Annotated in this window: 107 protein-coding genes and 2 tRNA genes (2 of these 109 running past the window's edge); 69 read left to right on the forward strand and 40 right to left on the reverse strand. The window is 64.5% G+C overall.

Annotated features, from left to right (window positions below):
* The 3 genes from BMI89_RS15370 to BMI89_RS15380 form a co-directional block, all read left to right on the forward strand.
* A protein-coding gene (locus BMI89_RS15370) for a biopolymer transporter ExbD (protein WP_078571702.1) crosses the window boundary here: on the forward strand, positions 1-49 show its 3' end. The gene continues 338 nt to the left of window position 1, outside the view; 49 of the gene's 387 nt are visible here — the last part of the coding sequence; its start codon lies beyond the left edge, outside the window; its stop codon occupies positions 47-49.
* Entirely contained in the window at positions 46-882 is an 837-nt protein-coding gene (locus BMI89_RS15375) for a TonB family protein (RefSeq protein WP_078571703.1), read from the forward strand. Before BMI89_RS15370 ends, BMI89_RS15375 begins: the two co-directional genes overlap by 4 nt.
* 145 nt (positions 883-1,027) lie before the next feature.
* On the forward strand, positions 1,028-2,647 hold the full coding sequence (locus tag BMI89_RS15380; RefSeq protein ID WP_078571704.1) for a Na/Pi symporter: 1,620 nt from the start codon (positions 1,028-1,030) through the stop codon (positions 2,645-2,647).
* A gap of 483 nt (positions 2,648-3,130) precedes the next feature.
* Here BMI89_RS15380 and BMI89_RS15385 read toward each other — a convergent pair whose 3' ends face one another.
* Complete coding sequence (locus BMI89_RS15385) at positions 3,131-4,843, reverse strand: extracellular solute-binding protein (protein ID WP_168176823.1); 1,713 nt, start codon at positions 4,841-4,843, stop codon at positions 3,131-3,133.
* Between the two features lie 26 nt (positions 4,844-4,869).
* Positions 4,870-5,790 carry an NAD(P)-dependent oxidoreductase gene (locus BMI89_RS15390; protein ID WP_078571706.1) on the reverse strand — a complete coding sequence of 307 codons (921 nt, stop codon included), beginning with the start codon at positions 5,788-5,790 and terminating at the stop codon, positions 4,870-4,872.
* 204 nt (positions 5,791-5,994) lie between these two features.
* Here BMI89_RS15390 and BMI89_RS15395 point away from each other — a divergent pair, with 204 nt between their 5' ends.
* The 19 genes from BMI89_RS15395 (at position 5,995) to BMI89_RS15485 (ending at position 26,271) form a co-directional block, all read left to right on the forward strand.
* Positions 5,995-7,062 (forward strand): 2,3-butanediol dehydrogenase, encoded by a 1,068-nt coding sequence (locus BMI89_RS15395; RefSeq protein WP_078547546.1) that lies wholly within the window; start codon positions 5,995-5,997, stop codon positions 7,060-7,062.
* Between the two features lie 33 nt (positions 7,063-7,095).
* The gene (locus BMI89_RS15400; protein ID WP_078571707.1) at positions 7,096-8,169 is read left to right on the forward strand and encodes an SDR family oxidoreductase; all 1,074 of its coding nucleotides are present in this window, start codon (positions 7,096-7,098) and stop codon (positions 8,167-8,169) included.
* Positions 8,170-8,179: 10 nt separating this feature from the next.
* On the forward strand, positions 8,180-8,464 hold the full coding sequence (locus BMI89_RS15405) for a YciI family protein (protein ID WP_038067927.1): 285 nt from the start codon (positions 8,180-8,182) through the stop codon (positions 8,462-8,464).
* Positions 8,464-9,498 (forward strand): Gfo/Idh/MocA family oxidoreductase, encoded by a 1,035-nt coding sequence (locus BMI89_RS15410; protein WP_078571708.1) that lies wholly within the window; start codon positions 8,464-8,466, stop codon positions 9,496-9,498. Before BMI89_RS15405 ends, BMI89_RS15410 begins: the two co-directional genes overlap by 1 nt.
* A 1-nt stretch (position 9,499) precedes the next feature.
* Positions 9,500-10,480, forward strand: a complete 981-nt coding sequence (locus tag BMI89_RS15415; RefSeq protein ID WP_078571709.1) for a zinc-binding dehydrogenase — start codon at positions 9,500-9,502, stop codon at positions 10,478-10,480.
* A 28-nt stretch (positions 10,481-10,508) separates the two neighbouring features.
* Positions 10,509-11,537: an ABC transporter permease gene (locus BMI89_RS15420; protein WP_210402167.1), complete on the forward strand. Its 1,029-nt coding sequence runs from the start codon at positions 10,509-10,511 to the stop codon at positions 11,535-11,537.
* Positions 11,524-12,591 carry a substrate-binding domain-containing protein gene (locus BMI89_RS15425; RefSeq protein ID WP_078571710.1) on the forward strand — a complete coding sequence of 356 codons (1,068 nt, stop codon included), beginning with the start codon at positions 11,524-11,526 and terminating at the stop codon, positions 12,589-12,591. The genes BMI89_RS15420 and BMI89_RS15425 overlap by 14 nt, the downstream gene beginning before the upstream one ends.
* 84 nt (positions 12,592-12,675) lie before the next feature.
* Positions 12,676-15,198, forward strand: coding sequence for an ATP-binding cassette domain-containing protein (locus BMI89_RS15430; RefSeq protein WP_210402168.1), 2,523 nt, complete (start codon positions 12,676-12,678; stop codon positions 15,196-15,198).
* A 60-nt stretch (positions 15,199-15,258) separates the two neighbouring features.
* Positions 15,259-16,323: a maleylacetate reductase gene (locus BMI89_RS15435; RefSeq protein WP_078571711.1), complete on the forward strand. Its 1,065-nt coding sequence runs from the start codon at positions 15,259-15,261 to the stop codon at positions 16,321-16,323.
* Positions 16,324-16,337: 14 nt separating this feature from the next.
* On the forward strand, positions 16,338-17,195 hold the full coding sequence (locus tag BMI89_RS15440) for an intradiol ring-cleavage dioxygenase (protein WP_078571712.1): 858 nt from the start codon (positions 16,338-16,340) through the stop codon (positions 17,193-17,195).
* A 32-nt stretch (positions 17,196-17,227) separates the two neighbouring features.
* A complete protein-coding gene (locus tag BMI89_RS15445; RefSeq protein ID WP_078571814.1) occupies positions 17,228-17,998 on the forward strand; it encodes a glucose 1-dehydrogenase in 771 nt (256 codons plus the stop codon).
* Positions 17,999-18,021: 23 nt separating this feature from the next.
* Positions 18,022-19,074, forward strand: coding sequence for a 2-dehydropantoate 2-reductase (locus BMI89_RS15450; protein ID WP_078571816.1), 1,053 nt, complete (start codon positions 18,022-18,024; stop codon positions 19,072-19,074).
* A 186-nt stretch (positions 19,075-19,260) separates the two neighbouring features.
* Entirely contained in the window at positions 19,261-19,947 is a 687-nt protein-coding gene (locus tag BMI89_RS15455) for an FCD domain-containing protein (RefSeq protein WP_078522949.1), read from the forward strand.
* 167 nt (positions 19,948-20,114) lie between these two features.
* Positions 20,115-21,107 (forward strand): TRAP transporter substrate-binding protein DctP, encoded by a 993-nt coding sequence (gene dctP / locus BMI89_RS15460; RefSeq protein ID WP_078571713.1) that lies wholly within the window; start codon positions 20,115-20,117, stop codon positions 21,105-21,107.
* A gap of 61 nt (positions 21,108-21,168) precedes the next feature.
* On the forward strand, positions 21,169-21,702 hold the full coding sequence (locus tag BMI89_RS15465; RefSeq protein ID WP_078571818.1) for a TRAP transporter small permease subunit: 534 nt from the start codon (positions 21,169-21,171) through the stop codon (positions 21,700-21,702).
* Positions 21,699-22,994 carry a TRAP transporter large permease gene (locus BMI89_RS15470; RefSeq protein WP_078571714.1) on the forward strand — a complete coding sequence of 432 codons (1,296 nt, stop codon included), beginning with the start codon at positions 21,699-21,701 and terminating at the stop codon, positions 22,992-22,994. Before BMI89_RS15465 ends, BMI89_RS15470 begins: the two co-directional genes overlap by 4 nt.
* Positions 22,995-23,019: 25 nt before the next feature.
* Positions 23,020-23,475 carry a type II 3-dehydroquinate dehydratase gene (locus BMI89_RS15475; protein ID WP_078522945.1) on the forward strand — a complete coding sequence of 152 codons (456 nt, stop codon included), beginning with the start codon at positions 23,020-23,022 and terminating at the stop codon, positions 23,473-23,475.
* Entirely contained in the window at positions 23,475-24,356 is an 882-nt protein-coding gene (locus tag BMI89_RS15480; RefSeq protein WP_078571715.1) for an NAD(P)-binding domain-containing protein, read from the forward strand. The genes BMI89_RS15475 and BMI89_RS15480 overlap by 1 nt, the downstream gene beginning before the upstream one ends.
* Positions 24,357-24,369: 13 nt before the next feature.
* Entirely contained in the window at positions 24,370-26,271 is a 1,902-nt protein-coding gene (locus BMI89_RS15485) for a sugar phosphate isomerase/epimerase and 4-hydroxyphenylpyruvate domain-containing protein (RefSeq protein WP_078571716.1), read from the forward strand.
* 191 nt (positions 26,272-26,462) lie between these two features.
* On the opposite strand, the gene BMI89_RS15490 is transcribed toward BMI89_RS15485, so the two are convergent.
* The 3 genes from BMI89_RS15490 to BMI89_RS15500 form a co-directional block, all read right to left on the reverse strand.
* Positions 26,463-26,536, reverse strand: a tRNA-Gly gene (locus tag BMI89_RS15490).
* Between the two features lie 153 nt (positions 26,537-26,689).
* A complete protein-coding gene (locus BMI89_RS15495; RefSeq protein WP_078571717.1) occupies positions 26,690-27,250 on the reverse strand; it encodes a fasciclin domain-containing protein in 561 nt (186 codons plus the stop codon).
* A gap of 169 nt (positions 27,251-27,419) precedes the next feature.
* Complete coding sequence (locus BMI89_RS15500) at positions 27,420-29,438, reverse strand: ASKHA domain-containing protein (protein ID WP_078571718.1); 2,019 nt, start codon at positions 29,436-29,438, stop codon at positions 27,420-27,422.
* 158 nt (positions 29,439-29,596) lie between these two features.
* Between BMI89_RS15500 and BMI89_RS15505 the strand changes: the two genes are divergently transcribed.
* The 6 genes from BMI89_RS15505 to BMI89_RS15530 all read left to right on the forward strand — a co-directional run bounded on the left by BMI89_RS15505 (position 29,597) and on the right by BMI89_RS15530 (position 35,242).
* The gene (locus BMI89_RS15505) at positions 29,597-30,412 is read left to right on the forward strand and encodes a TIGR00282 family metallophosphoesterase (protein ID WP_078571719.1); all 816 of its coding nucleotides are present in this window, start codon (positions 29,597-29,599) and stop codon (positions 30,410-30,412) included.
* A 133-nt stretch (positions 30,413-30,545) separates the two neighbouring features.
* The gene (locus BMI89_RS15510; protein ID WP_078571720.1) at positions 30,546-32,324 is read left to right on the forward strand and encodes an SLC13 family permease; all 1,779 of its coding nucleotides are present in this window, start codon (positions 30,546-30,548) and stop codon (positions 32,322-32,324) included.
* Between the two features lie 12 nt (positions 32,325-32,336).
* Entirely contained in the window at positions 32,337-32,732 is a 396-nt protein-coding gene (locus BMI89_RS15515) for a hypothetical protein (protein ID WP_078571721.1), read from the forward strand.
* Positions 32,733-32,853: 121 nt separating this feature from the next.
* Positions 32,854-33,594 carry a YebC/PmpR family DNA-binding transcriptional regulator gene (locus tag BMI89_RS15520; RefSeq protein WP_078522874.1) on the forward strand — a complete coding sequence of 247 codons (741 nt, stop codon included), beginning with the start codon at positions 32,854-32,856 and terminating at the stop codon, positions 33,592-33,594.
* Between the two features lie 194 nt (positions 33,595-33,788).
* A complete protein-coding gene (locus BMI89_RS15525; protein WP_078522873.1) occupies positions 33,789-34,220 on the forward strand; it encodes a peptidylprolyl isomerase in 432 nt (143 codons plus the stop codon).
* A gap of 248 nt (positions 34,221-34,468) precedes the next feature.
* Positions 34,469-35,242: a transglutaminase family protein gene (locus BMI89_RS15530; RefSeq protein ID WP_078571722.1), complete on the forward strand. Its 774-nt coding sequence runs from the start codon at positions 34,469-34,471 to the stop codon at positions 35,240-35,242.
* A gap of 10 nt (positions 35,243-35,252) precedes the next feature.
* On the opposite strand, the gene BMI89_RS15535 is transcribed toward BMI89_RS15530, so the two are convergent.
* Together BMI89_RS15535 and BMI89_RS15540 are read right to left on the reverse strand one after the other, a co-directional pair.
* The gene (locus tag BMI89_RS15535; RefSeq protein WP_078571723.1) at positions 35,253-35,588 is read right to left on the reverse strand and encodes a cupin domain-containing protein; all 336 of its coding nucleotides are present in this window, start codon (positions 35,586-35,588) and stop codon (positions 35,253-35,255) included.
* Positions 35,589-35,710: 122 nt separating this feature from the next.
* Positions 35,711-36,565: a LysR family transcriptional regulator ArgP gene (locus BMI89_RS15540; protein ID WP_078571724.1), complete on the reverse strand. Its 855-nt coding sequence runs from the start codon at positions 36,563-36,565 to the stop codon at positions 35,711-35,713.
* A gap of 95 nt (positions 36,566-36,660) precedes the next feature.
* On the opposite strand from BMI89_RS15540, the gene BMI89_RS15545 reads away from it, so the two are divergent.
* The gene (locus BMI89_RS15545) at positions 36,661-37,272 is read left to right on the forward strand and encodes a LysE/ArgO family amino acid transporter (RefSeq protein WP_078571725.1); all 612 of its coding nucleotides are present in this window, start codon (positions 36,661-36,663) and stop codon (positions 37,270-37,272) included.
* A 54-nt stretch (positions 37,273-37,326) separates the two neighbouring features.
* Positions 37,327-38,232, forward strand: coding sequence for a DMT family transporter (locus tag BMI89_RS15550; RefSeq protein ID WP_246832051.1), 906 nt, complete (start codon positions 37,327-37,329; stop codon positions 38,230-38,232).
* Between the two features lie 117 nt (positions 38,233-38,349).
* Here the strand turns inward: BMI89_RS15550 and choV are convergent, their stop codons facing one another.
* From choV to BMI89_RS15570, 4 genes are read right to left on the reverse strand one after another with little or no spacing between them, the layout of a single operon-like run.
* Positions 38,350-39,402 (reverse strand): choline ABC transporter ATP-binding protein, encoded by a 1,053-nt coding sequence (choV, locus tag BMI89_RS15555; RefSeq protein ID WP_078547498.1) that lies wholly within the window; start codon positions 39,400-39,402, stop codon positions 38,350-38,352.
* Positions 39,399-40,235, reverse strand: a complete 837-nt coding sequence (choW, locus tag BMI89_RS15560; RefSeq protein ID WP_078547496.1) for a choline ABC transporter permease subunit — start codon at positions 40,233-40,235, stop codon at positions 39,399-39,401. The genes choV and choW overlap by 4 nt, the downstream gene beginning before the upstream one ends.
* Positions 40,236-40,253: 18 nt before the next feature.
* On the reverse strand, positions 40,254-40,895 hold the full coding sequence (locus BMI89_RS15565; protein WP_143593926.1) for a hypothetical protein: 642 nt from the start codon (positions 40,893-40,895) through the stop codon (positions 40,254-40,256).
* 35 nt (positions 40,896-40,930) lie between these two features.
* The gene (locus tag BMI89_RS15570) at positions 40,931-41,875 is read right to left on the reverse strand and encodes a choline ABC transporter substrate-binding protein (RefSeq protein ID WP_078522864.1); all 945 of its coding nucleotides are present in this window, start codon (positions 41,873-41,875) and stop codon (positions 40,931-40,933) included.
* A 117-nt stretch (positions 41,876-41,992) separates the two neighbouring features.
* Between BMI89_RS15570 and betI the strand changes: the two genes are divergently transcribed.
* From betI to betA, 3 genes are all read left to right on the forward strand, one after another.
* Positions 41,993-42,574, forward strand: a complete 582-nt coding sequence (betI, locus tag BMI89_RS15575; protein ID WP_078571727.1) for a transcriptional regulator BetI — start codon at positions 41,993-41,995, stop codon at positions 42,572-42,574.
* Complete coding sequence (gene betB / locus BMI89_RS15580) at positions 42,571-44,022, forward strand: betaine-aldehyde dehydrogenase (RefSeq protein ID WP_078571728.1); 1,452 nt, start codon at positions 42,571-42,573, stop codon at positions 44,020-44,022. The genes betI and betB overlap by 4 nt, the downstream gene beginning before the upstream one ends.
* Positions 44,023-44,126: 104 nt before the next feature.
* Entirely contained in the window at positions 44,127-45,782 is a 1,656-nt protein-coding gene (gene betA, locus BMI89_RS15585; RefSeq protein WP_078571729.1) for a choline dehydrogenase, read from the forward strand.
* 1 nt (position 45,783) lies between these two features.
* Here betA and BMI89_RS15590 read toward each other — a convergent pair whose 3' ends face one another.
* Positions 45,784-46,167, reverse strand: coding sequence for a DoxX family protein (locus BMI89_RS15590; protein WP_078571730.1), 384 nt, complete (start codon positions 46,165-46,167; stop codon positions 45,784-45,786).
* A gap of 149 nt (positions 46,168-46,316) precedes the next feature.
* Here BMI89_RS15590 and BMI89_RS15595 point away from each other — a divergent pair, with 149 nt between their 5' ends.
* Entirely contained in the window at positions 46,317-46,898 is a 582-nt protein-coding gene (locus BMI89_RS15595; RefSeq protein WP_348638858.1) for a thermonuclease family protein, read from the forward strand.
* 71 nt (positions 46,899-46,969) lie between these two features.
* The gene (locus BMI89_RS15600) at positions 46,970-47,215 is read left to right on the forward strand and encodes a YdcH family protein (protein ID WP_078542708.1); all 246 of its coding nucleotides are present in this window, start codon (positions 46,970-46,972) and stop codon (positions 47,213-47,215) included.
* Between the two features lie 61 nt (positions 47,216-47,276).
* On the opposite strand, the gene BMI89_RS15605 is transcribed toward BMI89_RS15600, so the two are convergent.
* Positions 47,277-48,671, reverse strand: coding sequence for a helix-turn-helix transcriptional regulator (locus BMI89_RS15605; RefSeq protein ID WP_078571732.1), 1,395 nt, complete (start codon positions 48,669-48,671; stop codon positions 47,277-47,279).
* 235 nt (positions 48,672-48,906) lie between these two features.
* Here BMI89_RS15605 and BMI89_RS15610 point away from each other — a divergent pair, with 235 nt between their 5' ends.
* From BMI89_RS15610 to BMI89_RS15630, 5 genes are all read left to right on the forward strand, one after another.
* Complete coding sequence (locus BMI89_RS15610) at positions 48,907-50,439, forward strand: acyl-CoA carboxylase subunit beta (RefSeq protein WP_078571733.1); 1,533 nt, start codon at positions 48,907-48,909, stop codon at positions 50,437-50,439.
* Between the two features lie 8 nt (positions 50,440-50,447).
* Positions 50,448-50,969 carry a DUF6497 family protein gene (locus BMI89_RS15615; protein ID WP_246832052.1) on the forward strand — a complete coding sequence of 174 codons (522 nt, stop codon included), beginning with the start codon at positions 50,448-50,450 and terminating at the stop codon, positions 50,967-50,969.
* 916 nt (positions 50,970-51,885) lie between these two features.
* Positions 51,886-52,278 carry a hypothetical protein gene (locus BMI89_RS15620; protein ID WP_078547484.1) on the forward strand — a complete coding sequence of 131 codons (393 nt, stop codon included), beginning with the start codon at positions 51,886-51,888 and terminating at the stop codon, positions 52,276-52,278.
* A gap of 349 nt (positions 52,279-52,627) precedes the next feature.
* Positions 52,628-52,834 (forward strand): hypothetical protein, encoded by a 207-nt coding sequence (locus tag BMI89_RS15625; RefSeq protein ID WP_078571734.1) that lies wholly within the window; start codon positions 52,628-52,630, stop codon positions 52,832-52,834.
* Between the two features lie 152 nt (positions 52,835-52,986).
* Entirely contained in the window at positions 52,987-54,990 is a 2,004-nt protein-coding gene (locus tag BMI89_RS15630; protein ID WP_078571735.1) for an acetyl/propionyl/methylcrotonyl-CoA carboxylase subunit alpha, read from the forward strand.
* A gap of 98 nt (positions 54,991-55,088) precedes the next feature.
* Here BMI89_RS15630 and BMI89_RS15635 read toward each other — a convergent pair whose 3' ends face one another.
* Positions 55,089-55,565, reverse strand: coding sequence for a DUF4174 domain-containing protein (locus BMI89_RS15635; protein ID WP_078571736.1), 477 nt, complete (start codon positions 55,563-55,565; stop codon positions 55,089-55,091).
* A 178-nt stretch (positions 55,566-55,743) separates the two neighbouring features.
* On the opposite strand from BMI89_RS15635, the gene BMI89_RS15640 reads away from it, so the two are divergent.
* From BMI89_RS15640 to BMI89_RS15660, 5 genes are all read left to right on the forward strand, one after another.
* Positions 55,744-56,673 carry a hypothetical protein gene (locus BMI89_RS15640; protein ID WP_078571737.1) on the forward strand — a complete coding sequence of 310 codons (930 nt, stop codon included), beginning with the start codon at positions 55,744-55,746 and terminating at the stop codon, positions 56,671-56,673.
* On the forward strand, positions 56,645-58,774 hold the full coding sequence (gene scpA / locus BMI89_RS15645; RefSeq protein WP_078571738.1) for a methylmalonyl-CoA mutase: 2,130 nt from the start codon (positions 56,645-56,647) through the stop codon (positions 58,772-58,774). Before BMI89_RS15640 ends, scpA begins: the two co-directional genes overlap by 29 nt.
* Positions 58,775-59,008: 234 nt before the next feature.
* Positions 59,009-59,695, forward strand: coding sequence for a TerB family tellurite resistance protein (locus BMI89_RS15650; protein WP_078571821.1), 687 nt, complete (start codon positions 59,009-59,011; stop codon positions 59,693-59,695).
* Positions 59,695-60,702: an endonuclease/exonuclease/phosphatase family protein gene (locus BMI89_RS15655; protein ID WP_078571739.1), complete on the forward strand. Its 1,008-nt coding sequence runs from the start codon at positions 59,695-59,697 to the stop codon at positions 60,700-60,702. Before BMI89_RS15650 ends, BMI89_RS15655 begins: the two co-directional genes overlap by 1 nt.
* Before the next feature lie 44 nt (positions 60,703-60,746).
* Complete coding sequence (locus BMI89_RS15660; RefSeq protein ID WP_078571740.1) at positions 60,747-61,175, forward strand: hypothetical protein; 429 nt, start codon at positions 60,747-60,749, stop codon at positions 61,173-61,175.
* Here BMI89_RS15660 and BMI89_RS15665 read toward each other — a convergent pair.
* The 4 genes from BMI89_RS15665 to BMI89_RS15680 are packed head-to-tail and all read right to left on the reverse strand — an operon-like array spanning position 61,172 to position 66,797.
* A complete protein-coding gene (locus BMI89_RS15665; protein WP_078571741.1) occupies positions 61,172-62,722 on the reverse strand; it encodes a Ppx/GppA family phosphatase in 1,551 nt (516 codons plus the stop codon). The genes BMI89_RS15660 and BMI89_RS15665 overlap by 4 nt on opposite strands.
* Positions 62,723-62,761: 39 nt before the next feature.
* On the reverse strand, positions 62,762-64,927 hold the full coding sequence (locus BMI89_RS15670; RefSeq protein WP_078522846.1) for an RNA degradosome polyphosphate kinase: 2,166 nt from the start codon (positions 64,925-64,927) through the stop codon (positions 62,762-62,764).
* A 50-nt stretch (positions 64,928-64,977) separates the two neighbouring features.
* On the reverse strand, positions 64,978-65,652 hold the full coding sequence (locus tag BMI89_RS15675) for a DnaA/Hda family protein (protein WP_078571742.1): 675 nt from the start codon (positions 65,650-65,652) through the stop codon (positions 64,978-64,980).
* A 2-nt stretch (positions 65,653-65,654) separates the two neighbouring features.
* Positions 65,655-66,797 (reverse strand): AI-2E family transporter, encoded by a 1,143-nt coding sequence (locus tag BMI89_RS15680; RefSeq protein ID WP_078571743.1) that lies wholly within the window; start codon positions 66,795-66,797, stop codon positions 65,655-65,657.
* Between the two features lie 236 nt (positions 66,798-67,033).
* Here BMI89_RS15680 and proS point away from each other — a divergent pair, with 236 nt between their 5' ends.
* The 5 genes from proS (at position 67,034) to BMI89_RS15705 (ending at position 71,310) form a co-directional block, all read left to right on the forward strand.
* The gene (gene proS, locus BMI89_RS15685; RefSeq protein WP_078571744.1) at positions 67,034-68,371 is read left to right on the forward strand and encodes a proline--tRNA ligase; all 1,338 of its coding nucleotides are present in this window, start codon (positions 67,034-67,036) and stop codon (positions 68,369-68,371) included.
* Positions 68,358-68,876 (forward strand): hypothetical protein, encoded by a 519-nt coding sequence (locus BMI89_RS15690; RefSeq protein ID WP_078571745.1) that lies wholly within the window; start codon positions 68,358-68,360, stop codon positions 68,874-68,876. Before proS ends, BMI89_RS15690 begins: the two co-directional genes overlap by 14 nt.
* A gap of 145 nt (positions 68,877-69,021) precedes the next feature.
* Complete coding sequence (locus BMI89_RS15695) at positions 69,022-70,314, forward strand: lipoprotein-releasing ABC transporter permease subunit (RefSeq protein WP_078571747.1); 1,293 nt, start codon at positions 69,022-69,024, stop codon at positions 70,312-70,314.
* Complete coding sequence (locus BMI89_RS15700) at positions 70,307-70,990, forward strand: ABC transporter ATP-binding protein (protein WP_078571748.1); 684 nt, start codon at positions 70,307-70,309, stop codon at positions 70,988-70,990. Before BMI89_RS15695 ends, BMI89_RS15700 begins: the two co-directional genes overlap by 8 nt.
* Positions 70,987-71,310 carry an ArsC/Spx/MgsR family protein gene (locus tag BMI89_RS15705; RefSeq protein ID WP_078571750.1) on the forward strand — a complete coding sequence of 108 codons (324 nt, stop codon included), beginning with the start codon at positions 70,987-70,989 and terminating at the stop codon, positions 71,308-71,310. The genes BMI89_RS15700 and BMI89_RS15705 overlap by 4 nt, the downstream gene beginning before the upstream one ends.
* Positions 71,311-71,401: 91 nt before the next feature.
* On the opposite strand, the gene BMI89_RS15710 is transcribed toward BMI89_RS15705, so the two are convergent.
* The 5 genes from BMI89_RS15710 to phaC form a co-directional block, all read right to left on the reverse strand.
* Positions 71,402-71,608, reverse strand: coding sequence for a cold-shock protein (locus BMI89_RS15710; RefSeq protein ID WP_075775516.1), 207 nt, complete (start codon positions 71,606-71,608; stop codon positions 71,402-71,404).
* A gap of 229 nt (positions 71,609-71,837) precedes the next feature.
* Positions 71,838-73,787 (reverse strand): threonine--tRNA ligase, encoded by a 1,950-nt coding sequence (gene thrS / locus BMI89_RS15715; protein WP_078571751.1) that lies wholly within the window; start codon positions 73,785-73,787, stop codon positions 71,838-71,840.
* Between the two features lie 298 nt (positions 73,788-74,085).
* Positions 74,086-74,634, reverse strand: a complete 549-nt coding sequence (phaR, locus tag BMI89_RS15720; protein WP_078522837.1) for a polyhydroxyalkanoate synthesis repressor PhaR — start codon at positions 74,632-74,634, stop codon at positions 74,086-74,088.
* 150 nt (positions 74,635-74,784) lie between these two features.
* A complete protein-coding gene (locus tag BMI89_RS15725; protein WP_078542726.1) occupies positions 74,785-75,234 on the reverse strand; it encodes a phasin, PhaP in 450 nt (149 codons plus the stop codon).
* A gap of 142 nt (positions 75,235-75,376) precedes the next feature.
* The gene (phaC, locus tag BMI89_RS15730; protein WP_078547449.1) at positions 75,377-77,170 is read right to left on the reverse strand and encodes a class I poly(R)-hydroxyalkanoic acid synthase; all 1,794 of its coding nucleotides are present in this window, start codon (positions 77,168-77,170) and stop codon (positions 75,377-75,379) included.
* A 110-nt stretch (positions 77,171-77,280) separates the two neighbouring features.
* On the opposite strand from phaC, the gene phaZ reads away from it, so the two are divergent.
* Complete coding sequence (gene phaZ / locus BMI89_RS15735) at positions 77,281-78,591, forward strand: polyhydroxyalkanoate depolymerase (RefSeq protein WP_078542728.1); 1,311 nt, start codon at positions 77,281-77,283, stop codon at positions 78,589-78,591.
* Between the two features lie 75 nt (positions 78,592-78,666).
* Here the strand turns inward: phaZ and BMI89_RS15740 are convergent, their stop codons facing one another.
* The 7 genes from BMI89_RS15740 to pepN form a co-directional block, all read right to left on the reverse strand.
* Positions 78,667-79,266 (reverse strand): thermonuclease family protein, encoded by a 600-nt coding sequence (locus BMI89_RS15740; protein ID WP_078571753.1) that lies wholly within the window; start codon positions 79,264-79,266, stop codon positions 78,667-78,669.
* Between the two features lie 143 nt (positions 79,267-79,409).
* Positions 79,410-80,120, reverse strand: a complete 711-nt coding sequence (locus BMI89_RS15745) for an alpha/beta hydrolase (protein ID WP_078571754.1) — start codon at positions 80,118-80,120, stop codon at positions 79,410-79,412.
* Positions 80,121-80,217: 97 nt separating this feature from the next.
* Positions 80,218-80,961, reverse strand: a complete 744-nt coding sequence (locus tag BMI89_RS15750) for an alpha/beta hydrolase (protein WP_078571755.1) — start codon at positions 80,959-80,961, stop codon at positions 80,218-80,220.
* Between the two features lie 72 nt (positions 80,962-81,033).
* Entirely contained in the window at positions 81,034-82,005 is a 972-nt protein-coding gene (locus BMI89_RS15755; protein ID WP_078522830.1) for a DUF808 domain-containing protein, read from the reverse strand.
* A 143-nt stretch (positions 82,006-82,148) separates the two neighbouring features.
* Positions 82,149-83,666: an Asp-tRNA(Asn)/Glu-tRNA(Gln) amidotransferase subunit GatB gene (gene gatB / locus BMI89_RS15760; RefSeq protein WP_078571756.1), complete on the reverse strand. Its 1,518-nt coding sequence runs from the start codon at positions 83,664-83,666 to the stop codon at positions 82,149-82,151.
* Between the two features lie 86 nt (positions 83,667-83,752).
* Positions 83,753-84,166: a hypothetical protein gene (locus BMI89_RS15765; protein ID WP_078571758.1), complete on the reverse strand. Its 414-nt coding sequence runs from the start codon at positions 84,164-84,166 to the stop codon at positions 83,753-83,755.
* 141 nt (positions 84,167-84,307) lie between these two features.
* Entirely contained in the window at positions 84,308-86,878 is a 2,571-nt protein-coding gene (gene pepN, locus BMI89_RS15770) for an aminopeptidase N (protein WP_078571759.1), read from the reverse strand.
* Positions 86,879-87,199: 321 nt separating this feature from the next.
* Here pepN and BMI89_RS15775 point away from each other — a divergent pair, with 321 nt between their 5' ends.
* The 9 genes from BMI89_RS15775 (at position 87,200) to BMI89_RS15815 (ending at position 95,954) form a co-directional block, all read left to right on the forward strand.
* Positions 87,200-87,532, forward strand: coding sequence for a hypothetical protein (locus tag BMI89_RS15775; RefSeq protein WP_078571761.1), 333 nt, complete (start codon positions 87,200-87,202; stop codon positions 87,530-87,532).
* 167 nt (positions 87,533-87,699) lie between these two features.
* Entirely contained in the window at positions 87,700-89,865 is a 2,166-nt protein-coding gene (locus BMI89_RS15780; RefSeq protein WP_078571762.1) for a malate synthase G, read from the forward strand.
* A complete protein-coding gene (locus BMI89_RS15785) occupies positions 89,862-90,284 on the forward strand; it encodes a heme-binding protein (RefSeq protein WP_078571764.1) in 423 nt (140 codons plus the stop codon). The genes BMI89_RS15780 and BMI89_RS15785 overlap by 4 nt, the downstream gene beginning before the upstream one ends.
* A 144-nt stretch (positions 90,285-90,428) precedes the next feature.
* A complete protein-coding gene (gene argS / locus BMI89_RS15790; protein WP_078571765.1) occupies positions 90,429-92,174 on the forward strand; it encodes an arginine--tRNA ligase in 1,746 nt (581 codons plus the stop codon).
* Positions 92,175-92,248: 74 nt separating this feature from the next.
* A complete protein-coding gene (locus BMI89_RS15795; RefSeq protein ID WP_078571767.1) occupies positions 92,249-93,295 on the forward strand; it encodes an SPOR domain-containing protein in 1,047 nt (348 codons plus the stop codon).
* On the forward strand, positions 93,295-94,296 hold the full coding sequence (locus BMI89_RS15800; RefSeq protein WP_078571768.1) for a glycoside hydrolase family 3 N-terminal domain-containing protein: 1,002 nt from the start codon (positions 93,295-93,297) through the stop codon (positions 94,294-94,296). The genes BMI89_RS15795 and BMI89_RS15800 overlap by 1 nt, the downstream gene beginning before the upstream one ends.
* On the forward strand, positions 94,289-95,071 hold the full coding sequence (locus tag BMI89_RS15805) for a ScpA family protein (protein ID WP_078571770.1): 783 nt from the start codon (positions 94,289-94,291) through the stop codon (positions 95,069-95,071). Before BMI89_RS15800 ends, BMI89_RS15805 begins: the two co-directional genes overlap by 8 nt.
* Positions 95,068-95,724, forward strand: coding sequence for an SMC-Scp complex subunit ScpB (gene scpB / locus BMI89_RS15810; protein ID WP_078571772.1), 657 nt, complete (start codon positions 95,068-95,070; stop codon positions 95,722-95,724). Before BMI89_RS15805 ends, scpB begins: the two co-directional genes overlap by 4 nt.
* Before the next feature lie 14 nt (positions 95,725-95,738).
* Positions 95,739-95,954 carry a hypothetical protein gene (locus BMI89_RS15815; protein WP_078571773.1) on the forward strand — a complete coding sequence of 72 codons (216 nt, stop codon included), beginning with the start codon at positions 95,739-95,741 and terminating at the stop codon, positions 95,952-95,954.
* A gap of 65 nt (positions 95,955-96,019) precedes the next feature.
* Here the strand turns inward: BMI89_RS15815 and BMI89_RS15820 are convergent, their stop codons facing one another.
* Positions 96,020-97,021, reverse strand: coding sequence for an aldo/keto reductase (locus BMI89_RS15820; RefSeq protein WP_078571774.1), 1,002 nt, complete (start codon positions 97,019-97,021; stop codon positions 96,020-96,022).
* Between the two features lie 61 nt (positions 97,022-97,082).
* Positions 97,083-97,925, reverse strand: coding sequence for a MoxR family ATPase (locus BMI89_RS15825; protein ID WP_078522911.1), 843 nt, complete (start codon positions 97,923-97,925; stop codon positions 97,083-97,085).
* Between the two features lie 238 nt (positions 97,926-98,163).
* Between BMI89_RS15825 and dksA the strand changes: the two genes are divergently transcribed.
* Positions 98,164-98,586 (forward strand): RNA polymerase-binding protein DksA, encoded by a 423-nt coding sequence (gene dksA, locus BMI89_RS15830; protein WP_078571776.1) that lies wholly within the window; start codon positions 98,164-98,166, stop codon positions 98,584-98,586.
* 123 nt (positions 98,587-98,709) lie between these two features.
* Positions 98,710-99,882, forward strand: coding sequence for an FAD-dependent monooxygenase (locus BMI89_RS15835; protein ID WP_078571777.1), 1,173 nt, complete (start codon positions 98,710-98,712; stop codon positions 99,880-99,882).
* Positions 99,883-100,169: 287 nt separating this feature from the next.
* On the opposite strand, the gene BMI89_RS15840 is transcribed toward BMI89_RS15835, so the two are convergent.
* The 8 genes from BMI89_RS15840 to BMI89_RS15875 form a co-directional block, all read right to left on the reverse strand.
* Positions 100,170-101,252 carry a 2'-deoxycytidine 5'-triphosphate deaminase gene (locus BMI89_RS15840; RefSeq protein WP_078571779.1) on the reverse strand — a complete coding sequence of 361 codons (1,083 nt, stop codon included), beginning with the start codon at positions 101,250-101,252 and terminating at the stop codon, positions 100,170-100,172.
* 61 nt (positions 101,253-101,313) lie between these two features.
* A tRNA-Pro gene (locus BMI89_RS15845) sits at positions 101,314-101,391 on the reverse strand.
* Positions 101,392-101,478: 87 nt separating this feature from the next.
* Positions 101,479-102,423: a MerR family transcriptional regulator gene (locus BMI89_RS15850; protein ID WP_078571780.1), complete on the reverse strand. Its 945-nt coding sequence runs from the start codon at positions 102,421-102,423 to the stop codon at positions 101,479-101,481.
* Positions 102,424-102,450: 27 nt separating this feature from the next.
* Positions 102,451-102,750 carry an integration host factor subunit alpha gene (gene ihfA / locus BMI89_RS15855; protein ID WP_075775489.1) on the reverse strand — a complete coding sequence of 100 codons (300 nt, stop codon included), beginning with the start codon at positions 102,748-102,750 and terminating at the stop codon, positions 102,451-102,453.
* A 145-nt stretch (positions 102,751-102,895) separates the two neighbouring features.
* On the reverse strand, positions 102,896-103,870 hold the full coding sequence (locus tag BMI89_RS15860; RefSeq protein WP_078542750.1) for a beta-ketoacyl-ACP synthase III: 975 nt from the start codon (positions 103,868-103,870) through the stop codon (positions 102,896-102,898).
* Entirely contained in the window at positions 103,867-104,988 is a 1,122-nt protein-coding gene (gene plsX / locus BMI89_RS15865; RefSeq protein WP_078571823.1) for a phosphate acyltransferase PlsX, read from the reverse strand. Before plsX ends, BMI89_RS15860 begins: the two co-directional genes overlap by 4 nt.
* Before the next feature lie 78 nt (positions 104,989-105,066).
* Positions 105,067-105,273: a 50S ribosomal protein L32 gene (gene rpmF / locus BMI89_RS15870; protein ID WP_078522810.1), complete on the reverse strand. Its 207-nt coding sequence runs from the start codon at positions 105,271-105,273 to the stop codon at positions 105,067-105,069.
* A gap of 216 nt (positions 105,274-105,489) precedes the next feature.
* Positions 105,490-106,080: a DUF177 domain-containing protein gene (locus BMI89_RS15875; RefSeq protein WP_078542751.1), complete on the reverse strand. Its 591-nt coding sequence runs from the start codon at positions 106,078-106,080 to the stop codon at positions 105,490-105,492.
* Positions 106,081-106,250: 170 nt separating this feature from the next.
* Between BMI89_RS15875 and bamE the strand changes: the two genes are divergently transcribed.
* The 7 genes from bamE to BMI89_RS15910 all read left to right on the forward strand — a co-directional run.
* A complete protein-coding gene (bamE, locus tag BMI89_RS15880) occupies positions 106,251-106,703 on the forward strand; it encodes an outer membrane protein assembly factor BamE (protein WP_078522808.1) in 453 nt (150 codons plus the stop codon).
* A 50-nt stretch (positions 106,704-106,753) separates the two neighbouring features.
* On the forward strand, positions 106,754-107,470 hold the full coding sequence (locus BMI89_RS15885; RefSeq protein ID WP_078571782.1) for a GNAT family N-acyltransferase: 717 nt from the start codon (positions 106,754-106,756) through the stop codon (positions 107,468-107,470).
* A gap of 141 nt (positions 107,471-107,611) precedes the next feature.
* Positions 107,612-109,441, forward strand: coding sequence for an ATP-binding cassette domain-containing protein (locus BMI89_RS15890; protein WP_078571783.1), 1,830 nt, complete (start codon positions 107,612-107,614; stop codon positions 109,439-109,441).
* Positions 109,442-109,595: 154 nt separating this feature from the next.
* Entirely contained in the window at positions 109,596-110,714 is a 1,119-nt protein-coding gene (locus BMI89_RS15895; RefSeq protein WP_078571785.1) for a CaiB/BaiF CoA-transferase family protein, read from the forward strand.
* Positions 110,715-110,906: 192 nt separating this feature from the next.
* Complete coding sequence (locus tag BMI89_RS15900) at positions 110,907-111,539, forward strand: 50S ribosomal protein L21 (RefSeq protein ID WP_078522804.1); 633 nt, start codon at positions 110,907-110,909, stop codon at positions 111,537-111,539.
* Positions 111,540-111,551: 12 nt separating this feature from the next.
* Complete coding sequence (rpmA, locus tag BMI89_RS15905; protein WP_075775480.1) at positions 111,552-111,821, forward strand: 50S ribosomal protein L27; 270 nt, start codon at positions 111,552-111,554, stop codon at positions 111,819-111,821.
* A 209-nt stretch (positions 111,822-112,030) separates the two neighbouring features.
* A protein-coding gene (locus BMI89_RS15910) for a GNAT family N-acetyltransferase (protein ID WP_078571786.1) crosses the window boundary here: on the forward strand, positions 112,031-112,255 show its beginning. The gene runs 312 nt beyond the window's last position; only the first 225 of its 537 coding nucleotides appear in the window; its start codon is at positions 112,031-112,033; the stop codon falls past the right edge of the window.

Below are 112,255 nucleotides of genomic sequence, written 5' to 3' on the forward strand. Positions count from 1 at the left end.
GGGGGCGCAGGGCATCCGCCTCGTGGCCGAGCGGGGAGAGACGCCATGACCCGGGGCGCGCTCATCGCCTGCGCGGCGCTTGCGGTTTCCGCCGGGCTGCATGCGCTGGGACTGGCGGAAACCGCAAGCGCCGCGCCGGAGCTGCCTCCAGCGGGCGGGCAGGCCGCGCAGGAGGCCCCGCTTCTGGGCAATGATTTCGCCGATCTCGCGGCAGGACGCGCCACGCCGGTCGTGCCGGAGCGCGCCGAGCCGATTGCCCGAGAGGTCACCCGTCCGGTGCAGCCGGAGGCGCCCGCAATGCCCAAGGCCACAAGCCCGTCCGCGCCCGCAGCGCCGGACCGCCTCGCCGCCGTCACCCCCACGCCCGAGACTCTGCGCGCCCAGAGCACGCTCGCCCCGCAGCAAAGCCAGCGCCCCGAAGCGCGCCCCAAACGCCCCGCGCCGCAGCAAAGGGCCAAGCCCGGAAAACAGGCGCAAAGCGAAGCGAAACCAGCCTCCCCAAGCAACGCGGGAAATGCCGCCCGCGATGCCCGGCGCGGCACCTCGCAAGGCGTGGCCAAGGCGCGCAACACCGCCGATAAAGGCCAGCCCGCCAAGGCCCCCAGCACGGCCCGGTCCGGTCAATCGCCCCGGCAATACGCGGCCTCAGTGATCCGCAAGATCCGCTCCACGCCGAAGCGACGCGGGCAGGGCCGGGGGCGCGCCGTGGTCGGCTTCGTGATCTCCGCGAACGGGCGGCTGAGCACGGTGCGTATCCTGCGCGGCTCCGGCTCCTCGGGGCTCGATGCGGCGGCGCTTGACCATGTCCGCCGGGCCGCGCCGTTCCCGCCCCCGCCGAAGCCGGGAATGAAGTTCTCCTTCGAATTCATCGCCCGCGGTTAGGCCGCGGCCCTCAAACGACCTGGAGGGAAACTCGCTCAGGCAGAACCGGATTCATCTGGTAAAACAGAGCTTTGCACGGCGCTCTTGCCAGCGCTTGAATTCCGTATCGCGCGGTCGCATTCTCGACGGCGAAGGGTGGAAAGCCATGTCGGAGACACTGTCGGCACTGGGCGGAATCGGGTTGTTCCTGCTCGGCATGAAGATAATGACCGAGGCGCTGCGCGAAGCGGCAGGCGCGAACCTGCGCCGCCTGCTGGCACGGTTCACCACCACGCCGCTCAAGGGGGTGGCGAGTGGCTTGGTCACGACGGCAGTGATCCAGTCTTCTTCGGCTACTACGGTGATGACGGTCGGCTTCGTCGGCGCGGGGCTTCTGAGCTTCACGCAGGCGCTCGGCGTGATCTACGGCGCCAATATCGGCACCACCGTCACCGGCTGGATCGTGTCGCTGGTGGGCTTCAAGCTGAAGCTCGGCGCGGTGGCCATGGGGCTGTTGTTCTTCGCGAGCCTGACGCTGTTTCTCTCGCATGGCCGCGCCGCGCGCATCGGGCGCGTGCTTGCGGGCTTCTGCCTGCTCTTCATCGGGCTCGACATGATGCAACAGGGCATGTCGGGGGCTGCGGACTGGATCACGGTGGAGCGCACGCCCGGAACCGGGGTGGGCGGCCTGCTCGCGATGGCGGCGCTGGGGCTGGCGGTCACGGTGGTGATGCAATCTTCCTCGGCGGCCATCGCGGTGGTGCTGGTGCTGGTCAGCAACGGCGCGCTGCCGCTCATTCAGGCGGCGGCGGCGGTGATCGGGATGAACCTCGGCACGACCTTCACCGCCCTGATCGCCGCTTTCGGGGGATCGCGGGCGATGCAGCAGACCGCAATCGCGAACCTGCTGTTCAATTGCGGGACGATGGTGATCGCCTTCCCCCTGCTGCAGCTGATCGCGGGCCCGCTGGAGGCGCTGGCCGCGCGCACCGGGGTGGATACCGCGCTGGTGCTGTTTCACACCGGCTTCAACCTGCTGGGGACGCTCGCTTTTCTGCCCGTCACGCGCCAATTCGCCACGCTCGTCGCCAAACTGCGCCCCGATCTGGGTGGGCGCGCACCGCCGGAACTCGACCGCCACCTACTGAGCGACGAGGGCGCGGCGATGCAATCGGCCCATGCGATGGTGATCTGGGCCGCGCGCGAAGTCTTCTCGGCCTATTCGCTGGCCATCGGCCCCGCGCGCGATCTGCGGCGGATGTCGGCACTGGGTCCGCGGGTCGGGATCGCGCTCGATGAGCTGAAGGATTACATGGCGCAGATTTCGGTCCCGCGCGACAAGCCCCCCGAGGCCGCCGCCTTCGCAGCGCTGATGCATCAGGCCGACCATCTGATGCGGCTGGTGGAGCAGGCCGAACATCGCGGCTATATCGCGATCCTTCTGCGCGGCAAGATCACGCCGCGGCCCGCGCAATGGTTCGCCGCCTGCCTGTCGCCCGAACGCCCGCTCGATCTGCCGCAGATCGGGGCGCGGATGGCGCTGATGGCTGCGCCGGTCGCCCATCGCTTCGCGCGGCACCGGCGCGGGCTTCTGCTTGGCGAGCATGTCGGGCTTTATACGATGCAGGAGACGTTTCAGGCGACCGACGCGATGCGCTGGTTCACGCGGATCATGCACAACGTCCAACGCGTCGGGGAATATGAGCGCGAGGTTCAGAGCAATCTGGGCCATGAGGCCGTCTCCGCCCCCGAGGCCGCGCCGCCGCCTGTTGCCGAGCTCGCCTGACGATATCCGGAAACCGGCCGATCCGTCCGCTCATGCGGCATGGGTCGCGCGCATCCCACCGTGCCCCGTCACTTTCCCACGGAGGGTCCGTCTAGGGGCCTTGGGGCATCCCGAAGTGGATGACGTGTCGACCTGCCATCCAAAAATTAGATCCACAACGTTCGTCGAGAATAGCCATCTGCAGATCGAGCATGTGGTCCCGCGCTTTCTCCGCTGCAGTCAGCCAGGTCGAATAGGTGGAATCCCAACAATCGACGTGACGAAGCACACGCTCGCGCTCCACGAGGGGAGAGGAGCACCTTCAGAAATTCCGGGAAGAGCATCAGGATCGGCGTCTTGATGCCGCATGTTGGGCGATTGCTTCAACCTGCACCGCTCGGCGTGAACGCTGCCCGGGCGCCAGTCTCGGCCGGTTGAATGACCCGGGGCTGCTCAGCCAAGCGTTACCCCCGAGCGCGAGGGGTCAGCCAGCGGGAAGCAGTCTCAGCCCGCGGATCGGACGGCGTCGAGAATTCGGTTCTCCGCGTCTCTCAGGCCGCGTTGGGGCGATTTTCCGTTGAAGACGATGTCGTGGATTTCTTCCCCGAGCGTGCGTTCGATCAGGTTGAATTCCGGCACCGGCGGGCGCGCCCATGTCACCAGTTCGTTCTTGCGCGCCATGCGGTCGACCATGCTGACGATGGGGGAGGAAGCCAGCGCCTCCGGGTCGGCGCAGACCGAGAAGCGCGGCGCCACGGGGAAGCCGTTCTTCACGTGCTCTTTCATCGCCTCGGGCGAGACCATCCATGCGATCGCATCGATGATCTGCTTCTGCCGCGCGGGTTCGACATAGGCGGGGATCGTCAGAAGGAAGCCGCCGATCGGGGCCGACACGCGACGCATCCGGCGCGAGGGGGGCGGCAGGTAGGCGACGCGGCGGGCAACGCGGGAGCTCAGCTCATGCTCGAAGCGCGCCGCGCGCATCGTCCAGCAATAGGCAAGCGCGGTCTGACCCGACATGAAGTAGTGGATCCGCCGCTCCCAATCCATCGTCGCGATGTCGGGCGGCGAAACCTCGACGAGCTGCTTCATGTATTCGATCACTTCGAGCGCGTCTTCGGTGTCGATCTGAAGCTTCAGCTTCTCGAACGTGTCGAAGCTCCAGCTCTCCTGATTGCGCAGCGGCATGTCGATGACGGTCGTCCGGCAGGCTGCGAGGAAGAACATGAAGGAGTTCGCGATCGGCATGCCGCGCTGACCGTTCCACGCGATGCCGTAGAAGTCGTCCTGCGGGTTATGGAATTCCCGCGCGGCGGCGATCGTCTCGTCGAAGGTCTTCGGATAGGCGAGGCCGCGGCTCTCGAACAGGTCCTTGCGGGCCGCGAGAATCTCGATCGTGCAATAGAGCGGGATGCCGTATTGCGTCCCTTTCCAGTTCCCGGTCCCCCAGACCGAGGGATGGAAATCCAGCGCGTTGATGGCGGCGTCCGAGATGAGATCGTCCAGCGGGGCGAGCTCCCCACGCTCCGCGAATTCCCCGAGCCACGGCATGTTCATCGCGACCACGTCATAGCGCGGCGACATCTCCGAAAGGGTGCGCCGCGTGTTGGCATAAAGGTCTGGCAGGCGCTGAAGATCGAAGCTGCTGCGCTTGCCGAAATCGTTGCGGAAGTCGGACCACATGTTGCGCATGGCGATGAAGTAGTTGTCGTCGTTCAGCAGGAACTTGATATCGCCAAGGTTGATCGAGGAGATGTCCTCCCCGCGCACGGGGGAGATGATCTGCGAGGCGAAATAGCTGCCGCCGAAATAGTATTCGCTGGTCTCCATCCCGCGCCGCAAGCCGAAGGTCTTCGCCAGGTGGCCCTTCACGTAGCTCGCGTAGTCCATGAAGGTGTTGAGCAGGGTGTCGGAGGGTTCGAGGAAATGCGTCTTCAGGCCGTTGCCGCGCGGCACCTGCCGGATCAGGCCGTCCTCAATCATCTTCAGGATCATGCGGTTGCCGGTGCTGTAGGGCACATCGGCGAGGCTGATCAGGCCCGACTTGTCGATCGGGTTCACACGCAGATGCGCGTCGACCAGTTCGAGCGTGATGTTGAAATACACGTCCGGCTTGCCGCCGGGCATGTTCGCGTCGAAGGGCGCACGAAGCTGCCGGAGAAAATCGACGATCCGGGACAGCTCGTGACTCGTGAGTTCAGCATCCTGAGGTTGCATGGCCTCCGAATGCTGCTCCGCCAATTTCATCTTGTCGACAACTTTTCCTGCCATTTCACCAATGCGAAGAAATCTTCGTCCTGCATACCCGCGTTCGAGGCGCTTCTATAAAGCTCGAGGATCAGGCCGGTTGTCATCAGCGGCACGCTGTTGCGTCGGGCGGCTTCGCTGATGAGCGTGAAATCCTTGATCATCTGAGACACTGTGAAAGCGGGCGTGAAGTCATCTTCGACGACCGGCTTCTGCTTATATTTGAACAGCGGCGAGGCCACTGCGCTTTCGCAAATTACATCCATCATATCGGCTCGGGTTAGGCCGCCGCTGGCGCCGATCGCCAAGGCTTCGGAGAGCACCGCGGAAGAGGCGCCGACCAGAGTGTTCAAAACGAGCTTCATGTAGCGCGCTTCTTCTCCGTTTCCGAGGAAAAATTGCCGTGCAGAGAGTTTGCGGATGTAGGGGAGCGCTTCGTCCCAGCCCGCGCGGTCTCCCGAGGCGAGCACGGTGAGCGCGGCACTCGCCGCCATGTCTGTGCTGCCGGAAAGCGGCGCTCTGACATAGTTGATTTTCTTCGCTGCGAGAACCTTCGCAACGCTTTCGGAGCATTCGGGGGAGACTGTGCTCATCTCGACCAGCGTCGCGCCCGCGGGCAGGGTGGTTGCGAGGCCTGCGTCTTCGCCATTGCCGATGACATCCAGCAAAGCCTGATCGTTCGGCAGCGTCGAGAAGACGATACCCGCATTAGCAAAGTCCGAGATCGACGCGGCCTCGGATGCGCCCAATGCGGTCAGCCGATCGCGACTGTCCTTCGCCGGATCGGAGACAAGAAGTTTCGCGCCACTCTCTACGAGGTTGCGCGCCATGGGGCCGCCCATTTTGCCCACGCCGATCCAGCCAAGCGTCTGCTGCGTATCGATCTGATCAGTGTCTGCCACCTGGGTCTGGCTCATGCTTATATCTCCCACTTATGTGTTGGGCCGACATTACGTCGCCAAAACGGTGGTGATGGATGTAATTTATCCGAAGCGGAAATTTTTCTGCAGTGATGGCCGGATTGGTTTGTTACGAATCGTCGCAGCCAAATGGCGATCTCGATGTCGGGGTGATCCCGGCAGACCCAGAGGATCGCGACACTTGGAAAGGGAGGAAAAGCTTTGAAAGCTGTTCGTTTTCACGGAGCGAAGGACATCCGCGTCGAGGATGTCGAAGAACCGTCGAGCAAACTGGCGCCGGATGACGTTCTGGTCGCGCCGATCGTGACCGGCATCTGCGGCACCGATCTTCACGAATATATCGCGGGGCCGATCGTTACCCCGTCCGAGCCGCATATCTATACCGGCGCGTCCAACCCGCAGATTCTTGGCCATGAATTCTCCGCCAAGGTTCTCGCAGTGGGCGACGAGGTCAGCAATGTCACGGTGGGCGAGCGCATTTCGGTCCAGCCGCTCGTGGCGCCGCGCAATGACTACTACGGGAAGCGCGGTCTGTATCACCTCTCGCCGCAACTGGGCTGCATCGGCCTGAGCTGGGCCTGGGGCGGCATGGGCGAGAAAGCCGTCATCAAGGATTACAACGCGCAATCCGTGCCCGAGGGGCTGACGGATGATCAGGCTGCGATGATCGAGCCGGCTGCGGTCGCGCTTTACGGCGTGGATCGCGGCGGCGTCGAGGCAGGTTCGACCGTTCTTGTCTCGGGCGCCGGTCCGATCGGTGCGCTGACGGTGCTGTCGGCCCGTGCGGCGGGTGCGAGCACGATCATCGTGTCGGAGCCGAACCCGAACCGTCGCCGGATCATCTCGGAAATCGCGCCCTATGCGCATGTCGTCGACCCCCGCAGCGGCGAGCTGCCGACCGTCGTCGGCGATCTGACCGAAGAGGGTGTCGGCGTCGATGTCGCGCTCGAATGTGTCGGGCTCGAAGCCTCGCTCAACGCCTGCGCCGAAGCGGTGCGCCGCCAGGGCAAGGTCGTGCAGGTGGGCCTGCACATGAAACCCGCCAGCATCGATGCGATGCTCTGGGCGCTCAAGGACATCTCGGTCGAAGCGACCTGGTGCTACCCGACGCAAATCTGGCCCCGGATCGGCCGCATGGTCGCCTCGGGCAATTTCCCGATCGAGAAAGTCATCACCTCGCGGATCGCGGCGGAAGATGTCGTCGACAAGGGCTTCGAGGCGCTTCTCGATCCTGCCGGGGAACATCTGAAAATTCTCGTCACCACCTGACGAAACGGAACTGCAAGAAAGGGGCGAAGACCCATGGCTGAACAGAATATTGCGTTGATTGTCGGGGCGACCGGCCTCTCGGGCAGCTACACCGCGCGCGAGTTGAAATCTCACGGCTGGACGGTCGTGACGGTGTCGCGCAGCGATGTCGATCTCGAGTGGTCCGACCGGCACATTGCCGCAGACCTGACCGATGCGGAAGCCAGTAAGGCCGCGCTGGCTGCGGCCAAGGACGTGACGCATGTGTTCTATTGCACCTGGTCGCGTCAGGCCAACGAGGAAGAGAACGTCCGCGTGAACGGGATGATGGTGCGCAACCTCTTCGAGGGGATCGCAGGCGCGCCGATCAAGCACGGCGCGCTGGTGACGGGCCTCAAGCATTACCTCGGTTCGTTCGACGATTACGCCAAGGTTACGCCCTACACGCCCTTCCTCGAATCGAGCCCGCGTCTGCCGGGGCCGAACTTCTACTACGCGCAGGAAGATGTGCTGCTGGAGATGGCCGAGAAATACGGCTTCACCTGGTCGGTCCACCGCCCGCACACGATGATCGGCTTCACGGTCGGAAATTACATGAACATGGCGGTCACGCTCGCGGTCTATGCCTCGATCTGCAAGCACACCGGCAAGCCGTTCCTCTATCCCGGTTCGCCCGAGCAATATAACGCGGTCACCGATGTGACCGATGCGCGCATCCTCGCCAAACAGTTCTACTGGGCCGCGACGACGCCGGAAGCTGCGAACACACCCTTCAACACTGCAAATGGCGATGTCTTCCGCTGGACGTGGCTCTGGGCGCGGATCGCCGAGTATTTCGGCCTCGAGGTCGCGGAATACCCCGGTCACACGACGCCGCTCGAAGAGCAGATGGCGGATGCGCCCGCAATCTGGTCGGAGATGGTGGCTCAATATGGGCTGCAGGATATCCCTGTGACCAAGCTCGCCTCGTGGTGGCACAGCGACGCCGATCTCGGCCGCGAGCTGGAATGCTTCACCGACATGACCAACAGCCGGAAGCTGGGTTTCGACGCCTATCAGAGCACGCCCGACAGCTTCTTCGACGTCTTCGAAGAGCTGCGCGAACGCAAGATCATCCCGGCGAAGTGAGGAGACAGAGATGCATTACGTAATCCATTGCCTCGACCATGACGGTGCCGTCGACAAGCGGCTGGCCAATTACGAGGACCACAAGGCCTATCTGGCTCAGGCGCCGGTGAAGACGGTGATCTCGGGCCCGCTTCTGGCGGATGACGAAGAGACCATGATCGGCAGCTGCTTCGTGCTGGAGGCCGACAGCCTCGCAGAGGTCGAAGACTTCAACCGCAACGACCCTTTCGCGAAGGTCGGCCTTTGGAAATCCGTCTCGATCCGTCCGTTCTCCAAGCGCGTGGACAACCGCTGATGTCGGGGCCGGTCAAAATCGCCCTCGTGGGCATGGGTTGGTGGGGGCAGAAGATGCTCGCCGTTCTGTCGAGCGCCCCCGACGACATCACGGTCGTCCGCGCGGTGGAGCCGAACCTGGACGCGGTGCGCGATCTCTGCGCCGAGAAGGGCGTGACGCTCAGCGCGGATTACGCCGATGCGCTGAACGATCCCGAGGTCGAGGCCGTCGTCTTGGCGACGCCGCACTCGCTGCACACGGATCAGATCGCCAAGGCCGTCGCGGCAGGCAAGCATGTCTTCTGCGAAAAGCCGCTCGCGCTCACCGCTGAAGAAGCCGCCCGTTCGGTCGCGCTTTGCGCCGAGGCTGGGTTGGTTCTCGGCATGGGCCATGAGCGCCGCTGGGAGCCGCCGATCGCCGAGATGCTGGCGAAGGCCGATGCGGGTGAGTTAGGCCGTATCCAGCAAATCGAGGCCAATTTCAGCCACGACAAATTCGTCGGCATGGACCCGAGCAACTGGCGCGTTCAGGCGAGCGAAGCACCCGCAGGCGGCATGACCGCGACGGGCATCCACCTGCTCGATCTGTCGGTCCGCCTTCTGGGCCGCGCGGAAAGCGTGCTGTGCATCTGTGAGCAGCTGTCTTCGGAACTGCCGCAGGGCGACACGGTCGCGGCCTATGTGAAATTCGCCGGGGGCGGGACCTCCTACGTGTCGGCTTCGCTGTCGAACCCGTTCATGTCCCGCTTCACGGTCTACGGCTCGAAAGGCTGGATCGACATCCGCGACAAGGCGCATGTCGAGGCGCCCGACGGCTGGATCGTGACCTCGGCCATGGCTGGCGGGCCGATCGAGACCGTCGAGATCGGCAAGGCCGAGCCCGTGAAGGACAACCTGGTGAGTTTCGCCCGCGCCGTGCGCGGACAGGAAACCTACCCGATCACCGCCGATCATCTGGTCGACAATATCGCGCTGCTCGAGGCGGTCTTCGCCTCCTCCCGCAGCGGTCAAATCGAACGCGTGGCGCAACCCGCCGCAGCGAAAGTTGGAGCCTGACATGAAAGCCCTGATCTTCGACGAACCGAACAAGCCCATCGTGACGCAGGTGCAGACGCCCGGCATCACGGACAACGAGGTGCTAATCCAGTCGCGCCGCGTTGGGATTTGCCACTCAGATTACGAGCTGCTGGCCGGTCAATACATCATCCCGATTTCCTATCCGGTCGTTCCGGGCCACGAATGGGTCGGCGAAGTCGTCGAGGTCGGGAAGAATGTCGACGGGCTCAAGCCCGGGGATCGTGTGGTCGGCGAATGCGTGATCAACACGCCCGAGCGCATCCACCACTTCGGCTTCTCGATGGACGGTGCGGATCGCGAATTCTTCGCCGCGCGCCCCGAATGGCTGCACAAGCTGCCCGACGCGGTCGATGACGCAAAAGGCGCGCTGATCGAACCCTTCACCTGCGGCTATTACGCGGTGCTGCGCCATGGCGGCGTCTGCGCGGCGGATACGGTGGTCGTCTCGGGCGGCGGCACGATCGGCCTTGTCTCGGCAGCCGCCGCGATCGGCATGGGCGCCCGCGTGATCGTGGTCGACCCGGTGCCGCTGCGCCGCGAGATCGCGATGAAGCTCGGCGCGGACGGCACGATCGATCCGACCGACGGCGATCCCATCGAAGCGGTGCAGGAGATGACCAAGGGCGGCGCCGATCTGGTGGTCGAATGCGCGGGCCATCCGGCCTCGCTGGCCAATGTCTTCGACTATGCCCGCGACGACGGGGATGTCTCGATGGTCGGCATCAATATCGGCCAGAAATTCCCGGTCGAGCTGGGCAAGATCCAGATCAAGAACCTCAACGTGCGCGGCTGCATCGGCTCTCCCGGCGTCTGGCCGGCGGCGATCCGGTTTCTGGAGCGCACCGGGCTCGATCTCTCTCCGATCCAGACCCACAGCTACAACATCGATGACGCGATGACCGCGCTGGAGCTGGGCAAGTCGCCCGACAAGGCGGTCAAGGTCACCTTGGAAATCAGCTGAGACGCGACGCGAGGGAGGAGGAGAAAACATGGCTGAGACGACGCCGCATAGCTTCGGAGGTTCGATGGGACTTTCTTCGATGTCCCTGTCGAAGGGCTTCGTCACCATCGTCGCCTCGACGCTGGCGCTCATCCTCCTTTGCATCATCTTCGCACCCTCGACGGTCACCGCCGGGTCGCTGATGGGCAGCCTACCTTTCGCGGCGGTGCTTGGCATCGTCGGGCTCGGCCAGATGCTGGTGGTGCAGCAGGGCGGCTTCGATCTGTCGGTGCCGGGCTCGGTATCGCTCGCGGTTGTGATCGCGACCCACATGCCCAATGGGCAGGACGCAGGGCTTCTGCCCGCCCTGATCATCGCGGTCGGCTTCGCGCTCGCCGCGGGGGTGCTCAACGGTATCATGGTCGCCTATTTCCGCCTGAACGCGATCGTCGCGACCATCGGGATGAACGCGCTTCTGTTCTCGGCGGTCTTCGCGATCTCGGGCGGCGTGCCGCGGATCACGACGAACCTGCTGGCCCATATCGCGGGCGGTCAGACCCTGGGTATTCCCCATTCGGTGCTGTTCGCCCTCGCCATTCTGGCCCTCGTGTCCTTCGGCCTGAAAAAGACGGTGGCTTGCCGTCGCTTCGAGGCGATCGGGGCCAACCCGAAGGCGGCCCGCGCGGCGGGTCTGAGCGTCAAACCCTATCAGGCGATGGCCTATGTGGCGGCGCAGATCCTTTACTGCACCGCGGGCATCCTGATCGCAGGCATCACCCGCGAACCCACGGCATTTCAGGGCAACAGCCTGCTTCTGCCCTCGGTCGCCGTCGTGGTGCTGGCAGGGACATCGCTTCTGGGAGGACGCGGTTTTCCGATCTCGGTCGTCATCGCCGCCTTCTTTCTCAACCAGCTCAGCCAGTTCGCTCTGTCGATCGGTGTGCCGTACTCGGCGCAGACCATCGTGCAGGCGCTCGCTCTTGTATTCGGCATCGGGGTCTACTCGATCGAATGGACGAACCGTTTCAAGAAAGAACAGACAAGTTCTACAGAGGAGGAGAACCATGAAACTGTCTAACCTGAAAGGATGCGCTGCCTATATGGCGCTGGGGCTTGGAATTGCCCTTTCGGCCTCGGCGGCCAGCGCAGAGGACGCACCCTCCTGGTGCGGCCCGAACAAAGCCTCGCTGGCGCTGCTCGACGGTTTCGGGGGCAATAGCTGGCGTCTGGTGACGACCGCTTCGGGCAAGGAGGAAGCCGCGAAATGCCCGAGCATCACCGACTACTACTATGCCGACGGTCAGGGCGACACGCAGAAGGCGATCTCCGACATCAACTCGATGGCGGCGCGCGGTGTCGACGCGATGGTCGTCTTCGGCGACGCCGGTCCTGCGATCCTGCCCGCGCTGACCAAAGCCTACCGCTCCGGGGCGGTCGTCGTGCCCTACCGCGTGAATGTTGGCGGGGAAGCCGGCAAGAACTACACCCGCTTCGTCGGTGCCGACTTCGTCTATGACGGCGAAAGCTGGGGCAAGTGGATCAAGGAGAACTTCCCGGATGGCGCGAACATCCTGTTCCTGTCGGGCCCGGCGGGCAACAGCCAGGGTCTGGACGAGCTCAAGGGGATGAAGAACATCCTCGACGACAGCTACAAGTTCCTGAACCCGGACCCCTTCGCGGTCACCAACTGGGATCCGTCCCTGACGCAGCAGGTGCTGTCGGCCGCCATCGCGCAGCATGACAATATCGACGTGATCGTGTCCGACTTCGGCCCGTCGCTCGTGGGTGCGCTGCCGGTGTTTGCGAACTTCGACCGCTCGATCCCGGCGCTCGCGACATCCGACGGCAACTCGCTCGGCTGCTTCTGGGAGAAGGTCCACGCCGACAACCCGGATTTCAAGCTCTTCACGGTCGCGACCGGCAACGACAACGTTCGTCTCGCCGTGCAATGGGCGATCGCGGAAGCGACCGGTGGCACCCCGCCGTCGGAGGAAGTCTTCAAGGCTCCGAACTTCGAGGACTCGACCGATGGGGATCCGAACCCCGTCCAGTGTCGCTCGGATCTGCCCGGCGCGATCTATCTCTCTGCTCAGCTTTCGGGTGACGAGCAGGCGAAGGCCGTCGGCCAGTAACCTCCCCTGTCTCCGGGCGGCGCGATCCGCCCGGAGATACCCGCGCCAACCCCTCAGATCGGCGGAACTAAACGGATGATAGCATTGGCTGAAATCGAACCGATGGAGAAGGCGGACGGGCTCCGCGAAACGTCAACGGGCACCCCCGTGATCCGCTTGCGCGGCGTGTCGAAATCCTTCGGGGCGGTCCGCGCCCTGAGCGAGGTGAGCGTCGATATTCACGCGGGCGAAGTGCACGCGATCCTGGGCGAGAACGGGGCCGGGAAATCGACCCTGATGAACCTGATCACCGGCGTTCTGCAGCCCAGCACCGGCCGGATCGAATTCGACGGACGTGATGTGATGCCGCTCTCGCCGGAAAGCTCGTCGGCGCTTGGCGTCGCGATCTCCTATCAGCACCCGGCGATCCTGCCCGACATGACGGTGCTCGAGAACCTGCAGGTCTCGCTGCCTGCCTCTGTGTTCCAGGGCGACCGCAAGGACCGCGTCGGCCAGCGTCTGCTGGAAGAGGTCGGCCTTGAGGTGCCGCTGAACGCGCGTGTCGATACGCTGACCATCGCGCAGAAACACCTGCTGGAATTGGCTAAGGCGCTCGCCGTCCAGCCCCGTGTGCTTATTTTGGACGAACCGACGGCCGCGCTCGATCAGGACGCGACGGATATGCTGTTCGCGAAGGTGCGGGCGCTGAAAGCCTCCGGCACCGCCGTCATCTATATCACCCACCGTCTGGCCGAGTTGCGTCAGATCGCGGATCGCGTGACCGTGCTGCGCGATGGCCGCCACCGGGGCAGCGCGCCTGCGAGCGAGATCAGCAATTCGCAACTTCTGGACCTGATCGTCGGGCGCCGTCTGGCCTCTGCCTTCCCGCCGAAATGCGCCGACGCCAATCCACCGATCAACTTCGAGGTCGAAGGCCTCAGCGGGCGTAAATTCTCGGACGTGGCCTTCGCCTTCGGGCGTGGCCAGATCATCGGCGTTGCCGGTGTCGAGGGCAACGGCCAGTCCGATCTGATGCGCGCCTTGGTCGGCCTTCAGCCCTATCGCGGCGCGATCAAGCTCAACGATCGTACGCTTTCGCCGAAAGAGCTGAAACACGCGGCGGCCTTCATGCCGTCGGATCGCCATACGGAAGGCCTCGCTGCGGATTTGACAATCCGGGAAAACGCGACCTTCGCCTCGCTCGACAAATATGCCTCCGGTGGCGTGCTGGATCGCGGCAAGGAAATGCAGAAGGTGCAGGAGGTCTTCTCTTCGCTGGCGGTGAAGGCCGCAGGCGTCGAGGCGAAGGTCTCCCAGCTTTCGGGCGGCAACCAGCAGAAGATCGTGATGTCCCGCGCGCTTCTCTCGGAGCCCGGTTTCATTGTGGCCGACGAGCCCACGCAGGGCGTCGATGTCGGCGCGCGCTTCGAGATCTACCGGATCCTGCGCGAAGTCTCCGATGCGGGCACCCCGGTGATCGTCAACTCCTCGGATGCGGCGGAACTGGAAGGGCTGTGCGACATCGTTCTGGTCATGTCGCGGGGCCGCATCGTCGAGACCCTGCGCGGTGACGACATCACTGAGGCCCGCATCGTCGGGGCTGCGGTCGAGGCCGACACGCATGCGCATCACGTCGATGAAGAGCATCGGGCGAAAGAGGGCTTCGGCGCGAAGCTGCGCCATTTCGTGCAAACCGATAACGCGACGATCGTGCCGCTTGCGCTGGTGACGGTGCTGCTCGCGCTGTTCGTAAGCGCGCAGAACGAGAATTACCTGTCGTCCTTCAACGTCTCGAACATCCTGATCCTCGCCACCGCGCTTGGCTTCATCGCTTTGGGGCAGACCATCGCCCTGCTGATGGGCGGGATCGACCTGTCGGTCGGGCCGCTCGCTGGTTTCCTTGTGGTGATCGGGTCTTTCTTCATCAACGATGGCAGCCCGGCCACGACGATGGCGCTCGGTTTCGCCCTGATGTTCGGCGCGGCGATCGTCGTCGGCTTGATCAACGGCGTGCTGATCCGCTTCGCCAATTTCACGCCTATCGCAGCCACTTTGGCGATGTTCATCGGTTTGCAGGGCATGAGCTTCGTGCTGCGCGAAGGTCCGGGCGGCTACATCTCCTTCGACGTGATCGACACGCTCACCCGCAGCTTCGGCCCCGTGCCGGTCGCCTTCGTCGTGATGATTGCGATCGCAATCGCGATGGAGCTGGGCCTGCGCCGCAAGCGGGCAGGGTGGCAGCTTCGCGCAGTCGGCTCGCATGAGGAATCCGCACGTCGGATCGGCGTGCGCACGGATCGGACCTTCGTGCTCGGCTATATCGCCGTGTCGCTGCTGACCGCGCTTGGGGCGATCATGCTGATGGCGCAGATCGGCGTCGGCGATCCGGCGCAGGGCGTGAATTACACGCTGGGCAGCATCACCGCGGTCGTGCTGGGCGGCACCAGCCTTCTCGGCGGGCGCGGCACCTTCATCGGCTCGCTGCTGGGCGCGGTGCTTCTGACCGAAGTGCTCAACGCCGTGTCCTTCCTCGGGCTGTCGCAGGCCTATCAATACGGCTTCCAGGGGGTGCTGATCCTCGTGGCGGCACTCATCTACACGACCGCGCGTCGGCGCCGCGAGGAGTAACCTCGCGGCCCACGCTGGCTCAATTCAACGCCTCGTCTGTGCGAGGCGCAGGGAGGAACCATGCCTGAAGCGTTCATCTACACATCCACTCCGGGGCGCATCGTCTTTGGCTCCGAGACCTTGGCGAAAGTCGCCGAGGAGGTGGAGAGACTGGGCTGCGCCCGCGCGCTGATCCTGTCGACGCCGTTCCAGAAATCCGATGCCGAGGCGCTTGCGAAAGACCTCGGGGAGATGGCGGCCGGAACCTTTACCGAAGCGGCGATGCACACGCCGGTCGCCGTGACCGAGGCCGCGCTCGAAGTCTATACCCAGACCAAGGCCGATTGCGTCGTGGCGCTCGGCGGTGGCTCGACCATCGGTCTGGGCAAGGCTATCGCCTGGCGCAACGATGCGCCGCAAGTGGTGATCGCGACGACCTATGCCGGTTCCGAGGTCACCGACATTCTCGGCCAGACTGAGAACGGGCAGAAGACGACCGTCCGCGATCCAAAGATCCGCCCGGAAACCGTGATCTACGACCCCGATCTGACGCTCGGCCTGCCGGTCGCGATGAGCGTCGCGAGCGGGTTGAACGCGATGGCTCACGCGGTCGAGGCGCTCTATGCGCCCGATGCGAACCCCGTCACCTCGCTGATGGCGGTCGAAGGTCTGCGTGCGCTGAAAACGGCGCTGCCGCGGATCGTCGAGACGCCGGAGGATCGCGATGCCCGGGCCGATGCGCTCTACGGGTCGTGGCTCTGCGGCACCGTGCTGGGCGCGGTCGCCATGTCGCTGCATCACAAGCTTTGCCACACGCTCGGCGGCGGGTTCGACATGCCCCACGCGGAGACCCACGCGATCCTGCTGCCGCATACCGCCGCCTATAACGCCGAGGCCGCGTCGGCGCAGCTCGCCCGAGCGACCGAGCTGTTCGGCGGCGATCTGGGCGGCGGACTCTACGACTTCGCGCGCTCCGTCGGCGCCCCGCTCGCGCTGGCCGACTTTGACCTCAGGGAAAGCGATCTGGCGCGCGCCGCCGATATGGCCGTGCAGAACCCTTACAAGAACCCGCGCGACGTCACGCGCGACGGCATTCTCGACCTGCTGACCCGCGCCCATGCCGGGCAACGCCCCGTCACGACCTGATAGGAATGAATGACATGACCCAAGAGCCGAAGATCGCCTATTTCACCGAGGACGCCTCGGTCGAAACCGTCAACGCCCGGGTTTCGGAGAGCACCGATGCGCGCCTCCAGACCGTGATGGCGAGCCTCGTCCGTCACCTGCATGCCTTCGTCAAGGACGTCGAGCTGACCCAAGCCGAGTGGGATGTCGCGATCGATTTCCTCACCAAGACCGGCCAGATCTGCGACGAGAACCGGCAGGAGTTCATTCTGCTCTCCGACGTGCTTGGGGTCTCGATGCTGGTCGATGCGATCAACAATCGCCGCCCGACCGGGGCGACCGAGAACACCGTGCTCGGGCCGTTCCACGTCGATGGCGTGCCGGAATACGAGATGGGCGCGAACATCACACAAGCGGGCGGGCGCGAGACTTGCCGCTTCTATGGCACCGTCACCGATCTCGACGGCAAGCCGGTCGAAGGCGCGCGGATCGATGTCTGGTCGGACAGCGAAGACGGTTACTACGACGTCCAGCAGCCCGACATTCAGCCGCGCAACAACAATCGCGGCGTGTTCACCACGGGGCCGGACGGGCGCTACTGGTTCGAGGGCATCAAGCCGGTTTCCTACCCGATCCCCGATGACGGTCCGGTGGGCAAGATGCTGGGCAAGCTCGGGCGTCACCCGTATCGCCCGGCGCATATGCATTTCATCGTCAGCGCCGAGGGCTTCGATCCGGTGACGACCCATACTTTCGTGGCGGGCGACAAATACCTGACCTCGGATGCGGTGTTCGGCGTCAAGGAATCCCTGATCGCCGAGTTCACCCCGGTCGAGAATGGCGAGACGCTGTGGGAGTCCAATTACGACTTCGTGCTGCACCGGACTGAGTGAGCGGGGAGGCTATCATGTCGAACAGAGACGAGATGGGCGGCGTCGTCGTCACGGGGGCCGCGCGGGGCATCGGCTTCGAAATCGGCCGGCGCGCGGTGGCGACTGGATATGGCGTGGTGATCGCGGATCTCGATGCCGCGGCAGGCGAGGGGGCGGCTAAGGCCCTCACCGCAGAGGGCGGTCGAGCGATTTTCTGCAAGACCGACGTCACCGACCGGGCGGCGACCCAGGCCGCGATCGCCGCCTGCGAGGCGGAGTTCGGCTTTCTCCATGCCATCGTCAACAACGCTGGTTTCAACCGCCCGCAGCCGTTTCTCGAGACGACCGAGGAGAACTGGAACCAGATCATCACGGTCAACGGCATGGGCGTGCTGATCGGCATTCAGGAGGCGGCGAAGGCGATGATCGCGGCCAAGCGGAAAGGCAAGATCATCAATACCGCCTCGATGGCCGGTCGCGCCGGCTTCGGTGATTTCGCCCCATATTGCGCGAGCAAGGCCGCCGTCATCAGCCTGACGCAGGCCGCCGCGCGCACCCTTGCCCCGCACGGAATCACCGCGAACGCCTTCGCTCCCGGCGTGGTGGAGACCGATCTCTGGATGGTGCTCGACAAGGATTTGATGGAAATGGGCGTCTCCTCCGAGCCGGGCGAGGCGCTGCGCAACTTCGCCGCCGGGATCCCGCTCGGCCGCACATCGACGCCGGCAGACGTGGCCGGAACGGTCGCGTTCCTGCTCTCGCCGGACTCCGATTACATGACCGGCCAATGCCTGCAGATCGACGGCGGGATGATCATGCAATGACCGCAACCGAGGAGACGCAATCCATGACCAAGCAAACCCCATTTCCCCGCATCGCCTTCATCGGAACCGGTGCGCAGGGTGCCTCCATCGCGGCGGATTTCACGCTCGCAGGTCTGGACGTCACCTTCATCGACCAATGGCCCGCGCATGTCGAAGCGATGCGCGAGAAGGGGCTGACGGTCAACATGCCGACCCGCCAGCTGCACACGCCGGTCAAGGCGCTGCACCTGTGCGAGATCGCCGAAATTAAGGAACCTTTCGATCTCGTCTTCATGGTGGTGAAGGCCTACGACACGCGCTGGGCGGCGGAGATGATCAAGCCGGTTCTGGCGGAGCACGGCTTCGTCGTGGGGCTGCAGAACGGTATGACCCAAGAGGCGATCGCAGAGATCGTCGGCAAGCATCGCACGATCGGCGCGGTGATCGAGATCGCCTCGAACATGTGGGAACCCGGCATCACCACGCGCCAGAACGACACCGATGAAAGCTGGTTCGCGCTGGGCGCGCTCGACCCCGAGCAGCAGCCGCGCGTGGAGGAGGTCGCCAATATCCTGCGCCATTCCGGCACCGTCGAAGTCGTGGAGGATATCCACTCCGCCAAATGGATGAAGCTCGTGGTGAATGCGGCGGAGCTGATCCCCTCGGCGATCATCGACACGGCACTCAACGATGCCGCACGCCAGCCCGAGTTTCTCGAGGTAATGCGCAAGGCAGGCTACGAGGCGATGGACGCGGCGCTGGCCGACGGCGCCACGGTCATGCCGATCATCGGGATGCCGCCGGTCATGAGCAACCACCCCGAGCGCTATGTCGACGAGATCTTCGACGAGGTGCTGCGCACCTTCTCGCGCGAAGATACGCTGACGACCTCGCTGCAGGACTGGCGCAAGGGCAGGCGGGCCGAGGTCGACGAGGTGAACGGGCTGGTGGTCGATATTCTCGAAGCCAAGGGGAAAGCCGCGCCGATGAACCGCAAGGTCGTCGAGATGGCCAAGGAGATTGAAGCGGGAAAACGGGTTCTCAGCCCCGCGAACGCGGGCGAACTGGTGGCGCATTTCCGAGGGCTGGCGCAGTAGGGACGTGCCTGCTCAGCTCGTAAACCCTTCGGCAGCTTGCACGGTGCTGCGCCGTCGCCGGTGGTTGTTCAGTAGCAAAGGTTGTCGCAGGCTCAGCGTATTACGCCTGAATTCGGATAAATTGCTTGGATGATGCCTCGCGCAAGGCGATAAGCGGAGGGAAATGGCAATAGATCGACGCGCGACGTGAAGATACATAAGTTCGATATCAGTGGACATCCCGGGGAGACCGTCGGTGACATCACCCATCGGCGCCTGCGCGGCGACATCGTGCATGGGCGGTTCAAACCGGGGCAGAAGCTGAAGCTCGATCTGCTGCGCAAGAAATACGATATCAGCGTGACGACGCTGCGCGAACTGCTCAGCAGCCTGACGAACGAAGGGCTCGTCACCGCTGAAGGACAACGCGGCTTCGAGGTGGCGCCGATCAGCAAGGCCGACCTGCGCGATCTGGCCGACCTGCGACTGCTGCTCGAGACCCACGCTCTGCGCCAGTCCATCGCGAATGGCGACATAGAGTGGGAAGCGGGGGTCGTCTCGTCGCATTACAAACTGGAGACGATCGAACGCGAGCTGATCGCGGGCGGCGACGGCCCGGTGCAACCTTGGGTGCGTCACGACTGGGACTTCCACTTCGCGATGATCGCGGCATGCGACAGGCCGAACCTGATGCGCACGCATTCCTCGGTCTTCGATCGCTTCATGCGCTATCACATGATTATTCTGGAATTCCGCGGCGAGAAGGCGAAGGAAGACCACATTCGCCTGCGTGACCTGACCTTGGCCCGCGATGCGGATGCGGCCGTAGAGCTGCTGATCTCCCATGTCGAAAGCGGCGTCGACCACATTCTGGCGACCGGTCGCGTTCCCTGAACTCTTTGAAAGACGGTGTCTGACAGTCGGCAAGCGGGTGGAGAAGAACACCCGCTCGTGATTTTGTACGTCAAAAATAAAAATGTATGATATTTTTAAAGTTGACATATGAAATTTGAGATGCCGAATTGAATGAGCCGCTTTCGATGCGGCGAAAGGGAGGAACTATGACCAAATTGACTCGCCGCAGCGTGCTGGCGACAGGGGCCGCTGGTGCAGCCGCGACCCTGATGGCAGGCACCGCATTCGCTCAAGATCGCAAACGGCTCCGCCTGTCTTCGGTGGTGTCGAATAACGACATTCGCGCCAAGGCCTTCGCCCGCATTTCCGAGGATGTCGCCAAGGATTTCGACCTGCAGGTCTACAACCAGTCGACGCTCGTGCCGCAGGGGGGTGAACTGACCTCGATCCAGCGCGGGACGCTGGAAATGGGCCTCGTCGCGCCGCAGAAGCTGGCCGATCAGGTGCCGGAATGGTCCATCCTGACCGCCGCTTACGTGCTGCGCGATGCGGCCCATATGAAAGCCGTCTTCGACAGCGACGTTGGCAAGCAGCTGAACGATATTGCGGCGCAGGCTGGGCTCCATGTCCTCGCGCCGGTCTATTTCGGCGCGCGTCAGGTCAACCTGAAGCCCGAGAAGAAGATCAACACGCCCGAGGATCTGAAGGGGATGACCCTGCGCATGCCGGGCGGCGACGCGTGGCAGTTCCTTGGCGAGGCGATAGGCGCCAGCCCGACACCGCTGGCCTATTCGGAGGTCTACACCGGGCTCCAGACCGGGGCGATCGACGGTCAGGACAACCCGCTGCCGAACGACTACAACATGAAGTTCTACGAGGTCACGAGCCAGATCGCCCTGACCAGCCACCTCGTCGGTTTCGACGTGCTGGGGATCTCCAAGAAGGTCTGGGACGACATGAGCGCCGATCAGCAAAAGCTGCTCAAGGACTCCGTGGACAAGGAAATCGCCGCCAGCACCGAGGAGCACCTCAAGCGCGAGCAGGAACTGGTGGACTTCTTCAAGGAACAGGGCCTCGAGGTCTACGAACCCGACCGCGCCGCCTTCCGGGATTACGCCCAGAAGAAGTATCTCGCCAGCGACTTCGCCAAGAGCTGGCCCGAGGGGATGCTCGAACAGATCAACGCGATCCAGGCCTGACCCTCGGACACACTGAGGGCGGGGGGCCATGCCGGCCCCTCGCCCCTCGAAAGGCAAACCGATGCAAAACACGAGCCGCCGCTGGCGGAACGTAGCGCGCCGTCTGGCCGACGCCGTTCCGGCGCTGCTTCTGGCCGCCATGTTCCTGGCCTTCATCGTTCAGGTCTTCATGCGCTATGTCCTGAACCATCCCGTCGGCTGGACGGTCGAGCTGTGCGTCATTGCGTGGCTCTGGGTCGTGCTGTGGGGGCAATCCGTCTCGGCGCGCGAAGAAGACGAAATCCGCTTCGACATCATCTACGGCGCGGTCCGGCCCAAGGTGCGCCGCGTGTTCCGCATCCTGTTCTCGCTCTTCATCGTCGGGATCTATGCGGCCTCGCTGCCGGATGTCCTGAGCTACATCTCCTTCATGAAGATCGAAAAGACGGCCTATATGAAGATCCCCTTCAGCTACGTCTTTTCCGTTTTTGCAATTTTCACGGCGGTCACGATCCTGCGCTATGGCTGGATTCTGATCAAAGAGCTGCGCGGTCAGGGGCCCGAAGATGACAATCCCGACCTGACGCAAGTCGCGCGCAAGGATTTCTCCGAATGAGCTGGGAATTCACCCTCGCCGTGGTGGCCATCGTCGCCACCGCCATCGTCGGCCTGCCAATCGGGCATGCCATGCTGGGGGCCTCGATCCTCTATCTTCTGCTCGAACAGCAGGACATGAGCATCGCCGCCGAGCAGGTCCTGCGCGGGCTCTACGGCTCCTACGTCCTGCTGGCGATCCCGCTGTTCATCTTTGCGGCTGACCTGATGAATATCGGCTCGCTCTCCGACCGGCTGCTGGATTTCTGCCGCGCGCTGGTGGGGCGCTTCCGGGGCGGGCTTGGCCATGTCAACGTCGTGTCGTCGCTGATCTTTTCGGGCATGTCTGGATCCGCCATCGCCGACGCGGTCGGGATCGGCAAGATCATCATCCAGCTGATGACCAAGGACGGGAAATATCCGCCCGCCTATGCCGGCGCGATCACCGCAGCCGCCGCGATCATCGGCCCGATCATTCCGCCTTCGATCCCGATGGTGCTCTACGCGCTCGTCTCCGACACCTCGATCGGCTACCTCTTTCTTGGCGGCGTGGGGCCCGGTCTGATCCTCGCACTCCTGCTGATGGTAATGAACGCCATTCAGGCGAGACGCCACGATTTCCCGGTGGAAGTGCCCGTGCCTGTACGCGAGATGCCCCGCATCACGCTGCGCGCCGTGCCCGCATTGCTGATGCCGGTGATCCTTCTTGTCGGCATCTATGGCGGCATCACCACGCCCACCGAGGCGGCCGCACTCGCCGCGCTCTACGCCTTCCTGATCTCGACCTTCCTCTACCGCTCCGTCAGCCTGCGCGCGGCCTATGAGACGGTGTGCCAATCGGCCCGCTCCACCGCGAGCGTGGGCATCCTGATCGCCGGGGCGCTGGCCTTCAACTACGTGGTCACGGTCGAGCAGATCCCGAACGAGATCCGCAGCGCCTTGGGCGACATGCAGCTCGACCGGGTCACCTTCCTGCTGCTGGTCAACGTGCTCCTGCTTGTTCTCGGATGCCTGCTGGAAGCAAATGCGATCCTCCTCGTGATCGTGCCGATCCTGCTGCCGACCGCGGTCTCGCTCGGCGTGGACCCGGTGCATTTCGGAGTGGTCGTCGTGGTCAACACGATGATCGGGCTCGCAACGCCGCCCTACGGGCTGCTGCTCTTCGTCGTCAGCGGGATCACCAAATCCCCGATCGGCCAGACGATCCGGCATCTCGTTCCCTTCCTCATCATCATGATCGTCGGACTCGCGATCATCACTTTCGTGCCGGGCACCGTGCTGTGGCTGCCCCGGCTTTACGGTTACGGCGGCTGACAGGCCGCAAATCAGGAGACCTCACATGGCCCAGAAAGACCTTCCGATCCTGGTCATCAATGGCCCCAACCTGAACCTGCTCGGCACGCGCCAGCCCGAGATCTACGGGCACGACACGCTCGAAGATGCGGAGCGGTTGAGCCGTGATGCGGCTGCTGCGGCGGGGGTGGAAATCGACTTCCGCCAATCCAACCACGAAGGCGAAATCGTCGACTGGATCCAATGGGCCCGCACCAACGCCTGCGCCATCCTGATCAATCCGGCGGGCTTCACCTCGACCTCCATCGCGATCCTCGATTCCCTGCTGATCTTCGACGGCCCCATCTTCGAGGTTCATGTCTCGGCTCTGTTCCGGCGCGACGAATTCCGGCACCCGTCCTATGTCTCGAAAGCGGCAACGGCGAAAATCGAAGGTTTCGGCATTGCAGGCTACGGCTTCGCGATCACCCGGATTGCCCAGCTCGTGAAAGGCGCCAAGTAATGCCTGCCCCCGAGAGCCCTTCCGAGGCCGCGTCGGACGACGCGGTCATCCGGCTGGGTCTGATCGGCGACAATATCGCCGTCTCGCAGGCCCCGCGGCTGCATCGGCTGGCCGGGCTGCAGAACGGGCGCGAAGTGACCTATGACCGGCTTGTCCCGCGCGAGCTTGGTCAGGATCACGCGACGATCCTCGCCGACTGCGCCGCACGCGGCTATCGGGGGCTCAACATCACCTATCCCTACAAGGAGAAGGTGGCGGCGCTGGTCCGCATCTCCGACCCGATGGTGCGGCGGCTGGGCGCGGTGAATACCGTCCTCTTCGAACCCAACGGACCTGAGGGCCACAACACCGATCACTCCGGCTTCATCTCCGCCTATCGCGCCGCGCGGGGGAGCACTCCGCCCGGAGCCACCCTGCTTATCGGCACCGGTGGCGTCGGGCGGGCCATCGCCTTCGCGCTGGTTGCACTCGACGCCTCAGAGATCCGCCTTGCCGACCACGACATCGAGAAGGCCGAGGTTCTCGCGTCGGAACTCGAAGCGGCGAAACCGGGACTTCGCGTCACCGTGGGGCGGGACGCCGCCGAGATTTCCGAAGGCGCCGAGGGGGTCATCAACGCGACCCCGGTCGGCATGACCGGCCATCCGGGCTCGCCACTTGAGGCATCCGCAATCACCGGCGCATGGGCCTTCGACGCCGTCTACACGCCGGTCGAGACTGAATTCCTCGCTGTGGCACAGGCGGCGGGCCTGCAGGTCATCTCGGGTTACGAGCTGTTCATCTGGCAGGGCGTCGATGCCTGGAAGCTCTTCACGGGTCTACCGCTCGACGTCGCCCGTTTGCGCAGCGATCTCGCGAAAACCGACCCGGCCACATCCTGAAAGGAGGCCTCCCATGAAAACCGCCATCGCCACCGTCTCGATCTCGGGAACGTTGCAGGAAAAGCTGGAGGCGATCTCCGCTGCGGGCTTCGACGGGATCGAGATTTTCGAACAGGATTTCATCGCCCATGACGGCGGGCCGCGCGAAGTCGGCCAGATGGTCCGCGATCACGGGCTGGAAATCTTCCTCTTCCAGCCCTTCCGAGATTTCGAAGGGCTCCCGGCTCCATTGCGCCATCGAGCCCTGAAACGCGCGGAGCACAAATTCGAGCTCATGCGCGAGCTCGGCACCCGCGACATGCTGGTCTGCTCCTCGGTCCATCCCGAGGCGCTTGGTGGGATAGATCGCATGGCTGGCGATTTCGCCGCCTTGGGCGAGCTTGCCGCAAGCTACGACATTCGTGTCGGCTTCGAGGCGCTCGCTTGGGGGCGCCATGTCTGGGACCACCGCGACGCGTGGGAAGTGGTGCGCCGGGCCGATCATCCCAATGTCGGCCTGATCCTCGACAGCTTCCATACGCTCGCCCGCAAGATCGACCCGGAAACGATACGGCGGATCCCGGGAGACAAGATTTTCTACGTCCAGCTTGCCGATGCCCCGGCGATCGACATGGACCTGCTCTACTGGTCGCGCCACTTCCGCAACATGCCGGGCGAGGGCGATCTGGACGTCACCGGCTTCATGCGCGCCGTGATGGCCACCGGCTATGACGGACCGGCAAGCCTCGAGATTTTCAACGACCAGTTCCGCGGCGGCCCGACACGGACCATTGCACGCGACGGCTATCGCTCGCTCGTGGCGTTGATGGATGACGTTCGCCGCAGCGAGCCCGGGCTGGAAGACAAGATCGACGAAATTCCCGCGCGCGTCGTCGTGGACGGGGTCGAGTTCATCGAGTTCGCGGCGCAGGGCACGGAGGCGGAGGCGCTGAAGACGTTGCTCACGACCCTCGGCTTCCGCATGTCGGGGCGGCATCGCAACAAGATGCTGGAAGTCTGGCGTCAGGGCGATATCCGCATTCTCATCAATTCCGAGACCACGGGCTTTGCGGCCTCCACATGGACAGCGCGCGGCACCAATGTCTGCGACATCGGCCTCAAGGTCGCGGATGCGGCCTCGACGGTCACGCGTGCGCGAGCGCTCGGCGCCGATACCTTCTCGCAGCCGGTCGGGCCGGGGGAACTGGACATCCCGGCGATCCGTGGGCTTGGAGGCTCGGTGCTGCATTTCGTGGATGCCTCGAGCGGTCTCAGCGAAGTCTGGGACGTCGAGTTTGAGCCTGCAGAAGACATGTCGAACCGAGACGCCGGCCTGGCCTCCATCGACCATGTGGCGCAGACGATGGAATATGACGAGATGCTCAGCTGGGCGCTTTTCTACACGACGCTGTTCGACATGCAGAAAGCTCCGATGGTCGACGTGATCGACCCGGACGGGCTCGTTCGCAGCCAAGCCATCGCATCGCGCGCGCGCCCGGATGGAAAGGGTCTGAAGGTTACGCTCAACGGCGCCGAGACGCATCGCACCCTCGCAGGCGATTTCCTGACTCATGGCTTCGGCGCGTCCGTGCAGCATGTGGCTCTGAGAACCGAAGACATCCTCAAGACCGCCGCCGCGCTGGCCGATCTGGGCTTCGACCCGCTGCCGATGCCGGCCAACTACTATGCCGATCTCGAAGCGCGCTTCGACCTGTCGCCGGAATTTCTGGAGCGGCTGCGTTCGGCGAATATCCTCTATGACGAGGATGCGCACGGCGCCTTTCTTCAGCTCTACTCGCGGCCCTTCGCAGGGGGCATGTTCTTCGAAATCCTCGAAAGGCGGGGCGGCTACGAGGGGTTCGGTGCGGCCAACGCCCCGTTCCGGATCGCCGCGCAGAAGCGGTTTGGCCGCGTGAAGGGCATGCCCGACCTCTGAGTGACGGCGACTCGGTGAAATGTCCCCAAGTGTCTTGGTGACGGAAGCAGGGAGATGCCGAACTTGGCTTGCCGCTGATCCTCCATTCTCCCGCGTACCGTCCGTTTTCCCGTTTCGCAGTGAAATGGCGGCATGCTCAGTCTCTGGTGTGATTTTCACCAGAAATCAGTCTCTTGCGATTTCGAGGAAGCTGGAGCGGGTAGCGGGAATCGAACCCGCGCGTTCAGCTTGGGAAGCTGACAGGCTACCATTACATCATACCCGCATGGTGCGAGCGCAGAGGTATTCCAGCCGAAAGCCACGGTCAAGAGGGATCGCGCGCGTCCTCGTGCCCTCCAATGAAAAAGCGCCCGGCGAGGAGGACCTCACCGGACGCCAGGCGCCGCGCGAAAAAAGGGAGACGAGGCGCGGGGTCGATTTACATCTTCGGCTGAAGCACGGTGTCGATCACGTGGACCATGCCGTTCTTCTGCTTCACATCGGCGGTCTGAACCGTCGCGACATCGCCTTTCGGGTCCTTCAGCATCACCATGCCGTCCTTGACCATCGCGGTCAGATCACAGCCGCCGAGCGTCTTGATCGTGGCCATGCCGTTGCCCTTTTGAACGGTCGCCATGATGTTCTCGGCGGTGATCACGCCCTTGGCGACGTGGCAGGTCAGGATATGCGTCAGCATTTCCTTGTTTTCCGGCTTCACCAGCGTGTCCACGGTGCCCGCGGGCAGCTTGTCGAAGGCCGCGTTGGTCGGCGCGAAGACGGTGAACGGGCCGGGGCCTGCCAGCGTGTCGACGAGGCCCGCCGCTTTCACCGCGGCGACCAGCGTGGTGAGGTTGGGAGCGGCCGAAGCGTTCGCCGCGATGGGCTTGCTCTCATACATTTTCGCGCCACCGACCATCGGGTTTGCCAGCGCGGGCAGGGCGAGGCCCAGCGTTGCAGCTGCGGTGAGCGAAGCGGCGAATGCACGGAATTTCATAGACATAAGGATTTTCCTCCCTGTTAAACGACGGTTGTCCCCGCCAAAGCACAAGGGTTACGGCGCGCTGGGGTCGCGCCGATCACTTATGTCTCATCACGAAACCGTGTGCGGTCTGATCCGGCCTGAAATCGGACGCCCCGTAGCGCCCCGAGGCGAGGCCTAAAGGCCTGCCTCAGCCGCGCCGGCGACGCCTGCGCCCACCATCTTCGCCCGACCCGCCGGTGTTGAAGCTGACCTCCGGAAGCGGCGCGATCTTGCGCAGCTCGGGGAAGGGGGCGGTGGCGTGCGGCAGCGCATTCGCGGCCACGAAATGCTCCTGGAAGCGCGGCTCGATCGCGGTCTCGACCTTGGTGATCTGATGCACCTGCGCCTCGATCTCGCGTCGCGCCTTCACCGAGCACAGCGCCATATGCGCGCCCGTGCCCGCCGCGTTGCCCGCCGAGGTGACGTGACCCAGCGGCGCATCCGGGATCATCCCCAGCACCATCGCGTGCTTGGGCGAGATATGCGCGCCGAACGCGCCGGCCAGCACCACGCGGTCGACCGTGTCCACGCCCATCTCGTCCATCAAGAGGCGCGCGCCCGCATAGAGCGCGGATTTCGCCAGCTGGATCGCGCGGATGTCGCCTTGGGTGACGGTGATGCGCGGGCCTTCCTCGCCGCCGTCATAGATCACGTATTCATGGGTGCGCCCGTTCGGCTCGCAGCGCGGCGTGCCGACCTGCTCGGCAGAGCCGATCAGCCCTGACGTGTCCACGATCCCCGCCATCCGCATCTCGGCCACGGCTTCGATAATGCCCGAGCCGCAGATGCCGGTGATCCGCGGCGTGCCGAATTCGGGATCGGTCGACCAGTGGTCGTTGCCGATGATCTTGAAGCGCGGCTCCTTGGTCTCGGGGTCGATCTCGATGCGCTCGATGGCGCCCGGAGCGGCGCGCTGACCGCTGGAAATCTGCGCGCCCTCGAAGGCGGGTCCGGTGGGTGAAGAACAGGCCAGAACGCGTTGTTTATTCCCAAGAAGTATCTCGGCGTTGGTGCCGACATCGACGATCAGAGACAGGTCGTCGCGCTTCTGCGGAGCCTCCGACAGCGCCACCGCCGCCGCATCCGCGCCGACATGGCCCGCGATCAGCGGCAGGATGTAGGCCCGCGCGCCGGGGCTGGCCTCGATGCCGATCTCGCGCGCCGCGAATTCAAGGCTTTCCGAGGTCGCCAGCGCGAAGGGCGCCTGACCCAACTCCACCGGATCGATACCCAGCAGCAGGTGGTGCATCACCGGGTTACAGACGACGACCGCCTCGACGATCTCGCCCGTCTCGACCTTTGCCTCTTCCGCCAGTTGGCGCGCCAGATCGCCCATCGCGTCGTGCACGGCGTTGGTCATTTCCTGATCGCCGCCGGGGTTCATCATCACGTAGGAGACCCGGCTCATCAGGTCTTCGCCGAAGCGGATCTGCGGGTTCATCACGCCCGCGCTCGCCAGCACTCGCCCGTCATCGAGCGCGACCAGATGCCCCGCGATCGTGGTCGAGCCGAGGTCGATCGCCAGCCCGTAAAGCGGCACCTCGCGCACGCCTGGGAAGACGCCCGTCACGCGCGGCCCGTCGCCCGCATCGTGGATCGCGACGGTGACCTTCCACTCGGCCTTGCGAAGCGCGGGCTGCAGCATCCGAAGCACATCAAGATCGGCACGCACGTCCTTGATCTGCCATTGCTTTTCCAGCGCCTGCGAGAGCCGCTGCAGGTCGCCCTCGGGGCGGTGCATATCCGGTTCCGCGACTTCGACATAGACAGGCCGCGTCGCCGGATCCATCTCCATCACGCGCTCGGAGGCCGCCTTGCGCACGACCTGTTTGTGGACCTGACTTTCGGGCGGCACGTCGATCACCACGTCGTCGAGGATCTCGGTCTGACAGCCCAGACGCCGCCCCGGTTTCAGCCCGCGAATCCGGTCGTAGCGCTCCTCGACCGCATTGATCGGGCTGACCGCGTCCGGGCCCACATGCAGGCCGAGTTTCGGGAAATCCCCGAAGGAGGGCGTGCATTGGCATTTCGAGCACACGCCGCGCCCGCCGCAGACGGAATCGAGATCGACCCCCAGCTTGCGTGCCGCTGCGAGCACCCTCGTGCCACGCGCCACGCGCCCCCGCTTGCCAGAGGGGGTAAAGATCACCTGCACGTCGTCGGCCATATCGCGCTCCCGTTTTCCTTGCCCCCGTTCTAGGGCCCAAGCGGGCCAGAGCAAAGCCCGCAACCGACGCGCGTGGATGAGAAATCGTCATCATCATCATGCAAGCGGTGCGCGCCGCCCATTGCTCTCCCCAGCGCCGCGTTCTATCTAATCGGGCCATGAAGATACTCTTTCTAGGCGATGTGATGGGCCGCGCGGGCCGCGCCGCGATCACCGAAACCCTGCCGAAACTTCGCGAGGAGTGGCGCCTCGATTTCGTCGTGGTCAACGGCGAGAACGCCTCGGGCGGCATGGGGCTGACCGGCGATCACGCGAAGCTTCTGCTGGATGCGGGCGCGGATGTGGTGACGCTGGGCGATCACGCCTTCGATCAGAAGGACATGCTGCGCTTCATCGAGAGCGAGCCGCGCATCATCCGTCCCGTGAACTACGCCAAGGAAGCGCCGGGCAAGGGCGCGCGGGTGTTCGAGGACCGGCGCGGGCGCAAGGTGCTGGTGGCGCAGGTGCTGGGCAACGTGTTCATGAAGCGCGCCTTCGACGATCCCTTCTCGGCCATCGAGGCGGAACTGAAACGCTACCCGCTGGGCGGGGCGGTGCAGGCAGCCCTGGTGGATGTCCATTGCGAGGCGACGTCGGAGAAAATGGCGATGGGCCATTGGTGCGACGGGCGCGCAAGCGTCGTCGTGGGTACCCATACCCACGTGCCAACGGGAGATGCGCAGATTCTCGAGAAGGGCACGGCTTACCTCAGCGATGCGGGCATGTGCGGCGATTACGATTCCGTCATCGGCATGGCGAAAGCCGAGCCGATGCGGCGTTTCGTGACCGGCATGGCGAAAGAACGCTTCTCGCCCGCCCGCGGTCCGGTGACGCTCTGCGGCTTTTATGTCGAGACCGACGACAAGACCGGGCGCGCCACTCGCTGCGAAGCGGTGCGCACCGGCGGCAGGCTCGCACAATCGGTGCCAATCTGAGCGTCGTTCGCGTCCCGAGTTGCCCGAACCTCATGCCGTTACGTGGAAATTTCCTCTGCCGCGGGCAGAGCGCGCTTGCTCGTGCAACACGTGTCGATAGTATCGGGCCGATGCGCTTACGCGAGAGCCTGACATGATCCAACTGCCCTTCACCGGCACCGAGACCGCCATCGCGGCCCTTCTCGTCGTGGGGTGGATGTTCGTCATGTTCGTCCGCGAGACATGGCCGCCGGAGGTCACCGCCATGGCGGGCGCGGCCCTGATGCTGATCTTCGGATTCGTGCCCTACGAGAACGCCGCCGCGATTCTGTCGAACCCCGCGCCCTGGACCATCGCCTTCATGTTCCTGATCGTCGGCGCCCTGGTGCGCACCGGCGCGCTCGACGCGATGACGCGCTATGCGGAATCGCGGATCGACCAGAACCCGAAGCTGACCGTGCTCCTGATGTTCGGGGTCACGATGTTCGCAAGCGCCGTGATGAACAACACGCCGGTCGTCGCGGTGATGATCCCGGTCTTCATTCAGGTCGCGCGCAAGCTGAACCTCTCGCCGTCGCGGCTCTTGATGCCGCTGAGCTATGTCACGGTGATGGGCGGCATGATCACCCTGATCGGCACCTCGACCAACATTCTCGTCGATGGCGTCGTGCGAGGGCGGGGGATGGAGCCCTTCACCATCTTCGAGATCGCGCCTCTGGGCTTCGCGATCTGTCTGGTCGGCGGGACGTTCCTCGCGATCTTCGCGCCGAAACTGATCCCCGAGCGGCAATCGCTCTCCTTCATGCTCGGCGACCGTCCGAAGATGAAATATTTCACCGAGGTCGCGATCCCCGAGGAAAGCGGCCTGATCGGCGAGTCGGTGCTTGAGACCGATACGTTCAAGCGCGAGGGTGTGCGGGTGATCGACGTGCTGCGCGGCGATGCGTCGCTGCGCCGGGACCTCGCCTCGGTCGAGCTGATGGCGGGCGACCGCGTCGTGCTGCGCTCCGAGATGGAAGAGCTTCTCGGGATGCAGAAGAACCGCGACCTGCGCATGGTCGACAAACTGTCCTCGGTGCAGACCGAGACGGTGGAGGTGCTGATCTCGCCCGGCTGTCGGATGATCGGGCAGCGTCTGGGCGATATGCGCCTGCGCCGCCGCTACGGCGTCTATACGCTGGCCGCGCATCGCCGGAACCAGAATATCGGCCGCCAGCTCGACGATCTGATCGTGGTGGTGGGCGACACGCTTCTGCTCGAAGGCGCGCCCGAGGATATCGCGCGTCTGGCCTCTGACATGGACCTCGTGGACGTGTCCAAACCGCAGGCGCGCGCCTATCGTCGCTCGCATCTGCCGCTTGCCATGGGCGCGCTCGGCGCGGTGGTGATCTTCGCAGCCCTTGGCGTGGCCCCGATCCTCGCGCTGGCGATGGTGGCGGTGGCGGGCATCCTCGTGACCCGCTGCATCGACACCGACGAGGCCTTCACCTTCATCGAGGGCCGCCTGCTTGCGCTGATCTTTGCGATGCTCGTCGTGGGCGCGGGGCTGGAGCATTCCGGCGCGGTCCAGCTGATCGTCTCGGGCGTGGCGCCCTTGCTGAAGATGCTGCCGCCGCAACTCGCGCTGATCGTGGTCTATTTCCTCGGTCTCGTCATGACCGAGTTGCTGTCGAATAACGCCGTGGCGGTGATCTACACCCCGATCGCGATCTCGCTCGCCGCCGCCCTCGGGCTCGATCCGCGGCCCTTCGCAGTGGCGGTGATGTTCTCGGCCTCGGTGGCCTTCGCGACGCCGATCGGGTATCAGACTCACATGATGATCTATGGCCCTGGCGGCTATAAGTTCACCGATTTCCTGCGCGTCGGCATCCCGATGGATATCGTGACCGGGTTGACCGCCTGCCTGCTGATCCCGCTGATCTGGCCCTTCTGAGGAGGTTCCCACATGCGCTTTGCCGCCCGTCTCGCCGCCCTGTCGCTTCTCGCACCGCTCGCGCTCGCCGCCTGTGTGCCGGGGCAGGGCACCCGCGCACCCTCCTGGCCCGACGATGTCAGCTTCCGGGGCACGGTGATGCAGGTGTCGTTCAATGACGGCACCACCTGCCACGCCAATATCTCGGGCCAGTATACCGGCGATCTTGCGGATTGCCCCTATCGGATGCGCTACCAAGTGACCCGCTTCGAGCCGAGCTATCTCGCGGGCAGCGGGGTAGGCGATCTGTTCCAGCCCTATGCCGAAGTGACGCTGAAAGATGCCGCCGGTCGCCGCTGGCACTTCAAGACGCCCAAGGATGTTCCGCCGCATGCGAAAGGCGAGGGTCAGGTTCAACTGCCGCAGTAACGCCTCCAGCAACCCCGCCCCGGCGGGCGCAAAGCCTGCCCGCAACCCATCTATCTTGAATCATCCCCCCGTTGCGCACTATACGGGGTCGATTTCGCGACTATTCCGAACGGAGATACCCATGGCAGGCCACTCAAAATGGGCCAACATCCAGCACCGCAAGGGCAAGCAGGATGCGGCGCGCTCGAAGATGTTTTCCAAGCTCTCGAAAGAGATCACGGTCGCCGCCAAGATGGGCGATCCCGATCCCGAGAAGAACCCGCGCCTGCGTCTCGCCGTGAAAGCGGCCAAGTCCCAGTCGATGCCGAAAGACGTGATCGACCGCGCGATCAAGAAATCGCAGGCGGGCGACGGCGATGACTATACCGAGATCCGCTACGAGGGCTACGGCCCCGAGGGCATCGCGGTGATCGTCGAGGCGATGACCGACAACCTCAACCGCACCGCGTCGAACGTGCGCTCCACCTTCACCAAGAACGGCGGTAATCTGGGCACCACCGGTTCGGTGTCCTTCATGTTCGACCGGATGGGCGAGATCATCTATCCCGCCTCCGTGGGCGATGCCGAGACCGTGCTGATGGCCGCCATCGAAGCGGGCGCCGAAGACGTCGAGAGCGACGACGAAGGCCACTGGATCTACTGCACGATGGAAGACCTCTCGGATGTCTCCGACGCGCTGGAGAAGGAACTGGGCGAGGCCGAGGAAGCCAAGCTGATCTGGAAGCCCCAGAACCGCACCGAGGTCGACCTGGAGACCGCCCAGAAGCTGATGAAGCTGATCGACACGCTCGAAGACGATGACGACGTGCAATCCGTCACTGCCAATTTCGACGTGCCCGAAGAGGTCGCAGCGCAGCTGTAAGGCCCAATGCCCTGAAAATCGTCAAAAGCGCCCTCCGGGGCGCTTTTTGCGTCTCGAACGGCCTCAAACCGCCCGAATTCCGGCCCCCCGGTTTACATTCCGGCCCAGAACCCCCAGTTTGTCGCGTGACGCTCCGAGCACCCGCGTAACCCCGTGGCCTCGGCAAATTCATCTCCCCGCGAAAGGATATCACCATGACCCAGGCAAAGGCTGGCGACACCCTGCATCTTCATTACACCGGCAAGCTGGACGACGGCTCCGTCTTCGATAGCTCGGAAGGCCGCGACCCGCTGTCCTTCACGCTCGGTTCGGGCCAGATCATCCCCGGCCTCGACAAGGGCGTGACCGGCATGGAAGAGGGCGAAAAGCGCACCGTGCGCGTCGAGCCCGCAGAGGCCTATGGCGAGCATCACCCCGAGCGCATGCAGTCGGTCGACCGCGCGAACATCCCCGACGACATCCCGACCGAGCCGGGCACCCAGCTTCAGGTTCAGACCCAGGACGGTCAGACCGTGAACGTGACCGTCGCCGAGGCGAACGAGAAAGAACTCGTCCTCGACGCGAACCACCCGCTCGCCGGCAAGGCGCTGACCTTCGACGTGGAACTCGTCAAGATCGACGCGTAAGTCTGCACGCATCTGGCGTGTTTCAACGGCGGCTGTGCTTTCGAGGCGCAGCCGCCGTTCTCGTTTCAAAGAGGCTTCGGGCGCATTGCGAAACCGTCGCGACGACCCCGCTCACGGCTATTCGTTCGCGGCGCTACGTTACTTGGGAACCAAACCCTCGGCGCCCCCCTTTCCCCACCGACGTGTCTCTGTTAGGCGGCGCGCTCCATCCCAGTGACACCACCTGAATCCCGAGAGAAGGAGCCGCCATGCGCATTTCCGTCGACGTGCAGATGCAATACCAGTTCCCGCAGCCGAATACGGTCGCGCTGGTGCTCGAAGCGGCGCAGGCTCCGGGACAGGAGATCGTCAACGCGTCGATGAATCTAGGGGATGCGAGCGTGGGCCGGATCGCGGGCGATTGCGGCGTGGGCGAGCGGATCTGGGCGCAGGTCGGCACTCAGATGACGCTGCATTATCAGGCGCTGATCGACATCACGCGTCCGGCGATCGACCTGACGCAGATGCAGGCCGCGCAGCTGCACGAACTGCCCGCCGAGGCCGCGCCCTATATCCGGCCCTCGCGCTATGTGCAGTCGGACAAGTTCGTCTCCTTCGTGAGCAAGCGCTTCGGCGATCTGCAGGGCGGGGCGAAAGTGGCCGCGATCCGCGACTGGATCGAGAAGAACCTGTCTTACGTCCCCGGCGCGTCGGATAGCGACACCAACGTGCTCGAGACCTTCGCGGGCCGGGCAGGGGTGTGCCGCGACTACGCGCATCTGTTCTGCGCGATGGTGCGCGCGGCGCAGATCCCGGCGCGCATGGCGTCCTCCTACGGGCCGGATGTGTGGCCGCAGGATTTCCACGCCGTGGCCGAGGTCTGGCTCGATGGTGCATGGCATATGGTCGACGCGACCGGTATGTGCGGGGCCGAGAACATGGCGCTGGTCGCGGTGGGGCGCGATGCCTATGACGTGGCCTTCATGGAATCGCAGGCCCCCGCGATGCTGATCAACCAGAGCGTTTCGGTGATCCGGGTCTGAGCGCCTTTCCTCAGGCTTTCAGCGGATAGCGATCGGCCTCCTCGAAGGCGTCGATCACTTTCGTCCCCGCCTTGAGCCGTGCCGAATGTTCCGCGCCGGCGGGGATGTCGTAGCTCTCGCCGGGGCGATAGACCCGGGTCTCGCCTGCGATGGTCAGTTCCGCCTCGCCCTCGATCACCGTGCCCCACTGAGCCTTATGCGCATGGGGCGGCAGGTCGAAATCGGTGAGGAAGTGCAGGAACACCACCAGCCCTGCCTCCGAGCGGATCGCGTGGCTGCGCACCTGATCTTCGGGAAACGGCAGATCGAGGGCGGGGAAGGCCTGAATGAAATCGGGTAGCTCCATGGGCGTCTCTCCTCCTGACGGGCCTGCGGGACATGCGTCACTATGCGCGCCGCGCAGGCCGCGGGCAATGCGCGCGCTCAGGCCGTTGGGACGCTCTGCCGGATCAACCCCTTCCTGAACCCTTACAACAACACCGTTTTCGCCGCCTGCCGCAGCGCTTTGGTCAGCGGCGCGAGCGGGGCTTTCAGCCGCCGCGCGCTCTGCCAGTAGAGCGGCACGTCGATCGGCGCGGGGCCCAGCCGTTCCAGCGCGCCGCTTTCCAGATGCGCACGCACCAGCGCCTCGGGGTTCAGCCCCCAGCCCATGCCGCGCAGACAGGCCTCCACGAAGCCTTCGGTCGAGCCGATACGATGCGCGCGCAGCCCCATCGGCATGCCCGCGATCATCGAGGCCCAGCGGTCCTGCAGCCGATCCTTGGCGTTGAACTGCAGGGCAGGGGCCGCGCGCAAGGAGTGCCGGTCGATCCGGTTCGGGAAATAACGCGCGACGAAGTCCGGGCTCGCCGTCGCGATATAGCGCAGCCGCCCGAGGCTCACGCTGTCGCAGCCCGCAATCGGCCCCTCGTCGGCGGTGATCGCGCCCGCGACTTCGCCCCGGCGCAGCAGCCCCGCCGAATGGTCCTGATCGTCGATCACCAGATCGAAGCACACGCCCTCGACCTCGGCCAGCGCGGGCAGCACCCAAGTCGCGAGACTGTCCGCATTCACCGCGATGCGCAGAACCGGCGGGGTCTCGGAGGGCGCAAGCTCGGTCTCCAGAAGCGCCACTTCGCGCAGATGGGCGATCAGCCGCGCGCCATCCTCGGTCGCGCGGCAGGGCGTGGCGCGGATCACCAGAACCGCGCCCATCCGTTCTTCCAACTGGCGGACGCGTTGCGAGACGGCCGATTGCGACACCCCGAGCCGCGCGCTGGCGGCCTCGAAGCTTCCGGTCTCGATCACGGTGGCGAGCGCATCCAGCGCGGCATAGTCGAACATAAGTTTTACTTATACAGAGTTAGTTTAATTAAGTTGAACTTATACGCTCGCCCCGGCACTGAGAAGCGTCTCTGAGCAGACCGGAGGTGAGGCGGATGGAATTGGTGGCATTCTGGGCGGGGCTGAAACTGGGGCTCGGGCTGATCGTGGCGATCGGCGCGCAAAACGCTTTCGTGCTGCGTCAGGGGCTGCGGCGCGAGCATGTCTTCGCGGTGGCGCTGTTCTGCGCGCTCTCCGATGCGGTGCTGATCGCGCTTGGCGTGTCGGGCTTCGCGGCGGCCTCCACGGCGCTGCCATGGCTGCCGGAGACGCTGCGCTGGGGCGGTGTCGCTTTTCTCAGCTGGTATGCGATCCGCTCCGCTTTGGCGGCGATCCGCGGCGGCGAACATCTCGACCCGAGCGCAGGCAGCGCACCGTCCCTGCGCGCCGTGCTGGTGACGGTGGCCGCTTTCACTTGGGCGAACCCGCATGTCTGGCTCGATACGGTGGTGCTGCTCGGCGCGGTCTCGGCGCAGTTCGCGGGCGCGCGGATCAGCTTCGCCTCGGGCGCGATCGTGGCTTCGTTCGTGTTCTTCTTCGCATTGGCCTATGGCGCGCGACTTCTGGCACCGCTTTTCGCCAAGGAGAGCGCGTGGCGGGTGCTCGATGCGCTGATCGCGGTGCTGATGGGCTCGATCGCCTGGAAGCTCGCGGCGGGCGCATTATAACCGACACAAAGCCGCCCCTTGCGCGCGGTGCCGAACCAGCGTCCAAGAGGTGTCATGACCGCGCAAGACAAACCCAACAAACCGCTGATCGGCATCCTGTGGATGCTCGCCACCACCGCCTGTTTCGTGATGGTGAACATCATCGTTCACTGGCTGGGCGATCAGGTGCCCGCCGCGCAATCGGCCTTCGTGCGCTTCATGTGGGGGCTGATCTTCTTCGCGCCCGCGTTGGCCCGCATCCTGCGCCAGAAGTTTCCGCCTCAGGTCTGGGCGCTGTTCGGGGTGCGCGGTCTCCTGCACGCGGTGGCGGTGGGGCTGTGGTTCTTCGCGATGAGCAATATCCCGATCGCCGATGTTACCGCGATCAACTACCTCAACCCGATCGTGGTGACGGTGGGCGGTGCGCTCCTGCTGGGCGAGGGGCTGGCATGGCGGCGCGTGACGGCGGTGGTCGTCGCGCTGATCGGCGCGCTGATCATCCTGCGCCCGGGGATGCGCGCGATCGAGCCGGGCCATCTCGCCCAGCTTGGCGCGGCGCTGTTCTTCGGCGGCGCCTATCTCGCCGCGAAGCGGCTGACCGATTACGTCCCCGCAGGCACGGTGGTCGCGATGATGACGCTGGTGGTGACCGTCGCGCTCGCCCCGGTGGCGATCTGGAAATGGGAGCCGATCACGTTGTCCGAGACGCTCTGGCTGGGCGCGGTGGCAGTGTTCGCAACCGGCGGGCATTACTGCATGACGCGGGCCTTCGCCGCGGCGCCCGTGACGGTGACGCAGCCGGTGATCTTCCTGCAACTGGTCTGGGCGGCGATTGCGGGCTGGTCGATTTTCGGCGAGCGCCCGGACCCTTACGTGATCCTGGGCGGTGCTATCATCATCGCCTCGGTCAGCTACATGACCTTCCGCGAGGCGCAGCTCAAACGCCGGGTGACGCCGCCTCCGCCTGCCACCAAGATCTGACAGCGCGGCGCTTTTCTGCAAATGTCGGATGCCTCCGGCGGGGATATTTGAGCCAAGCCGAAGGGGCGCGCGCGCCTTGGTTTCGGCTTGGTCAAAATATCCTCCGCGAAGCGTCCCTCAGCTCGCCTCGGCGCTGCGCTGGGGGTCGATGAGCCGCGTGATGACGCCCTCGCGGGTCACGACACGGCCATCGGTGAGCGGCACCGCAGGCTCGTAGCGCAGCCGCTCCATCACGTCGCGCACGGGCGCGTCGGCGGGCATCGGCGCGCCGGTGGCGTCGCCGGTGGGCGTGCCGACGGGATCGGCGATATCCTCGGCGGTCAGCACGCCGAGCGGGTTCATATGGGCCACGAAATCGGCCACATAGCCGTTGGCGGGCTTGGCGATGATGTCGCGCGCGGTGCCGCATTGCACGATCCGGCCGCCTTCCATCAGCGCGATCCGGTTGCCAATCTTGAACGCCTCGTCGAGGTCGTGGCTGACGAAGATGATCGTGCGTTTGAGTTTGGTCTGCAGCTCCAGCAACTCGTCCTGCAGTTTGGTGCGGATCAGCGGGTCGAGCGCGGAGAACGGCTCGTCCATCAGCAGGATCGGCGCGTCGGTGGCGAAGGCGCGGGCGAGGCCCACGCGCTGCTGCATGCCGCCCGACAGCTCTGCCACCTGACGGTCGGCCCAGTCCGACAGGCCCACCAGTTCCAGCTGGGTGTCGACCTTCTTGCGGCGTTCCGCCTTGCTCATGCCGGCGAGTTCGAGGCCGAGGCCCACATTCTCGCGCACGGTCCGCCAGGGCAGCAGGCCGAATTGCTGGAACACCATCGCGATCTTGTTCAGGCGCATTTTGCGCAAGGTCGCGGGATCGGCGTGGGTGACGTCGACGAGACGCTCGCCGTCATGCACCTCGACCTGACCGCGCACGACCGGGTTCAGCCCGTTCACCGCGCGCAGCAGCGTCGATTTGCCCGAGCCCGAGAGGCCCATCAGCACGAGAATCTCGCCTTCGGGCACCTCGACCGAGCAGTCATGCACGCCCAGCACCTGATCGGTACGCTCCTGAATCTCGGGGCGCGAGAGCCCTTCATCCATCAGGGGCAGCGCCTCTTGCGGGCGGTCGCCGAAGACGATGGAGACATTGTCGAATTTGACGGCGGTTTTGGCTTTGGTCTGGGTCATTTCGAACCTCCGCGGCGCAGCATGCGGTCAAGGATGATGGCGACGACGACGATCACGAAGCCGGACTCGAAGCCGAGCGCCGTGTTGACGGTGTTGAGCGCGCGCACGACTGGCACGCCGAGGCCGTCAGCGCCGACAAGCGCGGCCACCACGACCATCGAGAGCGAGAGCATGATCGTCTGGTTCAGACCGGCCATGATCTGCGGGGTGGCATAGGGCAGTTCGACCTTCCACAGAAGCTGGCTCTTGGTCGCGCCGAAGGATTGGGCGGCCTCGGTCAGCGTATCGGGCGTCGAGGAGACGCCCAGATGGGTCAGGCGGATCGGCGCGGGCAGCACGAAGATCACGGTCGCGATCAGGCCGGGCACCATGCCGATGCCGAAGAAGACGATGGCCGGGATCAGGTAGACGAAGGCCGGCAGCGTCTGCATCAGGTCCAAGACCGGCTGCAGCACCGAATACAGGCGCGGACGGTGGGCGGCGGCGATGCCGATCGGTACGCCGATGCCCATGCAGACCACGCAGGCGGCGATCACGAGGGTGAGGCTCTCGGTGGTTTCCTCCCAGTAGTCCTGATTGAGGATGAACAGGAAGCCCACGATCACCAGGAGCGAAATCTTCCAGCTACGTTGCAGCAGGTAGGCGATCACCGCGAAGGCGAGGATCACGAGAAGGGGCGGGGGGCCTTGCAGCACCCAGAGCGTTGCGTCGATCAGCGCTTTCAACGCGACGGAGAGCGCGTCGAAGAGCGGTGCGGCGTGGTCCTGCAGCCAGTCGATCACGATCTTGGCCGTCTTGCCCACGGGGATTTTGGTATCGGTCAACCAGTTCATAGCTGTCCTTGCGGTTTGTTATTTCTGGCGCGTCTCGATGCGGTCGAAGGCGACTTGCGATTGCGCCTTGCCGGTTTCGGGGTCGAGCTTGGTCACGCGCAGGACCAGCCCGGCCTTGGGGGAAAATTCCTTGAGGAAGGCGGTGCGCAGCTTGCCCATCGCGATCCGTTCGACGACCTGCCAGACATCGTAGCGGCACGCGCCGATCTGCACCGAGCCGGTGCCGCGATAGGCATATGAGATGGTGCCGCGATCCTTGGTCTCGCCGTCGACTTTCAGGCTCACCGGGGTGCGCCAGTTGCCCAGTTGCGGCAGTTGGCCGAGGCGCGCGGGGTCGTCGTCATAGATGAGCGCGAAGCTGCGCCCGTCCATTTCCTGCAGGCTCACCGCCAGCGGATGGTCGTAGCGCTCGCGCTTGGGCGGCCGGCCGAGTTCGGGATCGTCGACCCGGTAGGAGGTCAGCGTGCCGTTCTCGTAGCGATAGGCCTGCGCCATTTTGGGGCTGTTGCGTGTGAGCGTGACGCCCGCCGCGTGCAGGGCTTCGGCGTCCGGGCAATCCGCGGCGCGCGCCGGGGTGAGGGGCGCTGCGATCATCCCCGCGAAGAGAAGGGCCGCGCCGGTGAGGGCGCGGACCGAGGGGAAGCGGGGGCGGAGGGGCATGCCCTGTCGCCCGCGCGAATATTTCGCCCGAAGGCTCACGAGTTCAGCGCTTTCTCGACCGCTGCCTGCGCGTCGCCGCCATCCTTCGTGGTCACACCGTCGAGCCAGGCTTTCCAAGCATCGGGATTGGCTTTGAGCCAAGCCTTCGCAGCGTCCTTGGGATCATCGCCGTCGTCGAGGATCTTGCCCATGATCTCGTTTTCCATCCCGAGGGTGAACTTCAGGTTGGAGACGAACTTGCCCGGGTTCGGGCATTCGTCGACATAGCCCGCGCGGACATTGGTCATGACCGTTGCACCGCCGTAATCGGGGCCGAAGAAGTCATCGCCGCCCGACAGGTAGGTGATGTCGAAGTTGGAGTTCATCGGGTGGGGCTCCCACGCGAGGAAGATGATCGGCTTGTCGGCCTTGTCGGCGCGCGCGACCTGCGCGAGCATGCCCTGCTCGGAGCTTTCCTTCAGGTCGAAGTCTTTCAGGCCGAACGCGTCCTTGTCGATCATGTCGAGGATCAGCGCGTTGCCGTCATTGCCCGGCTCGATGCCGTAGATCTGGTTGTCCAGCTCGTCGGCATGCTTGGCGATGTCGGAGAAGTCCTTGATGCCGGCTTTGGCGCCGGCGGCGTTGGTGGCGAGCGTGTATTTCGCGCCGGTCAGGTTGGTGCCGAGCGTCTCGACCGTGCCGTCCTTGGTGTAGGGATCCACGTTGGCGGCCATCGAGGGCATCCAGTTGCCGAGGAATACGTCGACATCGCCTTTCGACAGCGCCTCGTAGGTCACCGGAACCGAGAGGACCTTGGTGTCGGTCTCGTAGCCGAGCGCTTCGAGGATCGTGGTCGCGACCGCGGTGGTCGAGGTGATGTCGGTCCAGCCGACATCGGAGAAGGTCACTTTCGAGCAATCGGCGGCCTGTGCGGGCGCGGTGCCTGCCAGTCCGAGCGAGAGCGCAGCCCCCATTGCGAGGAGCGTGGAACGAAGTTTCATGCTTTTTTTCTCCCTGTGCAGCGTTAAGAAAAACCGCGGGATGCGGTTGTTGATTGACGAGTCAATAAACATGTTCTAGCTCGACATGCAAGCAAGCCACCCGGAAGGAGGCCGAACATGCCGAAGCTTGGAGCAGAGCCTATACGGCGCGCTGCCTTGGTCAAAGCGACTATTGAGACAGTGGGTGAGGCGGGATCGCTCGACGTGACGGTCGCGCAGATCGCCCGGCGCGCGGGCATGTCCTCGGCGCTGGCGCACCATTATTTCGGGTCGAAAGACCGGATTTTCCTCGCCGCGATGCGCTCGATCCTGTCGATCTACGGCGCGGAAGTGCGCGGTGCGATGGCGATGGCACAGACCCCGCATGAGCGTGTTCGCGCAGTTGTGATGGGTTCTTTCGCGGCGGGCTCGTTCCGTCACGAGGCGATTGCCGCGTGGCTGAACTTCTACGTTCTCGCGCAGTCGAGCGCCGATGCGCGGCGCCTGCTGCATATTTATCAGCGCCGTCTGCGCTCGAACCTCATGCACGGGCTGCGTCCGCTGGTCGGCGACCGTGCGGGCTCCGTGGCCGAGGGTTTGGGCGCGATGATCGATGGCGTCTACATCCGCGCGGCGCTTGTCGCGGGCGAACCCGACCGCGAGGCCGCCTGTGAACTGGTGCTGGCGCATCTGGAAAAGGAATTGGAGGTCCACCAATGAGGGCACAGCCGAAAGCGAGCCATTTCGTCAATGGCGACTGGATGGAAGACACGGACGGCGACGAGCTGATCGTCACCTATCCCGGCACCGGCGAGGTGATCGCCAAGCTGCACGCGGCGACCCCTGCGGTGATCGACGCTGCGATTTCCGGCGCGGTTGAGGCGCAGAAGGACTGGGCCGCACTGCGCCCGGTCGAGCGCGGCCGCATCCTGACCCGCGCCGTCGCGATCATCCGTGAGCGTGGTGAGGAGCTGGCGCTGCTGGAAACCCTCGACACCGGCAAGCCGATTCAGGAAACCCGCGAGGCAGACTGGCCCTCGGGCGCCGAGGCGCTGGAATATTTCGCAGGTCTGGCGCCGACGCTGACCGGCGAGACCATGCCGCTGGGCGGCGATTTCGCCTATACGATCCGCGAGCCGCTGGGCGTTTGCGCGGGGATCGGCGCGTGGAACTATCCCAGCCAGATCGCCTGCTGGAAATCCGCGCCTGCGCTGTCGACCGGCAATGCGATGGTGTTCAAACCCTCCGAGATGACGCCGCTGGGCGCGCTGAAGCTCGCCGAGATCTTCATCGAGGCCGGGATGCCCGCGGGTATCTTCAACGTGGTGCAGGGCTTCGGCCCGGTGGGGGCGGCGCTGTCCACCGATCCGCGCATCGCGAAAGTCTCGCTGACGGGTTCGGTGCCGACGGGCGCGAAGGTCTATCAGGCGGCTTCGGCGGGCATGAAGCACGTCACGATGGAATTGGGGGGCAAATCCCCGATGATCGTGTTCGACGACGCCGATATCGAAAGCGCGATCGGGGCGGCGATGCTGGGGAATTTCTATTCCTCGGGGCAGATCTGTTCCAACGGGACGCGGGTCTTCGTGCAGAAGGGCATCAAGGAGAAATTCCTCGCCCGTCTGAAAGAGCGCGCCGAGACCATCGTCGCCGGCGATCCGCTCGATGAGGCGACGCAATTCGGTCCGCTGATCTCGAAGGCGCAGTTCGACAAGGTGATGTCCTATGTCGATAGCGCGAAATCCGAAGGCGCGCGACTGGTCTGCGGCGGCTCTGCGGGCAACGAGGGGCCGCTTTTCGTACAGCCCACGGTCTTCGCCGATGTCACCGACGACATGACCATCGCGCGGGAAGAAATCTTCGGCCCCGTCATGTCGGTGCTGGATTTCGAGACCGAGGAAGAGGCGATCGCGCGGGCCAACGACACGCAGTTTGGCCTCGCCGCGGGTGTGTTCACCGGCGATCTGGCGCGCGGCCACCGTGTGGTCGGCCAGCTGCAGGCGGGCACCACCTGGATCAACGCCTATAACCTGACGCCGGTGGAGATGCCCTTCGGCGCGGTGAAGCAATCGGGCTTCGGGCGCGAGAATTCGCGCGCGGCGGTGGAGCATTATACGCAGCTCAAATCCGTCTATGTCGGCATGGGGCCGGTCGAGAGCCCGTACTGAGTTCGAATTTGGGGAGGCTGGGGGCGCTGCCCGTCGCCGTTTGGTCTTTGGGCCGATGGCGCACCAATCGGCGACCCCCGGGATATTTCCGCCAAGGGGAAGATATGAGTGTTTCGGCAGAATTTGTGATCGTAGGCGCGGGCTCTGGTGGCTCAGCGCTGGCGTATCGGCTCGTGGAAGCTGGGCGCGACGTGGTGGTGATCGAGCATGGCGGCTCGGATGCGGGGCCGTTCATCCAGATGCCCGGCGCGCTGAGCTATCCGATGAATATGGGGATCTATGACTGGGGCTTTCAGTCGGAACCCGAGGAGCATCTGGGCGGGCGGCGTCTTGCGACCCCGCGCGGCAAGGTGCTGGGCGGCTCGTCGAGCATCAACGGCATGGTCTATGTCCGGGGCCACGCGCGCGATTTCGACCATTGGGAGGAAAGCGGCGCGACCGGCTGGGGCTATGCCGACGTGCTGCCCTATTACAAGCGGATGGAGCATTGGCATGGCGGCGAAGAGACCGAGTGGCGCGGCCGTTCGGGGCCGCTGCATGTGACCCGCGGGCCGCGCGCCAACCCGCTGTTCGACGCGTTCGTCGCGGCGGGCAAGGCGGCGGGCTATCCGGTGACCGAGGATTACAACGGCCAGCAGCAGGAAGGCTTCGGGCCGATGGAGGCCACGATCTACAAGGGGCGTCGCTGGTCGGCGGCCAATGCCTATCTGCGCCCGGCGCTCAAGACCGGCAAGCTGCGGATCGTGCGCGGTCTGGCGCGGCGCGTGGTCTTCGAAGGCAAGAAGGTCGTCGGCGTCGAGATCAAGCGCAAGGGCCAGATCGAGGTGGTCCGCGCGAGCTCCGAGGTCGTGCTGGCAGCCAGCTCGATCAACACGCCGAAGCTGCTGATGCTGTCGGGTGTCGGCCCGGCAGAGCATCTGCGCGAGCATGGAGTCGAGGTGCTGGCGGATCGCCCGGGTGTGGGTGCGAACCTGCAGGATCACCTTGAGATCTATATGCAATTCGCCGCGAAACAGCCGGTGACGCTGTTCAAATACTGGAACCTCTACGGCAAGGCCCGGGTGGGCGCGCAGTGGCTGTTCACCAAGGGCGGGCTCGGCGCGTCGAACCAGTTCGAGAGCTGCGCTTTCATCCGCTCGGATGCCGGGATCGACTATCCGGACATCCAGTATCACTTCCTGCCGATCGCGGTGCGCTATGACGGCAAGGCCGCCGCCGAGGGGCATGGCTTCCAGGCGCATGTCGGGCCGATGCGTTCGAAATCGCGTGGGCATGTGCGGCTCAGCTCGGGCGATCCTGAGGCCAAGCCCGAGATCAAGTTCAACTATATGAGCCATCCCGACGACTGGGCCGAGTTCCGCAAATGCGTGCGGCTGACGCGGGAGATCTTTGGCCAAGCGCCGATGGCCGCGCATGTGAAGCACGAGATCCAGCCCGGCGCTGCGGTCGAGACGGATGAGCAGATCGACGCGTTCATCCGCGAGCATGCCGAGAGCGCCTATCACCCCTGCGGCACCGCGAAGATGGGGGCGGCGGACGATCCGAGCGCCGTCGTCGATCCTGAAGGCCGCGTGATCGGGGTGGAGGGGCTGCGGGTCGCCGACAGCTCGGTCTTCCCGCGCATCACCAATGGCAATCTGAACGCGCCCTCGATCATGGTGGGCGAGAAGATGGCCGATCACCTGCTGGGCCGCGCGCCGCTCGCGCGCGAGAACCTCGAGCCATGGGTGGCGCCGAACTGGCAGGTGGCGCAGCGCTGAGTTAACCGTTCTTGCGGCGCGGGAGGTTGAGGGCATAGCGCCCCGGCCCTTGCGCCGCGAGGATCAAAAGTCCGCCCGCGATCGCCCAGTTTTTCACGAAGATCGTCACCTGCCACGGGTCGGCGCGCAGCTGCCAGTGAAACCAGCTGGTGAAGATGCAATAGCCCGCAAGGATCAGCGCCCAGCCCCGCACCTTCGGGCCGAAGATCAGGCCGAGCGCCGCGATCAGGTTGAACAGCGCTACAGGCCAGACCAGCCAGCCGGGCAGGCCAAGCCAGCCGATCATCTCCTCGACCATTTGCGGATCGGTGACTTTCTGCACCGCGCCGCCGAAGAACAGCAGAGCGATCAGGATGCGGCCGATCAGGTTGAGCGCGTCGGACATGCGGGCCTCCCAAGTTTCGAGTTTACCATTCAGCTACGAAATCTGTTGCGTGCGAGATCAGTTCCGCCGATATCTGGGGTATGTTAAGGATTTGTTCACTTCTTGTTCTTCTGGCGGTGCCCGCCGCGTCGCAGCTCTCGGCGGCGACCGTGAGCGGCCTGCCGCGCGTCGTCGATGGTGATACGCTGGTGGTCGCAAACACGCGGGTGCGGCTTTTCGGGATCGATGCGCCGGAGGCGAAGCAGAGCTGCAAGACGGCGCAAGGCGTGCGCTGGGCCTGCGGACGGGCGGCCACGGCGGAGTTGCGGCGGCTTGCGGGGCAGGGGGTGCGCTGCTCGGGCGATGAGGAAGATCGCTACGGGCGGCTGATCGCGGTCTGCCGGGCAGGCGGGCGCGACCTGAATGCCGAGATGGTCGCGCGCGGGGCGGCCTTCGCCTATCGGAAATATTCGCGCGATTATGTGTCGCAGGAGGACCGGGCGCGGCGCGCGGGGCTCGGTGTCTGGCAGGGCGCGGCGCAGCGTCCCGCAAAGGTGCGTGCAGCGGCCAAGGTGCAGAATCCGCCGGGAAATTGCGCGATCAAGGGGAATATTTCCGGGCGCGGACGGCTCTATCATCTGCCGGGCACGCGCTCTTATGCCGCCACGCGGATCAATGAGGCCAAGGGCGAGCGGTGGTTCTGTTCGGAGGCCGCCGCAAAAAGCGCAGGATGGCGTCGCGCGGGCGGCTGATTTGATGCGCATCAAGGTGGGCCGAGTCGCGCTGGCCTAATGTCGACCCGACAGCAAGGAAAGGGAGCGACATGGCCAATACGCCGCACACGCTGCAAGAAGAATTCCCGACGAAACTCGATCGGATTCACGAGTTGAAAATCTCCAACGCGCATTTTGCAAAATTGTTGGACGATTACGACGCGCTCAATGATCGCGTGCATCGGGCCGAGACGAATGTGGAGCCGATGGACAGCTTGGCCGAGACCGACCTGCGCAAGCAACGCGCCGCAGTGAAGGACGAGATCGCGCGGATGCTGGGCACCGCCGACGCCTGAGTTGTAGGGTAACGAGTGATTTTGGTGAGACGCCTCGGGACTTCGGCCCCGGGGCGTTTTTCTATGCGATGTCGTAGGGCAGAAGGCCGCGATGGTCGGGATCGACATGCAGCCGGCGTTCCAGCGGCGGAACCGAGCGCTGGTGGCAATCCTTGCGCTCGCAGATACGGCAGGAGATCCCGATCGGCTGGTAGGCCTTCGGATTGCCGAGCTCCATATCGTCCGCATAGACGAGCCCCTTGGCGTGGCTCACCTCGCAGCCCAGACAGATCGCGTAGCGCCGCACGGGCGCGGTGAAGCTGCCGCCCGATTTCGAGACGTCGCGCGCGAGGCAGAGATAGCGCACGCCATCGGGGGTCTCGGCAAGTTGCCGCAGGAATTTCGTTGGTGTCTCAAAGGCTTGGTGGACGTTCCAGAGCGGGCAGGCGCCGCCGAACCGGGCGAATTGCAGCCGGGTCGCGGAGTGGCGCTTGGTGATCGTGCCGGCCTGATCGACGCGGACGAAGAAGAAGGGGATGCCCTTCGCGCCGGGGCGCTGCAGGGTCGAGAGGCGGTGGGCGACCTGCTCGGTCGAGGCGGTGAAAATATCGCAGAGCCGCTCCAGATCGTGGCGCGTGTCCTGCGCCGCCTCCAGAAAGGGTCGGTAGGGCAGAAGCGCCGCGCCCGCGAAGTAGTTGGCGAGGCCGATCTTGGCGATGGCGCGGGCGGTGTCGGACTGGAAGCGCGCGAGGTCGAGCGTGGCCTCCAGCAGGTCGTTCTGAGTCAGTAGCGCCACTTGGTGGAGCAGCTGAAACGCCTGCGTCGGGCGGCCCGCATGGGCGTTGATCAGAAGGCGATTGCCATCGCGCTCGCGCAGCTGCGAAATGTCGGAAAACTGCACGTCGATGCCCCGCTTCGCGAGGGTGTCGATCGCATGAGGAATGGGCTCCAACCTATTGCCATCGCGGCAGGAATAGCGCTCGGCCGCGCGGTCGACGGCATCGATGTAATTGTCGCAATAGTGGAAGAAGTCGCGGACCTCCTCCCAAGGGGAGACCACCGTTTGCGCGCCCTCGCGGCCCAGGGCTTCGTCGAGCGAGGCGAGGCGTTCATGGGTTTGGCGATAGGCGCGGTGCAACTCGAGGAAGGACCGGGCGAGGGCGGGTGCATTGGACGCCGCGAGCCGCAGATCGGCCAGGGGCGGCGCGCCATCGGAGAAGATCGGGTCGGCCAGCGCCTCGCGCATGTCCGAGACCAGCCGCTCCGCATCGCCTGCCGAGAGCTCGGTCACGTCGAGCCCGAATTCGCTCGCCAGCGCCAGCACGACCTGCGCCGAGACCGGGCGGTGGTTGTTCTCCATCTGGTTGAGATAGGGCAGCGACACGCCGAGCCGCTCAGCGAAGGCTTTCTGGGTCAGGCCAAGCCGCGTGCGGGTTTCGCGCAGTTTCACACCGGCATAGAGTTTCTGAGTCGCCATCTGCCCCTCCCTTTGCAAAGGAATTTGTAGCTTTGCAAAAATTCTGCGTCAAATTTTCCCGGGTCAGAGGCGGCTTCGCGGGAGCAACCGTGGATAGGCTTCGATCAGCGGCGGACTTCGCAGTTATGCAATTCGCTATCCGTTACTTGCCAATTATTTGCAAATTTTCTCGAATCCCCTTTGTAAGATTGTTGCGTTCGGAATAGTGTGCCGGGAAATTATGCGGAGGACCCTCATGAGAGACATCCTGAAGGAGCTGGAGCATCGGCGCGACGAAGCCCGCCTTGGTGGCGGCGAGAAACGCATCGAGGTGCAGCACAAGAAGGGCAAGCTGACCGCGCGCGAGCGGATCGAATTGCTGCTCGACGAGGGCTCTTTCGAAGAGTTCGACATGTTCAAAACCCATCGCTGCACCGATTTCGGGATGGAAGGGAGCAAGCCCTATGGCGACGGCGTCGTCACCGGCTGGGGCACCGTGAACGGGCGCATGGTCTATGTGTTCAGCCAGGACTTCACGGTCTTCGGCGGCTCGCTGTCGGAAACCCATGCCGAGAAGATCTGCAAGATCATGGATATGGCGGTGCAGAACGGCGCGCCGGTGATCGGGATCAACGATTCGGGCGGTGCGCGGATTCAGGAAGGCGTGGCCTCGCTTGCGGGCTATGCGGACGTGTTCCAGCGTAACATCATGGCCTCGGGCGTGGTGCCGCAGATCAGCCTCATCATGGGCCCGTGCGCGGGCGGTGCGGTCTATTCGCCCGCGATGACGGACTTCATCTTCATGGTGAAGGACACGTCGTACATGTTCGTCACCGGCCCCGACGTGGTGAAGACGGTCACCAACGAGCATGTGACGGCCGAGGAGCTGGGCGGCGCGTCCACCCACACCAAGAAGAGCTCGGTCGCCGATGGCGCCTATGAGAACGACGTCGAGGCGCTGTTCGAGACCCGCCGCCTGATCGACTTCCTGCCGCTGTCGAACCGCGAGAAGGCCCCCGTGCGGCCCTTCTTCGACGAGGTGGACCGGATCGAGGCGTCGCTCGACACGCTGGTGCCGTCGAACGCGAATACCCCCTACGATATGAAGGAATTGATCCTGAAGATCGCGGATGAGGGGGATTTCTTCGAGATCCAGAAGGATTTCGCAGGCAACATCATCACCGGGTTCATCCGTCTCGAAGGGCAGACGGTCGGCGTGGTCGCGAACCAGCCGATGGTGCTGGCGGGCTGTCTGGACATCGATTCCAGCCGCAAGGCCGCGCGCTTCGTGCGCTTCTGCGACGCGTTCGAAATCCCGATCCTGACGCTTGTCGACGTGCCGGGCTTCCTGCCGGGCACCAGCCAGGAATATAACGGCGTCATCAAGCACGGCGCGAAGCTGCTGTTTGCCTATGGCGAGGCGACCGTGCCGAAGGTCACAGTCATCACCCGCAAAGCCTATGGCGGGGCCTATGACGTTATGTCCTCCAAGCACCTGCGTGGCGATTTCAACTACGCCTGGCCGACCGCGGAAATCGCGGTGATGGGCGCCAAGGGCGCGGTCGAAATTCTCTACCGCTCGGAGCTGGGCGAACCCGAGAAGATCGCCAAGCGCACCGCCGATTATGAGGACCGTTTTGCGAACCCGTTCGTGGCGGCCGAGAAGGGCTTCATCGACGAGGTGATCCAGCCGCGCTCGACGCGTCGCCGGGTGGCCCGTGCCTTTGCGGCGCTGCGCTCGAAGAAGCTGTCCAACCCGTGGAAGAAGCACGACAACATCCCGCTCTGAGGAGGCGCATGACGGGCAGGCCGAGGATCACGACGCTCTTGCCCGGCGCTCTCGCCGGGCTGGTGCTGGCATTGCCCGCATCGGCTCAGGAGCTGCGGGAGGTGCCGCCGGTGCCCGATTACGGCACGGTCATGCATCCGGGCAATCTGGGTGAGGATCTGGGGCCGGGCGATGGGCCGGAGGGGACCAAGGGCGATGCGATCCCGGTCCCGTCGGGACAGAAGGTCTGGTGGATCGACGTGATCCATAACGAGGCCGGGCCGGACGGGCTGACCTATCGCTTTCGCTTCCTCGCGCCGCAGATCGGAGGGCGCAGTCCGCTGTCCTCCGATATCGCGCTGAAGGATATCGAGGCGCTGTGCAACGGGTGGGTGGTGCCGCGCCTGCCGCAGCCCGGTCCGGAGCCCGCGCAGGTGATGGTGAGCCTGTCGGACCAGATCGTGCCGTTCGGCGATGCCGCCCCCGAGGTGGTGCAATATTTCGACAGTTTTTCCGTCGAGGACGGAAACTGCGTTTGGGAGTTTTTCTGATGGCTTTGGCCGGAACCGCAGATCACAGCTTGGAGGGCATGATGCCGGGGCGCGCATACGCGCAGCCGCTCACGGCGAAATCGCGCTTTCGTGAGCAGGATTTGCAGGCTAACCTGCCCTTGGGGAAAGCAATTTCGGTCCCCGTATTGAAACGGGTCGTGCCGAACCTCGCCGAGATCGGGGCGGGCGCCCCCTTGGACAGGAGAACGACATGTCGAAAGCTCTCATCGCGCTTGGCCTCGTGGCCTTCGTCGCAGCCTGCGCACCCAAGCCTGAGCCCGCGCCGGTGGCCGTCACCACCGAGCCGACCTACACCGGCAAGTACAAATAATCTGCGTGCGGGGCGGGGCGGCAGCCGTCGCCTTGCCCCCGCGATCCCTGCGGGAGCCGTGGCGTTGTGTGATACGCCATACGGTTACCTAGCGGCAATTATCCTTCCAGAGTATGCTCTTAGCCATTCCAACAAAGAATGGGGGAGAGTGAGATGGTCCGAATTTCTCTGGGCGCGCTTGCCTGCGCGGCTCTGCTTGTGGGCTGTGCGCCCAAACCGGAGCCTGCACCTGTCACCGTTGAGCCGGTCTATACCGGCAAATATGGCGGCCCCGTCGCCAGTGGCGGCTCCTGCCGACCGACTGGACGGCTCGTCGACTCGCAATACCCGGCTTCCGTGCCCGACTGTCCGCTCGAATGCGGACCGCTCGAAACCGCGACTGCCGCAACAACGCAGCGGCCGGCACAATGTGTGCCCGAGCCGCGCGGCGGATCGACCCAACGTCAGCCGACACCTGGCACGCCAACTTCGTCGACCGACCCGACCGGTGGGAACCAGAACCGAAATCAAACGGGTCAACAATGAAGGCGTAACGCATAAGCTCAGCACGCGCCGTCCCAGCAACTTCAAAGGGGAGGGCGCGTCATGCTGAAGCATCGCGGTTTCCCGTCGCGGTTACCCTCGACGGATTATCAATTCACCATTCGCCGTGCCAACAAGAAGGGCGCGACGAAACTCATCCGGCGTGAACGCTATGCCGATCGCGGTCATGGCGATCGCAAGGCCGATGCGGGCTTCATGGCCGCGCTCTGGGCGCAGTTCGGCGAAGAACCGTTCGAGCGCGGTAATCTCGATGCGGGCCGGTTGAGCTGGCTCTTCGGGCGCGAGGTGGTGGCCGCCGAGGATCCGTTCGATCCCGAAAGCTACGAGGCGCTTCTCAAAATCGACGTGAAACGCGCGGAAGCCTCCTTCCCGGAGGTCTTCGCCGATCCCGACGCCTTCGCCTTCGATGATGACGAGGATGAGGATTGGGCATGATTTCGCTGATGTCCTGCGCGAAATGGCGGCATGCCGCCGAACCTCATGGTTGCAAGGATTTCGCCTTTGCAATCGCCGGTGCGCGCGGTCACATTGAGCGGGCAAGCCGTACTGTCCCCAACACCCGCGGCTTGTTTAATATCCCTACCCCTTCCCTATTCCTGCGGCCTGATCTTATGGTCGGGCCGCAGCTTTTTTCTTTCGGGGGTCAAGGGGGGCACCGCCAAGATGTGAAGGGGAGCGGCGATAGCTCGCCGATGGGGCTTCAGCTCGCGTTTTCGCCGTTGGCTTTTCACGGCGCCGCGATAAACTCGCGTCCAATCATAACCGCTATTGGAGGCAGTTTCCCATGCGTAAAACCCCGATCCTTCTTGTCCTTGCCGGCCTCGCTCTCGCAGGCTGCATGCAAACCGACGGCCAGCGCGCCCTCGCCGGTGCGGCCGGCGGCGCGATCATCGCGGATGCGACCGACAACAACGCGCTCACCGGCGCGGCTCTCGGCGCGCTCGCGGGCACCTATTGCGACGACGCAGGCGTCTGCCAGCGCTCGTACTAAGCACATCTGCGCGGCTCTGACCGCGTCCGATCGCTATTCGACCGCCATCGGGGCTGCGCGCTCCGGTGGCGGTTTTTCTTTTGTCTCACATCATGAACACGACACGCGGGGCGGGGGGATGCCCCTCCCGCACCGGAAGGGAAGGGCCTGACATGTTCAAGAAAATCCTGATCGCCAACCGTGGCGAGATCGCTTGCCGCGTCATCAAGTCGGCGCAGAAGATGGGGATCAAGACGGTCGCCGTCTATTCCGATGCCGATGCGCAGGCGCTGCATGTCCAGATGGCCGACGAGGCGATCCATATCGGCCCGCCGCCCGCGAACCAGTCCTATATCGTGATCGACAAGATCATGGATGCGATCCGTCAGTCGGGCGCCGAGGCGGTTCACCCGGGCTACGGCTTCCTGTCGGAAAACAAGAAGTTCGCCGAGGCGCTGGAAAAAGAGGGCGTCGCCTTCATCGGTCCGCCCTCGGGCGCGATCGAGGCGATGGGCGACAAGATCACCTCGAAGAAGCTCGCGAAAGAGGCGGGCGTGTCGACCGTGCCCGGCTATATGGGTCTGATCGCGGATGCCGATGAGGCGGTGAAGATCTCCGACGAGATCGGCTACCCGGTGATGATCAAGGCCTCCGCCGGTGGCGGCGGTAAGGGGATGCGCATCGCGTGGAATGCCGAAGAGGCGCGCGAGGGCTTCCAGTCATCTAAGAACGAGGCCGCGAACAGCTTCGGCGACGACCGTATCTTCATCGAGAAATTCGTGACGCAACCGCGCCACATCGAAATTCAGGTTCTCGCCGACAAGCACGGCAACTGCGTCTATCTGAACGAGCGCGAATGCTCGATCCAGCGCCGCAACCAGAAGGTCATCGAAGAGGCACCGTCGCCCTTCCTCGACCCCGAGACGCGCAAGGCGATGGGCGAGCAGGCCGTGGCCCTGTCGAAAGCGGTGGATTACTGCAGCGCGGGCACGGTGGAATTCATCGTCGACGGCGACAAGAACTTCTACTTCCTCGAGATGAACACCCGCCTTCAGGTGGAGCACCCGGTCACCGAGCTGATCACCGGCATCGACCTCGTCGAGCAGATGATCCGCGTGGCCGATGGCGAGAAGCTTCCGATGAAACAGGAAGATATCGGCATCAACGGCTGGGCGATCGAAAGCCGCCTCTATGCCGAGGACCCCTATCGCAACTTCCTGCCCTCGATCGGGCGTCTGACCCGCTACCGTCCGCCGGTGGAAGGCAAGACCGCTTCGGGTGGCATCGTGCGCAACGATACCGGCGTCTTCGAGGGCGGCGAGATTTCGATGTTCTACGATCCGATGATCGCCAAGCTCTGCACTTGGGCGCCGAGCCGTGGCGAGGCTATCGAAGAGATGCGTCTCGCGCTCGATATGTTCGAGGTCGAGGGCATCGGGCACAACCTGCCGTTCTGTGCGGCTGTGATGGATCACGAGCGTTTCGTGACCGGCAACATCACCACCGCCTTCATCGAAGAGGAATATCCTGAAGGGTTCAACGGCGTGACGCTGGACGAGGGGATGCTGCGCAAGGTCGCGGCGGCCACGGCGGCGATGGAGCGCGTGGCTGAGATCCGGCGTACCAAGATCTCCGGCACGCTCGGCAACCACGAGCGCAAGGTCGGCGTGGATTGGGCTGTCTCGCTTCAGGATGAGGATTTCAAGCTCAAGGTGAACGCGGATCGCCATGGTTCGACCATCATCTTCGAGGATGGCGAAGAGATGCGCGTCGAGAGCGACTGGACGCCGGGCGACCCGCTGGCCGAATTGAGCGTGAACGGAGCGCCGCTGGTGCTGAAAGTCGGCAAGATCCCGATGGGCTTCCGCATCCGGGTGCGTGGTGCCGATCTGAAGGTCCATGTCCGCACGCCGCGCCAGTTCGAGCTCGCGCAGCTGATGCCGGTGAAACTGCCGCCCGATACCTCGAAATTCCTGCTCTGCCCGATGCCGGGTCTCGTCGTGAAGATCTCGGTCGAGGAGGGCGCGGAAGTGCAGGAAGGTCAGCCGCTGGCCACCGTCGAGGCGATGAAGATGGAAAACATCCTGCGCGCCGAGAAGAAGGGCACCGTGAAGAAGATCAACGCCGAGGCGGGCGCGAGCCTTGCCGTCGACGACATCATCATGGAGTTCGAATAAGTGACGCCCGCGCCGTGGCATAGGGAGGCCGGGCGACCGGCTCACCCCGCCGCGGCGGGGCGCGATCTATTGGCGCGCGGTTTCGTGCAGGGATGTGGTCAGAAGCCGCGCTGTTCGCGGATCTCGTCGCGCCGGATCGGCATCTTGTCGATCGAGCGGACGATCTCGCGCGCGTCCCACGGGGCGGGCTTGCGCAGGTTCACCGTGCCGTCCTTGGCGATGATGACGAGGGAGAACCCGCGCGGGCGCAGCGTGCGGCGCACGTCGCTCGCCGGATCGGGCGTGGTGTCGGTGATGACGACGACGTCGCGCCGGGCCAGTTCCGCCCAATGGTCCTTCAGATACCGGATCTGCTCCTTGAAGGCCGGGTCGAGCGGGCTGTCGGCGAAGACGACGATGGGCCGTTTCTGCCAGACGAACGCGTCCAGATCCGCATCCGCCCCATCGACCGGTGCGAAGGGGGGCGTGACCTCGGGCTCTGCCACAGCGAGATCGACGGTGCTGTCCTGGGCTGCGGCCGCAAAGGGCGTCAGCGCAAGAAATGCAGCGAGTCCAAGGGATAATAGACGGGTCATGGGCTCCTCTCTCGTTCCTGATATATGCGCGCGAGCCCCCTCGCACCATGCCGGACCGTGCGAATTTTCGCCAAATGCGGCCTTTAAGCGCCCCGCAAGGACTCGCGGTGCAGACTGGCGCCGGGTTTTCGGGGCTGCGGCGGGGTGCCGCTTGGACCCGGAGCCGTGGGGGCCGGGCATGGATGTCATTTTGCATATCGGGGCGCATCGCACCGCGACGACGACGTTTCAGGCGTGGATGCTGCAAAACGCCGATGCGCTGGCCGCGGGCGGGATCGCCTATTGGGGGCCGGACCGGACGCGGGCGGGGCTGTTCTCGGGGCTGGTGAAGCGCCCCGATCTGGTGACGCCGGAGGATGGGGCGGCGCTGTCGCGGCTGCGAACCGCGCTGGAGTTCGAGCTGGACCGGCTCGCCGATCAGGGGATGCGCCATCTGGTGATCTCGGAGGAGAACCTGCTGGGCGCGATGCCGCATTGCATGGATATGCTGACGCTCTACCCGGATGCGGCGGGGCGGCTGGAGCGTGCGCGGCAGGTGCTGGACGGGCATCTGGGCGGCGTGGCGCTGTCGATGCGGCGCTATGATATGTGGTGGTCCTCGGTTCTGTCGGTGATGGCGGGGCGGGGCGCTGGCCTGCCCGATGCGCGTGGGCTTGCGCGGCTTGCCGATCATCCGCGCGGTTGGCCGGCGGTGATCGCGCAGGCGCAGACAGCCCTTGGGGCGCCTGTCACGGTGTGGAGCCATGAGGCGCTGGGGGCGGAGCCGCAGGCCCAGCTTCAGGCGCTTGTGCCGGGCGAAGGCCTGCCTGCCGGGCTGTTCGATGCCCGCAGGCAGCGCAACGCGGCCCCGGGGCGCGCGGCGCTGCGCGAGGGGCTGGTTCGCGCCGGACACCGCGTCGCGGCAGGGCCGGGGCGCTGGATGCCTTTCGATCAGGCGCAGCGCGCGCAGATGACCGCCCGCTATCTGGAGGATCTGACCTGGTTGCGCCACGCGCCGCCGGGACTGAATTTCGTGGAAATGACGGCCGAAGACGCGGGGAAGACACCCGCCGCGGCGACAGTGGAAGAAGGATTTGGCCATGACGGACAAGAAAGAGGACTGGCGTAAGCTCGCCGAGAAGGAACTGCGTGGCAGGCCGTTCGAGGGCCTGACCTGGAACACGCTCGAAGGGATCGCGGTGAAGCCGCTTTACACCGAAGAGGACGTGGAGGGGCTCGACCATCTGGGCACCATGCCGGGCCTGTCGCCCTTCACGCGCGGCCCGCGGGCTACGATGTATGCGGGCCGTCCGTGGACGATCCGGCAATATGCGGGTTTCTCGACCGCCGAGGAGTCGAACGCCTTCTACCGCAAGGCGCTCGCCGCCGGTCAGCAGGGCGTGTCGGTGGCCTTCGACCTCGCCACCCACCGCGGCTATGACAGCGATCACCCGCGCGTCGAGGGCGATGTCGGCAAGGCGGGCGTGGCGATCGACAGCGTCGAGGACATGAAGATCCTGTTCGACGGTATCCCGCTCGATCAGATTTCGGTCTCGATGACGATGAACGGCGCGGTGATCCCGATCCTCGCCAACTTCATCGTCACCGGCGAAGAGCAGGGCCATGACCGCAGCGTTCTGTCGGGCACGATCCAGAACGACATCCTCAAGGAGTTCATGGTCCGCAACACCTATATCTATCCGCCCGAGCCCTCGATGCGGATCATTGCGGATATCATCGAATACACTTCGAACGAGATGCCGCGCTTCAACTCGATCTCGATTTCCGGCTACCACATGCAGGAGGCCGGCGCGAACCTCGTGCAGGAGCTGGCCTACACGCTGGCGGACGGGCGCGAATACGTGCGCACCGCGATCAAGGCGGGGATGGATGTCGACAAGTTCGCAGGCCGTCTGAGCTTCTTCTTCGCGATCGGGATGAACTTCTTCATGGAGGCGGCCAAGCTGCGCGCGGCGCGCCTGCTGTGGAGCCGGATCATGGAAGAGTTCGAGCCGAAGAAGCCGCAAAGCTCGATGCTGCGCACCCACTGCCAGACCTCGGGCGTCTCGCTGGCCGAGCAGGATCCCTATAACAACGTGATCCGCACGGCGTACGAGGCGATGTCGGCAGCGCTTGGCGGCACCCAGTCGCTGCACACCAACGCGCTCGACGAGGCGATCGCGCTGCCCACCGAGTTCTCGGCCCGGATCGCGCGCAACACGCAGCTGATCTTGCAGGAAGAGACCGGGATCACCAACGTGGTCGATCCGCTCGCGGGCTCCTACTACGTCGAAAGCCTCACGGCGGAACTGGCCGAGAAGGCCTGGGAGCTGATCGAGGAAGTCGAGGAGATGGGCGGCATGACGAAGGCCGTGGCCTCGGGCATGCCCAAGCTGCGCATCGAGGAGACGGCCGCCCGGCGTCAGGCGCTGATCGACCGGGGCGAGGATGTCGTGGTCGGGGTGAACAAGTATCGCCGCGAGACCGAGGACGAGCTGGATATCCTCGACATCGACAATGCGAAGGTGCGCGACAACCAGATCGCGCGACTTGAGAAGATGCGGGCCAGCCGCGACGAGGCGGCCTGCGAGGCGGCGCTGACGGAACTGACGCGCCGCGCCTCCGAGGGTGGCAACCTGCTCGAAGCGGCGGTGGAAGCTGCACGCGCCCGGGCTTCTGTGGGAGAAATTTCGATGGCGATGGAAAAGGTGTTCGGACGTCACCGCGCCGAGGTGAAGACTTTGGCTGGCGTCTACGGTGCGGCCTATGACGGCGACGAGGGCTTCGCCCAGATCCAGAAGGACGTCGAGACCTTCGCCGAGGAAGAGGGCCGCCGTCCGCGGATGCTGGTGGTGAAGATGGGTCAGGACGGCCATGACCGCGGTGCCAAGGTGATCGCGACCGCCTTCGCCGATATCGGCTTCGACGTCGATGTGGGCCCGCTGTTTCAGACGCCGGAGGAAGCCGCCCAGGACGCGATCGACAACGACGTCCATGTGGTCGGGATTTCGTCGCAGGCGGCGGGTCACAAGACGCTGGCACCGAAGCTGATCGAGGCGCTCAAGGAGAAGGGCGCCGAGGATATCATCGTGATCTGCGGCGGCGTGATCCCGCAGCAGGATTACGACTACCTCAAGAAGGCCGGTGTGAAGGCGATCTTCGGGCCGGGGACCAACATCCCGCTGGCCGCGCGCGAGATCCTCGACATCGTGCGTCAGGCGCGGGCCTGAGGGGCTCACGGGAGAGGGGGCACGGGCGAGGGGGCTCTGCCCCCGCGCTGACGCGCCCCCCGGGATATTTTGACCAAGGCGAAGTTCGGGCTTTGCTTTGAATTTGGGCGGCGCGCGGGGGAACTCTGCGCGCCGCCAGTCATTTCAAAACATTGCAACGATTTAATCACAGGGCGGATTTGCGCGGGTGCATTTCCGCCGCAGCGCGGCTAGACTTGAACCATGGACAAGCCCATCTCCCTTTGGTCGCGTATCGCGCAGGCGCTCTCCGCTCTCGGGCGGGGGGAGGCGCTGTCGACGGTCTTCGACAATCTCCGCCAGCCGCCGGAACGCTCGGTCGCTTTCACCATCGCGGTGATTGCGCTCGGGGCGAAGATGGCGAAGGCCGACGGGCAGGTCACGCGCGACGAGGTGGCGGCGTTCCGGCGCATTTTCCAGATTCCGCCGGAAGAGGAAGCCAATGCCGCGCGCGTCTTCAACATGGCGCGCACCGATGTGGCGGGCTTCGACGCCTATGCCCGCAAGATCGCCAATATGTTCGGCCCCGGCGCTGATGTGCTGAAGGACGTGCTGGAGGGCCTGTTCTTCATTGCGCTGGCCGATGGCGATTACCACGAGGGCGAGGATGCCTTCCTGCTGGAGGTCGCGCGGATCTTCGGGCTCGAGGAATGCTGTTTCCGCGCGATGCGTTCGGCCTTCGTGGAGGATGCCGATCCCGATCCGTGGACCGTGCTGGAGGTCGAGCCCGGCACACCGCTTCCCGAGGTGCGCAAGGTCTGGCGCAACAAGGTGCGCGAGGCGCATCCCGACCGGGCGATTGCCCGTGGTCTGCCTGAGGAAGCCGTGCAGCTGTCTCAGGCGCGGGTTATTGCGCTCAACAAGGCCTGGGAGGAAATCCGCGCCAGCCATGCGGAGGCGTGATGCGGATCGCCACTTGGAATATCGAGTGGTTCAACAGCCTTTTCGCGCGCAACGGGACGCTTCTCGACGATAGTGAATGGTCGGCGCGCTACAATGTGACGCGCAGCCAGCAGACCGGCGCGATCGCGATCGTGATGAGCGCGCTGGAGGCCGATGTGCTTCTGGTGGTCGAGGCGCCCGACGACAATCATCGCCACAAGACGGTGGATATGCTCGAAGGCTTCGCGGAGCGGTTCGGGTTGCGCCAGCGTCGCGCGCTTTTGGGCTTTTCGAACGACACGCAGCAGGAACTGGCGCTGCTCTATGACCCCGATATCGTGACGGCGCGGCATGACCCGCAAAGCTCGGAGGCGTGGCCGCGCTTCGATGGCAGCCTGCGGATCGACCTCGATATCGATGCGCGGATGGATACGGTCACCTTTTCCAAGCCGCCCCTCGAAGTCGCGCTGGGAACGCAGAGCGGGGAAGTACTTCGGCTGATCGGCGTGCATGTGAAGTCGAAAGCCCCGCATGGCGCGACGAGCCTCGAGACAGCCACCCGCATGGCGATCGAGAACCGGCGCAAGCAATTGGCGCAGTCGATCTGGATCCGCGGCCGCGTGGAGGAACATCTCGCGGCGGGCGACAGCCTGATCGTGCTGGGGGATTTCAACGACGGTCCGGGGCTCGACGAATACGAGAAGCTGTTCGGACGCTCGGGCGTGGAGATCGTCGCGGGCGAGGGAGGCCCGGACGCGGAGCGGCTGCACGATCCTCATGCGCGGCTGTCGAAAGCGCATCATACGGCCGCAGCCCCCAGTTCCGCGCGGTTCTATCTCGTCGATCAGAAGCAGTATTTCTCGGCCATGCTGGATTACGTGATGCTCTCGCCCGATCTGGCGGCCCGGGCGAAGAAATGGCGTATCTGGCACCCGTTCGACGATCCGCATATCTACCGCGTGCCCGAATTGCGCGAGGCGCTTTTGCAGGCCTCCGATCATTTTCCCGTCTCCGTCGATATCGACTGATCGGGGGCGTGATTTTCGCGCCGCTTCAGCGTAGGATCGGAGCTATGAAACAGCCGCTTGTCCTCGCTTTGTCGCTCGCCCTTCTGGCAACGCCCGTCTCCGCGCAGGAGGAGGGCGGCGACGCTGGCGGCGATGTCGATCGCGGATTCTCCTTGCTGCAGGAGGGCGCGCAGTCGCTGTTTCGGGGGCTCATGGGCGAGATGAAGCCGCAACTCGACGAGATGCAGAAAGGCTTGGGGGAGGCCGCGGCCCAGTTGGGGCCGAAGCTGCGCCAATTCCTCGCGCTGGTCGACGACATGTCGAATTACGGCGCGCCCGAGCGGCTGCCCAATGGCGATATCATCATGCGGCGCAACGCGGACGCGCCGCCGCCGCCGCCCCTAATGACCGAGCCGCCCGAGGATGCGCCGCAGAAAGACGGCCCGAACCAAGGCGGGCCGATCGAGATCCCGGAGGGCGGGATCGAGCTTTAATCGGTGATGATCGGCTCGGCCTTCAGCGCATTCGCGAGCGAGCGGAAGCGCGACTCGGCAACCTCGCCCATCAGCGCCTTGCCGCGCTTGGTCAGCTTCAGTTCCAGCTCGCCCTTCTTGGCCGAATATTTCAGCTCGCCCGCATCGGCGGGGCTGTGGGTCGCGAACATCGAGCCGAAGCGCATCGCCTTACCCAGAACCTCGGCCTCCTGAATCTGCTCTTCCGTCAGCAGCGGCAGGAAGGGTTCCAGCCGCGATCCGCCGCGCGAGTTCTTGTAGCGGTGCAGCAGCGCCACGCCGAGCCAGATCCGCTCGGGGTGGGACATGGCGGAATAGTTCGCGCGGGTGACGTTCTCGAAACAGGCCTCGGCGCGGTAATCGGGATGGGTGCGCCACGTCGTGTCATGCAGCAGGCAGGCCGCACGGACGAGGCGAAATTTCTCGGGCGGAAGGGGCCCGAAAATCGGTTCGATGAAGGCGTGGAGCTTCTTGCCGAATCCGGGCATCCGGCTCATCACGCGCTCGGTATGGCGCGCGGCTTCCACCAGCGGATCGCGGCGGCGCAGCCGTTCGGGCATCTGTTCGTAAAGCAGCCCTTCGCGGATCCCATAGGCAGAGACGTCGATCTCCTTGGGCTCGAAGGTGGCGATCAACTCGCGCAGCACCTGGCTTGCCAGCGGGACGAGTTCCATCCGCGCCGAGGAGGTGCCGGTTTTCGCGCGCAGCTTCTCCATGTCGGATTTCCCGATCCACTCGATCGTCTCGCCCAGCTCGTCGGGCTTCATCCGGTATTCGTGCTGCACGAGGAGCGGGTAGTCGCGTCGCTCCATGTCGAGACGTGCGATGGCGCGCCACGAGCCGCCGACGAGGTAGATGCGTTCGTGTTCGGTGCCGACCTTCTCGGCCAGCTCCTGCATCGTCGCCTGAATATGGGCGGTGATCGCTTTCTTGCCGCCCGGGATCTGCTGCAGGCGGAAGGGGCCAAGCTGTGAGGTGGCGCGACGCCAGACCTTGCCGCCGCGAATCTCGGCCAATTCCATGGAGTTGCCGCCGATATCGCAGACGAGGCCCTCTGCCTCGGGCCAGCCCAGAAGCACCCCTTGCGCGGACAGCCGGGCCTCTTCCAGCCCGTCGACGATATGGACCTTGAGGCCGGTCTCTTTCTCGATCTTGCGGTGAAACTCGGGGCCGTCCTCGGCATCGCGCATCGCGGCGGTGGCGACGCAGGTGAGCGGGCCGATGTCCATCCCCTCGGCGAGCGCGGCAAAGCGTTTGAGCGCGGTCAGCCCGCGTTCGCGTCCCTCGGGATTGAGCCTGCCGGTTTCTGCCAGACCTTGGCCGAGACCCGCCATGACCTTCTCGTTGAAGAAATAGGCGGGGCTGCGCGCCGCGCCGTCAAAGACCACCATCCGGATCGAGTTGGAGCCGATATCGACGACGCCGACGCGCGAGAGCGCGCGCACGGACGGGTCATCGAAGAGAGGCTGGCCGAACGGATCCCAATCGTCGCTGTCATCAACTGCCGGCGCCGCTTTGTCTTTGCTCATCTGCCCGTCCGTTCGAGTCGTTCGCACCCAAAGCTAGGGCTAGTCGAAGCTATGGGCAAGTTCGGGAACGTCGCTTGCCCCAGCGGAACCCCGGCCCGAGAGCGAGGGGTATTCCATGAAAAACCGGTGGCAGGAGAACAGGTCCTCGCGGTCGTCGGGCAGGTGGCGGATGAACTTGCCGTCGGGCTGCAAAATCCAGCTCTGCGCCTCGTCGGCCATGTTCGCCGCCATGATCTGGCTGACGATCTGCGCCTTCACCGTGGGGTTCTTGGCCTCCACCAGCGTCTCCACCCGGCGATTGAGGTTGCGCCCCATCCAGTCGGCGGAGGAGAAGAACACCCGCGCGTCGTTCGACGGCAGGGCGTGGCCATTGCCGAAGCACACGATGCGCGAATGCTCCAGGAATCGCCCGACGATGGATTTGACGCGGATATTCTCGGACAGGCCCTTGATGCCGGGGCGGATGCCGCAGATGCCGCGGATCACAAGCGAGATTTTCACCCCCGCCTGCGACGCCCGGTAGAGCGCGTCGATCACGTCGGATTCGATCAGCGAGTTCATCTTCGCCCAGATCGCCGCGGGTTTGCCCGCCTTGGCGTGCTCGATCTCCCGGTCGATCAGGTCGAGCAGGCGCGGCTTCAGCGTTATCGGCGAGATGGCGAGGTTCTCCAGACCCTCGGGCTGCACGTAGCCCGAGAGGTAGTTGAAGACCTTGGTGGCATCGCGCCCCAGCGCCGCGTCGCAGGTGAAGAAGCTCAGATCGGTATAAATCTTCGCCGTGATCGGGTGGTAATTGCCCGTGCCGTAATGGGTATAGGTCACGAGATGATCGCCCTCGCGGCGCACCACCGTCGAGATCTTGGCGTGGGTCTTGTAGTTGATGAACCCATAGACGACATGGGCGCCCGCGCGCTCCAGACGGCGCGACTGGCGGATATTGGCGGCCTCGTCGAACCGGGCTTTCAGCTCGACCAGAGCGGTCACCGATTTGCCGTTCTCCGCCGCCTCACACAGCGAGGACACGACGGGGCTGTCCTTCGACGTCCGATAGAGCGTCTGCTTGATCGCCAGCACGTTGGGATCGTTCGCCGCCTGATCGATGAAGCGCACCACCAGATCGAAGGTCTCATAGGGATGGTGCAGAAGGATGTCCTTCTGCTTGATCGCGGCGAACATGTCGCCCTCGTGGTCCTGCACGCGTTCGGGCACACGCGGGGTGAAGGTCGGCCAGAGCAGATCGGGCCGCTCGTTCAGGATGAGTTCCTTCACATCGGCAATGCCGACCAGACCCTTTTCCTCGACCACCTCGTCGGGATCGACATGCAGCTCGCGCATCACCAGCGCCTGCAAATCTTCGGGGGCGCCGGGAGAGACCGACATGCGGATGACCTGCCCGCGGCGGCGGCGTTTCAGCGCGGTCTCGAATTCGCGCACGAGGTCTTCGGCCTCGTCCTCAACCTCCAGATCGCTGTCGCGCAGCACCCGGAACGAGCACGAGCCCACATCCTTGTAGCCCGGGAAGAGCGAGCTCAGATGCAGCATCAGAAGCTGTTCGAGCGGCAGGAACCGCGCCTCGCCCGGAAGGCGCACGAAACGGTCGATCTGCGCCGGGATCGGCAAGAGCGCCTGCAACCGGCGCTGATCGCTTTCCCGCTCCAGCTCCAGCGCGAGGCAGAAGCCGGTATTCGGGATGAAGGGGAAGGGGTGCGCGGGGTCGATCGCCAGCGGCGAGAGCACCGGGAAGACGTTGTTGAGGAAGTGATCCGAGAGGAAATCGAGATCGCGCTTGGTCAGCCGCGAGCGGCTTACGACATGGATGCCTTCGCGCTCCATCTCGCGCTTGAGCGCCGACCACGTCGCCTGCTGGGTATCCATCAGCCGCCGGGCGTTGGCGTTGATCTTCTCCAGCTGCTCGGCCGGGGTGAGCCCGTCATCGGAGGCGTTCACGTTGCTCTCGCGCACGAGCTCCATCAGGCCCGCCACGCGCACGGTGTAGAATTCGTCGAGGTTGGTGGCCGAGATCGACAGGAAGCGCACGCGTTCCAAGAGCGGCACACGCGGATTGCGCGACTCTTCCAGAACCCGCCAGTTGAAGGCCAGCCAGCTCAGTTCCCGGTTGAAGAACCGGCCCGGTCCGCTGATCTCCGACTCGGGCAGTGTGATCGGCGTGGGGAAGGGGGTCTTGAGGAAATCTGCTTGGGTCATGGCGCGCTTATCGTTGGATTTTGTAATGGCTCCGTGACAGTTTGCGCGGCTCAGTCGAGACTGTCCAGAACCTCCGCCGCCAGTCTTTGAGTGATCGCACGGCGTTGTGCGAGCGCCTGCCGATCGAGCGCCGCGACCAGTTTGCGCGCGGTCGCTAGAGAGCGGTCCATCCGCGTGACCAGCCAGCCGATCAGGTTCGGCGGCACGGTCAATTGCCGGTCCGAAAACAGCTTCACCAGAACGGCCGCCAGCAGCGCGTCATCGGGGGGCGTGATCCGCACCGTCGCGGTCGCCTCCATCCGGCTGATCAGATCGGGCAGGGTCATCCCCCAGTCGCGCGGCGGCGTGCGCGCGGTCAGCAAAAGCCGCCCGCCCTCGGCCTGCATCAGGTTGTGCAGGTGAAACAGCGCGCGCTGGCCAGCCTCATCCGCGCCGATCCTCTCGGCCCTTTCGATCACGGCGGCCCCTTTCGCGACGAGGGCAGGGGCCATCTCTTCGGTCAGATCGCGCGCGGGCAGGATGTCGGCGCCCTGTTCATCGGCCCAGATCGTCGCGAGATGCGTCTTGCCCGCCCCTTCCGGCCCGATCAGGATCATCCGGCCCAGCGGCCATGTTTCGGGCGCATCGAGGGTCGTCACCGCCAGCGCATTGGCTGGCGAGATGAAGAAGTCTTCACGCCCCTGCGCGGAACGCAGGTGCAGCGGGAAGGTCAACTGCTCGGCCATTCTCAGCTCTCGTGTTCGGTCGTCTCGGTCGCGCCCGTCACTTCCCCGGTCTCCTCGTTGATGAGAGAGATCGGCGAATGGGCTGTCGGCTCGCGCTCCGTTTGCCCTCGGTAAAGCGCCCCTTGCAGATATTGGTCGATGAAGAAGCGCGCAACCACTCCGATCACCGCAGCGACGGGAACGGCGACCAACATACCAACAAAACCGAACAAAGTGCCGAAAGCGGACAGCGCGAAGATCAGCCAGAGCGGATGCAGCCCGACCGAATCGCCCACCAGTTTCGGGGTGACGAAATTGCCTTCGAGAAATTGACCGAGCACGAAGATGCCCGCGACGATGCCGATATTGAACCACTCGCCCCAGAACTGGAACAGCGCGAGGCCGATGGCGAGCGCGCCGCCGATGATCGCCCCGATATAGGGGATGAAGGTCAGCGCGCCTGCGACCGAGCCCACCAGCAGCCCGAAATCGAGCCCCGCTGCCATCAGCGCGATCGCGTAGAAGCCGCCGAGCACGAGGCAGACCGTGACTTGACCGCGCACGAAGCCCGAGAGCACCCGGTCGATATCGCGGGCGATCGTGCGGATCGTGTGGACGTGATCGCGCGGCAGCCAGCCGTCGACCTTCGCCACCATCCGATCCCAGTCGAGCAGCATGTAGAAGGCCACGACCGGCACCACGACGATGAAGACGATGACGTTCACCAGCGTCATCGCCGAACTCAGCAGGGTCGCGGCCAATTCACCGCCCCGCGCCTTGATCGCGGTGCCGAGCGTATTGAGCGTGTCGTTCACGACCGAGTTTTGCAGGAGATTGGGGAAACGCTCGTTCAGGAAGGCCTGCAACGAGGCCAGAAGATCGGGGGCGAGGGCGACGAGCTGTCCCAACTGCCGTGCCAGCATCGGCACCACGGCCAGCGCAAGGATCACGAAAATCAGCACCGTCGCCAGCCCGATGATCGCGGTCGAAGCCGCGCGGCTCAGCCCCAGCTTCTCCAGCCGGTCTGCGAGCGGGTCGAGGAAATAGGCTATCGCGCCACCCATGATGAAGGGCAGGATGACATTGCCCAGCCACCACAGCGACAGGATCAGCACCAAGGCGGCGACGGACCAATAGGTGACTTGCTGGCGGGCAGGCAGAGCCATGCGCGGTCCTTTGTCAGTGATGCGTTCGCTCTAACGTGGCGAAATGCGGTGGGAAATCAAGTGCGGGCGCACGCGCCCCTTCCTCTTGGCGGAAATATCCCGGGGGAGGCGCGGATGCGCCGGGGGCGGAGCCCCCTCATAGGCGACACCCGCAACCTGCGCCACCATCTTGCCCAACGCCCCCGTTTCCTCTAGGCCAAACGCAACGTCTGACATCAACCCTCGAAGGACCGCTCATGCGCCTGTCCCGCTATTTTCTTCCCGTTCTCAAGGAAACCCCCGCCGAGGCCCAGATCGCCTCGCATCGGCTGATGCTGCGTGCGGGCATGATCAAGCAGCAGCAGGCCGGGATTTATTCCTGGCTGCCGATGGGCTTCAAGGTGCTGCGCCGGATCGAGCAGATCGTGCATGAAGAGCAGGCGCGTGCCGGCCACCTCGCGATCCAGATGCCGACGCTGCAATCGGCCGATCTGTGGCGCGAGTCGGGCCGCTATGACGGCTATGGCGAAGAGATGCTGCGGATCACCGACCGTCAGGGGCGCGATATGCTCTACTCGCCCACCGCCGAGGAGATGGTCACCGATATCTTCCGCGCGCATGTGTCGAGCTACAAGCAGCTGCCGCTGACGCTCTATCAGATCCAGTGGAAATTCCGCGACGAGATCCGTCCGCGCTTCGGCGTGATGCGCGGCCGCGAATTCCTGATGAAGGACGGCTACAACTTCGATCTGTCGAAGGAAGACGCGCTGCACGCCTATAACCGCCACCTCGTCAGCTACCTGCGCACCTATGAGCGCATGGGGCTGCAGGCGATCCCGATGCGTGCCGATAGCGGCCCGATCGGTGGCGATTACACCCATGAATTCCTCGTGCTGGCGGAAACGGGCGAGTCGGAGGTCTTCTACGATAGCGAGATCACCGATCTGACCTTCGGCGACCGTGAGATCGATTACGACGACGTGGCGCAGTGCCAGAGCGTGCTGGAAGAGTTCACCTCGCGCTACGCCCGCACCGACGAGACCCATGACGAGGCGGCCTTCAACGAGGTCCCGGAAGAGCGTCGCCGCGTCGCGCGCGGCATCGAGGTCGGTCAGATCTTCTATTTCGGCACGCAATATTCCGAGGCGCTGGGCGCGAGTGTCCAGACCCCGGACGGTTCGAAAGTCCCGGTCCATATGGGCTCGCACGGGATCGGCGTGAGCCGTCTCGTCGGCGCGCTCATCGAGGCGAACCACGACGACAAGGGCATCATCTGGCCCGAGGGCGTGACGCCGTTCCATGTCGGTATCGTCAACCTCAAGCAGGGCGATGTCAGCTGCGACAGCGCCTGCGAAGCGCTCTACCGCGCGTTCCTCGATCACGGGCTCGACCCGCTCTATGACGACCGCGAAGAGCGCGCAGGCGCGAAATTCGCCACCATGGACCTGATCGGTCTGCCGTGGCGCATCACCGTCGGTCCGCGCGGGATCGCGGCCAACAAGGTGGAACTGACCTGCCGCCGCACCGGCGAGAGCGAGGAGATGCCGGCGGAAGAGGCGGTCGAGAAGATCGTGAGCATCTATGCGGGGCTTTGATCTGATCATTGCTGCGGTCGCGGCGGGCCTGCTCGCCGGGCCCGCTATGGCCGAAGGCACGGGGCAGAGTGCCCGGCAGGGCCTCGTCGCGTGGTCGAGCGAGGCGCTCGGCATCTCGGCGAAAGTGCCGCAGGGCTGGACGTCGGATGAGATGCCGGGGGGCGGGATCCTGTTCTCCGCCCCCGATATCGACCCGCACAAGACCGCCCATGTCGCGCTGCGCGCCCATGCCGATCAGGGGTCTGATCTGACCGCTGCGCATGATCAGCTCCTGCACACGATCCTGCTCGATGGCGATACGGTGCTGTCGGACGATGTGACCGAGGACGGGTTTGCAATCCGCTCCAAGGACTCGTTCGGCAAGGTGACGCTGCGCAAGACCGAGCGGCTCGATTGCGCGGGTGGGGCGGTGCTCGCCTCCGTGCAGACCGATTACCCAGCCGATCTGGCCGAGGGCATGGCACCGCTTCTGGCGGATGTGCCCGGCACGTTGGGCTGCAAATAGGGGCTCTGCCCCCGCCCGTTCCGGGCTCCCCCGGGATATTTCGACCAAGCCGAAACAGGCGCGCTCTCGCCGCTATGACCGGGCGCAGGCTTGACCTTTCGACCCCGCCGCGCCAGCTTGCGCCGAATTTTCGTGGATGGAGCCGATGGCCGCACGCACTGCCCCGTTTTCCCGTTTCGAGTTCATGATCGCATGGCGCTATCTGCGCGCGCGCCGCGCCGAAGGTGGCGTCTCGGTCATGACATGGATTTCCCTGATCGGCATCGCGCTTGGCGTCGCCGCCCTGATCGCGACGCTTGCCGTGCGCGCGGGCTTCCGCGCCGAGTTCGTCTCGACCATCGTGGGATCGAACCCGCAGATCACGGTCTATTCTGCACCGATGGAAGTGGCCGAGGGCTCGGGCGTCTATTCCAAGCTGATCCGCGACTATGCCGCGCGCACCGACCGGATCAAGGCGATCCCCGGCGTGGTGAGCGCAGCCCCGGCGGTGCGCGGTCAGGCGATGGTCAGCTTCGGCGACCGCTCGAACGTGGCGGATGTTTACGGGCTGGCGCTGTCGGATCTGAAGAACATCCCCAATATCGCGCATTCCGACGACGCGCAGGGCGATATCGACAATTACGGTGAAGGTATCGCGATCGGCATCGGGATGGCGCGCGATCTGGGCGTGACGGTGGGCGACACGGTCAAGGTGATCTCGCCCAACGGGGCCAAGACGCCGTCGGGCACGAGCCCGCGGGTGAATGCCTACAAGGTCTCGTATGTCTTCTCGGCCGGGCGCTACGACATCGACCAGACGCGGCTTTATATGCCGTTCAAGGAGGCGCAGGGCTTCTTCAACCGCGAGGGCGGGGTGGACGAGATCGACGTGGATGTCGCCGATCCGGAAGGCATCGCCGAATGGGAGCCCGCGATCATGGATGCGAGCGGCAAGGGCACGCTTTTGTGGACGTGGAAGGACGCCTCTTCGAGCTTCCTGCGCGCGCTCTCGGTCGAGGATAACGTGATGTTCATCATCCTCTCGATCCTCGTGCTGATCGCCTCGATGAACATCACCTCGGGGCTGATCATGTTGGTGAAGAACAAGGGGCGCGATATCGGTATCCTGCGGACGATGGGGCTTAGCGAGGGCTCGATCCTGCGGGTCTTCTTCCTGTGCGGGGCCTTCACCGGGGTGATCGGGACGCTGGCCGGTCTGGGAATCGGGGTGCTGTTCTCGGTGAATATCGACCACGTCATGGGCTTCGTGAACTGGCTCAATGGTGGCGATGCCTGGGACCCGTCGATCCGCGGCATCTATCATCTGCCAGCGAAATTGCAGCCCTGGGACGTGACCAAGGCGGTGGCGCTGTCGCTGACGCTGAGCTTCATCGTGACCATCTTCCCGGCGCGCCGTGCTGCGCGCATGAACCCGGTGGAGGCGCTGCGCTATGAATGACGTGCTGATCTGCGAACAGTTGGAAAAGTGCTACAATCGGGGCAAGCCGAACGAGATCACGGTGCTCAAAGGTCTCGATCTGACGATTCCGAAAGGGCAGGTCGTGGCGCTGGTCGCGCCTTCGGGGGCGGGGAAATCGACGCTTCTGCATATCGCGGGGCTGCTCGACACCCCCGATTCCGGCCGGGTTCTGATCGATGGCGAAAACCTGAGCGGCGCGCGCGATGGCAAACGCACGGCGGCCCGGCGCGAGAAGCTGGGCTTCGTCTACCAGTTCCACCACCTGCTGCCGGAGTTCTCGGCGGTCGAGAATATCGTACTGCCGCAGCTGGCCAATGGCGTCAGCCGCAAGGCGGCGGAAGAGCGGGCCAAGGACCTCTTGAGCCGCGTTGGTATGGCGGGCCGGATGGATCACCGCCCCTCGGCGCTGTCGGGTGGCGAGCAGCAGCGTGTGGCGTTCTGCCGGGCGCTCGCGAACGGGCCGAGCCTGTTGCTGGCCGACGAGCCCACCGGCAATCTCGATCCGGCCACCTCGGATACGGTGTTCGACGTTCTGATGGGGCTGGTGCGCGAGACGGGTCTGTCGGCGCTGATCGCGACGCATAACATGGAGCTCGCCGCCAAGATGGACCGCGTGTTGCATCTGGATAACGGCGCGCTGGAGGAGGGGATATGATCGTTTACGGGATTTCGACCTGCGACACGGTGCGTAAGGCGCGCAAGGCGCTGGAGGCGGCCGGGCGCGATGTGGCGTTCCGCGACGTGCGGGCTGAGCCTTTGAGCGCCGCCGAGGTCGCGGAATTCGAGGCGGCCTTCGGCGACAAGATCGTCAACCGCGCCTCCACGACGTGGCGCAATCTGCCGGAGGGTGAGCGCGAAAAGCCCGTCGCCGATCTGCTGAGCGAACACCCCGCGCTGATGAAGCGCCCGGTGATCCGCGAGGGCGACAAGCTGACGCTGGGCTGGGCGAAGGCCACGCAGGCCGAGTGGCTCTGAGAGGGGAGCCCCTCATCGAAGACTGAGACAGAAAAACGGCGCGCATCCCGCGATGCGCGCCGTTTCAAATCCTTACCGTCCGATCACCCGATCAGAGCAGGACCAGATCCGATGCCGAGGAGCGGCCGTCGCGACCCGACTGCAGCTCATATTGGATCTTCTGATTGTCATCGAGCCCCTTGAGACCCGCACGCTCGACAGCAGAGATGTGCACGAACACGTCCTTGCCGCCTTCGTCGGGCGCGATGAAGCCGTAACCCTTGGTGGAATTGAACCATTTCACGGTGCCAGTGGCCATTACCGTCTTCTCCTTCGTAGTCTCCCGGCGCGATATTGCGTCCGGGCCGTGCAGCCAGTCTCTTTCGGGTCTTCCGGCTGCCTTTTTCAGAAGCGAGGCGGTAGGAAAGTCTGTAACACACGCATATTCAAGTCTCTCCGAGAATTGCGAAAATGCAATGACATTCCATGAGGGGCGTAAGCTCCTCACAGGTCTGTGAAAATTCCGGATCAGCCTGAATTTGCGGCAATTATCCGCGCAAATCGGGCGGCGTCGATTCGGTGATCAACTGCTCGACGATCTCGTCGATCGCCACCGTGGAGGTGCGGGTATCGCCGAGTTTGCGGACCGAAACCGTGCGCTCCTCGACCTCTTTCATCCCGATCGCGAAGATATAGGGGACCTTGCCGAGCGAGTGCTCGCGGACCTTGTAGTTGATCTTCTCGTTGCGGGTGTCGGCCTCGGCGCGGATACCGGCGGCGCGCAGCTTCGACGTCACTTCCAGCACGTAGTCGTCGGCGTCCGAGACGATCGACGCCACGACCACCTGACGCGGCGCGAGCCAGAGCGGCATCTTGCCGGCGAAGTTCTCGATCAGCATGCCGATGAAGCGTTCGAACGAGCCGAGCACCGCGCGGTGCAGCATCACGGGACGGTGGCGCTCGCCATCGGAGCCCACGAATTCCGCATCCAGCCGCTCGGGCAGGTTGGTGTCGACCTGCAGCGTGCCGCATTGCCAGTCGCGCCCGATCGCGTCGGTGAGCACGAATTCCAGCTTCGGCCCGTAGAACGCGCCTTCGCCTTCGAAGATCTCGTAATCGTAACCGGCGGCCTTGCAGGCATTGCCGAGCGCGGCTTCCGTGTAATCCCAGCTCTCATCGCTACCGATGCGCTTCTCGGGGCGCGTCGAGAGCTTGATGCGCCAGTCGGTGAAGCCGAGATCGTCATAGATCCCCGAAAGGAACTTGATGAACTTCTCGGTTTCCACCTCGATCTGATCCTCGGTGCAGAAGATATGCGCGTCGTCCTGCGTGAAGCCGCGCACGCGCATGATCCCGTGCAGCGCGCCCGAGGGTTCGTAGCGCGCGCAGGAGCCGAACTCGGCCATGCGGAGCGGCAGGTCGCGATAGGATTTGACGCCCTGATTGAAGATCTGCACGTGGCAGGGGCAGTTCATCGGCTTGAGCGCGTTGACCGTCTTCTCGCGCGCATGATCCTCGTCGACTTCGACGATGAACATGTTCTCCTGATAGTTCTCCCAGTGGCCCGAGGCTTCCCAGAGCTTGCGGTTCACCACCTGCGGCGTGTTCACTTCGACATAACCGTCATCGCGCTGCTTGCGGCGCATGTAGTCCTGCAGCGCGGTGTAGATGGTCCAGCCGTTCGGGTGCCAGAAGATCTGGCCCGGCGCCTCTTCCTGCATGTGGAACAGGTCCATCTCGCGGCCGAGCTTGCGGTGGTCGCGCTTGGCGGCCTCCTCCATCATCGTGACCCAGGCGTTGAGGTCCTTCTTGGTCTTGAAGGCCACGCCATAGATGCGCTGCAGCATCGGACGGCTGGAATCGCCCAGCCAATAGGCGCCCGCGACATGGGTCAGCTTGAACGCATCCGCCGGAACCTGACCGGTATGCTGCAGGTGCGGGCCGCGGCAGAGATCCTGCCAGTTGCCGTGCCAATACATCCGGATGTCCTCGCCTTGCGGGATCCGGTTGATCAGCTCGACCTTGTAGGGCTCTTCCGTCGCCAGATAGTGGTCGATCGCGTGTTTGCGGCTCCAGACCTCGGTCTTGATGGCGTCGCGCGCGTTGATGATTTCGCGCATCTTCTTCTCGATCGCGCCGAGGTCTTCGGGCGTGAAGGGCTCTTCGCGGTCGAAGTCGTAGAACCAGCCATTGTCGCGGACCGGGCCGATCGTGACCTTCACGCCGGGATAGAGCTCCTGCACGGCGCGGGCCATGATATGGGCGAGGTCGTGGCGGATCAGCTCCAGCGCGGGGCCGTCATCCTGCATCGTGTTGATGGCGACCTGCGCGTCTTCCTGGATCGGCCATTGCAGATCCCAATGCGCGCCATTGACCTGCGCGGAGATCGCTTTCTTCGCCAGCGACGGTGCGATCGAGGCGGCCACTTCGGCCGGCGTCACGCCCGCGTCGTAGTCGCGCGAATTGCCATCGGGAAAGGTGAGGGAGATCTGGGACATGTCGTCCTCCTCGTCGGTTTGGCGCCCACGGAACGCCCGGTTGCGGGATATATGCTTCCCGAGCCTTTTGCGCGGCTCGCGCGCGGCTGTCAATGGCTTGGGGCTGGGGGAGGTGTCGCAGGGGGCTCTGCCCCCGCGCTGACGCGCTCCCCCGGGAAATTTCGGCCAAGCCGAAGCTGAAAGCGTTGTGCGCGTTCGTGTTGGCAAAAATATCCCGGGGGTGAGGTGCGCAGCACCGAGGGGGCAGCGCCCCCTTGGCTATGGGCCACGAAAAAGGCGCCGCTCGGGCGCCTCTCGCTTACATCTTGTTGAGCTTGCTCTGCAGATCGGCGAGCTGTTTCTTGATCGAGTCCAACTCGCCGCGATCATCGCCGTCATCGGGCGCGGGGCCGGACGAGCCTGCCGTGCCCCAGCCGGCCATCATGTTCTGCAAGAAGGCCTGTTGCTGCGCCTGCAGCGCCTCGAAGCCCGGCATCGAGGCCATGGGATTCGGCATCTTGTTCATATTCTCGAGCATATGCGAGTGCCCCTCGCGCAGCATCTCGAAGCTGGCTGCGAGGAATTGCGGCACCACCGATTGCGCAGCCCCCGTATAGGAGCGCACCAGATCGGTCAGCACATCGACCGGCAGGACATTCTCGCCGCGGCTTTCGTGCTCGGCCACGATCTGCAGCAGATATTGCCGCGTCAGGTCGTCGCCCGATTTCAGATCGACAATCTGCACCTCGCGCCCGTCGCGGATGAATTTCGCGATGTCTTCGAGCGTCACGTAATCGCTGGTCTCGGTGTTGTAGAGACGGCGGCTGGCGTAACGCTTGATCAGCAAGGGCTTTTCGTCTTCGGCCATGTGATGCGATCCTCCCCGGATTGTGCTTGTGCAGCGATTGTGTGACGCCGCGCTGCCAAAAGCAATAAAAGAAAAAGGGCGCGCCACGAGGGCGCGCCCGAGATACGCGAGGCCGACTGGGAGGAGGAAGCCGGTGCCCGCGGTGAATTCTTACTTCGCAGCCGCCGTGGCTTTCTTCGTCGCAGCGGTCATGTCGGCGGTCGCCTTCTTGACGTTTGCGGAGGCTTCTTCCGACATGTCCTTGCCGGCAGCCATCATCAGTTCGACGGTGTCCATCTGAACCTTTTTCGCGATTTCAGCGAAAGCGGCCATGTTTTCGGCAGCCATCTCGGCCGAAGCCGACGCGAAGTCGCTCATCGCCTTGGCGTAATCGGCGGGCTCTTCCTTGGTTTTGGTCAGGTCGCCCATCTTGTCGATGGTGCCCTTGGTCCATTTGGTCGAGATTTCGGTCGACTTGCCGGCAGCTTCAAGCGCCACCTGCGACATCTTCTCGCCCAGAGCCGCTTGCGATTTGAAAGCGTCTTGGAATTTCGAGGTGTCGACGGGGAAGGACGCCATCATGTCCTGCATGATCTTGGTGTAGTCTTGGGTCTTAGCCATGTGAGTGCTCCGTTGGGTTGGGGCCCGTGGTCTGGAACGTTGGCGGGGCCCTTTGGGTTACGCAACGTATATACATGCTGCGGCGCAGCATTTCAAGAGAAGAATTGCTGCGCCGCAGAAATTTTCAACCCGAGCGGGAAAGTTATATCTTAACCATCTCTTTGACATAAGTGCCGGGCGCATCGGCCAAAACCGGGTGCTCCGCGTCACCGGGCTGGCGTGCGGGCACCATCGCGCCGGACTTCTTGGCCAGCCATTCGCCCCAACGCGGCCACCAGCTTCCCTCGTGGAACTCCGCCTGCGCTTTCCACTCGTTGGGATTCGCGACCGGCGCCTCAGAGGTGTAGTGGCCATATTTCTTCTTGCTGGGCGGGTTCACGATCCCGGCGATATGGCCCGATTGCGACAGGATGAAGGTCTTGTCCTTCGATCCCATCTTCGCGACCCCGTTGAACGAGGCGACCCAGGGCGCGATGTGATCGGTCTCGCAGGCGATCGCCATCAGCGGCACGTTCACGTCCGAGACCTTGACCGTCTCTCCCAGCACCTCGAACCCGTCGCGTGCGAAGCGATCCTTCTGGCAGAGCCCGCGCAGATACTCGACCGCCATCTTGCCCGGCAGGTTCGTCGAGTCGCCGTTCCAGAACAGCAGATCGAAGGCGGGCGGGGATTCCCCCATCATGTAGCTGCGGATCGCGGGTCGGTAGATCAGATCGTTCGAGCGCAGGTAGGAGAAGGTGCGCGACATGAAGTAGCTGTCGAGCACGCCGTCGGCCTTGCATTGCCGCTCGATCCCGTCGACGAAATCGTCCTGCAGGAAGACCGCGAATTCGCCCTGGTCCGAGAAGTCGGTGAGCGTGGTGAAGAAGGTGGCCGAGTTGATCGACTTGTCCTTGCGCTTGTTCAGCAGGCCCAGCGTCAGCGAGAGCGTGGTGCCCGCGATGCAATAGCCGACCGCGTTGACCTTCTTCTCGCCGGTGATCTTCTTCACCTCGTCGATCGCGGTCAGATAGCCCTCCTGCACGTAGTCATCCATGCCGACATCGGCATAGCTCTGATCGGGGTTCTTCCAGCTGACCACGAAGAGGGTGAAGCCCTGATCGACGATCCAGCGGATCAGCGAGTTCTGCGGCTTCAGGTCCATGATGTAGAAGCGGTTGATCCAGGGCGGGAAGATCACCAGCGGGGTCTTGTGAACCTTTTCGGTGGTCGGCGTGTACTGGATCAGCTCGAACAGGCGGTTGCGATAGACCACCGCGCCCTCGGCGGTGCCGATATTCTCGCCCACGGTGAAGGCGTCCTTGTCGGCCAGCGTCACCAGCAGGTCGCCGCGGTTCGCTTCGATGTCGCGCACGAGGTTCTCGAGCCCTTTCACGAGGCTCTCGCCCTCGGTCTCGATCGCCTTCTCCAGCGCGTCGGGGTTGGTGGCGAGGAAATTCGTGGGCGCCATCAGGTCGATGATCTGGCGCGAGAAGTAGTTCAGTCGCTGACGGTCCACCGGGTCGAGATCGTCGAGCTTGTCGACCGCCTCTTTCACGCCTTTGGCCGCGATCAGATACTGCTGTTTGATGTAGTTGAAATAGGGGTGGCTGTCCCAGAGCGGATTGGCGAAGCGCGGGTCGGACGGGCCGGGATCTTCCGGTGGGCGGAACGCGCCCTTGGCGAGCGCCTCCTGCGCTTCGAGGTAATGCTTCATCGCCTGACCCCAGTAATTCACCTGGGCTTCGAGGATTTTCGACGGCTTTTCGAGCCACTCGTTCATCATGGCTGCGGAGGACGTCATGTAGAGATCGGCGCCGGGGCCTTCGAGGGCCGGGTTCATCGGTCGCTTATGCGCGATCGCATCGACCATGCGCTCGGTCAGTTCTTCGATGCGGGCCAGATTGTCCTGCATTTTCTGCGACGCAGCGATTTTGTCCGTCTCCTCGGTTGTCATAAATGATATTCCTCCCTATCCTCTGCACCAGCATAATATCGCCGCAGTCTTGGGGTAAAGCGGCGTTTCCATTGCCGAGTGAGTGCGTGGCCCGCCCCGAGGAGTTGTATATGAAAACGATCATGTCCTACGACCTGATGGAGACCTTCAGGAACACGAACGAGTGGATGGGCGCCTCGGCGCGCGCCATGGCGTCCTACCCGGTCTGGGGGCTCGCCCCGCATCCGATGTTCAAGATCATGTCGGCCTGGGGCCGGGTGACGGAGCGTTCGTTCGCACGGATGGTGATCAAGCCCGATTGGGGCATCCATTCGATCGCGGCCGAGGACGGGCGCGATCACCTCGTCGAGGTCGAGACCGTGCTCGACAAGCCCTTCGGCAGCCTCGTGCATTTCAACGTCCACGGCCGCGAGCCGATGGAGCGCCGCATCCTGCTGGTGGCGCCGATGTCGGGCCATTACGCGACGCTGCTGCGTTCGACCGTGGCCTCGCTGCTGCCCGATGCGGACGTATGGGTGACCGATTGGCATAATGCGCGCGACATCCCCGTCTCTGAGGGCAAGTTCGATATCGAGGACTACACCCTCTACCTTGTCGATTTCATGAAGAAGATGGGCCCTGACTGCAACGTGATCGCCGTGTGTCAGCCGGCACCGCTCGCGCTGGCCGCCACTGCCTATCTGGCCGCTGAAGACCCGGCTGCGCAGCCGCGCACGCTGACCCTGATCGGCGGGCCGATCGATCCCGACGCGAAGGCGACCGAGGTTACCGATTTCGGGCGCCGCGTCACGATGGGCCAGCTCGAGCAGATGGTGATCCAGCGCGTCGGCTTCAAATACAAGGGCGCGGGCCGTCTGGTCTATCCGGGCCTGATGCAGCTCGCCTCGTTCATCTCGATGAACATGGACAAGCACGCGCAGGCCTTCCAGGAAAAGATCTGGAGCGAGGCGCAGGGCGAAGGCTCCGAGCATGACAAGCATTACCGCTTCTACGACGAGTATCTCGCGGTGATGGATATGACGGCGGAGTTCTACCTCTCGACGGTGGAGCGCATCTTCAAGGGCCTCGAGATCGCCCAGAACCGCTTCGAGGTCGGCGGCAAGATGGTCGATATCTCGAAGATCACCAAGGTCGCGGTGAAAACCGTGGAGGGCGAGAAGGACGATATCTCCGCCCCCGGTCAATGCGTCGCCGCCCTCGATCTGTGCTCGGGCGTGCCGGATTCGATGAAACAGCAACACCTCGAGCCCGGGGCAGGCCATTACGGCATCTTCGCAGGGTCGCATTGGCGCAACAACATCCGCCCGCTGGTCCTCGATTTTATCGACGAGAACGCCGACAACCCGGCGCCCGGGAAGGGGAAACCTGCGACGGTCACGCCGATCCGCAAGAAGAAGGTGAAGACGGCCGAGGCGGGGTGAGGCTTCGACCTTCGCGAAATTGAAAACGCCGCTCCGAGGGGGCGGCGTTTTTCCTTAGAGAATGAATGGAGACGGTTAAGTCTTCCTTCGATTTGCCTCGAACTTGTCCCAGACATGCATGCGGCCTTTTTGTCGAGCATCGGCCAGAAACATTTTTCGACGCGCATCGCTGTGTTCGAGGTTTCGGTATTTGCCCTTGGAAAATTTTGGCCAATCAATAGCTAATCCCAATTTTACCATTTCGGCGGAGAGATCGCGCCCATCGGGCAAGTAGCAGCGCGCAACCGTTCTACCATGACGATCGGTTTCCGTCACCTCGGCGCGAATGGTGTGCCCCTTGCACAATGTATGGAGAGCCCATTTCGCTTTCTTTCCATAAGGGTGATTAAGCTCAGGCGCGTCGATGCCGAAGAGACGGATTTGGGTCCGATTGATTTTAATCGTATCGCCGTCGGTGATGTAGGCGCCGCCCGTGATCACGATGGGCTCAGCGAGATGCTTGGATGTCGATACGTCGAAGTGACTGGGCCGTTTCGCAGCTATCTGTGTAACTGAGGAGCGCTTTGGGGTCTCTCTTGACGCGGGGTGGCGTTTGCCGCTCTCCTCCTTATTTCTTGCCCAAACGACAAAAAGAAATAGCGCGAAAAAAATCGCCGCTAAGATAAATTCACCCATACCCAACCCTTCAACGCATGAAAGCTCGCCAATGCAAACCGCCCACGGTCGAGATGTTACGTTAGGTTAAGGAGTCTGGCAACTTTGCTTAAATTGCGACAGCAGGTGCGCGATAATCGAATACTTCTTTCCCGCTATTAGCCTCACGCCAGCAATAACGGCGCCTCCAGCCAGTCGCGCAGGCCTTGGGTGATCTTCTCGGGCTGCTCCAGCGGGCTCAGGTGGCCTGCGCCGAGGATCAGGCGGAATTCGGCGTGGGGCATCAGCTCGGCGAGGAATTCGTGGCGGCGCGGCGGGCAGATCTTGTCGTATTCGCCGCACATCAGCAGCGCGCGGGTTTTCGTGGCGCGCAGCGTGCGTTGCAAGTCGGGGCGGCGCATCAGGGCGCGCGATTGCGCTTCGAACGTGTCGGCGCCCAAGCCTGCCGCCATCTCCAGCATCATCGCCTGAATTTCCGCACGACCGGGATCGGGGGCGAGGCTTTCGGCGGGGATCTCTTCCAGCATCATCTCGTCGAGCCGCCCGGTGAGCGCCTTCACGATCCGGGTCTCGCGCGCGGCGGCGATCTGCGGCATCTCGGGCAGGGGGGAGACGTCGAGCAGCGCGACCTGGCTCACGCGGTCGGGAGCGCGGCGCAGGATCTCGATTGCGACCACCGCGCCCAGCCAATGCCCGACCAGCGCGAATTGCGGCGGGGCCTCGTCCAGCACCCTCTGCGCCATGTCTTCGATGGTCGCGCCACGCAGCCGCGCCACCATTACCGAGCGCTCGGAAGACAGCTCTTGCAGCGGGTGCCAGAACAGCCGTGCGTCGCACATGAATCCGGGTAGAAAGACCAGCGGGTCGCTTGGCATCGCTCGAAACCTCAATCGCGGCGCGTTTTCGCGCTTCTCGCGTCGAGTGTGCCGCAAGGGCCGAGGTCAAGCAAATCGAAATGCCGCAAGCAGCGGATCACAGCCGGGCCAGCACCTCCGACAGCGCGGTCTCGATCAGCGCGAGGCAGTCCGGGTCCGAGAAACGGTGATCGGCGCCTTTGACCAGGGTCAGGCGCATGTCCTCGCCCTCGGCATGCTCCAGCAGCCGGATCGCGGTCTCGGTGCTGACGGCCTCGTCGGCGGTGCCTTGCAAGAAGCGCGTGGGGAAGGGCAGCGCCAGCGGGCTGCGCAGCACCAGCCGCTCGCGGCCCTCGTTGATCAGGCGGCGCGTGATGACATAGGGCTCGCCGTAATCCGAGGGAATGGCGATGGAGCCTTCGCTTTCCAGCTTGTGCCGGGTTTCCTTGTCGAAGCTCGCCCAATAGCCGTCTTCGGTGAAATCGGGGGCGGCGGCGATGGTGACGAGGCCTGCGACTTTCTCGGGATGTTCGCGCGCCATCAGGAGCGAGATCCAGCCGCCCATCGAGGAGCCCACGAGGATCTGCGGGCCTTCGGTCTTGGCCATGATCACGTCGCGCGCATCCTCGAACCAGTCGCCGATGGCGCCGTCCTCGAACGCGCCGTCCGAGACACCGTGGCCGGAATAGTCGAAGCGCAGGAAGGCGCGGCCTTCGCGCTTCGCCCAATCCTCGAGCGCCAGCGCTTTCGTGCCTTCCATGTCGGATTTGAACCCGCCGAGGAACACCACGCCCGGCCCTTTGCCTGGCGTCAGGTTATAGGCGATGCGGCGGCCTTCTTGGGTCTCGAAATACTCGGTCATCTGCGCTCCCTGCGATCTGTTCGCGCCCAGCCTATCGGGCGGCGCGGGTGGCCTCAACCTGTCCGCTTGCGCTCAGTGCGCGGGCTTTTCCTTGCCGGTGACGGCGCGGTAGATCGGCTGGATGATCCGGGTGACGACCGGGATCAGGACGAGCCCGTAGATCAGACCGAAGATGCCGTCGAAGAACGCGGTGACGGCCCAGCTGACGAAGCCTTCGGCGGTGCCCGCCGCATGGGCTGCGGCCTCGGCCTGATGGTGGATCCAGTCGTAGGGCGCGTGCCAGCCGAGCTCTGCCAGACCGTGCAGCACGATATTGCCGCCGACCCAGATCATCGCGGCGGTGCCGACGATCATCAGCAATTGCATCAATCTGGGCATCACATGCACGATGCCACGCCCGAGTGCGCGCGTAGGTCCGAGCTTGCCATTCTCGGCCAGCCAGAGCCCCGCATCATCGGCTTTCACGATCAGAGCGACCGAGCCATAGACCACCACCGTCACGCCGATGCCGATGATTGCAAGCGCGATCGCCTCCATCCAGATCGGCTGGCCCGAGGGCAGGGCGGCGAGGCCGATCGTCATGATCTCGGCGGAGAGGATGAAATCGGTCTTCACCGCGGATTTGACGCGCTTTTCCTCGAGATGGTCAGCGGTTTCTGCGGCGACATGGCCCTCGGCATCGGGCTCATGCGGTTTGAACAGGTGATAGACCTTCTCCGCGCCTTCGAAACATAGGTAGGATCCGCCCAGCATCAGCAAGGGTGTGATCAGCCACGGCGCGAAGGCAGACAGCAGCAGGGCCGCTGGCAGCAGGAAGATCAGCTTGTTCTTGATCGAGCCGAGCGCGATTTTCCCGACGATCGGCAATTCGCGGGCGGGCTTGAAGCCGTGGACATATTTCGGCGTCACGGCGGCATCGTCGATCAGCGCGCCGGCTGCCTTGGAGCCCGCCTTGGCCGCCTGACCTGCCGCGTCGTCGATCGAGGTCGCCGCCACCTTGGCGATCCCCGCCACGTCATCCAGCAATGCCAGCAAGCCACTCATCGCAAACCCTTTCCCAATCACGCCCGCGTGAGCCTAGGGCGCGTCTCCCCAAGCCACAAGTGCGAAGACTTGTTCCCGAATTCTTTCCGTCCCGACATGAAAAAGGCGCCCGAAGGCGCCTTGATCGGAATGGTTTGAAAGGCTTACAGCCCCAGCTTCTGCGCGACGATCTGGTTGACCGCCTTTGGGTTGGCCTTGCCGCCCGAGGCCTTGATGACCTGACCGACGAACCAGCCAGCCAGCTTGGGGTTGGCCTTGGCCTTCTCGACCTGATCGGGATTGGCGGCAATCACCTCGTCCACGGCGGCCTCGATGGCGCCGGTATCGGTGACCTGAATCATGCCGCGCTCTTCCACGATCTTCTCGGGGTCGCCGCCCTCAGTATAGACGATCTCGAAGAGGTCCTTCGCGATCTTGCCCGAGATCTTGTCGGATTTGATCAGCCGGATGATCGCACCAAGCTGCGCGGCATCGACCGGGCTCGACGAGATGTCGTGGTCTTCCTTCTTCAGGCGACCGAACAGCTCGTTGATGACCCAGTTCGCGGCGAGCTTGCCGTCACCGGCCTCGGCCACCACGGCCTCGAAGTAATCCGCGTTCTCGACCTCTGCGGTCAGCACCGAGGCGTCATATTCCGACAGGCCCAGCTCCTTGACGAAGCGCGCCTTCTTCTCGTCCGGCAGCTCCGGCATGGACGCGCCGATATCGTCGACCCAAGCCTGCTCGATTTCCAGCGGCAGCAGGTCGGGGCAGGGGAAGTAGCGGTAATCATGCGCTTCTTCCTTCGAACGCATCGAGCGCGTCTCGCCCTTGTCGGGATCGTAGAGGCGGGTTTCCTGCACCACTTCGCCGCCGTCTTCGACGATGGCGATCTGGCGACGCGCCTCGTATTCGATCGCCTGCTGAATGAAGCGCATCGAGTTCATGTTCTTGATCTCGCAGCGCGTGCCGAGATGGCTGAAATCCTGCGTTTCCTGATATTTCTCGTAAGCGCCCGGTTTGCAGATCGAGACGTTGACGTCGGCGCGCAGGTTGCCGTTTTGCATGTTGCCGTCGCAGGTGCCCAGATAACGCAGGATCTGGCGCAGCTTGCCGACATAGGCGGCCGCTTCCTCGGGGCCGCGGATGTCGGGGCGCGAGACGATTTCCATCAGCGCGACGCCGGTGCGGTTGAGGTCCACGAAGGACATATGCGGGTCCATGTCGTGGATCGACTTGCCCGCATCCTGCTCGAGGTGGATGCGCTCGATCCGGACCTTGCGGGCGACGCCCGGGCCCATGTCGACGATGATTTCGCCCTCGCCCACGATGGGGTGGTAGAGCTGGCTGATCTGGTAGCCCTGCGGCAGGTCCGGGTAGAAATAGTTCTTCCGGTCGAAGGCCGAGCGCAGGTTGATATCGGCTTTGAGGCCCAGCCCGGTGCGCACGGCTTGCGCCACGCAGAACTCGTTGATCACCGGCAGCATCCCCGGCATCGCCGCGTCCACGAAGGCCACGTTCGAGTTCGGCTCTGCGCCGAACTTGGTCGAGGCGCCCGAGAACAGCTTGGCTTTCGAGGCCACCTGCGCGTGGACTTCAAGCCCGATCACCAGCTCCCAATCCGATTTGGCACCGGCAATGACCTTGGGTTCGGGGGCTTGGAATTCGAGATGGTCGAGCATGTCCACATCCTGTCAGTAAAGGCTTGGGCAAGCTTCTAGGACAGGGCAGGGGCGGGAGCAAGAGGGCGACCGCCCCGGATTGGGGATCAGACCACCGGCACCCCATAGGATTCGAAAATCGCGCTGAGCCGGTCGAGCGGCGGCGTGGCCTCTCGTGGCAGGTAGGCGCGACGCCCGTCGCGCAGCGTGACCATGCATTCGTCGCCCGCAAGCTTGCGCCGCCGCAGCCGCGCCGAGTCGATCTGCGCAAGCGGGAACGTGCCCAATTGCCGCCCGTTGCGATAGACCTCCATTCGCGCAGGCGTGATCCGCAGCAGCCCCGAGCGGTTGCGCATCAGCTTGTACAAAGTGAGGGCGAGATAGATCCACGCGGCGACATGAATCCAGGTCGTCGCAGTCAGTTTCATTGCGCCGTAAAGCAGCGCCATCCCGAAGGCGAGGGCGAGATAGCCTCCCGCCCGTCGGGCCTGGTGTCGGTATTCAAATTCATTGTCGTCCATGGTCGAGCCCATCCGCGAAATTGCGTAACGCCCGCAAGGCGCGGGCGTCCGCGTTTCGTAGCTCGCGAACCCGGCACGGATGGGCCGAAAATACGGCCAATCCGTGGTGAGATGGGTGGGCCCAAGGGCGCTGAGCGGAAATTAGCTCAACAGACGCTGCGTCATCTCCGACAGGTCGCGGCTGAGGCCCGGCTGGGCGGCGATCCGTTCCAGCTCGCCGCGCATCTCCTCGCGCCGACCTTCGTCATAGCGCGTCCACGTCTCGAAAGCGGTGGACATGCGGGCGGCGACCTGCGGATTGACCGGATCGAGCTTCAGGAGCCAGTCGGCATAGAAGCGATAGCTCGCCCCGTCCGCGCGGTGGAAGCCCGCGTGATTGCCCGACAGCCCAGCCATCAGCGCGCGGAAGCGGTTCGGTGTCTTCCACGTGAAGAGCGGATCGTCGGTCAGCGCCTCGGCGCGCTCCAGCGCCATTTCGGGCGGGCAATTGGCCAGCTGGACGAGGAACCACTTGTCCATCACCAGCCGGTCGCCCTGCCAGCGGTCGCGGAATTCGGCCATGGCCGCGGCGTCCTGCCCGGTCTGCACCAGTGCTGCGAGCGCGCCGAGGCTTTCGGTCATGTTCTCGGCCGAGGCGAAAAGCGCCCCCGCCCGAGCCCCACCGTCGATACGGTTCAGAAGCCGCAGGACCGCAAGGCGCAGCGCACGCGGACCGGCCTGCTCGGGATCGGAGCTATAGGGGCCCGTCGCTTCGGTGCTGGTGAAGATTTCGGCCAGAAGCGTCTTATGCGCAGTAGCCAGATCGCGGGCGAGCCCTTCGCGCGCCGCGTAGATCGCCGCGGGATCGGGCGTCTCGCCCTGATCGTAGAGCGCCTGCGCGATGCTGTCCTCGGAGGGCAGGTTCAGGCACAGTGCACGGAAGGCCGGATCGGCGGTCTCGTCGCGCAGGAGCGCCCCGATCGCATCGGAGAAGGACGCGTCGGTTTCCTGTCCCAGCACCCGGCCGATCAGCACTTTCTGGGCCAGCGCGCGGCCGGCTTCCCAGCGGTTGAACGGGTCGCGGTCGTGGGTCAGCAGGAAGGCCAGCTCGGACGTGTCGACGTCGCGCTCCAGCCGCACGGGGGCGGAAAAGTCGCGCAGGATCGAGGGCACGGGGCGCGTCGCGAGCCCGTCGAATGTGAAGCTCTGTTTCGCCTCGGTCATCTCCAGCACGGTGGAGGGCAGGACCTCGTCGCCATTCTCGGACAGAAGGCCGACTTCGATCGGGATGTGGCGCGGAAGCTTCTCCGACTGGCCGGGAGTGGGGCGCGTTTCCTGTTCGAATTCAAGCGTGTACGTGCCGTCCTTGAAGCTGTCGCGCACCCGCAGGGTCGGCGTGCCCGCATCGGTATACCAGCGCTTGAACTGGCTCAGATCGCGGCCCGAGCTGTCCTCGAAGACCTTCAGCCAGTCTTCGATCGTGCAGGCCTGCCCGTCATGGCGCTCGAAATAGAGATCCAGCGCGGCGCGGTAGCCCTCTGCGCCCAGCAAGCGGTGCAGCATGCCCACGATCTCGGCGCCCTTCTCATAGACGGTCGCGGTGTAGAAGTTGTTGATCTCGCGGTAATGATCGGGGCGCGGTGGGTGCGAGAGCGGGCCGCGATCCTCGCGGAACTGTCGTCCGCGCAGCGAGAGGACATCGTCGATCCGCTTCGTCGCATGGCCGCGCATGTCGCCGGTGAACTGCTGGTCGCGATAGACTGTCAGCCCCTCTTTCAGGCACAGCTGGAACCAGTCGCGACAGGTGATCCGGTTGCCGGTCCAGTTGTGGAAATACTCATGGGCGATGATACCCTCGATACGCTCGTAATCGGCGTCTGTCGCGGTCTCGGGCGAGGCGAGAACCCATTTGGAGTTGAAAATGTTCAACCCCTTGTTCTCCATCGCGCCCATATTGAAGTCATCGACGGCGACGATGTTGAAAATGTCCAAGTCGTATTCGCGCCCATAGGCCTCTTCGTCCCAGCGCATCGAACGGTGGAGCGCCTGCAGGGCGAAGTCGCAGCGGTCCTCGTCGCCCGGACGGACCCAGATATTCGTCGCGACCTCGCGGCCCGACATCGTGGTGAATGTACCCGAATGTGCGCGCAGATCGCCCGCGACCAGCGCGAAGAGATAGGCGGGCTTGGGCCACGGATCGACCCATTCGGCATAGCCCTCGCGGCTCTCGACGAGATCGCCATTCGCCAGCAGCACCGGCTGGTCGCCGGTGATCGTGACGTGGAAGCGCGCCATCACATCGGGGCGGTCCGGGTAGTAGGTGATCTTGCGGAAGCCCTCGGCCTCGCATTGCGTGCAATACATGCCGTTGGACATATAAAGCCCTTCGAGTGCGGTATTCTTCGACGGTGCGATCCGCGTGACGGTTTCCAGCGTGAAGGCCTGAGACGGCAGAACATGCGCCGGGATCGTCAGGCCCGTCTTGCTAAGTTCGTAGTCGTCCGGCGTCAGCGCGCGCCCGTCCACTGCGACCGAGACAAGCTCCAGATCTTCGCCATCGAGTTCCAGCGCGGCCGCCTCCTGCCGGGGCGAGAAGGCGAGACGCGCGCGCACCTCGGTCGCGTCCGGGTCGAGCGTGAAATCAAGCCGCACGGTCTCGAGGGTGAAGGGGTAGGGGCGGTAGTCGCTCAGGCGCTTGGCAGGGGCGTCGGCAGCCGTCAGTTCAGCGGACATTCTAACGATATTCCTAATTAACTTCGGGTTATTTCAGGTGGCGCGCGCCCGAGCGAAAGCAAGTTCGCCTTTGCGTGAGCAGCACCTCTGATGTTCGGCGGGCGCGACCCGGTCTTGGCGTCGCTGTCCCGCAGCTGGCGGAACAGTATCTGCCCCGCTCGGGGTTTTCAAAGCGGTTTCGCGGACTGCTCTGAGAGACGCGTGGCAGGCCGGGCGAACCTGAAGCGGGTGGGTTGCGTTACCTGAGGTGAAGGGGGCGGCTTGGCGCGAGGTCGCGACCGCCCCGACATGGAATTTGGAAAGATGGAAGGAGGACATCCGATGTCCGCACCCGATACCAATATGAAGACCCAGAAGAAGAGACACGCCCCCGCCCTGATCGGGATCGCGATCGTCGCGGTGCTGGGCGTGGCGGTGATCCTGGTCTGGATCGCGATGGCCACAGATACCTCGGAGCCCGCGGCAAGCGATGCAAGTCAGGCCGAGGTCACGACGCAACCCGCGCCGGAGACCGAGGGTGTCGTGCGTTCGGAGCCGCCGGCGAAGCCGCTGGACGGGATTGGTCTGTCCACCACGCAAGCGCCCGAGACGACCGGTGTCGGCAATGTTGAAAGCAATGGCGACGCGACGGAGGCCGACCCGGTCCAGCAGTGAGCTCGGACGGGTCGCGCACGGCTGCATCGCTCCCGTTTCCGTGAGCCGCTGGCCTTTTTACGCCCTTTCACCGTCTTAGCGTCTTCCCGCCCGCGACAGGCAATCCGCTGGACATTCACGCTCAGCGGTTTCATCTAGTACGCGTCTAAGAAAACCGGGAGGGCACAATGGCACAGCGGGTCGCACGTAACGAACTGCAGGTGGCGGTCGAACTGGCCGCCTTCATCGAGGATCAGGCTTTGCCGGGGACCGGCGTCGCGCCGGAGCGCTTCTGGGAAGGGCTGTCGGACCTGCTGCATACGCAGGGGCAGAAGAACCGCGCACTTCTGGAGACGCGCGAGTCGATCCAGTCCAAGCTCGACGACTGGCACGCGCATCACCGCGCCGAAGGCTTTGATTTCGAAGATTATAAATCCTTCCTGAAAGAGATCGGCTACCTCCTGCCCGAAGGCGACGACTTCAAGATCGAGACGCCGGAAACCGATCCCGAATTCGCCACCGTCTGCGGTCCGCAGCTCGTCGTGCCGATCACCAATGCGCGCTATGCGCTCAACGCCGCGAATGCGCGCTGGGGCAGCCTTTACGACGCGCTTTACGGGACCGACGCGCTTGGCGATCTGCCGCTGGGCAAGGGCTATGACCCCGAGCGTGGCGCCCGCGTGATCGAGCGCGCGAAGGCATTTCTCGACGAGGCGGTGCCGCTTGCAGGCGGCAGCTGGACCGGCGTGACCGCGCTGCGCGTCGAGAACGGCGTCTTCTTCGTGGAGAACGCGGTGGGCGAAACCGGGCTGGCCGATCCGGCGCAGTTCCTCGGGTTCAACATTTCCGACGAGGGCGCGCTGTCCGAGGTTCTGCTGGAAAATAACGGGCTGCATCTCGTGATCGAGATCGACCCGACCACCGAGGTGGGGCAGGCCGATCCCGCCGATATCGCCGATGTCATCCTCGAGGCCGCGATCAGCACGATCATGGATTGCGAGGACTCGGTCGCCTGCGTCGATGCCGAGGACAAGGTTCAGGCCTATGGCAACTGGCTGGGCCTGATGAAAGGCGATCTGCGCGAAAACGTCGTGAAGAACGGCGAGAAGACGATCCGTCGGCTCGAAGGCGATTACCAGTTCACCGGCGGCGGCGGTGAGGTGATCACCCTAAAAGGGCGTTCGCTGATGCTGGTGCGCAATGTCGGCCACCTGATGACTACGCCCGCGATCCTGACCCGCGACGGTGAAGAGGCCTTCGAGGGCCTAATGGACGCGATGGTCACCACGCTTTGTGCGATGCATGACCTCAAGAAGACCGAAGGTCCGCGCAACTCGGTCACCGGCTCGGTCTATGTGGTGAAGCCGAAGATGCACGGCCCCGAAGAGGTCGCCTTCGCGACCGAGATCTTCGACAAAGTCGAAGAGGTTCTGGGCCTGCCGCGTTACACGGTGAAGCTGGGCATCATGGACGAGGAGCGCCGCACCTCGGTCAATCTCAAGGAATGCATCCGCGCCGCGAAGAACCGCGTGGCCTTCATCAACACGGGCTTCCTCGATCGCACGGGCGACGAGATTTACACCTCGATGCAGGCCGGTCCGATGCTCGCCAAGGGCGAGATGAAGGGCCAGCCGTGGATCGAAGCCTATGAGGATCGCAACGTCGATATCGGGCTGGCCTGCGGGCTGGCGGGCAAGGCGCAGATCGGCAAAGGCATGTGGGCGATGCCCGACCGGATGGCCGATATGCTCGAGGCCAAGGTCAATCATCCGCTCGCGGGTGCGAACTGCGCCTGGGTGCCGTCGCCGACGGCGGCCACGCTGCATGCCACGCATTACCACAAGGTCGATGTGAAGCGTCGCCAGCAGGAGATCGCCGCGATGAACCGCCCGGCGCGGCTCGACGATCTGCTGACGATCCCGCTCGCACGCGGGAAGAACTACTCGGAAGAGGAAATCCGCACCGAGATCGAGAACAACGCGCAGGGCATCCTCGGCTATGTCGTGCGCTGGGTCGATCAGGGTGTCGGCTGCTCGAAGGTGCCCGACATCCACGACGTGGGCCTGATGGAAGACCGCGCGACCTGCCGGATTTCCAGCCAGGCGATCGCGAACTGGCTCGAACATGGGCTGGTCAGCGAGGGTCAGGTGATGGAGGCGCTGCGCAAGATGGCCAAGGTCGTCGACCGCCAGAACGAGGGCGACCCGAACTACCGCCCGATGGCGCCCGGCTATGACGGCTTCGCCTTCCAGGCGGCCTGCGATCTGTGCTTCCTCGGAACGGTCCAACCCTCGGGTTATACGGAACCGGTGCTGCATCAGCGCCGCCTGCAAGTGAAGGAGGAACGCGCATGATCTCGCTCGAACAAGCGCAGAAGATGATCGACACCGCGCTCGCGCAAGGTGTGGAAGACGAACTGAAACCGCTCTCGGCGATCGTGCTGGATGCGGGCGGCCACCCGCTGGCTTTCGCGCGCGCCGATGGCGCGGCGCCGGGCCGCTTCGAGATCGCGCGCGCCAAGGCTTACGGCGCGGTGATGCTGGGCATGGGCGGCAAGGCGCAGATGGCGCGGGCCGAGGCGCAGGCCTATTTCATGGCCGCGGTGAATGGCATCTATGACGGCAAGACCTGTCCGGTGCCCGGCGGCGTGCTGATCCGCGACGAGAGCGGCGCTGTGATCGGCGCGATGGGCGTCACCGGCGATACCTCGGACAATGATGCGAAAGTGGCCGTGGCTGGGATCGAGGCTGCGGGCTTTACTGCCGAGGACTGAGCCTCTCGCAAGGTTCGATTTCGGGCGGTCCGGCAGGCGATGCCGGGCCGCCCGCGTCGTCTCTGCTCCCGCTTGGCCCCCGCTCGGGCCATTGACGCGCCCGGCTCGCTCTGGCAGGGGAGAGCGCAAATAAGGACAATGAGAATGCACCTGTTTTCCGACATCCGCGCCGCGGTGATTGCGGCACTCGATCAGATGGTTTCCGAGGGCGCGCTGCCCGAGGGGCTGGACTACGCAAACGTCGCGGTGGAGCCGCCGCGCGATCCGCTGCATGGCGACATGGCGACCAACGCCGCGATGGTGCTGGCCAAGCCCGCCAAATCGAAGCCGCGCGACATCGCCGAGACGCTGGCGGGCAAGCTGGCCGCAGATGATCGGATCGTCAGCGCCGATGTGGCCGGTCCCGGCTTCATCAACCTGCGCCTCGATCCGAAGGTCTGGGTCGATGTGACCCACGCCGTGCTGAAAGAGGGCGCGGATTACGGGCGTTCCGATCTGGGCAAGGGTGTGAAGGTCAACGTGGAATATGTCTCCGCGAACCCCACCGGCCCGATGCATGTGGGCCATACGCGCGGCGCGGTCTTCGGCGATGCGCTGGCGAGCCTGCTGGACTTCGCGGGCTACGACGTCACGCGGGAATATTACATCAACGATGGTGGCGCGCAGGTCGATGTGCTCGCCCGCTCCGCCTATGAGCGCTATCGCGAAGCCTGTGGCCTCGAGCCGGAAATCCGCGAGGGGCTTTACCCGGGCGATTACCTGATCCCGGTTGGCGAGGCGATCAAGGCCAAGTATGGCGAGAGCCTGCTCGACAAGCCCGAGGAAGACTGGCTCGAAGATATCCGCGAATTCGCGACCGAGCAGATGATGGAGATGATCCGCGGGGATCTCGCCTGTCTCGGCGTGAAGATGGATGTGTTCTCCTCCGAGAAATCGCTCTACGGCACCGGCCAGATCGAAGCGGCGCTGAAGCGGCTCGAGGATCTGGGGCTGATCTACGAAGGCGTGCTCGACCCGCCGAAGGGCAAGCTGCCCGAGGATTGGGAGGAGCGCGAGCAGACCCTGTTCCGCTCGACTGAATATGGCGATGACGTGGACCGCCCGGTGAAGAAGTCGGACGGCTCGTGGACCTATTTCGCGCCCGATATCGCCTATCACTGGACCAAGATCGACCGCGGTTACGATCTGCTGATCGACGTCTTCGGCGCCGACCATGGCGGCTATGTGAAGCGGATGAAGGCGGCCGTGGCTGCGCTCTCCAATCGCAAGGTGACGCTTGATATCAAGCTGATCCAGCTGGTGAAGCTGTTCAAGAATGGCGAGCCCTTCAAGATGTCGAAGCGCGCGGGCACGTTTGTCACGCTGCGCGACGTGGTGGAGCAGGCGGGCGCGGATGTGACCCGCTTCCACATGCTCACCCGCAAGAACGACGCGCCGCTGGATTTCGATTTCGACAAGGTGCTGGAGCAGTCCAAGGACAACCCGGTCTTCTACGTGCAATATGCCCATGCCCGGGTCTGCTCGGTGTTGCGCAAGGCGGCGGAGGCTGGCTGGGATATGTCCGATGCGCGTCTGGCCGAGGTCGATCTGTCCGGCGACTGGCATCCGTCCGAGCTGGAACTGGTCAAGAAGATCGCCGAATGGCCGCGTCTTCTGGAGATCGCGGCGCGCGCGAACGAGCCGCACCGGGTGGCTTTCTACCTCTACGATCTCGCCTCGGACCTGCACAGCCTGTGGAACCGTGGCAATGACGAGCCGGCCCTGCGCTTCCTGCAGGATGGCAATGAGGCCGCATCGGCGGCGAAAATCGCCCTCGCCCGTGCCAGCGCCGTTGTCATTTCCGCCGGTCTTGGTATTCTTGGCGTGACCCCGGCTGAAGAGATGCGATAAACGCACGCCGCCGGGAACAGGCAAATTCCGGGTTAACCGGGCAAGGCCGGGCAACCGGCGGCGAGGCGACGAGCATGACGACCTACGACTACCGCGAGAGTGGGGGTTACGGGCATGAACACCCGCAGCCCCATTACGCGCATCCCGAAGATCCCACTCCTGAACGTGCGCCACGCGTCGTATCGCGATGGGTCAATGTGGCCGGCGCGCTGACATCCGTGGCTATGATCGCGGGTCTGGTGGTCTGGGGCTACAAGCTGGCGATGCGCGACCTCAACGGCGTGCCGGTGATCCGCGCGATGGACGGGCCCGCCCGGATCGCGCCCGAAGACCCGGGCGGCGAACTTGCGCGCCATACCGGTCTTGCCGTGAACGACGTCGCTGGCACGGGGCAGGCGGCGCCTGCGCCCGAGAAAGTGACGCTCGCGCCCAGCCCGGAAGGCTTCACCGACGACGACAAGCCGATGGGCGAGCTGGCAGCTGAGGCCAAGGTGGCGAGCGATGAGGCTGACGCTGCGTCCAATCCGGCAGTCGAGGCCGCGATCGCGGCGCTCGAGCCTGCTGCGCTCAATGCCGATCCCTCTCAGGTGAAAGACGCGCCCGACATTCCCGTGAAGCCTGCGCTGATGAGCCCGGCCATGCCCGAGACACGCCCCGATGCGGTCGAGCAGGAGGCAACGCCCGAGAGCGAAGCGGTCAGTGGCGTGATCCCGGCTACGGTTCCGGGCGTCTCGCGCTCGCCGCGGCCGCAGACCAAGCCGATGCGCGATCAGCTTCTGGCGGCGGCGCTGGAGCAGGCGGTGACGAAGCAGATGTCGGCGGGACAGGCCGAAAAAGGCGTCGTTGACATCGATCCTGCGGAACTGTCCGCTGGCACGCGCCTCGTGCAGCTTGGCGCCTTCGACACTGAGTCCGCCGCCAAGGGCGAATGGGACCGCATCGCCAAGCGCTTCGACGCGCTGATGTCCGGCAAGAAGCGCGTGGTGCAGAAGGCCAGCTCCGGTGGGCGCGATTTCTATCGCCTGCGCGTCGCGGGCTTTGACGACGTGACCGAAGCGCGCCAGTTCTGTGCCGCCCTCGTGGCCGAGCGGCAGAACTGCATCCCGACGCAGGCGCGCTGATGGGCGTCGCGGCGATCTTCGGTTGCGAGGGGACCGAGCTCTCCGCGCGTGAACGCGATTTCTTCCGCGAGGCCGACCCGTGGGGCTTCATCCTGTTCTCGCGCAATATCGACACGCCCGAGCAGGTCGCCCGGCTGACCGATGCGCTGCGCGGGGCCGTGGGGCGCGATGCGCCGGTGTTGATCGATCAGGAAGGCGGGCGGGTGCAGCGGATGCGCGGTCCGCAATGGCGCGAATGGCTGCCGCCGCTGGAGCAGGCGAAGCGGGCAGGGGATGCGGCTCCGCGCTCGTTCTGGCTGCGCTCGCGGATCATGGCCGAGGAACTGCGTGCGGTCGGCATCGACGTGAACTGCGCGCCCACCTGCGATATCGCGGGGCTTCTGACCCATCCGTTCCTGCAAAACCGCTGTCTGGGCAAGGATGCGGCCACCGTGATCGCCAATGCTCGCGCCACCGCCGACGGGCTTCTAGCGGGCGGCGTGCTGCCGGTCATCAAGCATATCCCCGGCCACGGCCGTGCGATCTCCGACAGCCACAAGGACCTGCCGGTGGTCGAGGCCTCCAAGGCCGATCTGATCGCGACTGATTTCGCGCCCTTCAAGGCGCTCGCTGATCTCCCGCTGGGGATGACCGCGCATATCCGCTTCACTGCGCTAGATGACGCCCCCGCGACCCAAAGCGCGAAGATCATCAAGATGATCCGCGAGGAGATCGGCTTCGGCGGGCTGCTGATGAGCGACGATATCGGGATGGAGGCGCTGGCGGGCGGCTTCGGGACACGCACGGCTGCCGCGCTGGCCGCTGGCTGTGATCTGGTGCTCCATTGCAAGGGCGACATGCCCGCGATGGAAGAAGTGGCGATGGCCGCCCCGGCGATGAGCGAGGCGGCAAAGGCCCGCGCCGAGGCCGCGCTGGACCGGCGCCTGCCGCCCGAGACAGTTGACATGGCCGCGCTCGATGCCGAACTTGAGGCACTCTTGAGCGGCGGCATGGATGAGTGACACCGAAAATCTGTTCGACTCCCAAACGGTAGCGGATCGGCTTCAGGCCGAGGCGCTGATCGTCGATGTCGACGGGTTCGAAGGCCCGCTCGACCTTCTGCTGACGCTTTCGCGCAGCCAGAAAGTCGATCTGCGCAAGATCTCCGTGCTGCAACTGGCCGAGCAATATCTCGCCTTCGTCGACCGCGCCAAGGCGCTGCGCATCGAACTGGCCGCCGATTACCTCGTGATGGCGGCGTGGCTCGCCTTCCTGAAATCGCGCCTGCTGCTGCCGCCCGATCCGGAGGCCGAAGGCCCCTCAGCGGAAGATCTGGCCGAACATCTGGCTTTCCAGCTGGAACGCCTGCAGGCGATGCGCGAGGCGGCGGCGCAGTTGATGGCGCGCGACCGGCTGGGGCGCGACACCTTCGCGCGCGGTATCTCGGAAGAGGTCGAGCGCGTCCGCAAGGTCACCTATTCGGCCTCGCTGATGGACCTGATGCAGGCCTATGCGCGCATCCGCACGCGCGACGAATTCCGCCCCTATGCGTTCGATCGGACCAATGTCTTCACGATGGAGGAGGCGTTGGACCGGATGCGCGGGCTGATCGGTTTCGCCGGCGGCTGGTCGGAGCTGAGCACCTTCCTGCCCGACGGCTGGACGGCCGATCCCAAACGCCGACGCTCGGCCACCGCCGCGACTTTCGCGGCCTCGCTGGAGATGGCCAAGCAAGGCCAGATCGAGCTGCGCCAGAGCGATACGTTCCAACCCATTTCGATCCGGAAAAAGACATGAACGACGAGCCGGAACAGTCTGAAGAAAAAGAAGAAACCCTCTTTGCAGCGCCGCCCATCGCCGAGCAGGAGCGGATGGTCGAAGCGATCCTATTCGCCTCTGCCGAACCCGTCCGACTGCGCGAGATGGAAGAGCGGATGCCGCATGGCTGCGACCCCGCCGAGGCGCTCGTGCATCTGCGCAAGCGCTACGAGGGGCGTGGCGTGCGGGTGGTGAAGGTCGGTGACGCCTGGGCCGTGCGCACCGCGCCCGATCTCGCCTTCCTGATGCAGAAGGAGACGGTGGAGGAGCGCAAGCTGTCCCGCGCCGCCGTCGAGACGCTCGCGATCATCGCCTATCACCAGCCGGTCACCCGCGCCGAGATCGAAGAGATCCGCGGCGTCGCCGTCTCGCGCGGCACGATCGACCAGTTGCTGGAGATGGAATGGATCCGCTTCGGCCGCCGCCGGATGACGCCGGGTCGCCCGGTTACCTTCGTCGTGACGCAGGAATTCCTCGACCAGTTCAGCCTTGAGAGCGCCCGCGACCTGCCGGGCCTCAAGGAACTGCGCGCCGCCGGTCTGCTGGACTCGCGCCCCCTTCCGGGTGCAGGTTCGGAGGACGACGAGGAGGACGAGGCCCAGACCGGCCAGTCCGAATTGTTCGAGGATTGACAGGGGGATATCCGATGAACTTCAACCAGATTATCAACATGGTCATCCGGATGTTCCTGCGCCGCGGGATCAACTGGGGGATCAACAAGGGCGTCGGTATGGCCTCGAAGCGGGGCGGCAAGGGCAAGAGCGCCGGCCCGATGACGGCGCAGGAGCGCAAGCAGGCCCAGACCGCGCGCGACGCGGTGAAGCGGGCAAGGAAGGCGGCGCGGATAACGCGACGCATGTGAACGCATAGAAAAGGGCGCCGCCGGACGGGCCGAGGCACCCTTTCGCGTCTTTAGGTTTCTCACCCTCAATCGGGCGTCGGCGCATCCTTGTGGATCAGCCCCGCCGCGCGCAGGTCTTGCCAGAACTCCGCCGGAATCGGCATGTCCATCGCGGCCGCGTCGTCGATCGCCTCGTCGGGACGGCCAAGCCCCACGACCACCGCCTGCGCGACATCCGGCGCTTTCGCGAATTGCAGGGCGGCTGCGAGCAGGTTCACGCCGTGATCGAAGGCGACTTCTCTCAACCGGTCGCGCTTCTCCATACGCTCTTTCGCGATGACGCTGTTCTTGTCGCCGTAGTGGTAGCGGTGCAGCCCCGCGAGGAAGCCCGCATTCAGCGCCGAGCCGATGACGAAGCTGTTGCCGTGCTTGCGCGCCGCCGGGAAGACCGTCTCGACCGCGTGGTCGTGTTCCACCAGCGAATACTGGCTTGCCATCAGATGCAGGTCCGGATCGCTGTCTTCCATCGATTTCAGGATCGGCTCGGGCCGGTTCACGCCCATGCCCCAGGCTTTGATCACCCCTTGGTCACGCAGCTCGCTGAGCGTCGCAAAACAGCCCTCGACGGCCTCGGGCCACAGCTCCAGCCAGTCCTGCGGCAGTGCGCCGTTATCGGGCGAGAGGTCGTGCACGAAGACCTCGTCGAGACTGTCGAGTCCGGTGCGCTGCAACGTGTCCTCGATCGAGCGCAGCGTGCCATCGCGGCTGTAGTCGTAGACCTCGATATTGGGCGAGGGGGAGTAGGGCATGAGCTGCTGATTGCGATGCTGCGGCCCCGCCTTCAGCAGCCGCCCGACCTTCGAACTGAGCACGAAGCTCTCGCGCGGCTTGTGATGCAGGAACTGCCCGTAGCGGCGTTCTGCTAAGCCCAGCCCGTAATGCGGCGCCACGTCGAAATAGCGGATGCCGGCCTCCCACGCGGCGTCGAGCGTGTCCGCCGCCTGCCGGTCGGTCGTGACGCGGAACTCATTGCCAAGCGCGACGCCGCCCATGCCGATCGGGTGGGGGAGTTTGTATCTGTCGGACATGGGTCACCTTTCTGTTTTGCAGAAGGAGGCAACGTGAGCGGGGTAGTTGGGTTCCTTGGGACTACCGCCCCTGACGTCGCGCCATGAAGGCCAGCCGCTCGAACAGATGCACGTCCTGCTCGTTCTTCAGAAGCGCGCCGTGCAGCTTCGGCAGCAGGCTCGCGCCTTCGCGTTTGAGGTCTTCGGGGTTCAGATCCTCGGCCAGCAGCAGCTTCAGCCAATCGAGCACTTCGCTTGTCGAGGGTTTCTTCTTCAGACCCGGGGTCTCGCGGATCTCGTAGAACTGGCTCAGCGCCTCGGTCAGCAGGCGGTCCTTGATGTCGGGGAAGTGGACGGCGACGATTTCGCGCATCACTTCCGGCTCTGGAAAGCGGATGTAGTGGAAGAAGCAGCGGCGCAGGAAGGCGTCGGGCAGTTCCTTCTCGTTATTCGAGGTGATGATGACGACGGGGCGGTGTTTGGCCCGGATCGTCTCGCCGGTCTCGTAGACGTGGAACTCCATCTTGTCGAGCTCCTGCAGCAGGTCGTTCGGGAACTCGATATCGGCCTTGTCGACCTCGTCGATCAGCAGCACGACCTTCTCGCCCGCCTCGAAGGCCTGCCAGAGCTTGCCCTTGCGGATGTAGTTCTTCACGTCGTTGACGCGTTCGTCGCCCAGCTGGCTGTCGCGCAGCCGGCTTACAGCGTCATATTCGTAGAGCCCTTGCTGCGCCTTGGTGGTGGATTTGATGTTCCACTCGACCATCTCCATCCCGAGGCTCTGCGCCACCTGCCGCGCCAGTTCCGTCTTGCCGGTGCCCGGCTCGCCCTTCACCAGAAGGGGGCGCTCCAGCGCCACGGCGGCATTGACCGCGACGGTCAGATCGGGCGGGGCGACATAGCTGTCGGTCGATTGAAATTGCACGGGGAACACGCTCCGGTTTCGAGATCGCTGCGCAATGATCTTGCGCAAATCGTTTGCAACCTATCTGCGCCAAAATGCTGCCGCAACCCGGGCGTAAGAATTGATGAGGAAACACGCAGTCCGGGCGAATGCGGACGTGACAACACTGTGTTCTTGGGGTATTGCCTCGCCCGAGGAGAGTTGGCCGATGGCGAATGACGATCATGGTGACGCCCCCGGCACGTATGAGAGGGCAGGTATGAGAGCTGAAGTATTCCTTCCGGATGATTATCGTCCGGCCGAGAATGAACCCTTCATGAATGACCGGCAGCTGGAATATTTCCGCAGAAAGCTTCTGGCGTGGAAGGCCGAACTTCTCGAACAATCCGCTGAAACGCTGGAAGGTCTCGCGGAATCCGCGCGCAACGTTCCCGATATTGCCGACCGCGCCTCCGAGGAAACCGATCGTGCGCTGGAACTGCGCACCCGCGACCGTCAGCGCAAGCTGGTCAGCAAGATCGACTCGGCGCTGCGCCGCATCGACAATGGCGAATACGGCTATTGCGAGAGAACCGGGGAGCCGATCTCGCTCAAGCGTCTCGATGCGCGTCCGATCGCGACGATGACGCTGGAAGCGCAGGAAAAACACGAGCGCCGCGAACGGGTGCATCGCGACGACTGATCGCCTGCGCGGACTGCGTGTGGGGATGCACAAAACGCGCGTTGCCTTCGGGCGGGAAGGCGCGCAAAACAATTCGACACCGGCACCGCCAAGGTGCCGGTGTTCGCTTTTGAAGGAGGTCCCATGCTGATCGGGCGCAAGGTTACGGTTCTGGGTGCAGGGATCGCGGGGCTGACCGTGGCGCGGGCTCTGGCTATGCGCGGCGCGGATGTCGAGGTGCTCGAACAGGCCGAGGCGATCCGCGAAGTGGGCGCCGGGCTGCAGGTCTCGCCCAACGGGGCGGCGGTGCTGCGCGCTCTGGGGCTGGGTAAGGCGCTGGAGGCGGCGGGGCCGCGCGCCGAGGCGGTGCGGCTCGTCGATGGCGAGACCGGGAGCCAGGTCGCCAAGCTCGACATGGCGCGGCTGCGCCCCGATGCGGATTACCATTTCGTCCATCGCGCCCGGCTGATCGAGTTGCTGGCCGATGGGGCGCGCGAGGCAGGGGTGAAAATCCGGCTTTTGCAGCAGATTGAGCGGGTGGACCTGTCCGGGCCGCATCCGGTGCTGCACACCAAACAGGGCGCCGAGATCGAGACCGACCTTCTGATTGGCGCGGACGGGCTCAATTCCAAGACGCGCGAGGCGCTCAACGGGCGGGTGGCGCCGTTCTTTACCCATCAGGTGGCGTGGCGCGCGCTGGTGCCATGCGACGATGCCGAGCCGAAGATCGCGCAGGTCTTCATGGGCGCGGGCAAGCATCTTGTGAGCTATCCGCTGGGCCGGGGGCTGCGCAATGTCGTGGCCGTCGAGGAGCGGCATCGCTGGGTCGAGGAAAGCTGGGCGCTCGAGGATGATCCGATCAATCTGCGCACCGCCTTCGAGGATTTCTGCCCGACCGTGCGTGGCTGGCTCGATCAGGTCGAGAAGGTGAACCTCTGGGGGCTGTTCCGTCACCCCGTGGCCGAGCGCTGGTTCGCGCCCGGCGTCGCGATTCTGGGCGACGCCGCGCATCCGACGCTGCCCTTCCTCGCGCAGGGGGCGGTTATGGCGATGGAGGATGCCTGGGTTCTCGCCGAGGCGCTCGCCAATTTCGAGACCGACGACGTGGCCTTCGCCGCCTATCAGAACGCGCGCTGGGATCGCTGCGATCAGATCGTGACTGCTGCGAACAAGAACGCGCGGAACTATCACCTGTCAGGAGCGCCGCGCACCTTTGGTCATCTCGCGCTGCGTGCTGCCTCGCGTTTCACGCCGGAGCGGCTCGTGGGGCGGTTCGACTGGATCTACGGGTATGATGTGACGCAGCAGGCGGGGTAGGGCGATCGTGCGTGCCTGAGGGCGCATAGGGCTGCGCCCGACCTCGGGTGGGCGCGTGCAGCTTATGTGGTCTGTGATTTGTCTAGACGTATCCTTGAGACATCTGCGCGCGCAGTGGCGGTGCAATAGCGCCCTCCCGGGGGGAGGTCGGGCGCTGCCCGGGGCTGGTCGTCTCGGGCGGTAACAAAGACCTCACGTCTCGCCAGTTCAGAGCTTTCCCCGTCCCTTTGCTTGCGCTCCGGGCCCTCGCCGGGGCGTCCTTCCACTGGAAGGCCGCTATTCCCGGCTCACCCCATCCGGAAATGTTTGGCGAGCTTCAGGCCTTGTCCCTGATAGTTCGAGGCGATGTCCTTGCCGTAAAGCTGGCGCGGCTCCTCGGCCATGCGCTCGTAGACGAGGCGGCCGACGACCTGGCCATGCTCCAGCGCGAAGGGGGCCTCGTGGCAGCGCACCTCCAGCACCCCGCGCGAACCGGTGCCGCCGGCAGCGCCGTGCCCGAAACCGGGATCGAAGAAGCCTGCGTAGTGGACGCGGAATTCGCCGACCATCGCCAAATAGGGCGCCATTTCGGCGGCGTGGTCGGGCGGGATCGTCACCGCCTCTCGGCTCACGAGAATATAGAACGCGCCGGGATCGAGGATGATGCGGCCATCGGAGGCGCGCACCTCTTCCCAGAAATCGCGGGCCGGGTAATGGCCGATCTTGTCGATGTCGATCACGCCGGTATGGGGTTTGGCGCGGTAGCCCACCAGATCGCCCTCGGCGGGCTTCAGATCGACCGAGAAGCCCAGACCCTCGTCGATCACCGCGGGGCCGTCCACAAGCGGCTCCTGCTGGTGCAGGATCTTCAGCTCGGCATCGCTGAGCACCGCCTGACCGGCGCGGAAGCGGATCTGGTTGAGCCGCATTCCGGGTCGCACCAGCACCGAGAAGCTGCGCGGGCAGATCTCGGCATAAAGCGGACCGTTATAGCCTTCGGGGATTCGGTCGAATTCGGTGCCGTCATCGGTGATCAGGCGCGTGAGCAGATCGAGTCGCCCGGTGGAGCTTTTGGCATTGGCGACCGCCGTGACGCCCTCGGGCAGCGCGAGGGTCTCCATCAGCGGCACGAGATAGACGCAGCCCTTCTCCAGCACCACGCCGTCATCGGTCAGCGCCATGCGGTGCATCTCGAAGTCATGCAGGCGGTGCGAAACCTTTTGGCCCTTGCCCGCGAGGAACGAGGCGCGCAGCCGGTAGGCCACGGTGCCAAGCCGCAGATCGAGGCTCGCAGGTTGGATCTGTTCGGGGATGATGGCTGGCTCGGCGGCGATCTCACCGCGCGTGATCATGTCTTGCAGCATCGTGTCAGGCAGCACGCCGATGGTCATCCGATCCCTCCTCCGGATACACGAACGCCCACCCCGATGAAGAGGTGGGCGTTTGTCGAATTGGTCGGGCTGGCGAGATTCGAACTCACGACCTTCCGTCCCCCAGACGGACGCGCTAACCAGGCTGCGCCACAGCCCGACGAGGGGGATATAGTGCGAACCGGGCGGCGGGTGCAAGCAGTTAGTGAGAGAAAATTCACGCCAATTCGTCCGGGGTTAAGATCACTCATTCCGCCTGCGCGGAGCCATGCTGTGCGAGCCGCACCTGAAGGGCCTGCGCACGCAGGCGCAACATGCGCAGATCGCCCCGATCGGCGGGGCTCAGCCGCGCCGGATCGAGCGTACGCAGCCCATGCAAGAGCCGTGCGAGGTCCGGACGCGCGGCAATTTTCGCGGCGCGTTCCTGCGGCCCGCGATCGATCGTCATCGCGACGACAGGAGCCATAGGCTCGGGTTCGGGTTCGACATCGAGCGCCATCGGGGCCTCTACGTCGTCCTCCGACTCGTCTTCTTCCGGGGATTCGCTGGAGGCGGTCTCCGGCTCTTCGAAGAAGGAAGGCTGCGACGGGGCAGGGAAGGGTGTCACCGAGCCACCCTGATGGGCCTCGACGGGGGCGTCCTCGGCGGGGCTGAGGTCGAGCAGTTCCTCGGGGCGCTCAGGGAGCGACTCGGTCTGGGACTCGTGTTCAGCTGTATCTTGCGCGCTGTCCTCGAGAGAGGCCGCCTCTCGCGGAGCGATTTCGTCAGGCGCTGCCTCGGTCGACTCGGGCTCGCTCGGAGGCGCGTCCTGCGCCTGAGGCGCCTCTTGCGGGGTCGGGCTGTGCTGAGGCGCGGCAACCGGGGCGATCGGCTCAGGGGCGCTCTGCGTGGTCTCTTCGGCCTCGCGCTCATCCTCGACGCTGACCTCGCCACGGGCGGCGACTTCGCGGATGCCTTCCTCGCGCAGCAGTTTCTGCACGCCGCGGATGGTCATGCCTTCTTCATGCAGCAGATGCTTGATACCGCCCAGAAGCGCCACATCGGCAGGCCGGTAATACCGCCGCCCGCCGGCACGCTTGACTGGTTTCACCTGCGTGAACTTGCTCTCCCAGAACCGAAGAACATGGGTCGGCGTGTCGAGAAGGTCTGAAACCTCAGAGATCGTCCGAAACGCGTCGGCGGATTTACCCATCGGTAGGACCTGTCATTTGTTATCGGGTTACTTCGAGTTGCCCGCCGCCACGCGGTCCTTCATCAGATGCGAGGGACGGAAGGACAGCACGCGACGCGGCGAGATCGGAACCTCTTCGCCGGTCTTGGGATTGCGGCCCATGCGCTTGGCTTTCTCGCGCACCGAGAAGGTGCCGAACGAGCTGATCTTGACCGTCTCGCCCTCCACGAGGGCGTCGGACATATGCTGCAGCACGCTTTCGACGAGCTGCGCCGATTCATTGCGCGACAATCCGACTTCGCGGAACACCGCTTCGCTCAGATCCATGCGCGTCAGGGTCTTCGACATCCTATCCCCCCGGATAAAGAATTTCGCTAACAGTGACCGACCGTAATTCCCGAGTCAATATCAAGCACTTGGCGGACGGGATTGATGCGCGGGCTCACGCGCGTTTGCGCAAGAAACGCGTAAAACGAATGCAGAGAGGCCGCGCTTACCAGCGCAGGACCACCGAGCCCCATGCCAGACCGCCGCCGATCGCCTCGGTGACCAGCACCTGGCCTTCCTTGATCTGGCCGCGTTGCTTGCCGACCGAGAGGGCCAGCGGGATCGAGGCCGCGGAGGTGTTGCCGTGGTCCTGAACCGTGACGATCACGCGGTCCATCGGCAGCTGCATCCGCTCGGCCGTGGCCGAGATGATGCGCAGGTTGGCCTGATGCGGCACGATCCAGTCGACGTTCTCGCCGGTCAGCCCGGCCTTATCGAGCGCCTTGTGCGCGGTCTCGGCCAGTTTGGTGACGGCATGTTTGAAGACCGCGTTGCCCTGCATGCGTAGATGGCCCGCCGTGCCGGTGGTGGAAACGCCACCGTCGACATAGAGCAGATCCTTGTAGCGCCCGTCGGAATGCAGATCGGACGACAGGATGCCGCGATCGTTGGCAGTGCCGGTGCCCTCGGCGGCCTCGAGGACCAGCGCGCCTGCGCCGTCGCCGAAGAGCACGCAGGTGCCCCGGTCGGTCCAGTCCATGATCCGCGAGAAGGTCTCGGCGCCGATGACCAGCACGCGCTCGGCCTGCCCGGAAAGGATTAGCCCGTTCGCATTTGTCAGCGCGAAGATGAAACCTGCGCAGACGGCCTGCACGTCATAGGCAAAGCCCGTGGTCGAGCCCAAGCCCGCCTGAACCATCGTGGCGACGGAGGGGAAGGTGCTGTCGGGCGTGGAGGTCGCGACGACGATCGCATCGATCTGGTCGACGCTCATATTCGCGTCTTCGAGCGCGGCTTTCGCGGCCTTGATCGCGAGATCGGAGGTGTATTCCCCTTCGGCGGCGATGTGGCGACGCTCGATCCCGGTACGGCCGCGAATCCATTCATCCGTGGTATCGAGCGTTTTCTCGAACTCGGCGTTCTCGACAACGCGCTCGGGCAGGTAATGGCCTACGCCGCGCACCACGGATCTGATCGTCATTGGCTGCTCTCGCTTTTCTCGGCGGCAGATGGCTCGCCGGATTTGGTCTCATCCTGCCCCGCGGGAAGGGTGGTGGCAACCCGTGCGGCCAGCTTCGCGCCGAAGCCCGAGCGTGCCAGACGGGCGGCCAGTTCGATCGCGGCGGCGAAGCTGGTGGCATCCGCCGAGCCGTGCGATTTCACGACCGTGCCGTTGAGGCCGAGGAAGACGCCGCCATTGGCGCGGCGCGGATCGGTCTTGTGCCGCAGGCGCTTGAGCGCGCCCATCGCGAAGAGGGCGCCCAGCTTCGACATCACCGAAGAGGTCAGCGCCTCGCGCAGGAGTTCGGCCACGAATTTCGCGGTGCCCTCGCCGGTCTTCAGCGCGACATTGCCGGTGAAGCCGTCGGTCACGATTACGTCGGCGCGTGCGCCGGCCAGCTCGTTACCCTCGACGAATCCCGCGAAGTCGAACTGCCCCGCCTCTTGGGCGTTGCTGATCAACTCATAGGCTTCTTTGAGTTCGGGGCGGCCTTTGTGCTCTTCGGTGCCGATATTCAGCAGACCGATGCGCGGACGCTCCAGCCCCAGCGCGTTGCGCGCGTAGGAGGTGCCCATCAGGGCGTAGGTCAGAAGATCCTCCGCATCGGCTTTCACGTCGGCGCCCATGTCGAGCATGACGTTCCAGCCCGCAGGCCCCCGGGAGGGCCAGAAGGAGGCGATGGCCGGACGGTTCACGCCCGGCATTTTGCGCAGCCGCATCATCGAGATCAGCATCAGCGCCCCGGTATTCCCGCAGGAGACCGCGACATCGGCCTCCTTGTCGCGCACCGATTCGATGGCCGACCACATTGAGGTGTCCTGCCCGTTGCGCAGCACCTGCGCGGGCTTGTCCTCCATCGTGACGGTTCGTTCGGCGTGGCGCAGATCGACACAGTCGCCAAGATCGTGCTTGGCGATCAGCGGTTCGAGCTGCGCGCGCGGGCCGTGGATGATGAAATGCAGATCGGGGTGAGCGCGATGCGCCTTCGCGACGCCGGCAATCGTGGCCTCGGGGCCAAGATCACCACCCATCGCGTCGACGGACAGAACGACAGCGCCGGCATTCGCCGGCGCTTTGCCCTTCTGGGCGGCTCGCATTTCTGCGGCCTTCATCTGCGATCCCGTCTGCGGCTGGTCCTGCGTATCTTGCATGACGTGCGGCGCGGGTCGACGGGCTTACGCCGCGTCGTCGTCCAGATCGACCTCTTCGGTCAGAGCGACGACCTCACGGTCGGCGTAGTGACCGCAGGACGGGCAGACGTGGTGCGGGCGCTTGAGTTCGCCGCAGCTGGGGCATTCCGCCGGGTTGCCAGCGGTAAGCGAGTCGTGGGCGCGGCGCATGTTACGGCGCGAACGCGTGACTTTATTCTGAGGGACAGCCATGTCTCAACCTCGGGGTTTCGGGGGCCAGTAGCCCGTGTTTGCGGCGTTACAGCCCTGATTTTCCTTGTGGTTTCGTCACTTGGCCGAAAGCGTCTCTCGGGGTGCGAAGCCAAACGTCGAATGAGGCCGGGAACATACTCGGATTCTTTTTCCGTGCAAGCCTTTTTTCCGGCCTTTTTTCAAGCGGTTTCGGGCGGTGCGAAACCGCGTCTGCCACTATGCGTCGCCCTTACCGTTTTCGCCCTTGGCAAGCAAGTCGCGCAGATTGGCAAAAGGCTTCATCTGCTCGTCGCTGAGCGGTTCGGCGCCCGGCTCGGTCACCTGCGCGCCTTCCAGCTCCGCGTCTGCTGCACGCGGGTAAAGAGGCAGGGCCAGCTCCATCGCCTCGAGCGCGACCACGCCGAGATTTACCGTCGTGGGCAGCGGTTCGGCGGTGTCATCCTCGGGCATCTCGACCTCTTCGGAGGTCGGCATTTCCATATCGGCGAGATAACGCCGCACCACCTCTTCGCGAATATCGGTCGTGACCGGGGCGAGAGTGATCACACAATCCTGAACCACGCGGGCCTCGAGGGTCGCACGCAATTCCCAGTCCGAGCGGCCCTTCGGCGCAAGCTCGCCCTTGAGGCGCAGCGCCTCGACGCCGCGAATATCTGCCCAGTCTGCGATCGCCTTGAGCCGCTCTCCCTTGGCTTCGATGTCGAAGCGCGTGGGTTTGCGGCTGGGCAAATCGGCCAGCCGCATGGGCTCGCTCCAGATCGTCTCGGGGGCGGCGGGCAGGTCGGGATCGACGGGGGTCTGTGTCATGTCCGGCTCCTTGTTTTGGGTCGCTCGGTGTTGTCCTGCGACCCTTTGCATGCGCCCGAGTGCCCAATCGGCGCGCTCTAGCGCTTGAGGGCGGCGCAGTCATGATGTAAGCGTCACTAAAAGCCCGAAGTGTCAGAGGCAATAGGGGGTTGCAGGTGGGGATCGGTTCTATGATGCGCAAGGCCATGCTGTTTATCGCGTTCGGCGTGGTGCTTTTCGCGGGCGCCTGCTCTCCGATTTACCGTAACCACGGCTATGTGCCGATTGACCAAGACCTCGCTCAGATCGAGGTCGGCAAGAGCACGCGTGATGATGTCGCCGCCGCGATCGGGCGTCCCAGTTCGACCGGGCTTCTGGAAGGCTCGGGCTGGTATTACGTCGGTTCGCGCTGGAAAACCGTGACCTGGCACGCCCCTGAGGAAATCAGCCGGGAAGTCGTCGCCGTGTCGTTCAACGACAATGGCGTCGTCACCAATGTCGAACGCTTCGGGCTTGAAAAAGGTCAGGTCGTGACGCTGTCGCGCCGCGTGACCGAGAGCAAGGTCAAGGGCATCGGCTTCCTGCGTCAGCTGATGGGCTCGATCGGTCGTATCAATGCAGGTCAGGTTCTCGGCGACAACTGATCGCGGCGGGGCGGCCGATAGCCGGCTGCCGCCATGACCCGCGAGGTCGCATGTCCCTGAGTTTCGCAAAAGGTGCCTATCAGGTCCGCGAGGCACAAAGTCCGGATGACCGCGAGGCGGCGCTGCGCCTGCGCGCCGATGCGTTCCGGGCAGGGGCTTCCGATGCAGACCGCTTCGACCCGCTTTGCCGTCACATCCTGATTTGCGACGATCACGGACCCGCCGCTGCCGCGCGGCTTTTGCTGCTGGAGGGTGGGGCCGCGCTGTCTGAGGGCTATTGCGCACAGTTCTACGATCTCGCGCCGCTGGCCCAATGGGCCGGGCCGATCCTCGAACTGGGCCGCTTCTGCACCCGTCCGGCGCTGCGCGACCCGGACGTGCTGCGTCTGGGCTGGGCTGCGATCACGCGGATTGCCGAGGAAAGCGGGGCCGGGTTGCTGATCGGCTGCTCCTCTTTCACGGGCAGCGACTGGCGGGCGCATCGCGCAGGGCTCGCCCATCTCGCATCCCGCGCTTTGGGGCCCGCTACCTTGCGCCCCCGTCCCAGAGCCCCCGAACGCGTGGATTATTCCGCTGCGCTGGCGGGAGAGGCTGGCGATATCAGTGCACTGCCGCCGCTGCTGCGCTCCTATCTCGGCATGGGCGGTTGGGTGTCGGATCATGCGGTGATCGATCGCGACCTCGACACCTGTCACGTCTTCACCGCGCTGGAGATCGCCGCGATCCCCGAGGCGCGGCGGCGCAGCTTGCGGGCGCTGGCACGTTAAGACCGGCGGCGCGGTGCGCTGAGAGTGCGGATGCCTCCGGCGGGGATATTTGTTCCAAGGGGAAGGGGGCGCGGGCGCCCATGAGGGCTGCGTCGTGCATGGCCCATTGACCTTTCGCCAAGGCCCGCTTAGCTCGCGAGCATGGCACGTGCACCGCTTTTACAGCTTTCCGACATATCGCTCACCTTCGGCGGAAATCCCGTTTTCGAAGGTCTATCCCTCACCGTCCAGCAAGGCGACCGAGTCGCGCTGGTGGGCCGAAACGGCTCGGGAAAATCCACCTTGATGAAGGTGATGGCCGGGCTGATAGAGCCGGATTCGGGGACGCGAGTCGTGCCGCCGGGCATTTCCGTGGGCTATATGGAGCAGGAGCCCGATCTGTCGGGCTTCGCGACTTTGGGCGATTTTGCCGCCTCCGAACTGGACCCGGCCGAGGCCTATAAGGTCGAGATGGTCGCAGAGGGGCTGAAGTTCAAACCCGAGACCCCGGTCGAGACCGCCTCGGGCGGCGAACGACGCCGCGCGGCGCTGGCGAAGCTTCTGGCCGAGGGGCCGGAGCTGATGCTGCTCGACGAGCCGACGAACCATCTCGATATCGAGGCGATTGCCTGGCTGGAAAACCAGCTGAAGGAGACCCGCAAGGCTTTCGTGCTGATCTCGCACGACCGCGCCTTCCTGCGCGCGCTGACCCGGGCCACGCTCTGGATCGACCGGGGCGAGGTGCGGCGCAATGAAGAGGGCTTCGAGACCTTCGAGGAATGGCGCGAAAAGGCTTGGGCGGAGGAAGACGACGCCCGTCACAAGCTCAATCGCAAGATCAAGGCCGAGGCGCGTTGGGCGGTCGAGGGTATCTCGGCCCGGCGCAAGCGCAATCAGGGCCGGGTGCGCGCTCTGCAGGCGCTGCGCGCCGAGCGCGCGGGTCAGATCAAGCGGCAGGGCGTCGCTGCGATGGAGCTCGACTCGGGGCAGCAGTCGGGTAAGCGCGTGATCGAGGCCACGGGGCTGTCGAAGCGCTATGGCGACAAGCAGATCGTGAAGGATTTCGACCTGCGCGTGCTGCGCGGGGACCGCGTGGCCTTCGTCGGTCCCAACGGTGTCGGCAAGACGACGCTTCTGAAAATGCTGACCGGCGAGGTCGCACCCGATGAGGGCGCTGTGAAGCTGGGTACGAATCTCGAGATCGCCGTGTTCGATCAGGCGCGCGCGACGCTCAATCCAGAGCAGACGCTGTGGGACGGGCTGGTCAACGACCCGGACATGGCGGTGAAGGGGCGCTCCGATCAAGTGATGGTGCGCGGCACCCCGAAACATGTCGTGGGCTACCTGAAGGATTTCCTCTTCGACGAGCAGCAGGCGCGCGGCCCGATCCGGTCGCTTTCGGGTGGCGAGCGCGCGCGGCTTTTGCTGGCGCGGATCATGGCGAAGCCGTCGAACCTGCTGATTCTCGACGAACCGACCAACGATCTCGACGTGGAGACGCTCGATCTGCTGCAGGACCTGCTGGGCGAATATGACGGCACGGTGCTGCTGGTCAGTCACGACCGCGATTTCATCGACCGGGTCGTCAGCACGACCATCGCGATGGAAGGCGACGGGCGGGCCATCGTCTATGCGGGCGGCTGGTCGGATTATCAGGCGCAGAAGGCCGAGGCCGCACCGGAGACCAAACCCGCACCGAAGAAGGACGCCCCCAAGGCAGAGGCGAAACCCGCCGCGCCCCAAAAAGCTGCGCCGAAAAAATCCGGCCTCAGCTTTACCGAGAAACATCGGCTGGAGGAGCTGCCAAGCGTGATCGAGAAGCTCGAACATGAGATCTCGAAGATCAACGAATTGCTCGCCGATCCCGATCTCTTCACCCGCGAGCCTGTGAAATTCGCCAAGGCGACCGAGATGCTGAGCGACCGCCAGTCGGCGCTCGACGCGGCCGAGGTCGAATGGCTCGAGCTCGAAGAGAAGGCGCAAGAGGCCTAGACCCTTCGCACGCGGCGCGGTCGGATGCCTCCGGCGGGGATATTTGATCCAAGCCGAAGGGGAGGGCATTCTCTTTCGGATTGGCAGAAATACCCCGGGGGCTGGCGGAGCCAGCGGGGCAGAGCCCCTCTGACGGGGTGATAAGGAGGGGCGCATGACCAAGCGAACGGGGGCCAAGGGGACGGGACCGCTCAGCGGGCTGCGCATTGTCGAGATTTCCGGGCTGGGGCCGACGCCGTTTGCGGCGATGTGTCTGGCCGATTTCGGGGCCGAGGTGATCCGCATCGCGCGGCCCGGCTCGGGCGGGGCCGAGAATCATGTGCTGGGGCTGGAGGTCGACGTGCTCGACCGGGGCCGCGACGTGGTGGAGCTGGATCTCAAATCCGACGCCGGGCGCGAGGCGGTGCGCACGCTGATCGCGCGCGCCGATGGGGTGATCGAAGGCATGCGCCCGGGCGTGATGGAGCGGCTTGGGCTGGGGCCTGACGATTTCCCCGATCATCCGGCGCTGGTCTATGGAAGGATGACCGGTTGGGGGCAGGAGGGGCCGCTTGCGCAAACAGCCGGGCATGACATCAATTACCTGTCTCTGACCGGGGCGCTGCACGCGATGGGCGGAGAGGCACCTGCGATCCCGCTCAACCTTCTGGGCGATTTCGGCGGTGGCGGAATTTATCTGGCCTTCGGGATGCTGGCGGCGCTGTGGCGCGCGCGAGAGACCGGGCGGGGGCAGGTCGTCGATTGCGCGATCACCGACGGGGTGGCGCATCTGATGGCAATGATCACCGGGATGGCCGGGCAGGGGGCGTGGGCGGATCGGCGGCAGGCGAATCTGCTCGACGGGGCCGCGCCGTTCTACACGGTCTACGAATGCGCCTGCGGTGGGCATATGGCGGTGGGGGCACTCGAGCCACAATTCTACGCGGCACTGATCGCGGGGTTGGGATTCGCGCCCCAGGACTTGCCTGAGCGTGAAGCCCGTGCGAATTGGCCGGTGTTGCGGGATGCTTTCGCCGAGCGCTTCGCGACTCGTAGCCGGGATGACTGGGCCGGTATCTTTGCGGACAGCGATGCCTGCGCGACGCCGGTGCTGTCGATCGCTGAGGCCATCGCGCATCCGCAGAACGCCGAACGCGGCGCTTATGTCGGCCTCGACGGCATCGCCCAGCCCGCGCCCGCGCCGCGGCTCTCGGGCAGGCGGGGGCAGGCGGGCGCGCAGGGGCGGCGGATCTCTGCGGCGGAGGCGCTCGCCCGCTGGAGCGATTGCGGATAAAACCTCGTTTTTCCTTGACAGATGGGGGCTGATCCCCGATATCGGCCCGACCCGGCGGAGAGTCTTCTTTCCGCCGGGCCTCGTTTTTGCAACTTCGCTCCCATGAGGAGCGCGCAGTCCGACGGCGGGCCGACAGGTCCAACGAACTCCGATCAGGGGCCACAGGGCGCGGATGAAGAAAAGGAAAGACCCATGTTTGCGGTCCTCAAGACCGGCGGCAAGCAATACAAGGTTCAGGCGGGCGATCTGCTCCGCGTGGAACTGCTCGCAGCCGAAGCTGGCGATAAAGTCCAGTTCAACGAGATTCTGATGGTCGGCGGCGACAAGCCCCAGTTCGGCACCCCGCTCGTCGAAGGTGCGGCCGTGCAGGCGGAAGTCATCGACAACATCAAGGCCGACAAGGTCATCACCTACCACAAGCGTCGTCGTAAGCACTCGTCGCAGCGCACCCGTGGTCACCGTCAGCAGCTGACCCTGCTGCGCGTCACCGACGTCCTCGCCACCGGCGGCGACAAGTCGGGCGTGAAGGAAGCCGTGGGCACCGCGATCGCACGTCGTGCAGCGCATGGTGGCAAAGGCGAAGCCGCTCCGGCCAAGCCCGCCAAGGCCGCTGCTGCTCCGAAAGCCGCGCCGAAGGCTGATGCCGCCGTCGCGGAAGCGGACGATCTGAAGGTCATCACCGGTCTCGGCCCGGCGGCCGAGAAGAAGCTGAACGAAGCTGGCATCACCACCTACGCTCAGCTCGCTTCGGTCGATCCCGAAACCTTTGAAGCTACCAAGGTCAAGCCCGACTGGGTCGAGCAGGCCAAAGAGCTCGCGAAATAAGGAGAGACACCCATGGCACACAAGAAAGCAGGCGGTTCATCCCGTAACGGCCGCGACTCTGCGGGTCGTCGTCTTGGCGTGAAACTGTTCGGCGGTCAGGCTGCGATCCCGGGCAACATCATCGTGCGTCAGCGCGGCACCAAGTGGTGGCCGGGTGAAGGCGTCGGCCTCGGCAAGGATCACACCATCTTTGCAACGGCTGAAGGCCGCGTCACCTTCCATAAAGGCCTCAAGGGCCGCACCTTCGTATCGGTCCTCCCGGCTGCGGAGGCCGCCGAGTAACCCGACCGACGAACGTGTCACAAAATCGGGGGATCGGCTGAAAGGCCGGTCCCCTTTCTCGTTGCGGTGCAGCACGCAAATGTTTGCAATCGCGGCGAGAAAATTTACCGGGTCGGGGGATGTATCGTCATCCTACTGTCCTATTTATTTACTAGGACCGCACGGCAGGAGGAGCCGCCGGTTCGTCCGCGTTTCGAGGAGGAGCGCCCATGTACCAGGAGACGATTTCCACCCAACCCGTGATCGAAACGGAGCGCTTCGTGCTGCGCCCGCTGCGGCGTTCGGATGCCGGTCTGATCGAGATGTATTCCGGCGATAAACGTGTCGCCGAAGGCACTCGCGCGATCCCGCATCCGCTGCCACCGGGCACGGCCGAGAATTTCATAACGCGCGCACAGGCCGAAGACCGCGTCGAAGACGTCTGGGCGATCGAT

The sequence above is a fragment of the Thioclava sp. F36-7 genome, from assembly GCF_002020075.1.
GTDB lineage: Bacteria > Pseudomonadota > Alphaproteobacteria > Rhodobacterales > Rhodobacteraceae > Thioclava > Thioclava sediminum.

What these genes read in the sequence shown, in the direction of transcription:
- BMI89_RS15375 (WP_078571703.1), top strand. Translation starts at nt 46, where the DNA reads ATGACCCGGGGCGCGCTCATCGCCTGCGCGGCGCTTGCGGTTTCCGCC.
- BMI89_RS15380 (WP_078571704.1), top strand. Translation starts at nt 1,028, where the DNA reads ATGTCGGAGACACTGTCGGCACTGGGCGGAATCGGGTTGTTCCTGCTC.
- BMI89_RS15385 (WP_168176823.1), bottom strand. Translation starts at nt 4,843, where the DNA reads ATGCAACCTCAGGATGCTGAACTCACGAGTCACGAGCTGTCCCGGATC.
- BMI89_RS15390 (WP_078571706.1), bottom strand. Translation starts at nt 5,790, where the DNA reads ATGAGCCAGACCCAGGTGGCAGACACTGATCAGATCGATACGCAGCAG.
- BMI89_RS15400 (WP_078571707.1), top strand. Translation starts at nt 7,096, where the DNA reads ATGGCTGAACAGAATATTGCGTTGATTGTCGGGGCGACCGGCCTCTCG.
- BMI89_RS15405 (WP_038067927.1), top strand. Translation starts at nt 8,180, where the DNA reads ATGCATTACGTAATCCATTGCCTCGACCATGACGGTGCCGTCGACAAG.
- BMI89_RS15410 (WP_078571708.1), top strand. Translation starts at nt 8,464, where the DNA reads ATGTCGGGGCCGGTCAAAATCGCCCTCGTGGGCATGGGTTGGTGGGGG.
- BMI89_RS15415 (WP_078571709.1), top strand. Translation starts at nt 9,500, where the DNA reads ATGAAAGCCCTGATCTTCGACGAACCGAACAAGCCCATCGTGACGCAG.
- BMI89_RS15420 (WP_210402167.1), top strand. Translation starts at nt 10,509, where the DNA reads ATGGCTGAGACGACGCCGCATAGCTTCGGAGGTTCGATGGGACTTTCT.
- BMI89_RS15425 (WP_078571710.1), top strand. Translation starts at nt 11,524, where the DNA reads ATGAAACTGTCTAACCTGAAAGGATGCGCTGCCTATATGGCGCTGGGG.
- BMI89_RS15435 (WP_078571711.1), top strand. Translation starts at nt 15,259, where the DNA reads ATGCCTGAAGCGTTCATCTACACATCCACTCCGGGGCGCATCGTCTTT.
- BMI89_RS15440 (WP_078571712.1), top strand. Translation starts at nt 16,338, where the DNA reads ATGACCCAAGAGCCGAAGATCGCCTATTTCACCGAGGACGCCTCGGTC.
- BMI89_RS15445 (WP_078571814.1), top strand. Translation starts at nt 17,228, where the DNA reads ATGGGCGGCGTCGTCGTCACGGGGGCCGCGCGGGGCATCGGCTTCGAA.
- BMI89_RS15450 (WP_078571816.1), top strand. Translation starts at nt 18,022, where the DNA reads ATGACCAAGCAAACCCCATTTCCCCGCATCGCCTTCATCGGAACCGGT.
- dctP (WP_078571713.1), top strand. Translation starts at nt 20,115, where the DNA reads ATGACCAAATTGACTCGCCGCAGCGTGCTGGCGACAGGGGCCGCTGGT.
- BMI89_RS15465 (WP_078571818.1), top strand. Translation starts at nt 21,169, where the DNA reads ATGCAAAACACGAGCCGCCGCTGGCGGAACGTAGCGCGCCGTCTGGCC.
- BMI89_RS15470 (WP_078571714.1), top strand. Translation starts at nt 21,699, where the DNA reads ATGAGCTGGGAATTCACCCTCGCCGTGGTGGCCATCGTCGCCACCGCC.
- BMI89_RS15475 (WP_078522945.1), top strand. Translation starts at nt 23,020, where the DNA reads ATGGCCCAGAAAGACCTTCCGATCCTGGTCATCAATGGCCCCAACCTG.
- BMI89_RS15480 (WP_078571715.1), top strand. Translation starts at nt 23,475, where the DNA reads ATGCCTGCCCCCGAGAGCCCTTCCGAGGCCGCGTCGGACGACGCGGTC.
- BMI89_RS15485 (WP_078571716.1), top strand. Translation starts at nt 24,370, where the DNA reads ATGAAAACCGCCATCGCCACCGTCTCGATCTCGGGAACGTTGCAGGAA.
- BMI89_RS15495 (WP_078571717.1), bottom strand. Translation starts at nt 27,250, where the DNA reads ATGTCTATGAAATTCCGTGCATTCGCCGCTTCGCTCACCGCAGCTGCA.
- BMI89_RS15500 (WP_078571718.1), bottom strand. Translation starts at nt 29,438, where the DNA reads ATGGCCGACGACGTGCAGGTGATCTTTACCCCCTCTGGCAAGCGGGGG.
- BMI89_RS15505 (WP_078571719.1), top strand. Translation starts at nt 29,597, where the DNA reads ATGAAGATACTCTTTCTAGGCGATGTGATGGGCCGCGCGGGCCGCGCC.
- BMI89_RS15510 (WP_078571720.1), top strand. Translation starts at nt 30,546, where the DNA reads ATGATCCAACTGCCCTTCACCGGCACCGAGACCGCCATCGCGGCCCTT.
- BMI89_RS15515 (WP_078571721.1), top strand. Translation starts at nt 32,337, where the DNA reads ATGCGCTTTGCCGCCCGTCTCGCCGCCCTGTCGCTTCTCGCACCGCTC.
- BMI89_RS15520 (WP_078522874.1), top strand. Translation starts at nt 32,854, where the DNA reads ATGGCAGGCCACTCAAAATGGGCCAACATCCAGCACCGCAAGGGCAAG.
- BMI89_RS15525 (WP_078522873.1), top strand. Translation starts at nt 33,789, where the DNA reads ATGACCCAGGCAAAGGCTGGCGACACCCTGCATCTTCATTACACCGGC.
- BMI89_RS15530 (WP_078571722.1), top strand. Translation starts at nt 34,469, where the DNA reads ATGCGCATTTCCGTCGACGTGCAGATGCAATACCAGTTCCCGCAGCCG.
- BMI89_RS15535 (WP_078571723.1), bottom strand. Translation starts at nt 35,588, where the DNA reads ATGGAGCTACCCGATTTCATTCAGGCCTTCCCCGCCCTCGATCTGCCG.
- BMI89_RS15540 (WP_078571724.1), bottom strand. Translation starts at nt 36,565, where the DNA reads ATGTTCGACTATGCCGCGCTGGATGCGCTCGCCACCGTGATCGAGACC.
- BMI89_RS15545 (WP_078571725.1), top strand. Translation starts at nt 36,661, where the DNA reads ATGGAATTGGTGGCATTCTGGGCGGGGCTGAAACTGGGGCTCGGGCTG.
- BMI89_RS15550 (WP_246832051.1), top strand. Translation starts at nt 37,327, where the DNA reads ATGACCGCGCAAGACAAACCCAACAAACCGCTGATCGGCATCCTGTGG.
- choV (WP_078547498.1), bottom strand. Translation starts at nt 39,402, where the DNA reads ATGACCCAGACCAAAGCCAAAACCGCCGTCAAATTCGACAATGTCTCC.
- choW (WP_078547496.1), bottom strand. Translation starts at nt 40,235, where the DNA reads ATGAACTGGTTGACCGATACCAAAATCCCCGTGGGCAAGACGGCCAAG.
- BMI89_RS15565 (WP_143593926.1), bottom strand. Translation starts at nt 40,895, where the DNA reads ATGCCCCTCCGCCCCCGCTTCCCCTCGGTCCGCGCCCTCACCGGCGCG.
- BMI89_RS15570 (WP_078522864.1), bottom strand. Translation starts at nt 41,875, where the DNA reads ATGAAACTTCGTTCCACGCTCCTCGCAATGGGGGCTGCGCTCTCGCTC.
- betI (WP_078571727.1), top strand. Translation starts at nt 41,993, where the DNA reads ATGCCGAAGCTTGGAGCAGAGCCTATACGGCGCGCTGCCTTGGTCAAA.
- betB (WP_078571728.1), top strand. Translation starts at nt 42,571, where the DNA reads ATGAGGGCACAGCCGAAAGCGAGCCATTTCGTCAATGGCGACTGGATG.
- betA (WP_078571729.1), top strand. Translation starts at nt 44,127, where the DNA reads ATGAGTGTTTCGGCAGAATTTGTGATCGTAGGCGCGGGCTCTGGTGGC.
- BMI89_RS15590 (WP_078571730.1), bottom strand. Translation starts at nt 46,167, where the DNA reads ATGTCCGACGCGCTCAACCTGATCGGCCGCATCCTGATCGCTCTGCTG.
- BMI89_RS15600 (WP_078542708.1), top strand. Translation starts at nt 46,970, where the DNA reads ATGGCCAATACGCCGCACACGCTGCAAGAAGAATTCCCGACGAAACTC.
- BMI89_RS15605 (WP_078571732.1), bottom strand. Translation starts at nt 48,671, where the DNA reads ATGGCGACTCAGAAACTCTATGCCGGTGTGAAACTGCGCGAAACCCGC.
- BMI89_RS15610 (WP_078571733.1), top strand. Translation starts at nt 48,907, where the DNA reads ATGAGAGACATCCTGAAGGAGCTGGAGCATCGGCGCGACGAAGCCCGC.
- BMI89_RS15615 (WP_246832052.1), top strand. Translation starts at nt 50,448, where the DNA reads ATGACGGGCAGGCCGAGGATCACGACGCTCTTGCCCGGCGCTCTCGCC.
- BMI89_RS15620 (WP_078547484.1), top strand. Translation starts at nt 51,886, where the DNA reads ATGCTGAAGCATCGCGGTTTCCCGTCGCGGTTACCCTCGACGGATTAT.
- BMI89_RS15625 (WP_078571734.1), top strand. Translation starts at nt 52,628, where the DNA reads ATGCGTAAAACCCCGATCCTTCTTGTCCTTGCCGGCCTCGCTCTCGCA.
- BMI89_RS15630 (WP_078571735.1), top strand. Translation starts at nt 52,987, where the DNA reads ATGTTCAAGAAAATCCTGATCGCCAACCGTGGCGAGATCGCTTGCCGC.
- BMI89_RS15635 (WP_078571736.1), bottom strand. Translation starts at nt 55,565, where the DNA reads ATGACCCGTCTATTATCCCTTGGACTCGCTGCATTTCTTGCGCTGACG.
- BMI89_RS15640 (WP_078571737.1), top strand. Translation starts at nt 55,744, where the DNA reads ATGGATGTCATTTTGCATATCGGGGCGCATCGCACCGCGACGACGACG.
- scpA (WP_078571738.1), top strand. Translation starts at nt 56,645, where the DNA reads ATGACGGACAAGAAAGAGGACTGGCGTAAGCTCGCCGAGAAGGAACTG.
- BMI89_RS15655 (WP_078571739.1), top strand. Translation starts at nt 59,695, where the DNA reads ATGCGGATCGCCACTTGGAATATCGAGTGGTTCAACAGCCTTTTCGCG.
- BMI89_RS15660 (WP_078571740.1), top strand. Translation starts at nt 60,747, where the DNA reads ATGAAACAGCCGCTTGTCCTCGCTTTGTCGCTCGCCCTTCTGGCAACG.
- BMI89_RS15665 (WP_078571741.1), bottom strand. Translation starts at nt 62,722, where the DNA reads ATGAGCAAAGACAAAGCGGCGCCGGCAGTTGATGACAGCGACGATTGG.
- BMI89_RS15670 (WP_078522846.1), bottom strand. Translation starts at nt 64,927, where the DNA reads ATGACCCAAGCAGATTTCCTCAAGACCCCCTTCCCCACGCCGATCACA.
- BMI89_RS15675 (WP_078571742.1), bottom strand. Translation starts at nt 65,652, where the DNA reads ATGGCCGAGCAGTTGACCTTCCCGCTGCACCTGCGTTCCGCGCAGGGG.
- BMI89_RS15680 (WP_078571743.1), bottom strand. Translation starts at nt 66,797, where the DNA reads ATGGCTCTGCCTGCCCGCCAGCAAGTCACCTATTGGTCCGTCGCCGCC.
- proS (WP_078571744.1), top strand. Translation starts at nt 67,034, where the DNA reads ATGCGCCTGTCCCGCTATTTTCTTCCCGTTCTCAAGGAAACCCCCGCC.
- BMI89_RS15690 (WP_078571745.1), top strand. Translation starts at nt 68,358, where the DNA reads ATGCGGGGCTTTGATCTGATCATTGCTGCGGTCGCGGCGGGCCTGCTC.
- BMI89_RS15695 (WP_078571747.1), top strand. Translation starts at nt 69,022, where the DNA reads ATGGCCGCACGCACTGCCCCGTTTTCCCGTTTCGAGTTCATGATCGCA.
- BMI89_RS15700 (WP_078571748.1), top strand. Translation starts at nt 70,307, where the DNA reads ATGAATGACGTGCTGATCTGCGAACAGTTGGAAAAGTGCTACAATCGG.
- BMI89_RS15705 (WP_078571750.1), top strand. Translation starts at nt 70,987, where the DNA reads ATGATCGTTTACGGGATTTCGACCTGCGACACGGTGCGTAAGGCGCGC.
- BMI89_RS15710 (WP_075775516.1), bottom strand. Translation starts at nt 71,608, where the DNA reads ATGGCCACTGGCACCGTGAAATGGTTCAATTCCACCAAGGGTTACGGC.
- thrS (WP_078571751.1), bottom strand. Translation starts at nt 73,787, where the DNA reads ATGTCCCAGATCTCCCTCACCTTTCCCGATGGCAATTCGCGCGACTAC.
- phaR (WP_078522837.1), bottom strand. Translation starts at nt 74,634, where the DNA reads ATGGCCGAAGACGAAAAGCCCTTGCTGATCAAGCGTTACGCCAGCCGC.
- BMI89_RS15725 (WP_078542726.1), bottom strand. Translation starts at nt 75,234, where the DNA reads ATGGCTAAGACCCAAGACTACACCAAGATCATGCAGGACATGATGGCG.
- phaC (WP_078547449.1), bottom strand. Translation starts at nt 77,170, where the DNA reads ATGACAACCGAGGAGACGGACAAAATCGCTGCGTCGCAGAAAATGCAG.
- phaZ (WP_078542728.1), top strand. Translation starts at nt 77,281, where the DNA reads ATGAAAACGATCATGTCCTACGACCTGATGGAGACCTTCAGGAACACG.
- BMI89_RS15740 (WP_078571753.1), bottom strand. Translation starts at nt 79,266, where the DNA reads ATGGGTGAATTTATCTTAGCGGCGATTTTTTTCGCGCTATTTCTTTTT.
- BMI89_RS15745 (WP_078571754.1), bottom strand. Translation starts at nt 80,120, where the DNA reads ATGCCAAGCGACCCGCTGGTCTTTCTACCCGGATTCATGTGCGACGCA.
- BMI89_RS15750 (WP_078571755.1), bottom strand. Translation starts at nt 80,961, where the DNA reads ATGACCGAGTATTTCGAGACCCAAGAAGGCCGCCGCATCGCCTATAAC.
- BMI89_RS15755 (WP_078522830.1), bottom strand. Translation starts at nt 82,005, where the DNA reads ATGAGTGGCTTGCTGGCATTGCTGGATGACGTGGCGGGGATCGCCAAG.
- gatB (WP_078571756.1), bottom strand. Translation starts at nt 83,666, where the DNA reads ATGCTCGACCATCTCGAATTCCAAGCCCCCGAACCCAAGGTCATTGCC.
- BMI89_RS15765 (WP_078571758.1), bottom strand. Translation starts at nt 84,166, where the DNA reads ATGGACGACAATGAATTTGAATACCGACACCAGGCCCGACGGGCGGGA.
- pepN (WP_078571759.1), bottom strand. Translation starts at nt 86,878, where the DNA reads ATGTCCGCTGAACTGACGGCTGCCGACGCCCCTGCCAAGCGCCTGAGC.
- BMI89_RS15775 (WP_078571761.1), top strand. Translation starts at nt 87,200, where the DNA reads ATGTCCGCACCCGATACCAATATGAAGACCCAGAAGAAGAGACACGCC.
- BMI89_RS15780 (WP_078571762.1), top strand. Translation starts at nt 87,700, where the DNA reads ATGGCACAGCGGGTCGCACGTAACGAACTGCAGGTGGCGGTCGAACTG.
- BMI89_RS15785 (WP_078571764.1), top strand. Translation starts at nt 89,862, where the DNA reads ATGATCTCGCTCGAACAAGCGCAGAAGATGATCGACACCGCGCTCGCG.
- argS (WP_078571765.1), top strand. Translation starts at nt 90,429, where the DNA reads ATGCACCTGTTTTCCGACATCCGCGCCGCGGTGATTGCGGCACTCGAT.
- BMI89_RS15795 (WP_078571767.1), top strand. Translation starts at nt 92,249, where the DNA reads ATGACGACCTACGACTACCGCGAGAGTGGGGGTTACGGGCATGAACAC.
- BMI89_RS15800 (WP_078571768.1), top strand. Translation starts at nt 93,295, where the DNA reads ATGGGCGTCGCGGCGATCTTCGGTTGCGAGGGGACCGAGCTCTCCGCG.
- BMI89_RS15805 (WP_078571770.1), top strand. Translation starts at nt 94,289, where the DNA reads ATGAGTGACACCGAAAATCTGTTCGACTCCCAAACGGTAGCGGATCGG.
- scpB (WP_078571772.1), top strand. Translation starts at nt 95,068, where the DNA reads ATGAACGACGAGCCGGAACAGTCTGAAGAAAAAGAAGAAACCCTCTTT.
- BMI89_RS15815 (WP_078571773.1), top strand. Translation starts at nt 95,739, where the DNA reads ATGAACTTCAACCAGATTATCAACATGGTCATCCGGATGTTCCTGCGC.
- BMI89_RS15820 (WP_078571774.1), bottom strand. Translation starts at nt 97,021, where the DNA reads ATGTCCGACAGATACAAACTCCCCCACCCGATCGGCATGGGCGGCGTC.
- dksA (WP_078571776.1), top strand. Translation starts at nt 98,164, where the DNA reads ATGAGAGCTGAAGTATTCCTTCCGGATGATTATCGTCCGGCCGAGAAT.
- BMI89_RS15835 (WP_078571777.1), top strand. Translation starts at nt 98,710, where the DNA reads ATGCTGATCGGGCGCAAGGTTACGGTTCTGGGTGCAGGGATCGCGGGG.
- BMI89_RS15840 (WP_078571779.1), bottom strand. Translation starts at nt 101,252, where the DNA reads ATGACCATCGGCGTGCTGCCTGACACGATGCTGCAAGACATGATCACG.
- BMI89_RS15850 (WP_078571780.1), bottom strand. Translation starts at nt 102,423, where the DNA reads ATGGGTAAATCCGCCGACGCGTTTCGGACGATCTCTGAGGTTTCAGAC.
- ihfA (WP_075775489.1), bottom strand. Translation starts at nt 102,750, where the DNA reads ATGTCGAAGACCCTGACGCGCATGGATCTGAGCGAAGCGGTGTTCCGC.
- BMI89_RS15860 (WP_078542750.1), bottom strand. Translation starts at nt 103,870, where the DNA reads ATGACGATCAGATCCGTGGTGCGCGGCGTAGGCCATTACCTGCCCGAG.
- plsX (WP_078571823.1), bottom strand. Translation starts at nt 104,988, where the DNA reads ATGCGAGCCGCCCAGAAGGGCAAAGCGCCGGCGAATGCCGGCGCTGTC.
- rpmF (WP_078522810.1), bottom strand. Translation starts at nt 105,273, where the DNA reads ATGGCTGTCCCTCAGAATAAAGTCACGCGTTCGCGCCGTAACATGCGC.
- BMI89_RS15875 (WP_078542751.1), bottom strand. Translation starts at nt 106,080, where the DNA reads ATGACACAGACCCCCGTCGATCCCGACCTGCCCGCCGCCCCCGAGACG.
- bamE (WP_078522808.1), top strand. Translation starts at nt 106,251, where the DNA reads ATGATGCGCAAGGCCATGCTGTTTATCGCGTTCGGCGTGGTGCTTTTC.
- BMI89_RS15885 (WP_078571782.1), top strand. Translation starts at nt 106,754, where the DNA reads ATGTCCCTGAGTTTCGCAAAAGGTGCCTATCAGGTCCGCGAGGCACAA.
- BMI89_RS15890 (WP_078571783.1), top strand. Translation starts at nt 107,612, where the DNA reads ATGGCACGTGCACCGCTTTTACAGCTTTCCGACATATCGCTCACCTTC.
- BMI89_RS15895 (WP_078571785.1), top strand. Translation starts at nt 109,596, where the DNA reads ATGACCAAGCGAACGGGGGCCAAGGGGACGGGACCGCTCAGCGGGCTG.
- BMI89_RS15900 (WP_078522804.1), top strand. Translation starts at nt 110,907, where the DNA reads ATGTTTGCGGTCCTCAAGACCGGCGGCAAGCAATACAAGGTTCAGGCG.
- rpmA (WP_075775480.1), top strand. Translation starts at nt 111,552, where the DNA reads ATGGCACACAAGAAAGCAGGCGGTTCATCCCGTAACGGCCGCGACTCT.